A 115,343-nucleotide genomic window follows, 5' to 3' on the forward strand; every position below is an offset into this window, starting at 1 on the left:
ACACCGGCGCCCGCCAGCGCTCGGCGCCGTCGGCCGCCGCGACCGCGGTCACCAGCTCGTCCCCGGCGACCACCACGATGCCGGCTGCCGCCGCGCCGGCTCGTGGGTAGCCCGGCAGCGACCAGACCTCATTGCCGGTGATCGGATCCAATGCCGAGACCCCGGCCCGGTTGGCGACCAGCACCCGATCGCCCGCCCCGATCAGCCAGAACGGGTTGTCATCGCCGAGCTCGATGCGCCAGCGCGGCGTACCGTCGGCCAGCGCGAAACCCTCGATCCGATTCCCGGCGGCGACCGCGACCACGTCGTCGGCGACAGCCATCCGCACCGCGTCCGGGGTCTCGGTGCGCCACAGCTCCCGGCCGGTGGCCCGGTCGAGCGCGCTGGTCGACCCGTCGAGCGTGGTCACGACGATCGCGCTCCCGATCTGCTGCGGCGCGTCCGCGGGCAGATCCGGGAGCTCGGCCACCCACAACGGGCGGCCGAAGCCGTCGACCGCCCACAGCCGGCGCTGCAGGGTGGCCGCAAGTGCGAACCCGCCCGCCGGCACCAGGGACACCACCTGTCCGATGCCCAGCCAGCCCGCCGTGGACCAGCCCTCACCGCTGCGGCGGCGGACCGTCAGGCCCGGCGTGTCGACGGTCGCCACGGCCACAGCTTCGGGGCCGATCGGGGCCAGCTCGTCCACGGTGCCCTCGATCACGTCGCGCGGGCGGTTCAACCGGGGCCAGACCTCCGGACCGGGCAGCGGGGGCATCGACAGGTCGGGGCGCGGCGCGGCGCGCAGCGGGCCGCCGCCGGCATCGAGTTCCACCCGGCCGCGGCCAGCGCACCAACCCTCGGCCACGATCGGCCACGGCACCGCGCCGGTCAGCAGGTCGCCGGTGGTGCGTACCCGCAGGCAGCCCTGCCCGAGTTCGGGCGCCGGTTCGGCGATGCGTTCCAGGCGGTACGCCCCGATCGGGCGCTCGCCGCTGTAGACATCGCCGGCCGTCACCCAGGCCGAGCCCGCGACCACATCGGCGGGCAGTTCGAGCACCCCGGGCTCGAAGCGGAAGCTGCCGTCGCCGGCGACGTCGGGGCCGCGCGATCGGCGCAGGCCGCCCAGGCGCAGGCCGTCGTCGGTGGTCCGTGCCATCAGCCGCAGGCCGAGTGTCCGGTCCGGCTCGCCCGGCACCTGTTCGTCGATGCTCGTGGTCACCGTCCAGGAGACCATCGACTCGAAACCCGTCGTGTCCTTGAACTCCGGCGGCCCCAGGGCGGCCGGCGCCGAGCTGGTGCGTACCTGTGTCTGCACGCTCACCGGGTGCGGGCCGCCGGCGAGCCAGGTCAGCGACTCCCCCTCGGGCAGGTACGCCTCGGCGTCGCCGCCCGTGTTGAGCACCGGGAGGCGGATGATCGACGTCGCCGAGATGGCAGCCGCGACCACCAGCGACAACACCACCAGCACCGCCCCGGCGCGCGAGCGGCGCCGCGCCGGCGGGCCGACCGGCGGCGCGAACGGCGGTGGAGGTGGCAGCGCCGGCCCGGGTCGCGCACCCCCACTCGTCATCACGCGGACACCCTAAGAGGTCAGGGGCCGCAGAATGCGGCGCGCGCGGTCGCGGGATCGCCCGGGATGGACAGGGTGGTCAGCGCGGGCGCGAGCGCGACATTGCGCCAGAAGCGCGGCCACGTCAGGGGTTCGGTGACCGCATCGGAGAGTTCTCCCAGCTCGCCACACCCCAGGGCGGCCGAGGCCTCGGCCGCGGCGAGCCCGGGATCGGAGACGGCGACGGTGTCCAGATCTGCGTAGCGGGCCAGCCGCCAGACCTCCGGCGCCTCCTGGGTGTGGCCCGGCCGGGCCATCCCGCCCTCGCGGCCGACGTCCACCCGGGCCGTGATCGGGTCGGCGAGCGAGAGCCGGTCGACCACCAGCGCGCCGGGCGCGGTGCCGGCCTCGTAGCCGATGATCCCGATCGCTGCGTGAGCGATCACGGTGTCGCCGGGCCGGGCGGCGGGCCAGGTCGGTGCGTCCGGATCTGTGGGGTCCGGCTTGTAGTAGGAGATCCCCGCGGCATGATCACGGCGTACCGCCGCCCCGGGCAGCCCGGCATAGGTCCAGTCGGCGGACGTGACGGGGCCGGGTACGCCGTTGATCATGGACCAGAAGGAACGCTCGTCGGCCAGCCCCTGGCGATCGAATGCGCCCCCGTAGTCGACCCGGAGCGCGGGCACCGCGACCAGCGCCCAGCCGGTGATCACCGCAACCGCGGCAGCGGCGGGGGTACGCAGCGACGCCACCCGCAGCACCGCCAGCGGTGCCAGCATCGCGAACAACCCGGGCAGCAGCATCCGGCCGTGCATGAAGTCGCCGCCCACCCGGACCACGTAGAGCGTGTGCAGCGCCCCGGCCAGGAACGGCGCCGCGGCGACCGCGCGCGCGCCCCGCCCGCGCGGGAGCAGCCGGCCGGCCAGCAGCGCCGCGGCCAGCGCCAGCAGCGGCACGAGCAGCCAGTAGGTGGCGTACAGATCGGACAGGTAGTGAAATCCGGCGGACCAGTCGCTGCCGCTCGCATCCTTGGCGATCGCGGTGTTCGGGACCAGCGCGGCGAAATAGCCGGCGCGGAACACCTCATAGACCAGCGGGAGCGCCAGCGCGGCGACGGCGGCGGCGAGGACCCCGCGCACGTTGCGGCGGCTGGTCAGCACCAGCGCGATCGCGAAGGCGAGCGAGAAGAGCGCGAAGTCCGGGCGTACCAATGGCCCGAGACCGATCACGACCGGTACGCCGAGCGGGCGCCAGGCGGGTAGGTCCGACACTGTCGCCGGGTCGGTCGGGAGTCGGCGGGCCAGCAGCCAGCAACAGGCACCGATCCAGCAGAAGCCGAGCCCGGTCTCCAGGCCCGAGCTGGCGAAGTCCCACATCGGCGGCAATGCCGCAAGCACCAGGGTGCCCGCGGGGAGCGCGATGCCGCCGACGGGCCGGGTCAGCCGGAGCCCGGCGAGGGTGACCAGCACGAACCCGGCCACGGTCAGCGCGACCCCGAGCCAGACGGCGCTGATCCCCACCTCGAGTCCGCCGGTGAGCGCACGACCGGCGACCATCAACCACAGCCACAGCGTGGAGGTGGTGACCTCGACCCGCTCGCCGGCGTTGTAGACCGGACCGTTGCCCGCGAGGATCTGCTCGACCACCCGGGCGTTGATGTAGCCGTCGTCGGACATCCAGCGCCGGTGGGCGCCGGCGATGGCGATCAGGACGATGGGTACGCCGAGCGCGACGAGGGACAGCCGGGGCGCCAGCGACCCGGCGGTGCCCGCCGGTTCGGGCGCCGTTGCCGTCTGCGTCACCACGGCTGGTGAGCGTACTCCCGCGAGGCTCCCCGTGGGTCCCAATCGTGTCGTCGGTTATCGCCCCCTGGGAGGGCTCCCAGGGGGCGATAACCGACGACACGATTGGGAGGGCGAGGGTCAGGAGCGGGCGCCGCGCAGGCCCTGGACCGAGGCGGGCGCCTCGACACCGGGGGCCAGATCGGGCTCCGGAACGGGATCGCCCCAGACCTCCGCCAGCGGGACGACGCCGCGCCAGGCGTTCGGATCGCGCCCGGCGGGGCCCGCACCGGCATCGCGTACCTTGACGATCCACCGACCATCGCGGACCGGCAGCCGCAGGGTGAGGGTCGCCGCGCGGTCCTTGCGGGTCATGTCGACCACCTCGGCGGGCCGGCCCGGCACCAGCCGCTCGGACAGGGCGATCAGCGCGTCCCACTCCTCGTCCTCGCCGACCACCTCGAGATTTCCGCGGACCACCGCCGAACGGTAGTTGGCCGAGTGGTCGAAGAGGTGATCGGCGAGCACCACCCCGTCGATCCGGGCGACGGTGAACGCCGCGGGCGCGCCGGCGCCGACGTGGCGCAGCGCGCCGGCGCCGGTCGAACCGTGCAGCAGGATGTGGTCGCCGTGCCGGGCGTACAGCATCGGCACCGCCCAGGGCTCCCCGTCGACGACCGTGGCCAGCGTGCCGACCAGCATCGCGTCGAGCACGGCATCCAGCTCGGCGCGGTCGGTGCGGCCCCGGTCGGGCTTGCGGTGCAGGGTGGTCAGGTGGTCGGTGGTCATCGTCACCCGGCCAGCGAACGCCATTGCGGCCTCTCGCACAAGGCCAGAATGTTCCGTAGCCACTGACCAGTTTCGGAGCGCACGGGCGTACCGTGTGCTGGTGGCATCTGACAACGGCGGCGCGGCCGCCCTCTCGTTGACCGACGACGCGCTCGACCGGCTGCCGGCCGAGGTCGGGCGCCCCCGCTACGACCGCTCGGAGGTGCGCGCCGGGATCGCGCACTTCGGGGTGGGGAACTTCCACCGCTCGCACCAGGCGATGTATCTGGACCGGCTGCTGAACGACGGCGAGGCGGCGGACTGGGGCATCTGTGGGGTCGGGCTGATGCCGCGCGACGCCCAGATGCGCGACGCGCTGCGCGCGACGGACGGACTGTTCACGCTGGTGCTCAAGCATCCGGACGGTACGCGGGAGGCGCGGGTGATCGGATCGATCATCGACTATCTCTATGCCCCCGACGATCCCGAGGCGGTGCTGGAGAAGCTCGCCTCGCCGCAGATCAGGATCGTCTCGCTGACGGTGACCGAGGGTGGCTACAACTTCGACCCGGTGACCGGAGAGTTCGATCTTGACAATCCGGCGGTCGCGGCCGATCTGCGCGGGGACGCGCCGCCCGCGACCACCTTCGGCCTGATCATCGAGGGATTGCGGCGACGGCGCGAACGCGGGATCGAGCCGTTCACGATCATGAGCTGCGACAACATCCAGGGCAACGGGGACATGGCCCGGCGTTCGTTCGCGGCCTATGCCCGGGCGGCCGATCCCGAACTGGCCGACTGGCTGGAGGCAAATGTCGCCTTCCCGAACTCGATGGTCGACCGGATCACGCCGGTGACCACCGACGACGACCGCGCCGAGGTGCGTGAGCGGTGGGGGATCGAGGATCCGTGGCCGGTGGTGGCCGAGCCGTTCACCCAGTGGGTGCTGGAAGATCATTTCCCGGCCGGCCGGCCGCCGCTGCAGGACGCTGGCGTACAGGTCGTCGACGAGGTCGAGCCGTATGAGCTGATGAAGCTGCGGCTGTTGAACGCCAGCCACCAGGGGATCGCGTACTTCGGCTGGCTGCTCGGGTATCGGCTCGTGCACGATGCTGCGCGCGATCCGTTGCTGGCCCGGTTCCTGCGGCGCTACATGGACGACGAGGCGACGCCGACGCTGCGTCCGGTGCCGGGTGTTGATCTTGGCGAGTACAAGGACACGCTGCTGGAGCGGTTCGGCAATCCGGAGGTACGCGACACCGTCGCCCGGCTGGCCGCCGACTCGTCCAACCGGATCCCGAAGTGGCTGGTGCCGGTGATCAACGAGCAGCTCGCCGCCGGCCGCCCGGTGGCGTTGTCCGCGGCGATCGTGGCGTCCTGGGCGCGCTATGCCGAGGGCGTCGATGAGTCCGGTGAGCCGATCGAGGTCGTCGACCAGTTCGCCGAGGAGCTGGTGCCGCTGGCCCGCTCCCAGGCAGACGACCCGCTCGCCTTCGTGAAGAACCGGTCGCTGTTCGGCGATCTCGCCGAGCGGCCCGAGTTCACCGAGCCCTATCTGTGGGCACTGCGGTCCCTGCACGAGCGAGGCGCGCGGGCCACCCTGGAGGACCTGGTCTGAGGCTCTCCCTCGCGGGCGCCGACCGACCCCGCGCCTGCCGCCCGACCTCGCGCCAGCCGCCCGACCCCGCGCCACGGCGTACGCCCCCGCGAGCCCGGGCGCATGCCGAACTTGCAGTTGCCTGCGGTGCCCGCCACGCATGCGCAAGTTGGGCATGCCCCGGGAGCGGGAGCGGGGCCGCGGCTCGGCGTACGCCTCGCCCGCGCGAACCCAACCGGCAGCCGCGAGCCCGGGCGCATGCCGAACTTGCAGTTGCCTGCGGTGCCCGCCACGCATGCGCAAGTTCGGCATGCCGGGAGCGGGAGCGGGGCCGCGGCTCGACCGGCGGCGGGCTCCCGGGCATGATCGGGGCCATGGCGATCAACGACGATGCCGCGCCGCACGAGATCCTTGACCGGCACGTGCGGGACGCGCTGCGCCGGCTCGACGACGCCGCGCCGCGCCCGGCCGACGGTGCGCTCAAACCGGACGCGATCTTCGACGCGCTCAAACCCGACGCGATCTTCGACGCGCTCAAACCCGACGCGATCTTCGACGCGCTCAAACCCGACGCGATCTTCGACGCGATGGCGGGCAGCCGCCTGTTGGACATCTGGGCCCGCCGGCTGCGGGCGCGCGGGCAGGGCTACTACACGATCGGCTCCGCCGGGCACGAGTCGAATGCCGCGGTCGCGGCAGCGCTGCGTACCGACGACCCGGCGCTGCTGCACTACCGCTCCGGCGGATTCTTCCTGGCCCGACAGCTCCAGGCCGGGCGCAGCATCGACGACGGCCTGCTGGCCGTCCTGCGGAGCATGTTCGGCGCCACGACCGACCCAGCGTCCGGCGGGCGGCACAAGGTGTTCGGCGACCCGGAGCTGGCGATCATCCCGCAGACCTCCACCATCGCCTCGCACCTGCCGCGCGCGGTCGGCGTCGGCTTCGCCATCGCCCGCGGGCACCGGATCGGCGCGGACGTGCGCTGGCCCGCGGACGCCATCGCGGTCGCCAGCTTCGGCGACGCCAGCCTGAACCACTCCACCGCCGCGGGCGCGCTGAATGCCGCCGCGCACACCGCCTGGCAGGGCGTCGCGCTGCCGCTGCTGTTCGTCTGCGAGGACAACGGGCTCGGCATCTCCGTGCCGACCCCCGCCGGGTGGGTCGCCGCGGCCCTGCCCCGCCCCGGCCTCGCCCACTTCAGCGCCGACGGCGACGACCCGGACGCGCTCGCCCGCACCGCCGCGGAGGCCGTCGCGCACGTACGCGCCACCCGCCGGCCCGCCACACTGCACCTGCGCTGCGTACGGTTCCTCGGGCACGCGGGCACCGATCTGGAGTCCGGCTACCGCGCGGCGGCCGAGATCGCGGCCGAACTGGTACGCGACCCGCTGCTCGCGCACGCGGCCGCCCACGGCATCGACGGAGCCGCCGACCGCTACGCCGAGCTGTCCGATCGGATCGCCGAGCTCGCCGGGCAGGTCGCCACCGAGCCGACGCTGCGCAGCGCCGCCCAGGTGATGGCGCCGCTCGGCGCCGCCTCCCCCGCCCGCCGCGCGGCCCCCGCCCCCACGCCTCCGGCGACCGGGCGCACGCTCGCCCAGGCGATCAACGCCGCGCTCGACGCCGAGCTCGCCGCCCGCCCGGAGATGTTGATCTTCGGCGAGGACGTCGGACGCAAGGGCGGCGTGTACGGGGTGACCAAGGGCCTGCAGGAGAGACACGGGCGCCGCCGCGTCTTCGACACGCTGCTCGACGAGCAGTCGATCCTCGGCCTCGGGCTCGGCCTCGGGGTTAGCGGGCTGCTCGGGGTGCCGGAGATCCAATACCTCGCGTACCTGCACAATGCCGAAGATCAACTCCGCGGCGAGGCCGCCAGCCTGCGCTTCTTCTCCAACGACGGCTACCGCAATCCGATGGTGGTGCGGATCGCCGGACTGGCCTACCAGAAGGGATTCGGCGGGCACTTCCACAACGACAACGCGCTCGCCGTCCTGCGCGACATCCCGGGCCTGCTCGTCGGCGTACCCGCCCGGCCGGAGGACGCGGCGCCGATGCTCGCCGCCCTGCTCGACGTCGCGGCCCGCGACGGCCGGGTCGGCGTCCTCGTGGAGCCGATCGCGCTCTACCACGAGAAGGACCTCCACCAGCCCGGCGACCGGGGTTGGCTCGGCACCGACCATGATCAACCGGCGCCGATCGGTGCCGCGCGCCGGCACGGCGAGGGCACCGACCTGACCATCGTCACGTTCGGCAACGGGCTGCGGATGAGCCTGCGCGCCGCGCGTACCCTCGCCGCCGAGGGGATCGGCGCGCAGGTGCTCGACCTGCGCTGGCTGAGCCCGCTGCCGACCGTCGACCTGCTCGCGGCCGCGCGCGCCACCGGCCGGGTGCTGATCGCCGACGAGACCCGCGCGTCCGGCGGCGTCGGCGAGGGCGTGGCCGAGGCGCTGCGCGCCGGGGGGTACGCCGGGGCGCTGGCCCGGGTGGCCAGCCGGGACAGCTATGTGCCGCTCGGCGCCGCAGCCAACCTGGTGCTGCTCGGTGAGGACGACATCACGACCGCGGCGCGTACGCTGCTGGCCCCGCGCTCGCCCGGCGGCGGCTGCCTCGCCCCGCCCCCGGCGACCGCCTGAGACCGCCGGCGTCACGCTCGGGGCACAGCTGGCGCCGGATCACGAACGCGCCGGCCGCGCAGAGCGCCGCGATCGCCATCAGGGCGACCTGCCAACCCGCCGCGTACGCCGCGATCCCGGCCGCACCGGCAGCGGGCCGGCCCGACAACAGCGCGGCGGCCGCGGGGGCGCCCACGCGGGTCGAGGTCACCGTGTGCACGACGGCGGTGACGACCACCACCGCGATCGCCTCCGTGCCCACCCGGACGGTGTTGAACATGCCCGCCGCCATCCCCTCCCGCCCGGCGGGCGCGACCGCCAGCGCGGCGCCGTCCAGCACGGCCAGCGAGAGCCCGAACCCGGCGCCGATGATCACCATCGGGGGGCCGGCGATCAGCATCGGCCCGTCGGGGCCGACCGCCGCGAGAAGTACGCAGCCGAGCGCGATCACCAGCATCGACCCGGGCAGCAGCCAACGCAGCGAGAGCCGGTGCGCCACCCGACCGATCAGCATCGGCACCACCAGCGTGGGCGCGGTGAGCGCGAGCAGCATCAGCCCGGTCCCCAGCGCGGACGCGCCGTGCGCGACGCTGAGGAAGACGCCGAGGGTGAACACCAGCGAGACGAACCCGAAGGCCGCCAGCGTCACCGCCAGGCAGACCGCGCCGAACTGGCGTACCCGCAACAGCGCGAGCTCGATCAACGGCTGGTCGGCCCGGCGCTCCGCGGCGAGGAAGGCGATCGCGGCAAGCACGCTGACCCCGAACGCCGCGGCCGTCGGCCAGCTCACCCAGCCGGCCTCCGGGCCGAGCGAGACCGCGATCATGAACGCCGCCAGCGCAACGGTCCAGGTCAGCGCGCCGGCAAGATCGAACCGCTCGGGGCGCGACACGGCGAGATCGCGGGGCAACACGCGCCGAGCGAGCAGCAGGGAGGGCACGGCGACCGCGGCGTACACCAGGTACAGCCCGCGCCAACTGCCGACCGCGGTGATCGCCAGCCCGGACAGCGTCGGGCCGAACGCCAGGCCGAGGCCCAGGCTCGTGCCGAGGATCGCGAACACGGTCGCGCGCTGGGCGCCGCGGTAGCTGCTCGACAACAGGGCCGAGCCGCCGGTGGTGATCGCCGCGGCCCCGATCCCGGACACGGCGCGGCCGAGGACGACCGCCCAGATCGCCGGCGCCGCGGCGATCAGCAGGTTGCCCGCGACGAAGATCAACAGGCCGATCGCCAGCATCCGGCGTCGACCCCAGCGGTCGGCCAGCGCGCCCGCGACGGCGAGCGCGCTGGCGAAGGCCAGCATGAAGGCGTTGATCACCCAGTTGGTGACGGCGGCCGGCGCGTCCAGGTCGGTGGCCAGGGCCGGGATGGACACCGTGGCCCCGGGCGCGCCGACGGGCACCAGGAGGACGGTCGCGCAGAGCAGCACCGCGGGCCCCCACGGCCGGCGCTCGGACTCCGCGCCCGGCGTACTCACCGGGCCTCTTCGAGGAACGCGGTGACGGCCGCCGCGAACTCGGCGGGATCCTCCGCGGGCGCCCCGTGGCCGGCGTCCAGCCCGGCCTGCGTCGCGCCGGTGATCCCGGAGACGAGGGCGCGCTGGCTGGCGCAGTCGATCAGCCGATCGTGCCGCGAGGTCAGGACCAGCGTCGGCGCGCTGATCTCGGCCAGCCGGTCGGTCAGGTCGACGCGCTGGTCGAGCTCTATCTGGCGGATCGTCGGCGCGACCCGGAAGCCGGGCCGGAGCAGCTCGAGCAGCTCCTTGGTGGTCGACTCGTTCGCCGCGGCCCAGAACCGCGGCCCGAATGCCATCAGCGGCAGGTAGCCGAGAAACAGGTCCACCTCGGTACGCAGCAGCCGGATCCAGTGATCGAACTCGGCGAACTGGCGGGCATCGGTACGCACCCAGCCCGCGTGCAGCACCAGGCGCCGGACGCGTCCCGGCGCGGCCGCGGCCAGTTCGGCGGCGACCACCGCGCCGAGGGAGTGCCCGACGACGTCGAACTCGGTCAGCCCGGCGGCGTCGGCGGCGGCCACGGCCTGCGCGGCGATCCCGGCGACGCTCAGCTCGCCGGGGTCCTCGTCGGAGCCGGCGCCGGCCAGATCGGGCGCGACGACGGTCCGGGTGTCGGACCACTGCGGCAGCATCGGTTCCCAGATCGCGGAGTCTCCGGCCGTGCCGTGCACAAGGAGCAGGCCGGGGCCCGCCGGGGGAGGAGTGGGGAGTGCGTCGTTCATGGCTCGATCGTGGCCGCGCACCGCCCGCGCGATCGAGTGTCATATCGTGCACGCTGCGTTCGCGATCGCCGAACGCCGGGCTCCGTGGGGCCCGCAGCAACCGGCGAGACGGGGGTGGCGGTGGAGCTGCGCCAGTTGCGCTATTTCCTCGAGGTCGCGCGTGAGCTGCACTTCGGGCGGGCGGCCGAAGCGCTGCGCGTTGCGCCCTCGGCCGTCAGCCAGCAGGTGGCGCGGTTGGAACGCGAGCTGGGTACGCCGCTGCTCGACCGCTCGCATCGCGCGGTGCGGCTGACCGAGGCGGGGCAGCGGTTCGCCCCGCGGGCCCGGGCCGTCCTCGACGCGGCGACCGCCGCCGCGGACAGCGTGCGTGTGCCGTCGCGCGTGGTGCGGCTCGGCACCAGCGCCGGCCTCGGCACGCGCATCGCCGCCCTGGCAGAGCACGCCCAGCTGGCCGAGCCGCCGATTCGGCTGGAGCTGAGCTACGCCCCGGCGGACGACCGGCTGGCCGCGGTCGGTGCGGGCCGGCTCGACGCCGCGGTGGTACGCGGGGACAGCCGGGCGAGCGCCGAGCTCGACTTCACCGAGGTGTGGACCGACGAGCTGGTGATCGCGCTGCCCTCGGCGCACCCGCTGGCCGCGGAGGCGGCGATCCCGCTCGGTGCGCTGGCGGGCGTACCGCTGCGAATCGTGCCCCGCGATCGCAATCCCGACCTGCACGACACCGTGTACGCCGCCGCCGCGGAGTCGGGTTTCGTCCCGACGATCGCCGGCGAGTTCGGCGACGCGCTGCACGAGGGATTCGCCGCGCTCGCCATCGGGCCGCCGAGCTGGACCGTGTTCTACGCCGGGCACGCGCAGACCCTGGCGATCCCCGGCGTCAGCTTCGTGCCGGCCACGGTGGGGCCCGACGGCCGCGGCCTGTTCCTGCGGGCGTTCGTGGTCACCGATGCCCGGCGACCGCTGTCGCCGGTACTCGCCGAGTTCATCGACCTGTGCCGGCGTGCCGGGGCTTGACCTCAACCCCGGATGAGCGGCCACGCTGGCCGCATGACGGCATTCACCGAGCCCGAGCGCGGCTATCTCGCGCGCCAACCGATCGGCCGGTTGGCGACCCTGCAACCGTCGGGCACCCTGCAGAACAGCCCGGTCGGCTACCGGCTGAACGACGACGACTCGATCGACATCTTCGGCCGCGACATGGCGAACAGCCGCAAGTACAAGAACGTCGCGAGCCACGACCGGGTCGCGTTCGTGGTCGACGACTTGGCGTCAACGGACCCGTGGACGCCGCGCAGCGTGGAGATCCGCGGCCGGGCCGAGCAGATCACCGGGAAGGCCGGCGCCTACTTCGACGGCGCCGGCATCCGGATCCGGCCGGAGTGGGTGTTCTCGATCGGGCTCAATCCGCGCCAGGGCGGCCCGCGACGAGTCGGGTGATCAACTCGGCGGTACGCTCCGGCGCCTCCGCGGGCGGCAGATGGCCGACGCCGGGCAGGGTGGCGAGCGTGCCTCGGCGTACCCGCTCGGTGATCAACTCGAGCTGCTCGGCGCCGACCGCGGCATCCGCCTCACCCGCCACGGCGAGCACCGGCACGTCGATCTCGCTCAGCCGATCCCGCACGTCGAACCCGCCCAGCGCCTCGCAGACGGCCGCATAGGACTCGTCGTCGACGTCGCGCAGCGCGGTCAGCAGCGCGTCCGCCACACCCGGTTCACGATCCGCGAAGCCGGGCCCGAACCAGCGCTGGGCCGATCCCTCGACCATCGACGCCGTACCCGACGCGCGCACCTGGGCCGCCCGGTCCGCCCAGCCCGCCGGGTCGCCGACCCTGGCCCCGGTGGCGATCGCGGCAAGCCCGGCCAGCCGGCCGGTGATCGCGAGCTGCAGGCCGACGCAGCCGCCGACGGAGTCGCCGGCGTACCAGTACGGCGCGCCCGGATCGCCGCGGACCTCGCGCGCCCGAGCGGCGAGCGCCTCGACCCCGTCGGCGAGATCTGCCATCGAGAACCCGGTCGCCGGCCTTGACGTGCCGTGGCCCGGCAGGTCCCAGGCCACCACGTCGAACCGCTCGGCGAGCACCCGCGCGGCGGGCTCCCACAAGGTGGCCGCGCTCGTGCCGAGGGATGGCCCGAGGACGAGCAGCGGCCGGCCGCCCGCGCCGGTCACGGCGTACTCCACGCCGGACAGTTCCGGAATCGCCACGGCTCGGTCTCCCTTCGCTGGATGCATCCGAACCCTAGGCCGGACCGCCGCCGCCGACCACCCGGCGGGCGATTGATTCGGGATTCATCCGAAGCCGCCGCCGGCTCGTCCGGCTCAGTAGACCGTGTACCCGCCGTCGACCACGATGATCGAACCGGTCATGAACGACGACGCGTCGCTGGCCATCCAGACGACGGTCGGGCCCAGCTCGGCGGGCTCGGCGGCACGCTGCATCGGGGCGTCATCGATCCAGCGCGGCTTGAACCTGGGGTCGTCCACCGGGGCCATCTCGGTACGCACATAGCCCGGCGCGAGCGCGTTCACCCGGATGCCGAGCGGCGCCCACTCGGCGGCGAGCGAACGGGTGAGCTGGTGCACGGCCGCCTTGGAGGCGTTGTAGCCCGCCTGCCACTGCGGCCGGTTGACGATGATCGAGGAGATCGAGCCGATGTTGACCATCACCCCGCCGGTGCGGCCGTCGCTTCGCTGCGCCATCGCCCGGCCGAAGACCTGACTTGCCTTCCACAGGCCCGACAGGTTGATGTCGATCACCTGGTCCCATTCGGCGTCGGTGACCTCGAATGCTTCCTTGTGGATGCAGGTGCCGGCATTGTTGACCAGGACGTCGGGTACGCCGAGCTCCTCGGTGATCGACTCGGCCGCGGCCACCAGCGCGTCGCGGTCGGTGACATCGGCGGCCGCCACGCTCGTGCGCACCCCGAGGTCGGCGAGCTCGGCAACCACCGGCTCGGCGCCCGCCGGATCGCGTACCAGCAGGCCGACATCCGCCCCGGCCTCGGCGAGCGAACGCGCCAGCGCCCGCCCGATCCCCTTGTTGGCGCCGGTCACCACGGCGACCCTGCCCTGCAACGAGAACGCGTCCAGCACGCCCATCTCGGCCCTCCTTCGTCCACGGCGATGATCTTGCCCGGTCGTCACGCTACTCGAAGCGGCAAGGCATCCGCGCCATCGTGCACTACCGTGGGGCGGTGAACACCGAGCAGCAACCCGCCACGTTCGCCGATCTCGGGCTCGGCACGGGCGTGCTCAAGTCGCTGTCCGACGTCGGCTACGAGACCCCGTCGGCCATCCAGGAGCGGACCATCCCCGAGCTGCTGGCCGGCCACGACGTGGTCGGGCTGGCCCAGACGGGCACCGGCAAGACCGCCGCATTCGCGCTGCCGATCCTCGACCGGATCGACCCCAAGGACAAGTCGGTGCAGGCCCTGGTGCTCGCGCCGACCCGCGAGCTGGCGCTGCAGGTCTGCGAGGCGTTCGAGCGGTACGCCGCGCACACCCGCGGGGTGCACGTGCTCCCGGTCTACGGCGGGCAGGGCTATGGGGTGCAGCTCTCCGCGCTGCGCCGCGGCGTACACGTCGTGGTGGGTACGCCGGGCCGCATCATGGATCACCTGGAGCGCGGCACTCTTGATCTTGGTCAGTTGAAGTACCTGGTGCTCGACGAGGCCGACGAGATGTTGAACATGGGCTTCGCCGAGGACGTCGAGACGATCCTCGCCGACACCCCCGACGACAAGCAGGTTGCGCTGTTCTCCGCGACCATGCCGCGCTCGATCCGCCGGCTGGCGGACAAGTATCTGAGCGATCCCGTCGAGATCGCGATCGAGGCGAAGACGCGTACCGCCGACAACATCGAGCAGCGCTACCTGATCCTGAGCTATCCGCAGAAGCTGGAGGCGATCACCCGGCTGCTCGAGGTGGAGAACTTCGACGGCATGATCATCTTCGTCCGGACGAAGAATGCGACCGAGGAGCTGGCCGAGCGGCTGCGCGCGCGGGGATTCTCCGCGGAGGCGATCAACGGCGATGTCGCCCAGGCGCAGCGCGAGCGAACCGTCAACCGCTTCAAGCGCGGCGATCTGGACATCCTGGTGGCGACCGACGTCGCCGCGCGCGGGCTCGACGTGGAGCGCGTCAGCCACGTGATCAACTTCGACATCCCGACCGACACCGAGTCCTATGTGCACCGGATCGGGCGGACCGGGCGCGCGGGCCGCAGCGGGGTGGCGATCTCATTCGTCACGCCGCGAGAGCGCTACCTGCTGCGCCAGATCGAGAAGGCCACCCGGCAGCCGCTGGCCGAGATGAAGCTGCCCAGCGTGGACGAGGTGAACACGACCCGGCTGGCCCGGTTCGACGATCGGATCACCGCCGCGCTGGAGGCGCCACAGGTGGAGCAGTTCCGCGACATCGTTTCGCACTATGTGCGCCACCACGACGTGCCGGAGGTCGATGTGGCCGCCGCGCTCGCCGTGGCGATGCAGGGCGACACCCCGCTGCTGCTGGAACCGGGCGACGAGATCAAGCCGGCGCCGGAGCGCGGGGCGAAGGCGGGCAAGCGCGGTGGGCGTACCGATCGCGAACCGCAGGGCGGCCCGCGCGCCACCTACCGGATCGCGGTCGGCAAGCGGCACAAGGTGGAGCCGCGCCAGATCGTCGGCGCGATCGCCAACGAGGGCGGGCTGAGCCATCGCGACTTCGGCAAGATCATCATCCGCCCCGATCACTCGCTGGTCGAGCTGCCCGCCGAGCTGCCCCGCGAGGCCTGGGACAAGCTCGCGCGTACCCGGATCTCGGGGAGGCTGATCGACATGGAGCTCGACCGCGGCCGTCCCGAGGGCGGCGAACACCGCGGCGGGCGCCCGGCCGGGCGGGAGCGTACCGATCGGCGCCCGGATCGCGCCGGCGCCAAGTCCGGCCCGAAGAAGCCCCGGCACAAGAAGGACCGGGGCTGACGGCGACGCCCGTGCTCGCCGCGTACCGGCTCCGCCGATAGCGACCACTCGCCCGGCTTCTGGCGGGCAATGGCGCCGAACCCCGACCGATACCCGGGCGAGTGGTCGATATCGGCGCAAGGTCGAGGCAGAGGCCAACCACAACCCGGGCGAGCGGTCGATATCGGCGGGAGGGCGAGCCGGAGCACCGAACCCCGACCAAAACCCGGGCGAGCGGTCGGTATCGGCGCGAGGGCGAGCCGGAGCACCGAACCCCGACCGATACCCGAGCGAGCGGTCGGTATCGGCACAAGTCCCGGGCAGAGGCCGACCACAACCCGGGCGAGCGGTCGCTTTCGGCGCAAGGCCCGGGCAGAGGCCAGCCACCCATACGCGAGCCGAACCGGCAGCCGCGAACGGAGTAACGCTCGCGGCTGCCGATTCGCCTCGCGTACCCCCCGATCAGCGCTTCACGTCGTAGCGATCGAGCTCCATCACCTTCACCCAGGCGGCGACGAAGTCGTTGACGAACTTCTGCGCGGCGTCGTCGCTGGCATAGACCTCGGCCACGGCGCGCAGCTCGGCGTTCGCGCTGAACACCAGGTCGGCCCGGCTGCCGACCCACTCCTGACCGGCGGCGCCGCGAGCCACGTAGTTGTCCGTGCCGTTCTGGCGCTGCCAGGTGGTCGCGATGTCGAGCAGGTTGACGAAGAAGTCGTTCGTCAGTTGCCCGGGGCGATCGGTCAGCACGCCGACGGTCGAGTCCCCGGCATTGGCGCCCAACACCCGTAGCCCGCCGACCAACACGGTCATCTCGGGCGCGCTCAGCGTCAACAGGTTGGCCCGGTCGATCAGCAGGTGTTCGGCCGGCAGCCGGTTCTCGGCCCGCTCGTAGTTGCGGAAACCGTCCGCCCTCGGCTCCAGCGGCTCGAAGGACTCGGCGTCGGTCTGCTCCTCCGTCGCATCGGTACGCCCGGGCGTGAACGGCACCTCGACGCTCACCCCGGCGGCCTTGGCCGCCTCCTCGACGCCGACGCCGCCCGCGAAGACGATCAGGTCGGCGAGCGAGATCGCCTTGCCGTCGGTGCGCGAGGCGTTGAACTCCTCGCGTACCCTCTCCAGCCCCGCGAGCGTGCCCGCCAGCTCGGCCGGGTCGTTGACCTCCCAGTCCTTCTGAGGCGCGAGGCGCACCCGGGCCCCGTTGGCGCCGCCGCGCTTGTCGCCGCCGCGGAAGGTCGACGCCGAGGCCCATGCTGCCTTGATCAACTGCTGCCCGGTCAGGCCCGCGTCGAGCACCCGCTGGCGCAGGTCGGCAAGATCAACCCGATCGACGAGGGCATGATCGACTTCGGGTACGCGGTCCTGCCAGATCAGCGCCTCGCCCGGCACCTCCGAGCCCAGGTAGCGCTGGATCGGTCCCATGTCACGGTGCGTCAGCTTGAACCAGGCACGCGCGAACGCGTCGGCGAACTCGGCCGGGTTCTCGTGGAACCGGCGCGAGATCTTCTCGTAACTCGGGTCGAACCGCAGCGCGAGGTCGGTGGTCAGCATCGTCGGCGTGCGGACCAGCTCGCCGCTCTCGGGATCGGGCACGGTGTTCGCGCCGGCGCCCCCCTTGGGCTGCCACTGGTGCGCGCCCGCGGGGCTGGCGGTCAGCTCCCACTCGAAGCCGAACAGGTTGTCGAAGAACAGGTTCGTCCACCTCGTCGGCTGCTGGGTCCAGGTCACCTCCAGGCCGCTGGTGATTGCGTCGCGGCCCTTGCCGGTGCCGTAGCTGTTGATCCAGCCGAGCCCGTTGGCCTCCATCGGCGCGGCCTCCGGCTCCGGGCCGACGTGGCCATCGGGCGCGGCCGCGCCGTGGGTCTTGCCGAAGGTGTGCCCGCCGGCGATCAACGCGACGGTCTCCTCGTCGTTCATCGCCATCCGGCCGAAGGTCTCGCGGATGTCGACGGCCGCCGCGACCGGATCGGGGTTGCCGTTCGGGCCCTCGGGGTTCACATAGATCAGGCCCATCTGCACCGCGGCCAGCGGATTGTCAAGATCACGTTCGCCGGTGTAGCGCTCGTCGCCCAGCCAGGTCGTCTCCGGGCCCCAGTAGACATCGTCGTCGGGCTCCCAGGCGTCGACGCGGCCCCCGGCGTACCCGAACGTCTCGAAGCCCATCGACTCCAGCGCAACGTTGCCGGCCAAGATCAACAGATCGGCCCAGGACAGCGCCTTGCCGTACTTCTTCTTCACCGGCCACAGCAGCCGGCGCGCCTTGTCCAGGTTGCCGTTGTCGGGCCAACTGTTCAGCGGCGCGAACCGCTGCTGGCCGGTGCCCGCCCCGCCGCGGCCGTCCGCGATCCGGTAGGTCCCGGCGCTGTGCCACGCCATCCTGATCATCAGCGGCCCGTAGTGACCGAAGTCGGCCGGCCACCAGTCCTGCGAGGTGGTCAGCACCTGCTCGACCTCGCGCTTCACCTCACCAAGATCAAGAGCCTCGAACGCCGTCGCATAGTCGAAGTCGTCAGCCAGCGGATTCGCCACGTCGGGGTTCTTGGCGAGGATCTTCAGGTTCAGCCGGTTGGGCCACCATTGCTGGTTGGCATCTCCGCTGGTCGGGTTGATCAGGTCATGCATCACCGGGCAGCCGCCGTTGCCGGCGTCTGCGTCGTTCATCTCCTCGATGGTGGTCGTCTCGTCGGTCTCGTCAACGGTCATCGTCGGTCCTTTCCTGCGACCGACGGGAGTCGCCGGCCAAACCTTGGGTGGGGGGTACGCCAAACTCGGCGGCTCAGGCCTCACCGGCGCAATCGGCGCAGCGGCCCCAGTAGACGACCTCGGCCTCGTCGATCTCGAACCCGTGGGCGTCGGAGGCGGTCAGGCACGGCGCCTCGCCGACGGCGCAGTCCACATCGGCGATCGCGCCGCAGATCCGGCAGATCAGGTGGTGATGGTTGTCGCCGACGCGCAGCTCGTAGCGGGCGGCCGAGCCGGCGGGCTCGATCCGGCGCACGATCCCGGTCATGGCAAAGGTGTTCAGGCAGTCGAAGACCGCCTGGCGGGAGACCGCGGGAAGCTCCTCGCGTACCGCTCCGACGATCACGCCGCTGTCGGCATGCGGTCGCCGGCTGACGGCCTCCAGCACGGCCATCCGCGGCTTGGTCACGCGCAACCCGGCCGAGCGCAGCGTCGCTTCGAACTCGGATGGCACGTCCCAACCCTGCCGGGTTTTCTGGACGCGGTCAAGAAACTGCGGCGACGGGCTCGATGTCCCACTCCGGCCCCGTCGCGGCGGGTCATCGATGACACCGTGGCGGCGCTGGCACCCCCGCCGCGTCCTCCAGTACTGTCTCGTCACGTTGACTGCGGCAGCGACGAAGGAGCGGTGGCCATGGCGGACCGGGTGCTCGGGGTGGACTCATCGACGCAGTCGACCAAGGCCCTGCTCTTCGATGCCGCCGACGGCACCCTGCTGGAGCAGCGGCAGGCGCCGCATCCGGACGGCACGGAGGTCGATCCCCGCGCCTGGGACGAGGCATTCGCCACCGCGGCCGCCCCGCTGCTGGCCGGGGCGCGGGCGGCGGCCGTCGGTGGTCAACAGCACGGGATGATCTGCCTTGATCAACGCGGCGAGGTGGTGCGCCCGGCGCTGCTCTGGAACGACGTCCGTTCCGCACCCCAGGCCGTTGAGTTGATCAAGGAGCTGGGCGGGCCGGCGGAGTGCGCCCGGCGTACCGGCAGCGTGCTGGTGCAGAGCATCACCTCCACCAAGCTGCGCTGGTTGCGGGACAACGAGCCGGAGGCGGCCGAGCGAACGGCGGCCGTGCTGCTGCCGCACGACTACCTGACCTGGCGGCTGCAGTCCGATCCGGAGAAGTTGATCACGGATCGTTCGGACGCCTCGGGCACCGGCTACTTCTCGCCCGCCCTGGACGGCTGGGATCCCGAGCTCGCGACCATGGCGCTCGGGCACGAGCCACGGTTGCCGGAGATCCTGGCGCCGAATGCGGTCGCCGGACAGACCCGCGACGGGGTCCTGCTGGGCGCCGGAGCGGGCGACAACGCCGCGGCCGCGCTGGGGCTGGGGCTGCGGCCGGGCCAGGTGCTGATCTCGCTCGGCACCTCGGGCGTGGCGACGACGGTGGCCGAGCGGCCGGTGGCCGACGAGTCGGGCATGGTCGCCGGGTTCGCCGACGCGACCGGCCGCTGGTTGCCGATCGCGGTCACGCTGAACTGTGCCCGGATCCTGCAGCTCGCGGCCCGGCTGCTCGATGTTGATCATGCGGGACTGTCGAGCCTCGCGCTCGCCGCGCCGCCCGGCGCCAACGGGCTGACGCTGCTGCCCTATCTGGACGGCGAGCGGACGCCGAACCGCCCCGACGCGCACGGCACCCTGCAGGGGTTGACCTCGGCCTCGTCGCGTGAGGACCTGGCGCGTGCCGCGATCGAGGCGATGCTCTGCTCGGTCGCCGATGCGGTGGCCGCGCTGGACGCGGCGACGGGATCGAGCACCCGGGAGGTGCTGATGGTCGGCGGGGCGACCCGCTCCCCGGCGGTGCGCGAGCTGGCTCCGGCGATCCTGCAACTCGCGGTGTCACTGCCCGAGGACGGCGAGTACGTCGCGCGCGGCGCGGCCCGCCAGGCCGCCTGGGCGCTCGCCGGCACCGACGCGCCGCCGGATTGGCCGCAACCGTCCGTGCAGACCTTCACCGCCGAGCCGACGCCGGAGGTGCTGGCGGCGTACCGCACCCTCCGCGACCGGACCGAGGACTGGGGTACGCGCGGGACGGACCGGCAGGCGCGGGCCGAGTAGCCGCGACCGCCGGTCAGGCGCGCCGGCGCGGCCGCCCCTCGAGCACCCGCTGGATCACGGCGACGGTGTCGTCGGACAGGTCGACGCCCAGCGCGCGGGCGTGTCGGGTCATCCGCAGCGCCAGCCGCTCGGCGTCCAGCGCGTTGCCGGTGTCGTGCTCGATCTGCAGCCGCAGGCAGAGCAGCCGCTCGTCCTCCTCGGCGGCCAGCAGTCCGCGCTCGCACGCCCAGCGCGCGGTGGCATGGTCGCCGCCGGCCAGCGCGCGTTCGGCCAGCACGTGGGCCGCGTCCCTGATCATGGAACACATGTCGGTACGCAGCTCCTCGGCCCAGGTCCACTGACCGGGGGCCGCATCGGCCAGCGGCGCACCGCGGACCAGCTCCAGCGCCGCGCGCAGGGCCCCGTCGGCGGCCCGGTTGACGCCGATCACCAGCAACGCCTGCAGGCGCAGCCAGTCCGAGGTGACATCCGGATGCAGCTCGATGCGCCCGGAGTACGCCTCCGGCAGGTACGCCTGCCCGTCCGCATCGTGCCCGAGCCACAGCCGCAGCCGGCTCATGTTGGAGCGCCGCGTCCCCTCGGCGACCAGCAGGCCCGCGGCCATCTCCTGCCCGGTCGCGCCCGGATGCTCCAGCAACCAGGCCGCGTACTCGACGCACTGGCGCCCCGCCCGGCTCGGCGGTACGCCGGTCGTCCCCGTGAGTCGCACCGGCCCGAGCAGGCCGACCACCGGGGCGGCGGGAGACGAAGAATGCGCGGGCGGGTCGTTCACGGCAGACGCCTCCTGGCTCGGCGTGGAGCTGGCGGAATGATCTTGATCCCGGTCGCCCGGCGGACGAAGCCAGGTGATCCGGGCGCCCGCCGACTCGGTGTCGTGGCGGTCGGGTGCTGTGGTGTGGCGGTCGAGTGCTGCGGTGTCGTCGGCCCACCACCAGGCACGGTCGGCGGCGGGATCCCGACTCGCCGCCAGCAGCGCGGTGACGCCGGCGCGGACCGAGCGGTCGATGAGCTGCGGTGCGAAGTCGGTGCCGAACCAGTCCGCAGGTCGACCGCCGACATCGACCAGCGGTTCGTCGGGCTCGCCCAGGCAGACGGCACTGACGCCCAGCCCTCGCGCGTCGGCGAGCAGCTCTCGCAACGCACCGAGGCCGCGGGCGCCCAGCGGCCGGGCGAAGAGCAGCACGACCGGCTGCCAGGCATCGGCCCGGTCGGGGTCGGCGCGCTGGGCGATCCCGCCGCCGGCCGCCCGGCGCTCCATGATCAACCGGCGCAGCCAGGGCGTGACCTCGGCCAGGTCGGACGCGGCCGCCGCATGCGGCTCCCCCAGCGCGGTGACGAAATCGGTGTCGCCGCCGATCATGATCACTCGCGCCTGCTCCGACCACGGTGCGCAGGTCAGCTCGAGCATCAGGGCCGCGCGGAAGTCCTCGGCCACCTCGGCGCCCGAGGCGTCACGGCGGGCCGCGCCCAGGTTCAGCAGCGGCCGGGACTCCAGGTCGACCATGAGCATCGATCCATCGGAAACCCAGCCGATGCAGGCCAGCGCCGGCCACCGGGTGGGCTGCCGGGGGGCGGGGCTGGGCTCGTGCCCGGCGGGGCACTGCCAGGCCGACCCGTCGGCCAGCCAGCCGGGCGGCGGGGGGCCCGGCGGCGCGTCGAAGATCATTGTGATCGCACCCGCCCGATCCTCCGCGGCGGCGGGGCCGGCCACCAGCACGCGGTCCAGGCCCACTCGGGAGCCGGCCCCGAGGGTCGCGGTGGCCTCCCGCACCGCGGCGTCGACCCGGCGCAGCAGGTTCGGCCGCTGCCGCTGACCGAGGGCCGCCTCCACCCGTCTCGCCGCCGCGCCGGGGTCGGCCAGTCGACGGCCGGGTGCCCGCTCGGCGAGCTGGCGGGCCCGGCGCAGCGCCACCGTGCCCACGACGCCCGCCGCCAACAGCGCGGAGGCACCCACCGCGACGCCTGCCGCCGGAGCGCCGGCCCGGGCCAGCTCCGGCGCCGGAACCCCGGCCAGGGCCGCCTCCGCCGCCGGCTCGCCGACCGGGGTCGGCCGCCCGGCGGGCTCCGCCGCTCGCCGGGACGCGGGCCCGGCACCGGGATCGCTGATCGGCCGGCGCGGTTGGGCCGCGGGTTCGCTCCGCTCCCCCGACGCCCCGCGGCGATCGGCGTCTTCCTGTTGGCCGCGATCCGCGGGTCGGCCGTCGTTCCCGTCCGCCTCGGCGGTCACGCCCGGCAGCACCAGCCGCCAGCCGATCTCCAGCTCGTCGGGGTCGTCGATCAGGTCGGCATTGGCGTCGCGGATCCGCTGCCACGCCATCCCGTCGCCGTAGTAGCGCTCCGCGAGATCCCACAAGGTGTCCCCGCGCTGCACGCGGTGGGTCGCCCAGCGCGACGTCTGCGGGGCCGCGCGCTCGTCGCGGTCGGCGGCCTGTCCGGCCTCGCCGGCGGGTGCCGCGGGAGCGGCCGGCGCCGCCGGCGGGGGTGCGGCCTGGGCGGGATGATTGGACCCGATCAGGGCCGCGACGCTGAGCACCAGGCCCGCAACCCACCGCTGCGGCCCCGCCACCCCCGGCAGCCGGATGCGCAACCCGGCCACGGCATTGACGATCTCGACGAGCACCAGCACCGCGATCACCAGCCAGGCCGCCCACGCACCCGCGGTCAGGGCGCCCAACAGCAGGCTGCCGTCGTCGGGACGGAGCAGGTCTCGCCAACCGAGCTGGGGCCAGCGCCCGATTTGGACCAACAGGGCCGGTACGCCGGCCAGCAGCGCGCCCAGCAGCAGCACCGAGCCCAGGCCGCGCAGCGCCCGCATCATGGTCGATCCTCCGGTGCGGAGGTCCGAGTCCCTTGCGCTACTTGGGCATCCGGCCGTTCACGTAGGCGTAGACCGCGGTGATCACCAGGGTGGCGATGGTGACGGCGCCGGCCAGCAGGATGGCATTCTCCGTGGACTGGGAGAGCCCGCGCTCGTCTCGCCGGGGCGCCGGGGTGGTGCAGAGCACCAGCATCAGCGTCAGCAACTGCCTGGTCTTGTCGATCATGTCGGTTCCCTTCGTCGTTCGTGCGGTGGATGGTCCGGTGATGGGCGTTGCGGCGATCGACCGGTCGGTGCAGGGGTCGGGCGGGAGCAGGCATCGTTCACGCCAACCCGACGAGCCGCATCAGCGGCGGGGTGAGGAAGATCAGGCCGAAGATCATCGCGGGCAGCACCATGTAGACCGTCATCCGCTCCGACACTTCGTGTGCCGCGATCCGGGACACGGTGAGATGGGCATCGCGCAGCTCGCGTACCCGCGCACGCAGCGTCTCGGTCAAGGCCGCACCGGACTCGTCGAGCTGCATGACGTCGGCGATGTCGCCCAGCTCGGGCAGGTTCAGCCGGTTCGCGAGGCGGCGCAACTCGTCCCACGGTGCCTGCTGCTGCAACCGTGCCCGGCTCAGCGCCGTCCGGACGCGGTCGAACAACGGTGCGTCGGACACCGCCGCCGCCGTCGTCACCGCCTGGGTCGCCGACAGATTGGCCATCCGCTCCAGGACGACCAGATCGAAGAAGGTGAACAGGGCCTCACCGGCACCCGCCCGGGCGACCGCCGCCCCACGCCGCAGCAGCAGATCCGGGACGAACCAGCCGACCACCGCGCCGACGATCCCGGCGGCCACCGGCACCGGAGCGGCCCAGCCCAGCATCGAGCCCAGCAACGCGCCGACGATCACCGGCGTGACCAGACCCAGGCCCGCCATGATCAGTTTGTCTGCCCCGTACTCGGCGATCGTCTTGCCCTGCAACTCCAGCATCCTGCGCTGGCCCTCGCCGAGCGGCAGCCAGCCACGGCGGTGCAACCAGCCACCCAGCCGCGCGGAGCGGCTCTCCGCCTCGGCCGAGGCCGGTGCCTCCGCGCGGGCGAGCGGGGCATCGTCCAGCCGGGCGAGGACATCACCGAGCCTCGGCTGGGCCGGGACCAGGCCGCGCAACAACAGCCAGCCACCCGCTGCGACCACGGCGCCGCAGAGCACGATCAGGCCCAGGGTCGTCGTCACGGTGCGCTCACCGCCTCGCGGTCGGCGCCGCGCCGGACCAGGATCCGGTCGCGACGCGGCGGATTGGTCAGCCGGCGCAACATCACCATCGAGCCGAGATAGGCGGCCACCAGTCCGGCGAAGATCAACTGGCCGATCTGGGTGGCATAGGGGGCGAGGAAGTCGCGCCCGAACAACAGCGACGCGCCCAACACGATCAGCGTGATCATGGTCACCTGGCGCACCACCACGCGGGGCTTCGCGCGCTCGGCCTCGATCTCGCGGCGGGCCCGCAGCCGGTCCTGGATGCTGTCCGAGAGCGCCTTCAGGGTGGCGGTCGCGCCCGTCCCGCCCCGCCGGGTCGCCAGCATCAGGGCGGCGACGACGGAATCGGCGTCCGGGCTGTCCAGATCGTCGGCCATCGCCCGCAGCGCGGCCTCCGGCGCCCAACGGTCGTCGAGCCGGCCGATCAGCCGCTCCACCTCCGGCGCGATCGCCTCGGGCACCTGGCGGCGACCGGCGCGGACGGCATCGACCACCGATTTGCCCGTCGGGATCAGCGTGGCCAGGGTCCGGACCCAGCGATCGAGGGCCTCCATCATGATGATGTCGCGCTGCGCCGGCGTACCCAACAGGTACGGCACCACCAACACCACCAGCGGGATCAGCGGCACGGCGAGCACCCAGCCCGTGATCGCGAAGACCACCAGCCCGAGCAGCAGGCCCGCGCCCAGCAGCCGATCGCGGCGTCGGCCCGCGGCCCCGGGCGGACGTCGGGTGGCCCGGGCCCAGCGCTGCTCGAGGCTCAGCCGCTGGGCCGGGGGTGCGATGTGGGTACGCCGCAGACCGGCGATCACCGCCACCAGTCCGGCGGCCACCAACGCGCCGCAAACGCCGACCAGCACCGCGCTCATGCCGGGCCTCCACCCCGGTAGGGCGCCAGCTCGGCGAGCAGCGACGGGTCCGGGCTGAAGCCGGCCCCGTCGGCGCCGGTCCCGCGGGCCAGCCAGGTCAGGTGGGTCGCGGGCCGGTCGCCGTCGATGGCGCCGGTGACCTGTCGGATCTCGGAGATGAACCGGTGCCGGGCGCCGCCGCGCCAGGTGTCGTCGATCAACTGGACGTGGATCAGCAAGGACACGTTGTGGGCGATCTGGCGGTACGCCTCGTCGATCCCGACGACGCCGCCCTGGGCGACCCGCGAGGCGAGCCGGTCCATGGTCGAGGCCGCCGAGTGGGAGTGGGTCGTGCTCAATGTCCCGGCGCCCGCCGTCATCGCCTCGAACATCGCGCCGGCCTCGGCCCCGCGTACCTCGCCCACGACGATCCGCGACAGGTTCTGCCGCAGCGCCTCCGGCATCAGGTCCGCGACCGTGACCTCGCCCAGCCGGCGACCGTCGAGCTGTTCGCCGATCCCCACCCGGGCCTGCAGGGCGACGACATTGTGCCGCTCCGGTCGCAGATGGGTGAGCAACTCGTAGTCCGTCTCCAGCGTGCCGAAGCGTTCGGTCGGCGGGATCGCGTTGATCAACGCCCGCAGCAGGGTCGTCTTGCCGGCGCCCTGATCACCGCTGATCACCATCGACTTGCGGGCCAGCACCGCCAGCCGCAGGAACTCCGCGACCTGTGGCGTCATCATCCCGCCGGCCGCCAGCTCCTCCAGCGTGACCTCGGTCAGCGTGTGCTGGCGGATCGTGATCGACGGCCGGTACGCCAGGCCGAAGCCGATGGCGTGCAACCGGAAGCGATCACCCAGGGCCAGGGTCATCGTCGGGTGGGCGTCGTCGAAGGGCCGGCTCGGGGTGGCCTGTTCGCCGAGGAAGCGGATCGCCTCGACCAGCTCGGCATCGCTGTCGGCCACGGGCGGCAGCGCCTCGCGCCGCCCGTCGCCGTACTGCACCATCACCGAATCGGCGCCGTTCAGCTCGATGTTCTCCGCGCCCGGGATCTCGAACAGCGGCTGCAGCCGGCCGTAGCCGAAGATCGCATCGGTCAGCGCCGCGACATAGGCATCCTCCTCGGCCGCGCTCCACAGCTCCTCGCCGAGATAACTGCGCTGCTCGGCATGGTCGCGGACCACCGCGCGGATCACCGACGCGCCGAGCTGGCGCCGATCGTCCTCGGTCAACGCCCGGTCGGCGCCGGCGTCGGCGACCCTGGTCCGGTCGGTGATCTCCTGTGCGGCACGCCGACGCAGCTCGACGACCAGCGCCCAGTCGATCCGGCCGGGCGGGCGCGGAACCCGATCCCGCGCGAACACCGTCTCCACCCCGGGCACCGTGGTCGGCGTGCGGAAGAGGGCGACGGAGTCCAGTGGGCGGTTCATCCGGCCACCGCCGAGGGGTAGGCCCGCGCGCCGCCCGGATCGCGGTCGGCGAGCTGCTCGGCCAGCACCCGCAGCGATCGGGCGTACCGGCCGTGGGCGAAGCGGCGCGGCACCGGACCGCCCTCGGACAGCACGGCCGCGCCGGCCGCGTCATCGACGACGCTGCCGAGCACGGGCACCGCGAACTGTGCCGCGATCTCGCCCGAGGTGTAGGGCTGTCCCTCGCCGATCAGCACCAGCCCGACCCGGGCATGGGCGGCGAGCTGGTTGATCATGCTCAGGTGCAACCGCAGCGCGGCCAGCGCGCGCAGGGTGCTCCGGGTCAGGACCAGCACGGTCGTCGCGACGCCGAGCAGGTCCCGCGGCGGCCCCTCGTGGCCGAACCGGCCGGCATCCATGATCACCTGACTGCCGCCGGCGTCGATGTCGCGCAGCGCCTGGCCGACCCCCGGCAGCGCCCCCGCCAGGGCGTGCTGCGAACCGGGCCGGCTGAAGCCCGGCAGGAAGACGCGCTGCGGACTGGTCTCGGTGGTCAGCGGGAGGCAGTGCGCCAGCAGGTCCGCCGGTTGCGGCTGCCGCTGGGCGCCGGCGAGCGCGGCGATCCCGCGACCGGCGCCGTCGGATCCCTGCAGATAGCCCGCGAGCACCGCCTGACTCGGATGCGGATCGACGTCGACGAGAACCGTGTCGCCGGGCCACAGCAGCGCGAGGCCGAGCGCGCTGGTCGTCACGCCGGGCGAGCCGGCGGCGGCGGTCAGCAACACGATGCCCATCAGCCGGCCTCGTGGACCAACGCGATCCGGTCGGTGGCGGCCAGTTCGGTGACCAGCCGCGCGTCACCGGTCGGTACGCTGACATCGACCAGCCAGGCCGACTGGTCCGGCGCCAGCTCGGGCGAGGCGGCGATGGTCGCCGCCACGGGCCCGATCCCGGCGAGCTTGTCGTCGTTCTCGCCGCTGGTCGGCTGCACCGGGACCAGGGAGACGGGCTCGCCCGGCGGCAGCGGGCTGGTCGGCAGGCGCCCGGCCGGTAGCCGCAGCCCGACCCGGGAGAAGCCCTCCGGCAGCGGGTCCGCGCCGACGGCGCCGGCCGGCAGCACCGAGCCCGCGGCCAGGTCGATCCGTGCGGTCTGGCCGATCAGGGATTCCAGCTCTGCCGCGGGCACGGTGGCCAGCCCCGGCGCCGCGCCGATGCCGACGGTGCCGAGATCGGCCGCCTCGATCACCTCGCCCCGCGCCACCGCCCGGGTGACCATGATCACCGGCGTCTGGTCGATCGACTGCAGGTGGATCGCGGCGCCGGCGAGGCCGCCGAGACAGACGGCCAGCACGCCAGCCGCGATCAGCTTGGGCCGGCGCCGGGGCCGCAGCGGGGGTTGCGCCGGGCGTACCTGGAACGGATCCGCGAACGATTGCTCGGCAGGCGCGCTGGCCCGCGCCGGCGTCCGGCTGCGTTCGTCGACCGTCATGGCTCCCTCTCGGCTGTGCACCACGAGAGCCAGTCAACAGATCGGCGCATGCCGATTGGAAGCGATTCCCCCGGTTGTCCACAGCCTTCTTCCGAAGGTCGTGAGTCACGGACGCTAGCCGAGCCGCCGACGCCGTCGGGACCACGGAACTGGCAGGTTGCGGTCATGGCCGCATCTGCTTGCCGGGGCGCTCAGCGGCAGAAGCGCAGCGGGGGCGGCGGGGCGCCCGGCGGGCCCCAGCTCCGGTCCAGATCGAGATAGAGGTCGTTGATCCACACGCCGTTGCTGAGCAGGGCCCAGACGGTACGCGTCTGACCCATCTTGTCGTCGGTGATCGGCTCGCCGTTCGGCAGCAGGCAGACCACGAACACGGTTTCGTCGTTGAAGAACGACGCCAGATGGTCGGACTCGCGGGTGGGCAGCGCGCGCCCGACCACGCCGCGGTCCTGGGTGTTCGCGATCCGGGCCGGCACCAGCTCCGGGCTGGCCGCATCGACGCCGCCGCGCCCCACGCGCTGGCCCAGCCAGAACGCCGCGCCGGCGATCAGCAGCGCCCCGAGCAGGGCGACCGCCACCAGCAGGACCGGCCGGCCGCTCGGCCCGGCCGATCGCGCGGGCGCCGGCGGCTCGGGCGAGCCGGGCGTCGCCGGCGACGCGCCCGGGGCGACTGCGAGCCCGGCTGCGGGTTCGTCGTCCGGCGCCGTCGCCTCGGGCGCCGGCATCTCAACATGTGAGAGGACCGGGCCTCCGTTCGCGGCGGCCGTGGCCGGTGCCGCGGCCGCGCTGCCGGGCGAGCCCGCCTGACTGCTCGCCTCGTCGCGCAACCGGTGCACCTCCGACCTGGCCTGCGGCGGCACTTCGGCCGCCTCCAGCAGGTCGTCGACCTGTTCCGCGCTTGGGACCCGCGTACCCGAGAGCCAGTCGTGCACGGTCGAGCGGCCCCACCCGGATTCCTTCGCCAGGCGACGCACGCTGTGCCCGCGCACAGCGCCCTTCAACCGCTTCGCAAACACCTCGGCCGGTTGCACGCGGACACCCTAGCCGGACGCGTCCGGTCCGCGCCGGACGGGTGTCCGGACGTTCCGGCAGTTCCCGGACGCGGCCCGCCGCCGCTGGAGTGGAGCCATCGGCCGGTACGCAACACCCCGGCACCACCCACCAGGAGAACCCGATGAACGCCTTCCGCAAGGCCGCCGCGGCAGCCGTCCCACTGCTCGCCGCTCCCCTGCTCGCCCTGGGCGCCCAGGCCGCCCACGCCGCGCCCGTCGACGACTCGACCAGCGACAGCGGCCAGACCCAGCGGGCCAGCGCGCCGACCCCGTCGGTCAGCGCCCGGTCCGACGCATCCAACATCACCGCCCTGCAGTACCTGCTCAGCGCGTGGGGCGTACCCACCGACGCCGACGGCTCCTACGGCCCGAAGACCACCGAGTCCGTGACGACCTACCAGAAGAAGAAGGGCCTGCAGGTCGACGGCTCCGCCGGGCCGGAGACGATGAAGTCGCTGACCTCGACCACCGGCTTCCCCAACTCGCCCAACAAGAACACCACCAAGGCCGTGCAGACGCTGCTGTCCAAGGTCGGCTACTCCCTCGACATCGACGGATCGTTCGGCCCGACCACCGAGAAGTACGTCAAGGCCTTCCAGTCCAAGGTCGGCGTCAGCCAGACCGGCAAGGTCGACGCCACCACCTGGGCGTACCTGTTCGGCGCGAAGGCCGCCGTCGGCGACTGGAAGAAGTGCTCGGACTCGATCAGCGGGGGCATCGGCAAGGAGCGGACCGGCGTCGCCAAGGGCAACTTCCGCGTCGCCTCCTGCCTGGTGCCGAGCGTCAACGCGATGGTCGACGCCGCGGCCCGCGACGGCGTGACGCTGTCCAGCAACAGCTCCTGGCGCAGCCGCGACGAGCAGATCGCGCTGCGCAAGAAGCACTGCGGAACGAGCGAGTACGCCATCTACCAGATGCCGGCGTCGAGCTGCTCGCCGAACACCGCCAAGCCGGGCACCTCGATCCACGAGTACGGCCTCGCGATCGATGTGAAGAACAGCGGCTGGGGCAGCGCCGCGCACAAGTGGCTGCGCGCCAATGGCCAGAAGTACGGGTTCAAGTGGACCGTCTCCTCCGAGCCGTGGCACTTCGACACCAAGCAGCCCGCCGTCGGCTGATCCCGGCGTAGCCGACTCCCCACCGAAGACCGACCCGACCCCCGAAGAACCGACCCAAGAGAACCGACCGAAGGAGAACGATCATGAAGAACACGAGCATCCGTCCGGTACGCGGACTCGCGGGCCTCGCCCTGGCCGCGGGCGCCACCGCGGGGCTGCTGGCGCCGCTGACCGGCACCGCGTACGCCGCACCGGCCCCCGCGGCCCCGCTGCCCGCCGAGGTGAGCTGCGCGGTGCCCGCCAAGGCCGACGACAATGTGTTGATCAAGGTGGAGCAGGCACTGAACGCCAAGAAGGCCTCCGCCAAGGTGCGGCTGGCCACCTACGAGACGGCGTGGGTCGAGTCGCACGCCAACAACCTGAACTGCGGCGACCGGGACTCCCTCGGCGTCTTCCAGCAGCGCCCGTCGCAGGGCTGGGGCACCGCCGAGCAGATCCGCGACGTCACCTATGCGACAAACAAGTTCCTCGAGCAGGCGATCCCGAAGGCGGCCAGCAACCCGAGCTGGTCCGCGGGCCGGATCGCCCAGGCCGTGCAGCGCTCGGCCTTCCCGGATCGCTACGACGAGGCGGAGTCGAAGGCGCGCGAGCTCGAGCAGCGGGCCAAGAGCCTGGTCGACGGCGACACGCCCGTCAGCTATGACTGGAAGCAGATCGCCTACGGCGAGAAGTCCACCCGGGTCAAGGTTGCGCAGTACTCGCTGCAGCAGGCCGGGATCAAGGTCGATGTCGACGGCTCCTACGGTCCCGCCACCAAGGCCGCGGTGAAGACCTTCCAGTCCCGCAACGGCCTGACCGACGACGGGATCGTCGGGCCGGCCACCTGGGCCAAGTTGGTCCCGACGCTGAAGCCGGGCGCCAAGGGCGCCGCCGTGAAGGCGCTGCAGACCGAGCTGAACGCGCACGGTTACTCCGTCGATGTGGACGGCAGCTTCGGCCCGGCCACGCAGAAGGCCGTCGAGACCTTCCGGGCCAACTACAAGCTGTCGGCCGGCTCCACCGTCGACGCCAGCGTGTGGAAGATCCTGATCCACTTCCACTGATTCCCTGCCCGAACCGAAACCGGCCCCGTCGCATCGTGCGACGGGGCCGGTTCATGTCTGCGGGGGCCCGGAAATCGAGCCCGCGTCAAGGTGAGGGTTCCCGGATGGACCTCGGGGGGGAGCCCATCCGGGAACGCGGGAACACTATCGCGATCTGCCCCACGTGCAACAGCGGTCCGTGTCGTGTCGTTTCGAATAGTGTCCAATTCGTTGCGCCGGACCGGGCCCCCGAACCGGCGGTGTGGTCGGCCCCCGCGGCGGCGCCCGTACGCTTGCCCGGTGGACTTCCCCCGCGCGCTGCGCCGGCTGTGGCGGCACCCGCTGTTCCGGCGGCTGCTGGCGCTGCGGATCGCCACCCAGGCCAGCGACGCCGCGCTCCAGGTGGGCCTCGCGACCTATGTGCTGTTCTCGCCGAACAATCAGCCCGATGCCGGCTCGATCGCGGCGGTGCTGGCGGTCACCTTGTTGCCCTTCTCGCTGGTGGGTCCGTTCGTCTCGGGTGCGCTCGACACCTGGAACCGGCGGCAGGTCTTCGTGATCACCGATCTCATCCGCGTCCTGCTCGCGGCCGGCCTGTGCGCGCTGGTGCTGCTCGGCGGGCGCACGCCGGCCGCGCTGACCGGGTTCTTCGTGCTGGCGCTGCTGGCGCTCAGCATCAACCGGTTCATGATGGCCGGGATGTCGGCGGCACTGACCCACACGGTCGATCGGGACGAGTACCTACTGGCGAGCTCGGTGATGCCGGTCGTCGGCCCGGTGGGCGCGGCGATCGGCGCGGGCACCGCGGGCGCCATCCGGCTGGTCGGTGGGGCGTCGATGCCGGCCTGGCAGGCCGACGCGCTGATCTTCGCCGCGGGCACCGGAGGTTTCGTGATCAGCGTGGTGCTGGCGCTGCGGATTCCCCGCGACGCGCTGGGGCCCGATCATCGGACGGTACGCCGGGGCAGCGGCTCGTGGGCCGGACGCGCCCGGCTGGTGCTGGTCGGCCTCGGCGATGCCGTGCGGCACCTGCGGGAGCGCTCGCCGGCCGGGCTTGGCCTGGTGACGATCTTCGCCCAGCGGTTGGCGTACGGCATGATCACCGTGAGCGTGATCTTGCTCTACCGCAACTGGTTCCACCGCGTCGACGAGGTCGGTCCGGCACTGGCCGGGCTCGGCGTCTGGGTCGGCGCGACCGGTGCCGGATTCCTGCTGGCTGCGGCGGTCACGCCGGTGCTGGCGCGCCGGATCGGGCTGCGGAACACCATCACGTTCATGTTGATCAGCTCCGCCGTGCTGCAGCTCGCGCCGGGTTCGATCATCACCGAGCCGACGCTGGTGGTGGCGGCGTTCGGGCTGGGGCTGGCCGCGCAGGCGCTGAAGATCGGTGTGGACACCTTGGTCCAGGCCCATGTCGAGGACGAGTACAAGGGGCGCGTCTTCGTGCTCTACGACATGGTCTTCAATGTGGCCTTCGTCGGCTCGGCGGTGCTGACGATGCTGCTGTTCCCGGCGGATGGGCACACGATCGCGGGGTTCGTCGCACTGGCGGGGATCTTTGTGGTGATCGCGGTGGCGTTCGCCCTGGCGGCCAACCGGATCGGGCGGGCCCGGTTCGAGGAGGGTACGCCCAGCGACGCACCCGCCTGACCGGGCCCGCAGGTCCAAGAATCAGCGAAGGCGCGCCGCCAGCCAGGGCTCGACCTCGGTCTCGACCGCCCGCGCCGCGTCGGTCTGCGGCGCGGCCTCCAGCCCCGGCTCCTCGGCCAGCGCGTGCGCGACGCCGGGGAGCTCGACCACCCGCGCGTCGGCACCCGCGGCTGTCAGCGCCTCTCCGAGCGCATGGGCCGGGGCGACGAAGCCGTCGGGCTGGTCGGCGCCGCCCACCGCGATCAGTACGGCCGGCACCGCGGCCGCCAGTTCTCCCGCCCGGGCGACGAAGTCCAGGCGGTCCGCCACGGCCTCCGAGGCCGGCGACCAGGCGTACTCCACCCCGAACTCCGCGCTCATCGCCGCAACGACCGGGCGCAACTGTGCCGCGGGCGAGACCAGGACCAGCGCTCGCAGGTCGATGCCCAGCCCGGGCGCCGTCTCGGCGGTCGCAAGCTGCGCCACGGTCGAACCCATCGACCCGCCGAGCAGCGCGACCGGCGGCGCGCCCAGGCGGAGCTGGTCGACCAGCTCCGGCCAGGCGGCTGCCAGGTCGGCGCTGCCCTGCTGGGCGATCGGCCCCTGCAGGTTGAGCACCGCGTCCTCGAAGCCCTTCGCCATCAGCGCCTCCGGTCCGCCCTCGGGCATCCGCGCACCGGTCATCGGAAGCTCCAGGTGGATCCGCCAGGCGTCGAGCCCGGCCAGCGGCAGCGCTGCGGCCATCGCGGCCGGCGAGCGCGGCGGATCCATCAGGTGCCAGGTGATCACCACCGGCGCATCCGCCCGGCGCGTTGCCGGCGGGAGCGCCAGGTACGGTACGCCCCCCGCCACGCCCTCGATGATCTGTGGTCCCGTTGCGGCCATGGATTCGCCCCTCTCGATGAGCTGTACGTTGTCCAGTATAACTGGATGGCGTACAATAAGTCCATGATCACCGAGACGAGTTCTCGCGGACCCGGCGAACGTGCCGGGCTGACCCGCGCCGCCGTGATCGGCACGGCCTCGCGATTGCTCACCGAGCGCGGCGGGCCGGGCGTGTCGATGCGGGCGGTGGCCCGCGAGCTCGGCGTCGCGCCCAATGCGCTCTACAGCCACGTGCGGGACAAGGACGATCTGCTCGACGCCGTGCTGGACGCGTCGCTGGCGGGCATCCGGCCGCCGCGGAAGTTGGCCGACCCGCGTGCCGGGCTGACGACGATCATGAAGCAGAGCTTCGGCACGCTCCTGCGGCACCCCGAGCTGGTGCCGATCTTCCTTGCCCGGCAGGGATCGCGGGGACCGAACGCCGTGCGCCTGGGTGTCGCCATGGACGCCCTGCTGGCACGGGCGGGCGTCGCCGATCCCGATCAGGCCCGGCTCGCGCTGATCACCCACGCGATCGGCACCGCGGCCCTGGTCCGGACCGATGCCGATGCGCCCCTGTCGATCGCACGGGTACGCCGCCTCTTCGAGACGAGCCTCGGCTGGTTGCTGGACGGCATCCTGGGCCATGGGTCGGGAACCGTGCGCGACTGACCCGGGCCACGAATGCGCGCCGCCCGGTCAGGGGCCGATCAGCCGCCCGCTCCGCGAAACCTCGGGATCGGTGCACGCCGCGAGGTTGAAGCAGCACGGCCGCCGGTGCTCGCCGTCGAGTTTGGCGACGGTCTTCTCGATCCTGCTCGCTCGGGTCTTCGCGCTGGCGGTGGCGTTGACCCAGCGCACCCACTCCCAGCGCGCCATCGAGGTGATGTCGCGCCACTTCTCCGCGACCTTGGGCGATGCCGCCGACAGCGCCTCGGCGAGATCGCCGGGCACGTCCGGTTCCGGCCAGTCGCGGGTCGGGACGAGCTCGAACGTTGCCCGGTCCCCCGGGCCCACCCCGGCGCGCCGCTGCAACTCGGCCGGGATCCGCAGCCAGTGCCCGCGCTCGCCATCGGGCTCGACGACCGTGCGGAACTCCTGGTCGCCGAGCGTGCCGGCCACACTCACCTGTCCTCGCGAGGGCAGCTCGGCGCTCGCGTCGGCCGGTAGCCGCGCGAGGGTCTGCGTACCCACGCTCTCCAGCGGCGCGTCGAAGCGCACCACCGTTTGCTGTGCCGACGTCATGGCTCGGTTATACCGCGTTCTCCCCCGGGTGACCATGGCCGACGGTTGCCCTCCGGACTTCGTCTCGCTGTCACCTCGACGTCACGCACCGGTCCTAGTGTCGAAAACGGTAATCACCCGCAGTAACAACTACGAGGAAAACCATGCCCCCCAACCCGAACCCGTCGCCGCTGCGCGCCCGAACAGCGCTTGCCGGCACCGCGCTCGCGGCGCTGGCGCTGTCCCCCGCGCTCGGCGTACCCTCCGCTGCCGACGCGGCACCCGCACCCGCCGATCCGGCCGTGGTCGAGCCGGACACCTACGTCGGCGAGGTCGAGGTGGTACGCGGCGGCGCGGCAAACCCGCGCACGATCAAGGGCACCGTCTTCGACGACACCAACCTCGACTCCCGGCGCAACGCGAACGAGCCCGGAATCGCCGGAGTGACCGTCTCCAACGGCCGCGAGGTCGTCACCACCGATCGCAACGGCCGCTACTCGCTGCCGGTGTTCGACAACATGACCGTCTTCGTCACCCAGCCCGCCGGCTGGCAGGTGCCGGTGGACGAGTTCCAGTTCGCGCAGTTCTCCTACAACCACCTGCCCGAGGGCTCGCCCCCGCTGAAGTACGGCGGCATCGCCCCCACCGGCCCGGTCCCGAAGGCGCTGAACTTCCCGCTGGCCAAGTCCGACGCGACCGCGCTGTCGGAGCAGAGCTGTCCGATCGCGTCCGACACGCAGGTCTACAACATGCTCCAGGTGGGGTACGCCCGCGACGGCGCTGTCGCCGATCTGGCGCAGCGCCGCGACTACGGCGGCTGCGGGATCTTGATGCTGGGCGACAATGTCGGTGACGACCTGTCGCTGTATCCGGCGCTGAAGGACATCTACCGCGAGTCCAACGGCCCGATCCGCGCCGCGATGGGCAATCACGACATGGACTACGACGCCCCCGACCCGTCGCACCGCGTGGACACGTTCCGCGAGAAGATCGGCCCGTCGTACTTCTCCTACGACGTCGGGCAGACCCACTTCGTCGTGCTGGACAGCATCGAGTTCCCGCTGACCCCCGGCAGCCGCAAGTACGCCGAGAAGGTCGACCAGCGCCAGCTCGACTGGCTCGCCAAGGATCTGGCCAAGGTGCCCGCCGATCGCAAGGTGGTGCTGGCCACGCACGCGCCGCTGGTCGATCACCGGCAGGTCGTGCTGGACAACGCCAAGGAGGTCTATGACGTCCTCGGCGACCGCGAGGTCACCGTGATCGGCGGCCACACCCACACGCTGGAGAGCCTGCTGCCGGGCGATCGCCGCGCCGAGTGGGCAGAGGCCGGGATCGAGGAATTGCCGCAGCACCAGTTGATCGCCGGCGCGGTGTCGGGCGATTGGTACTCGGGCGGCCTCGACGAACAGGGCCTGCCCTATGCGTTCATGGTCGACGGCGCGCGCCCCGGGGTGATGACGCTCGACATCGACGGCACCGAGCTGCGGGAGCGCTACACCGTGCGCGGTGAGGCAGACGACCTGCAGCTCGCGCTCGGCGTGAACTCGCCGCGCTGGCGGGAGTGGGCCGAGCAGACCAAGGCGTGGCGCGACGGCGGCAAGAAGGGCGACGCGCCCAACCTCGGCGACCCGCGAGCGGTGCCGGCCGATCAGCTCGACGAGACCTGGCTGACCGCCGACTTCTACGCCGGATCGACCGCGGCGAAGATTGAGGTGTCGGTCGACGGTGGCGACGCCGTGGCGGCGAAGCACACCCAGCCGGGGAAGGGCGAGGCGCTGAACCAGGGCTGGGAGTACTCCGATCCGTTCGCCGCGACCCGCAACCTGCTCACCTCGGGCAGCATCACCCAGGCCAGCGGCCATCTGTGGCGGCTGCCGCTGAGCAGCGACCTCGAGCCGGGTACGCACAGCGCGAAGGTGGTTGCCACCGACGCCTACGGTCGCCAGTTCACCGACACCATCCGGTTCACCGTGCAGGACTGATCAACGGTTGCCGATCATCCTGCGAGTGGCAATCCGGTTGATGATCATCGGTGCGTGAATCATCCGAGCAGGGGCCCGGTCCGACGTCGTTCGGGCCGGGCCCTTCCCGCATCGGCGTACCCGCCACCGGCGCCGCGTACCCCCGCACCCGCGAACCCAACCGGCACCCGCGAGCGATACTCAGCCCGAACCTGCCGATTCAGCCCGCGGATCCAGGTACGCCCGCCCATCCGCGAACCCAACCGGCACCCGCGAACCCAAACGGCACCCGCGAGCGATACTCAGCCCGCACCTGCCGACTCAGCCCGCGGATCCAGGTACGCCCGCCCATCCGCGAACCCAACCGGCACCTGCGGGCCCAACCGGCACCTGCGGGGCCCAACCGACACCCGCGAGCGATACTCGGCCCGCACCTGCCGGTTCGGTTCGCGGCTGCGGGTTGCTCAGGCGTCGATCCGGGCCCGGCGTACCTGCTTTGCGGTGATCAACAGGCCGATCGCCGAGAGCACGCCGCCGAGGGCGATGTAGACCGAGATCCCCGCGCTGGCCCCGCCGAACGCGGCCAGCAGTGCGGTCGCGAGCGACGGCGACAGGCCACCGCCGAGCACGGCGCCAAGGTTGTAGGAGAGGGCGACCCCGGAGTAGCGGTACTCCGGCCGGAACAGGCTGACGTAGTAGGCCGCCATCGGCCCGAAGACGAAGCTCAGGCCGATGTAGCCGATGATCACCGCCAGATAGAGCAGCCCCAGGTTGCGGGTGTCGATCAACCAGAAGTACGGGAATGCCCACGCAACCTGGAAGATCGCGCCGATCAGCATCACCCGGACCAGCCCGAAACGATCCGCGAGCGCGCCGGCCACGAACACGGTGATCATCATCCCGACCGAGCCCCACAGACCGCTCATCAAGATGTCGGTACGCCCCATGCCGAGCTGCTGCGTGCCATAGGCGACGGTGAAGGAGTTGATGATGAAGATGAACAGGTTGAACCCGAGGTTGACCAGGATGCCGCCGAGCACCAGCGGCAGGGCGGTGGCGAAGACGCCGGCGATCGGCACCCGGCGCACCCGCGATTCGGCCGCCAGCTTGCGGAACACCGGGCTTTCGGCGACCCCGAGCCGCACGTAGATGCCCACCGCGATCAGCACCGCCGAGGCCAGGAACGGGACCCGCCAGCCCCAGTCCAGGAAGGCCGGCCCGGTGGCTGCGGAGACGATCTGGAATGCGCCGATCCCGAGGATGGACCCGATCGGCGAGCCGGCGGTGACGAACGCTCCGTAGAAGGCCCGGCGGCCGCCCGGGGCGTGCTCGGTGACCATCAGGAATGCCCCGCCCTGTTCGCCGCCCATGAAGAATCCCTGCAGGATCCGCAGGGCGACGAGCAGGATCGGGGCGAGTACGCCGACGCTGGCATAGGTCGGCAGCAGCCCCATCGCCACCGTGCAGGCGCCGGTGGCGACGAGCGAGACCACCAGCATCGTCCGGCGGGAGAAGCGGTCGCCGAAGTGGCCGAAGGCCAGGGCACCGAGCGGGCGGGAGGCGAAGCCGGCGCCGAAGACCAGGAAGGACTGCAGCGTACCGATCAGTGGTTCGGACTCGGGGAAGAACAGCCGCGGGAAGACCAGCCCGGCGGCCAGGCCGAAGATCAGGAAGTCATACAGCTCGATGCTGGTGCCGAAGGCGCTGGCGGCCGCCACCCGCCGCATCTGCCGCGGCGGCGTCGGCGCAGCGGTGGTGTCGTGGGTCATGATCTCTCCTGGCGGTGGGCCTGCGCGGCCATCGCGCGGGCGCCGGGTCATTGTCGCGCCTGCGCCGCTCTCGGGGCGCCGAATATCGCATCGCGGCGCGTCGACCCAGCCCGAGCCGCACCAATCTGGCGCTCGACAACGGCCGGCCGATCGCTGGTCGCGCCACCACGGCCTGCGCCTGCCGTGCCACGCGCGCGCGAGTCAGATCGGTGCGGTTCGCCAGCGGGCCCGGCAGGCACACGCAGCCCGGCAGGTACCTGAGCGAGCGTCCGAACGGCGGGCCTGCGCAGCGGCGGGAGCTCGGCACGGCAGGATCGGGGGCATGACCCTGGGTGAGGACTGGCGGCAGCGGATCCGCGAGGAGCTGCCGGCGGCGATCGAGCTGCGCCATCGGGTGCACGCCGATCCGCGGCTCAGCGGCGACGAGGCGGATACGACCGAGCTGGTGACCGAGGCGCTGCTGGCGCCCGCGGGCGACGACGCGGGCCCCGGCGATCCGGGGGTCGTGACCGCGACCACCGGCCGGCTGCTGCGGATCCCGACGGCGGGTACGCCGAGAGGTGCCCCGGTCGTGTTGCGCAGCGAGCTCGACGCGCTGCCGATCGACGAGCGCACGGGCGCGCCCTATGCGGCGACCAACGGCGCGATGCACGCGTGCGGTCACGATGTGCACCTGGCGGCGACGGTCGCGGTGGCGCGGGCCGCGCGGACCCTGCCCCTCCCGCTGCCCCTGCAGGTACTGCTGCAGCCGCGGGAGGAGTCGCTGCGCTCCGGAGCCCGCGATGTGTTGGACGAGGGCTTCGGGTCGGACTTCGGCGCGATCATCGGCGCGCACGTGCAGCCGCGACTGCCGGCCGGCCGGTACGGGGTCGCACCGGGCGCGGTGAACGCCGGTGTCGGCGACTTCGAGGTGCTGATCGAGGGCCGCGGCGGGCACAGCGCGTACCCGCACACCGTGGCCGATCCGGTCCTGGCCCTGGCCGCGGTGATCACCGCCAGCCAGCAGATCAGTGCCCGCCGGATCGACCCGACCTCCGGCAGCGTGTTGATGATCACGATGGTGGAGGCGGGCAGCGCGCCGAATGTGGTGCCGGAGACCGCGCGCGCGATGGGTACCTATCGGTTCATGAGCGAGGAGGACCGGCTGCAGATCGAGAAGGCGCTGACCGAGATCGTCGGCGCATCGGCGGCCGCCCACGGTACGCGGGGCACCGTGCGCTATCTGGATGCCGAGCCGACCTTGATCAACGACCCGCGGCTGGCATCGGGCGCGGCCGCCCTGTTGGCCTCGGCCGGCCGCGATGTCGATCGCCGCTGGCGGTCCTTCGGCTCGGACGACTTCGCCTATTTCGGCCGGGAGGTCCCGTCGTTGATGATCTTCGTCGGCACCGGCGAGGCCGGCGGCGGCCTGCACGATGCGAGGTTCCTGCCGCCAGACTCCGTGATCATCGATGTCGCCGACGCTCTGGTGGCAGGCTATCTGGCGGCCGTGAACAACGGAGCGGGCCCGGGTGATCCCCCGGGTCGAGACCTGATGGGCGGCCCGAGTTGATCGCCCCTGCCGGGTGAGTCCTTCCTGGGGCGTCGTGGTGGGCCTAACTGGACTTGAACCAGTGACCTCTGCCTTATCAGGGCAGCGCTCTAACCGTCTGAGCTATAGGCCCGCGCGCCGCAAAAGGCTAGCCCATCGCGCCGGGCCGGCCAAATCGTCGCGCGGTCGCCCCGGGGGCAGCAGAGTCGGTCCGGCTGCACTGTTGAACCGGACCGACCTGGTCTCACGATAGCTGCCGCGAGGGCAAATCGCTGCCGGTCAGGCGCCGGGCAGGCCCCGGCGCTCGATCACATAGCTCGCGACGGCGGCGAGCTTGATGTTCGCCCGTTGCGAGTACGCCCGGATCAGCTCGAACGCCCGGCCCGGATCGACATCGAACTGCGCCATCACGATCCCCTGCGCCACCCCGACGCGGTGCTGGGCCGCGATGGCACGATTGAGATTCTCCTCGCGGCGGGCATTCAGGACCGCAACCGACGCATGCAGGGCGAAGACCGCGGCCAGGTCGGCCAGGTCATCGGAGAACACGCTCGGCAACGGCGAGAAGAGGTTGAGCGACCCGATCGGTTCGCCGCCGGGCGCCAGCAGCGGCGCCGAGAGCGCCGAGCGCCAGCCCAGCTCGACCATCCGCCGCGACCAGCTCGCCCAGCGAGGCTCGTCGCAGAGATCCGCGCTGATCCGGAACTCCGGTTCGAGCGCGGAGTCGATGCAGGGCCCCTCGTTCAGCTCGTTCTGCAGATGCTCGGCGCGCTCCGCGGACTCGTCGGTCGCCCAGGCCGTGACCAGCCGCCCGCGCTCGTGCAGGAAGATCCCGCCACCGTCGCCGCCCAGGGTGCGCTGCGCGGCCGCCGTCACGGCCTCCAGCGTGGTGCCCAGATCGGGCTGTTGGCTGAGGTCGACCGCCAGCTCGGCGAACTCTTCCGCACGGCCGCCCTCGTCGTCGAGGAGCTCCCTGGCGCGGGTAGTGATGTCATCACTCACCGGTTGAGCGTACCCCCGAACTGATCGCGCGTCCTCAGTCCTCGGCGAGAGTGACCTCCAGACCGCCGAGGACGGTCGCGGAGATGTTGTAGAGGAAGGAGAACAGCGTCGCCAGGGCGGTGAAGATCACCACATTCAGCGCCGAGATCACGGCGGCCGCGCCGAGCACCCGCCGGAAGTCGAGAACCTGCTTGATGTCGAACTGGTTCGGATCGTTCGGCGACGACACGACCTGGCTCACCGAGGTGTTGATCGCATCGAACAGGCCCGACGTCTCCAATACGCCGTAGACCGCCGCGGTCGCCACGACCAGCATGATGCCGGCGGCGATCGAGAACAGGAACGCGGTCTTCATCACCGACCACGGGTCGAGCCGGGCGAGCCGCAGGCGCGCCTTGCGGGTACGCCGCGCCGCGCCGAACTGCGACGCGCTCGTCACGCTGCTCGCGGTGCCGGCGCTGCCCGAGCGCGGACGGGCCGGGGCCGAGGAGGCCGAAGCCGCCGTGCGCTGGCTCGGCAGCCGGGTGGTCTGGTCGGTGGCGGGCTGTCGGGTCGCCGGAGCGAGCGCCCCGTTGCCGCGCGCCTGCTGCGGCGAGGCCGTCCCGTTGCGTCCCGCGGTGCCGCTCGGCGGCACCGCCGCGGCGGCGCGACCAGTGGCAACAGGGCCGCCGTTGCCGCCGGCCGGACGAGCCGATCCGGACGTATCGTTACCGGCCTTGTCGTTCCCGGCGTTCTTGGCCGCGTTGCCAGCCGCGCCCTGGGTGGGCTTGCTCGGCGGCCGCCAGCTCTGCGTCGTCCGACCCTGCGGCTTGCGCTCGGCGGTGGTCGTCGTGCCGGTGCCCGCCCGGCCGTTCTGACCCGGCGCCGTCCCGTCGTTGCGCGGAGGCTGTCCGTCGGCGCGCGTGGGCGAGTCCGAGCGTCCCATGATCCGGTCGGCGCGGCTGACCGCCTCCGCCGAGCCGGAACCGGCGCGCCCGCCGCTCGTCTGATTGCCGTTGGTCACTGCTCAGTCTCCTCCGCTGCTGCGGTGTCATCGGGCGAATCGCTAGCGACACTACCCGTCCCCGAACCACCATCATGCGTCACGGCGCCGGATTCCGTCGATTCGCCCGCGGTCTGACCAGCATTGTCCCCCGCGACACCCTCGTCGGACCCGTCGGCGGCAGGCGTGTCGGCCACCCCGGCCTCCTGGGCCTCCGCGGTCTGCTCGGGGTTGACGGCGATCCGGGCGACGCGGTCGTCGCCGCGTACCCCGACGAACTTCACGCCCATCGTGTCCCGGCCCTTGACCGGCACCTCGGCCACCGCCGAGCGGGTGATCTGTCCGCTGTTCTTGATCGCCATCACCTCGTCCGCATCGCGGACCACCAGACCGCCGACGAGCTCGCCGCGGTTCTCGTTCAGCTTCATCGCCTTGATCCCCAAGCCGCCGCGACCCTGCTGGCGGTACGCCGAGACGGGCGTGCGCTTGGCGTACCCGGAATCGGTGACGGTGAACACGAAGCGATCGTCCTCGGGGGTGTCGGCATCGATCACCGACATCGACAACAGCTCGTCGCCGTCGCGGAACTTCATCCCGGTGACACCGGAGGTCACCCGCCCCATCGGCCGGAGCTGATCGGCCGCGGCGGCGAAGCGGATCGCCTGGCCCTTCTTCGAGATCAGCAACACGTCGTCGTCGTCGCTGACCAGCCCGGCGCCGATCAGCTCGTCGCCCTCGTCGCGGAAGTTGAGCGCGATCAGCCCGGCCTGGCGCGGCGAGTCGTACGCCTCCAGCGGGGTCTTCTTGACCAGGCCGTTGCGGGTGGCGAGCAGCAGGTACTGCGCGTCGTCGTAGCCGCGCAGCGTCAGCACCTGCGTGATGTGCTCGTCCGGCAGGAAGGACAACAGCCCGGCGACGTGGCCGCCGCGCGCGTCGCGGGAGGCCTCGGGCAGTTGCCACACCTTCGCCCGGTAGACCCGGCCCAGGTTGGTGAAGAACAGCACCCACTGGTGATTCGACGTGGCGAACAGGTGCGCCACCTCGTCGTCGGCCTTCAGGGTGGCCCCGCGCACGCCCTTGCCGCCGCGCTTCTGCACGCGGTACGCATCGGTCGCGGTGCGCTTGGCGTACCCGCCGTGCGTGATCGTGACGATCACGTCGGAGTCGGGGATGAAGTCCTCCTCCGACATGTCTCCGCTGGCGGCGATGATCTTGGTACGCCGCTCGTCGCCGTACTTGTCGACGATCTCGCGCAGCTCGTTGCCGACGATCTCGCGCTGCCGCTCCTCCGAGGCGAGGATGGCCCGGAAGTCGGCGATCCGCTCCTCGATCTCGGCGAGCGTGTCGACGATCTTCTGTCGCTCCAGCGCGGCCAGGCGGCGCAACTGCATGTCGAGGATCGCGGTGGCCTGGATCTCGTCGATCTCCAGCAGCGCCATCAGCCCGGTGCGCGCCTCGTCGGTGTTCGGGCTGCGCCGGATCAGCGCGATCACCTCGTCGAGCGCGTCGAGCGCCTTGACCAGGCCGCGGTAGACGTGCGCCTGCTCCTCGGCCTTGCGCAGCCGGTAGCGGGTGCGCCGCTGGATGACGTCGATCTGGTGGGCGACCCACAGGCTGATGAACTGGTCGAGCCGCAGCACCCGGGGCACGTCGTCGACCAGCGCCAACATGTTGCAGCCGAAGGTGTCCTGCAGGGCGGTGTGCTTGTAGAGGTTGTTCATCACCACCCGCGGCTGCGCGTCCCGCTTGAGCACGAAGACGAGGCGGGTGCCGGTGCGCGCGGAGGTGTCGTCGCGGATGTCGGCCAGGCCGGTGAGCTTGCCCGAGTTGACCAGCTCGGCGATCTTGAGCATCAGATTGTCGGGATTGGTCATGTAGGGCAGCTCGGTGGCGACGATCTGCTGACGCCCCTTGCTGTCCTCCTCGATGTCCATCACCGCGCGCATGATCACCGAGCCGCGACCGGTGCGGTACGCCTGCTCGATGCCCGAGCGCCCGACGATGGTGGCGCCGCCGGGGAAGTCCGGGCCCTTGACCCGCTCCATCGCCGCCTCGAGCAGCTCCTCGGGCTCGGCGTCGGGGTGGTCGAGCGACCACTGCACCGCCTCGGCGACCTCGCGCAGGTTGTGCGTCGGGATGTTCGTCGCCATGCCGACCGCGATGCCGGTCGAGCCGTTCACCAGCAGGTTCGGGAAGCGCGCCGGCAGGACGACCGGCTCGGTGTCCTTGTTGTCGTAGTTCGGCTTGAAGTCGACGGTGTCCTCGTCGATGTCGCGGACCATCTCCATGGCCAGCGGCGCCATCTTGCACTCGGTGTAGCGCATCGCGGCGGCCTTGTCGTTGCCGGGCGAGCCGAAGTTGCCCTGGCCGCTGACCAGCGGGGCGCGCATGGCCCAGTGCTGCGCGAGGCGTACCAACGTGTCGTAGATCGCCGAGTCACCGTGCGGGTGGTACAGACCCATCACCTCGCCGACGACGCGGGAGCACTTGTTCCAGCCGCGGTCCGGCCGGTAGCCGCCGTCGTACATCGCATAGATCACCCGGCGGTGCACCGGCTTGAGGCCGTCCTTCACGTCGGGCAGCGCGCGGCTGACGATGACGCTCATCGCGTAGTCGAGGTAGGAGCGCTGCACCTCGACCTGGAGGTCGATCTGATCGGTCCGCTGGGTCAGATTGCCCGTCGAGATCTCGTCGTTCGTCGCCTCGTCGGGGGTCTCGTTGCCGGGGTCGTCCGGGCCCATCGGGGTGTCCGTCATGCTCGATGATCCTCGTTTCTCCCGGGCACTTCAACGGCGCTCCGGGGGCGGGTACGCAATCCGGTCCATGATATCGCCTGAGCCCGCCAAACCGCGGATCTGCGAGCTCGGACACCCGCCGTGATCTGGCTCGCGCAGCCGGAGGCGCGTCCGGGGTCGGCAGGTCTTGAGCGATCGAACTCGCTACCGCTACGATCGGTCCATTCGATAATACAAAGGTATTTTCGATATTTCAAAGGATCATCATGCGCCTACGCCGCCTTGCCGCAGCAACAATCCTCGCCACGATCCTGATCACCGGCACCGCGCCGCATGCGAACGCGGCGGGATCGCTCACCTGGTGGATCGCAGACTCATCGGTGAACGTCTTCTACAGCGAGCCGGCGCGCTCGCAGAAGGCGTCGCTCGTCATGGCGCGCAACGAATACGAGTCGTTCCAGGTCGTCCTCAAGTCCGACGCGGCCAATACGATCACCTCGGTGACCAGTTCCGCGCTGACCGCGGGCACCAACCAGATCGCGGCAAGCAACGTCCGGACGAACTACGTGGAATACGTCCAACTGGAGAGCAACAGCAACACCGCGGTCGGGGATGGTTCGGAATGGCGCTATCCGACGATGGCCGCCAACGCGCCGGGATGGTTCCCCGAAACGCTGTCCAACGACGCCTCGATCGGCCTCCAGGCGAACACCCCGCGGCCGATCTGGGTCACCGTGTATGCGCCGGCAGCCGCCGAACCGGGCCAGTACCGCGGCCAGTTGACCGTCAACACGACCGCGGGGGCGCTCACGATCCCCTACTCGGTCGAGGTAGGCGCAGCAACGCTGCCGAGCCCGGGAAAGAGTGCCTACACCACCCTGATCCATCAACAGATCGTCGGAGCCTGGTACAACACGACGACCGCCACCAACCACGCCAGCGATCCCATCACCGCGTTCTATGGCTACGAGCGCTGGACACCGCAATGGTGGACGATCGTGGGGAAGATGGCCGACACGATGAAGGAGACGCGGGTCAACGGCATCTTCATCAACAGTCCCGCGCTGCTGCTCGACGGCGGCACCACCCTCGACCCGGCGACCGGCAAGTACACCTTCAACTGGAGCAGGTTCGACCAGTACGTGCAGTACTACCTGGACCGCGACATGGTGAAGGTGCTCGAGGGCGTTGCCATCGGCCATCCAGACCCGACCCAGAACGCCGGCGTCAACTATCTCACCTATGTGCTGCAGCGCGACGCCGCCGGACGCCTGACCACCGGGCTGTCCCCCGTCGACTCCACGACCGGTCGCAATTGGATCGACCAGTACCTGCCCGCCCTGTTCGACCACCTGCGACAGAAGGGGTGGTACAAGCTGTGGTACCAGCAGGTCGCGGACGAGCCGGACACCGCCAACAGCCAGCAGCAGTACGCCTACTTCATGAGCAAGCTTCGCGCCGTCGCGCCCGACGTCCCGGCCGGTGACGCGAGCTGGAGTCTCGGTGCACACAGCTATGCCGTCTCCCAGGGTGCGAACGTCGTGGTTCCGACGGTCGACACCTATGAGGCCAACCGGTCGTCCTACGACGCGATGCGGTCCAAGGGGGTCAAGACCTGGGTGTACAACATGTGCTGCTCGGGCACCCACGGCTACTACGCGATGAACCGGTTCGTGGACAGCAAGGTCTACGAGGGGCGCGTTCTGCCGTGGGCAAGCTTCAAGTACGGCGTGACCGGATATCTGCACTGGGCGTGGAACTTCTGGACCCCCGGCATCGGCAGCACCAAGTCCTTCGACACCATGACCGACCCGCAGTACGGCGTGGGTGGGACGGCGAACGCCTTCAAGGGAGACCAATACATCGTCCATCCGGACACGAAGAACACTTCGATCAAAGCGACAATCCGCTCCCAGTCGCAACGCGACGGCGCCGAGGACTACGAACTGCTGGCACTCGCCGCCAAGGTCGATCCGGCTGCGGTGAAGGCACTGATCGACCGCGTCGCGCCGTCCTACAACCCCGCCGACCGGCCCTACGACATCGGCAACCTCCGTGCCGCCCGCGACGAGCTGGTCCGGCTGGCATCCGGCACCGCGCTGCCCGGGACGGCATCCCTGAACGGCGACACGATGGCAGAACTGGTGCAGGTCGCGGCCGACGGGACGACGCGCGCCTGGCTGAACGGGTCACCGACCGTCGAGAGCTCCTACACGGGAAGTCCGCTGCAGATCGCTACGGGGGTCACCGACCCGCGTCGACTGCGCTTCGCCGATCTCGACGGCGACGGTCGAACCGAGCGGATCATGATCAACTCCGACGGTACGATCGACGCCTGGTGGAACGCCTCGGCGACCGTGACCAAATCATTCGTCGGTACGCCGACACGCATCGCCAGCGGCTTTGCCGACCCGGCACGGGTTCGGTTCGCCGATCTCGACGGCGACGGCCGAGCGGAGTTGATCAACGTCGAAACCTCGGGAACCATCCGGGCGTGGTGGAATGCCACGGACACGGTCGCCGGCTCCTTCGTGCACGGCCCGCTGGAGGTCGGCTGGGGTTTCAACGACCCGGGCCGCGTGCAGTTCGCCGACCTGAACGGTGACAAACTCGCCGACCTGATCAACGTGAACAGCAACGGCACGATCAGCGGCTGGCGCAATCAGACCGCGACGGTGGCCAACTCCTTCAAGGATCCGAGCACCGTGATCGCGTCCGGCTTCACTGACCCGACCAGGGTTCGGTTCGCCCAGCTCGACCATGATCAGCGCGCGGAGCTGATCAACATCGATTCATCGGGAAACATCCGTGCCTGGTGGAACGCCTCGTCGACGTTTGCCTACATCTATCCCTATGATCCTCAGGTGATCGCCTCCGGCTTCTCTGATCCCGGTCGGGTCCTGTTCGGGTGAGCAGGACCCTGCGTACCGATCGGATCCGGGCGATCCACACAGCCCGGGTCAGCCCCACGGTGCGCCCGGAGTTGCTCGTCTCGGGAGCTCGCGGTAGCCACGACCGCTCGGACTTCCTGCTGGTACGCATCGTCACCACCGCGGGGATCGAAGGCATCGGCGAGGTGAGCGGCACGCTGTTGTGGAGCGGAGAGGATTCGACCACCGCTGAGCACGTCATCGGCCGCGCCTTGGTTCCGGCACTGATCGGACAACCGCTGGTGCCGGTGGCCGCGCTCGAGGCGCGGATGGATCGCGCCCTGGCCGGCAATCCGTTCACCAAGGCCGGTGTCTCCATCGCACTCTGGGACGCCTACGCCAAGTCGCTCGACGTGCCGCTTGCGGTGGCACTCGGCGGGCCGATGCGTACCGAGGTGGCGATCAAGTGTTCGCTGAGCGGCAACGGTGGACGGCTGCGTACCGGACTCGCCCGAGCGCAGGAGTCCGGTTTTCGCGCGTTCAAGATCAAGATCGGGCTCGATGTCGATTCCGACGTCGAGCGGATGGCCGAGCTGCGGGCCCTGGTCGGCCCCGACACAATGATCGGCCTGGATGCCAACGGGGGTTACAGTCGGGCCGACGCCCGCCGGGCCGGAGAGCGCCTGCTTGAGTTCGGTCCCGCATTCTTTGAGCAACCGGTGGCTCCGGCCGACCTGGTCGGCATGCGGGACCTGCGCGGGCTCGGCATCCCCGTCGTTGGTGACGAGACCGTGTTCGGCTCCGAAGACCTGATGGCCGCCATCCGCGCGGACGCGCTCGACGTGGTCAGCCTCTACGTCGGTAAGAGCGGCGGGCCGGGCCGGGCCGTCACCATGGGTCGCATCGCGCACGCCGCGGGTGTCGACATCGTGATCGGGTCCAATGGCGAACTCGGGGTCGGTGCGGCCGCGCAGCTCCACGTGGCCTGTGCCCTGGAGGCGCTCGGCGCCATCCCTTCGGACATCATTGGCGCGGCCTACTACGACAGCGACGTCGTGCGGATCGGGATCAACACGGACGGCGTCCGGGCCAGGCTCGGCGACGCCCCCGGGCTGGGAGTCGTACTCGATGATCACCTGTCTGCGCGGCTGCGAGACGGGTCCAGCGAACAGGGAGTCCGGTAGATGGCCTCACCGGCGGGGGGTCCCGCAGAACTGGGCCGGTTCCCAACGGGTCCTACGAACTATTCTTTCGCCATGTCGGTTGCCGATTCCCCCTCCCCTTCAGCGGCTCGTACCCTCAATATCCTCGAGGCGCTCGTGCACGCTGGCGACGGCCTGACACTGACCGCGCTGGCCAAGGCGGCCGATGTCCCGATCGCGACCTGTGCCTCAATCGCGTACACGCTGGAGATGCGCGGATACGCCGCGCGCAAGGTCGTCGGACGCAGTCACTTCTGGCGGGCGACCCTCGGGCTGTACGGACTCGCCACCCGCCTGGTTCGCGATGTCGACCTGGCATCGGTTGCGCAGGCCGAGTTGCAGCAGCTGGCCGACGAACTCGAGATGCCCGTGCACATCGGAGTGCTCAGTGGCGCCTCCGTGGTCTACATCGCCAAGGCGGCGCCGAAGGGCTTCATCCAGTTCGACACCTACCCGGGAAAGATGGCGCCATACAACCTGACGGCGCTCGGCAAGGCGATCGCCGCGCACCTGGACACCGAGCGCCTTGAGCCGCTGTTGGCACAGCTGCGCCAGGGCGACGGGCCCGGGGCGCTGCCGCCAAAGCGGGAAACCTTCCTCCGCCAGTTGAGCGAGGTACGCGACCTCGGGTACGCCGTGGAGCGTGAGGAGGAGCAGGCGGGCATTTCCTGCGTTGCCGTTCCGTTCTTCGACGCCGAGGGCTCGGCGGCGGGATCTGTGGGCGTCACCGGCTTCGAGAGCTCCCTCACCGGCGATCCCTTCGAGCGCGCAGTGGCGGGCCTGCGCGTGATCGCCCGCATCGTCTCCGACCAGCTCGGGCACCACTCGTCGCAGCCCGGTCAGCCGGGCAAGATCTCGGTCGGTTGACCTTGCGCGGCGTTTCGCGCCGACGCTAACATCACGTTCAATACTGAGGAAATCAATTCGAAATAACGAAAGTTGATCCATGCTTCGGATCGCCCTCGTCGGGCTGGGCCAGATCGCGCGAGCGGCACACCTGCCCGCGATCGCCCGCCATCCCGCCGTCGAGTTGGTCGCCGTGGTGGAGCCCGAGCCGACGGTGCGCGCCGCGGTTGCCGCGGAGCACTCCGCTGCACGTCCCGATGGCGGACCGGTCGAGGCGTACCGGAGCCTCGACGAAGCGCTCGCCCGCGACGACGTGGCTGGCGTGGTCCTCGCGACGCCTCCGTGGGTTACGCCGGCACTGGTGATCGCGGCCGCTCGGGCGGGCCGTTATGTGCTTGCCGAGAAGCCGGTTGCCACATCCGTGGCCGAAGCGGCCGCGTACGACGAGCTGACGCCGTCCGAGGTTCGGCGCGTCCAGGTCGGACTGACCTATCGGCATGATCCGGCCATGCAGCGGTTGCGCGAGGTGATCACGAGCGGGGTCCTCGGTGACCGGCTGCTGGTCCGCGCTCACATCTACGACGAGGCGCGGACACGAGACCGAGCGCACACGGCCCTCATCGAGCGCACCCTCCGGCACGGCAGCCCCGTGGTGCACGAGGGGTCCCACGTCTTCGACTGGCTGAGTTATCTCCTTGACGCCGAGCCGATCCTCCACGATGCCTGGTCACATCCGACCCGCGACGGCCTGGGCGCGCCCAACCTCATCGGCGGTCGGCTCGACTACGGCGGCGTCCCCGCACTGGTCGAGTTCGGATGGCTGACCGATGCGCTGCCGGCGACCTCCCTGACAGTGATCGGCGATCACGGGCTGGCCAGCCTGGACGGTGCAACCTTCGCCCTGACCGTCACCACCGCCGCCGGCTCCGAGGAGTACGCCCCGACAGGAGATCGCGTCGCCCGCTGCTTCGACCGTCAGCTCGCGCGGTTCGTCGAACTCGCCACCGGCGTCACCGACCAGCCGCAGCCGGGGCTGGCCGAGGGCCGCCGCGCGCTGACGATCAGCCATCAACTGGCGTTGCTCGCCGAGCGATCCGTGCTCACACCCGCGGTGGAACAGCCGTGAGCGTCGTGGAGTGGGCCGCCTGCGACCGCGCGACCCTGGCGGACCTGCTGCCCAACGCGCTTGTGATCGTCCCGCTGGGAGCTGTGGAACAGCACGGCATTCACCTGCCCACCGGAACCGACTTCATGATCACCCGCGCGCTCGCCCGGGCCGCCGCGGATCACGCCGCCGAGTCCGGTGGGAGCTTCGTGATCGCTCCTCCGCTCTGCATCGGCGCATCCGATCATCACCTCCCGTTCGGCGGAACCCTCTCGGTTCGCGCGGAAACCCTGTTGACGGTGATCACCGATCTGCTTGCCTCGATCGCCGGGGCAGGCGCCACACGGGTGCTTCTGCTCAACGGGCACGGGGGGAACTCAGGCATCTGCCAGGCCGCGGCCGGCGCCGCGGCCGCCCGCAGCGAGCTGAGTGTCACTCACATCGATTACTGGCGCGCCCTCGACCGGTCCGGCGAACCGGACGATCCCCCGGTGCCCGGTCACGCCGGCGCGTTCGAAACCTCGATCATGCTTGAGCTGCGACCGGACCTGGTACGCCGGGCGCCACATCGCCCGGACCCGCCCGCAGCCACCAACCCGATCGTCGCCGGCCCGGGGATGGAGACTCACAGCCGCGCGGCCTGGGCCGAGATCGACGGATACAGCGACCATCCGGACCGCGCCAGTCGGGCGGCCGGCGCGACCTATTGGCGGGATCTGATCACCGCATTGTCGACCCGGTTCGGTGTCCTGGCGCCATGATCGACTTCCACACGCACACCCCGATCTGGCGCGGCACGTCCTGGCTCGGCGGAACGACCTTCAGCGCCGATGACTTCATCGATTTCATGGATACCTGCGGCATCGATCGTGCAGTCGTGCTCAGCCATGACGGCCTGTTCGACTCAACCCCCGAGGCCAACGACGATCTGGCCCGATTCGTCGCTCAGTATCCTGACCGGCTGATCGGCTTCGGCACCTACAGCCCACGCAAGCCGTCCGCGGCCGCGGAAATCGAGCGGACGTTTACCGAGTTGGGGCTTCGCGGGGTGAAGCTACACCCGTGGCTACAGGGATTCAGCGTCCACGAAGTCGCGCTGGACCCGATCCTGGAGGTTGTCGCCACGCACAACGGTCTGGTGCTCTGCCACGACGGGACGCCGCCCTACGCGACGCCGACCCAGATCGCCACCCTGGCGAGGCGGCACCCGAACGTGCCGATCATCCTGGGCCACGGCGGCCTCCACGACCTCTGGCGCGAGGCATTGATCTGCACCCAGGACACCGAGAACCTCTACCTGTGCATCTGCGGCACACCGCCCTACGCAGCCAGGACGATCTTGGATCGGGCGCCGGCGCACAAGGTGCTGTTCGGCACTGATGCCGGCCTGTCGGACAAGGCAAGCCAGGACTTCGCCGTGGCACGGATCCGAGAGATCGATGAGTGGGGTGTCACACCCGAGCAACGGCAGGCAATGCTCGTGGACAATCCGCGCCGTCTGCTGGAGAAGAGCACCCGATGATCGTCGACGTCCACACCCACACCCCGACCCACGAGCGCGAGGTCCCGAACGCGGAGCTCCGAAGCTACGACGCCTGGCGTACCGATCGCGCGGTGATCACCTCCAACAGCTGGGCCGACTTCGATGCCGCCGCCGATGCCGCCGATGTCGCGATCGTGTTCAACATCGCGGTCGACGATCCGGTGTCCTCGACCGGCCTGGACTACCCGCCGGAGAGGACGAACGTCGCGACGGCCGAGTACGTCGCAGCGCGACCCGACAAGCGGATCGGCTTCATGTCGGTGAATCCCATGGCGCCCGACGTCTGGGAACAGGTGGAGGAGGCGCGCTCGCTCGGTTTGCTCGGAGTCAAGCTCGGCGCCAACTACCAGGAGTTCGACCCGCTCGGGGACGCGGCGATGCAGTTCTACCGGTACTGCGAACGGGAGGGGCTGCCGATCCTGTTCCACCAGGGCGCGTCCCCGATCCGGCACGCTCCGCTGCGCTACACGTTCCCACTGGTGACCGACGAGATCGCGATCGCCTGCCCGGAGCTGCGCATCGTGATGGCGCACATGGGACACCCCTGGGCGCGCGAGACAGTCGTGACGATCCGCAAGCACCCGCACGTGTACGCCGACGTCTCCTCGATCTACCTGCGCCCGTGGGTGTGTTATGAGTCGTTGCTGTATGCCGTCGAGTGGGGCGCGGCGGGAAAGCTGCTGCTCGGCTCGGACTTCCCCATCGCCACCACGGCCGAAGCCATCGCCGGACTGCGCGCGGTGAACGACATCGTCGAGGGGTCACGATTGCCGCGGATCCCGGCCGAGGTGATCGAGAAGATCATCCACGCCGAAGCCCTCGAAGCGCTCGCGCTGCCCGATCCACGGGCGGCGCGGTCATGATCATCGACGCGCACGTCCGCATCGGAGCGCAGCGCGACTGCGCGCTGGCAGTCGATGATCTGCTGGCGACGATGGACCGAAACGGCATCGACCGAGCCTTGATTGCGCCGAGCGAGGGTGACATCGCCTACCACAACCGCGCCGGCAACGCTGCCACGACCACCGCCGCGGAGCGCTCGGGCGGGCGGCTGCTGGCGTACGCCGTGGCGAATCCTTGGCGCCGCGCGGACGCCCTGACCGAGTTGGGTTGGGCACGTGATCATGGCGCCCGCGCGCTCGCCATCGATTCCAGCTTGCAGGGCTTCGACCTGCTGGACGGGTTGGTCGATCCCCTCATCGACTTCGCCGACGCACACGACTGGCCGGTCTACGTTCGCACCGGTACGCCGCCCGGACACCTGCCGCTGCCCGCGGCTGCCCTGGCGCGTCGACACCCGGGAGTGGCGTTCGTGATGGGCCGCAGCGGCGCGACCGACTTCTGGATCGACGCAGCCCCGGCGCTGCGCCTCGCGCCGAACCTCTACGGTGACACCTGTTACGCACCTTGGGACACCGTCCTCAGCGAATTCGAGCGTGACCCGCAGATCGGCTCATCGCGCCTTGTGTTCTCCTCCGACCTGCCGTACGCCACCACCGTCGGCGAACTACGGCGCGTCGTCGACTGGCCGCTTGCCAAACCCGCGCGAGCTCGCGTACTCGGCGGGACCATCGCAGCACTGCTCGGTCTCGGATCCGGATGAGGAGCAGCCGGTCGCGGACCTCGGTCCGACCTCGCGCGACACCGAAACCAGCCTCCACGTGGCCAAAAGGGGATCAACCATGACGATGACGAGACTTCGCCCGGGGGCCAACGACCCACTCGAGGGACTCGCCGCCGCCCGGGCCATTCGCGGGGTGTCGCCCGTGCTCGAGGTGCCGTTCACCGAGTCCGGCGATGTCGATCTGGCCGGTTTTCGCCGCGTGGTGCGCTACGTCCTCGGCACCGGCGTCGCCAGCGTGATGTTCCCGGGCTTCGCCGGCGAGTTCTACAAGCTTTCCGAGACCGAGCGCGCATGCCTGATGGAGGTGCTCGTGTCCGAGGCCCGCGCCTTCCCGGACACGGTGGTGATCGCGGCTGTGCAGGATCACGCGACACGACTGGCCGCCGAGCGGGCGGCGTGGTCGGTGTCGGTCGGCGCGAAGGCAATCAATCTGCTCCCGCCGCACTTGCTCAAACCGCCCGCGCCCATGATCGAGGCGCACATCCGGGCGGTGCTGGCCGAGGTGCCGACCACGCCCGTGGTGCTCCAGTACGCCCCGAACGAGACCGGCACCGCGCTCGACGTGTCCCGGCTTGCTGCCATCGCTCGCGATCACCCGAATCTCACGCTGGTCAAGGTCGAGTCGAGCCCGCCAGGGCCGTTCATCACCGAGCTCTCCAGGCTCGACCCTCCGATCCCCGCCGTCGAGGGCTATGCGGGCGTGCAACTGCCCGACGCCATTCGCCGGGGTGCGGTGGGCACCCAGCCCGGCTGCTCGTTCACCGAGATCTACCAGGAGATCTGGCGCTTGTACGAGGCCGGTCGGTTCGATGACGCCGATCGGCTGCACGCCCGCCTGTTGCCGTTCACCTCCTACTGGATGCTCGACACCGAGCTGATCATCGCCGCGGAGAAGTTGATCTCGGTCCGTCGCGGGCTCTTCCGCAGCGACCACTGCCGCGCCCCGCGCCGCGACCTCGACGACCACGAGCGCGACGCAGTGGACCGGTTCCTGATCGAGTTCGCCGAGTTCCTGCCGTACCTGGGACCGATCGAGGACGAGGAGTGAGGACCCGCGTAGACCCCTTGTCAGCGGCTGACCTGTCCCTTACGATTTACGAAATCATAGTTATATTTTCGATATATTGAATCTCGTCGAATCTTCTCGGGTGAATACGGCGTCGTCCAGCGGGGTACGCGGGCTACCGAAGGGGCACACATGAAACTCAAGCGCATCAGGTTCAGCCTGCCGCTGGCCATGGCCGGCGTCTTGCTCGCGGCTTGTTCGAGTGGGCCTGTCGGCGGTCCCCCGGCGTCCGAAGGCCCGGATCCCAACACGTGGCGCGACAACATCTCCGGCTCGATCGAGGTCGGCGTGATCCCTGCCGAGGGAACCCCGGGACTGGCCTACCTCGAGAAGCTTGCGCGTGAGATCGAAGCCGACTATCCGGGCACCAAGATCACGCTGACCTTTGCCAACTCCGAGGCCCGCCCGGCGCTGGAACAACGCTGGCGTTCCGGCGACGGTCCCGATGTCGATTACGGCATGTTCGACGGCACCGTCCCGAGCCAGCGAGTGTGGGCCAATGACGGCTTCCTGCTCGACCTCAAGCCCTACCTGGACGCGCCGGACCCGACAACCGGCAAGACCTGGGGTGAGTCATTCACCCCGGCGGCCTCGGGGTTCATGGTCAATCCCGACAACGGCGGCGTGTACGGCGTACCCAGTGAGTTGTCGACCCAGGTGCTGTTCTACAACAAGAAGATCTTCGCAGAGAGCGGGATCAAGCCGCCCACCACGTGGGACGAGCTGATGAAGGCATCGGCCGACCTCAAGGCGGCCGGTGTGGACCCGATCGCCATTACGGGTCTCTATCAGCCCTACATGGGGATGTGGTCCGACAACCTGTGGCTGCGCGAGGTCGGATGGACCACCGCCAACGACGTGCTGGTGAACGGCAAGGGCAGGATCACCGATGACCCCGGATTCCTCCGCGGGCTGCAGAAGGTTCAGGACCTTCGCGATGGTGGTTACCTGATGTCGGGCTTCCAGGGAACCGACTTCACCGCCGCACAGGCGCAGTTCTTCCAGGGCAAGACCGGGATGATCCTGATGGGTAGCTGGCTGGTCAGTGAGATGAAGGACGTGATCCCCGATGACTTCGAGATCGGCGTACTCCCCTTCCCTGAGGTTGCCGGCGGAGCCGGCGACCAGAAGGCGATCATGGCAGCACCGCAACAGATGTCGATCAATGCCAAGAGCGAGAACATTCCGCTCGCCCTGGAGTGGGTGCGCCGGGTGACCAGCCCGGAAGTGCAGGCAGAGCGGGCCGAGAAGTTCGGCGAGCTCTCCGGTGTTGTCGGAGTCCCCAGCCCTTCCGGCGTGACCGGCATCGATACGGTGATGGCCGATGCATCGGCCCTGGTGCCACGAGAGTTCGCGATGAAGGACACCGAGGCCTATGACGTGGTCTACGCGGAGGTGACACGGCTGATGTTCGGCGAGCAGGATGCCACGCAGACGCTCGCTCGTCTGGACGAGCAGCTACGGAAGATACACAAGAACTGATCGACAGTCGGCGCCCGCGCCATGCCGAGGTCGCCAACGTCAGGAGGGCGGAGAGCGATGTTTGCGAGATCGCAACGACGCATCGTGATCCCTTTCCTGCTGCCGGCGTCGCTGCTGCTGACGGTCTTCTTCCTGTATCCCTTGGCGCGCACCGTCGAGCTCTCGACTCAGGAGTTCTCCCGCACCGGGCGTGCTTCCTTTGTCGGCATGGCCCAGTACGCCGACGTGATCGGCGATGAACGCTTCCTGCAATCGCTCGGCCACGCCGTGCTGTTGGCGATGGTCGGCGGCCTCATGCTCTTCCCGCCGGCCATCGCCATCGCCTGGGCGTTCAATCAGCGCCTGCACGGCGAGCGCGTCTTTCGCTTCCTGATCTTCGCGCCCGTGGTGCTCTCTGTCGCCGTGGTCGCGCTCATGTGGAAGTTCATCTTTCATCCGACGCTCGGACTGATCAATCCGGCGTTCGCCTCCATCGGCTTCGGTGACCTGATTCCGATCCTGTTGGGCGATCCACGCACCGCTCTTCCCGCGATCGCCTTGGTTGCAGTTTGGCACGGGATCGGCATCTGGATCCTATTGATCTCCGCCGGGTTCTCGCGGATGCCCGCCGATGTCCTCGAGGCCGGGCGTCTGGACGGCGCCGGCGAGTGGAAGCTCTTCACCCGGATCATGCTGCCGATGATGAGCGACTTGTTCCGGACCTTGATCATCTTGTGGGTGGTGCAATCCCTGCAGGCATTTGCGTTCGTCTACATCATGACCGACGGAGGGCCATACTTCTCCTCCGACATTCCTGCGACTGTGATGTACCGGACCGCCTTCGACACCGGGGACTTCGGCTCCGCTGCGGCGATGGGGGTGATTGTCGTGGTGTTGCTGATGGCTGCGGCACTGGTTCTCAACAAGCTCTTGAAGCGAGACAGCATTGAGTACTGAGACGATCGCCAGGCCCACCGACTCGGGCCCCAAACGTCCACCGATCCGTCGGCGACCCCGGCGTCCGGCGGTCTCGGACCGCGCCAGGTTTCGCCCCTACCATCTGTTCTTCTACCTGCTGATGGGGGCGGGTGCGTTCTCGGCGGTTGCGGCCTTCGCCTGGGTGATCAACGTTTCGTTGAAGACGAACGTCGAGTTCATCACGAGCCCTCCGTTCTCGCTCACCCGATCGTGGGAGTTCGAGAACTACCGCCAAGCCTGGAACGCCGGGGGCGTGGCCATGTTCTTCGGAAACAGCGTCCTCGTCGCGGTGACAGCCACCGTGCTCGGGGTGTTTTTCTCCGTCCTTGCGGCCTATCCGCTGGCGCGGGTCCGGTTCCCCGGCAGTGGCATCGTGTTGAGCGTGTTCATCCTGGGCCTGATGGTCCCTTGGATGGTGACCTTCATCCCGCTGTACCTGACGCTTCGCGACATCGGATTGCTGGACACCCAGCTCGGTCTGATCTTGGTGTACGCGACTTACAACCTGCCGTTCAATATCTTCGTCATGGTGGGCTTCATGCGTACCTTGCCGGTCCAGCTCGAGGAGGCCGCAGCGATCGACGGAGCCGGCCCGGCGCGCACCTTCTTCGGGATCATCCTCCCGCTGCTCGGCCCCGGCGTGGCGTCGATCACGATCATCAGCTTCCTGAACAACTGGAACGAATTCTTCTATGCACTCGTGCTGATCCGGACGAAGGAGAACATGACGCTGCCGGTAGGCCTGTGGCAGCTCAGCCAGGCCGCGACCTACAGCAGCAACTGGGTCACGTTGTTCGCCGCGATAATGATCACGGTCGTCCCCGTGCTGGTGGTGTTCGCGCTCCTGCAGCGGCGGATCGCCGAGGGTCTGACGGCCGGGGCCATCAAGGGTTGAGCGTCGGGTCGGGACGGTCCGACCTCAACGTATGACACCCTCCTCGTCGAGCCGGCCCAGATCGGTACGCAACGGCAGGCCTTCCCAATCGCCGATGCTGGCAACCGCGAACGCGCCCAACAGCGCACCGCGCTGCATGCATTCGACCAGCGGCAAGCCATCCAGTGTTCCCGACAGAAACCCGGCCACGAAGGCGTCGCCGGCACCGACCGGATCGATCGCGGACACGGCCACGGCGTCGACCTGGACCTCACCGGCGCGGGTGTAGGCCGCTGCGCCGTGCGACCCGCGCTTGACGATGACCGCGGTCGCGTGCCCAAGCAGGGTGTCGATCCCGGTACGCGGGTCGGTGCTCGGCACGTCGACTGCGAGCCCGAGTTCATCATCGGAGGCGATGATCAGATCGGCCCGCGCCGCGAGGGGCGCGATGGTTGCGCGGGCCTCAGCGCGAGACCACAGCCGGGATCGGTAGTTGACGTCCAGGCAAACCTGGACACCCTGCTCGCTCGCACGATCGATCGCGGCCCGCACGGCAGCCAGCGCGCTCGGCGACAGCGCCGGCGTGATCCCGGTCAGATGCAGGATGCGGGGCGGATCGGCCATCGCTGCCTCGACGTCGGCGAGGTCGAGCGCCGAGCCGGCAGAAGCCCGGCGGTGATAGTCGACGGTGATCGCCGTCGGCGGCCGAGCGGTGAAGACGATCATTCCGGTCGGCGACGCGATCGTGCGGCTCGAGGTCTGCACGCCCTCCCCGCGCAAGGTTCGGGTGATCAGTCGGCCAAACGCGTCGTCGCCGACGACTCCGGCCCACCGAACCGCGTGGCCAAGGCGGGCAAGGCCGATCGCGACGTTCGACTCGGCGCCCGCGATGGACAGCGAGACCGGCGTAGCGACGCGCAGATCGCCACTTGCCCGGAGGCTGGCGAGCGTCTCGCCAATGGTCACCACTTCGGGCGCGCCAGTCATCGCCGCTCCGACCCACGCGCCCACGCATCGGTGATCTCGCGCGCCCTGGACCGGATGTCGTGCCACTCGCCGGCGTGGACGGACCGCTCGTCAACCAGCCAGGAGCCCACCCCGACCCCCGCGCAGCCGAGCTCTGCGTATCGCTCCGCCAGTCGCGCATCGACACCACCGGTCGGCACCAGCGCGATGTCGTCGAGTGGCGCGACGACCGCCGACACATAGGCGGGGCCGCCAACCGTCTCGACCGGGAACACCTTGATCCAGTCCGCACCGAGGCTCGCAGCCGCGTCGATCTCGGTCGGGGTCAGTGCCCCGCAGGTCACCGGAAGGCCGCGCTCGCGAGCCGCGGCGATCACAGCCGGGACCGTCGTCGGCGTGACGATGAAGCGCGCTCCGGCATCGGCTGCCGAGTGGACATCCCCCGGCGTCCGAACCGTGCCGGCGCCGACCAGCACGTCGTCGCGAGCGCTCCAGCGGCGGATGGTGGAGAGACTCTCGGGAGTCGGCAAGGTCACCTCGACGATTCGGACGCCTCCCGCGACGAGGCCTTCGATCAGTTCCTCGGGCGGGGCGATGTGCCGTAGTCGGATGATCGCGATCACCCCCGGGCTCACAGGCACTACCGGTCTGCGGCCTGCGGTCATGGACCAACCTTTCGCCCGAGTGTCTGAATCCCATATATCGGAAATGGTTTCATCATCTAGGCAGATTCTGTCACGGCCGTTGCGGGCGCCGCCATAGTTCGGAGCCGCCAGGTGCGGGGAGACCGCTCGACAACGTTGATCATGTCCGAGCATCGCCGACGTCGCCGAGCGGTCAGGGCCGCCGGCACGATCGTGCGACAATCGCAAACCCTCAGATGTCGAGGAAGCGAACATCCTTCGCGTTGCGCTGGATGAACATCCGCCGCGGCTCGACCTCTTCGCCCATCAGGATCGAGAAGATCTCGTCGGCCCGGGCGGCGTCGTCGAGGGTGACCTGGAGCAGCATCCGCTTCTCGGGATCCATCGTGGTCTCCCACAGGTCGTCGGCGTCCATCTCGCCGAGGCCCTTGTAGCGCTGGATCGGGTTCACATTCGGCAGCTTCTTGCCCGCCGCGAGGCCGGCATCGCGCAGGGCGTCCCGCTCGGCGTCGGTGTAGGCCAGCTCGTGCGGGGCGTTCGTCCACCGCAGCCGGAACAGCGGCGGCTGCGCGACGTAGACGAACCCACCGTCCAGCAGCGGCTTCAGGAAGCGGAACAGCAGCGTCAGCAGCAGCGTACGGATGTGCGAGCCGTCGACATCGGCGTCGGCCATGATCACGATCTTGTGATAGCGCAGCTTCTCAAGATCGAAATCCTCGGCGATGCCGGTGCCGAGCGCGTTGATGATCGCCTGGACCTCCTTGTTGGCAAGGATCTTGTCCAGCCGGGCCTTCTCCACGTTGAGGATCTTGCCGCGGATCGGCAGGATCGCCTGGGTACGCGGATCGCGCCCCGACGATGCCGAACCGCCAGCTGAGTCGCCCTCGACGATGAACACCTCGCACTCGGCGGGATTGGTCGACTGGCAGTCCTTCAGCTTGCCCGGCAGGCCGGCCCCGGACAGGAAGCCCTTGCGGCTGCGCGCCATCTCGCGGGCCTTGCGCGCCGCGATCCGCGCGGCCGCGGCGGCCTGGCCCTTGCGGATGATGTCCTTGCCCTCGCCCGGGTTCTGCTCCATCCAGTCGCTCAGCCGGTCGTTCACCACGCGCTGCACGAACGACCGCGCCTCGGTGTTGCCGAGCTTGGTCTTGGTCTGGCCCTCGAACTGCGGGTTGGTCAGCTTCACCGAGATGATCGCGGTCAGGCCCTCACGCACGTCGTCGCCGGAGATCCGGTCCTCGGGCTTCTTGATCAGGCCCCACGAGGTGCCCCACTTGTTCACCGTGTTGGTCAGGGCGGCGCGGAAGCCCTCCTCGTGCGTACCGCCCTCGTGGGTGTTGATCGTGTTCGCGAAGGTGTGCACCCGCGCGGTGTAGGACACGTTCCACTGCAACGCGATCTCCGCGCTCAGCCCGTTGGCGTTGTCGGCGGCCTCCATGTCGATCACCGAGGTGATCGGGCTGTCGTTCTTGGCGAGGAACTTCACGTAGTCGACCAGGCCCTCGTCGTAGCGGAAGCTGTCGCGCAGTTGCGTACCCTCCTCGTCGACGTGCTCGGCCCGCTCGTCGGTGATCGTGATCCGCAGACCCTTGTTCAGGAAGGCCATCTCGCGGAACCGGCCGGCCAGCGTCTCGTAGCTGTACTCGGTCGTCTCGAAGATGTCCGGGCTGGCCCAGAAGGTGACGGTCGTCCCGGTCTCGTCGGTCGGCTCGCCGCGCTTCAGCTCCTCGACCGGTACGCCGAGACGGAACTCCTGGTGCCACCAGTAGCCGTCGACCTGGATGTCGACCCGCAGCCGCTCGCTCAGCGCGTTGACCACGGAGACGCCGACGCCGTGCAGGCCGCCGGACACCTTGTAGCCGCCGTCGCCGAACTTGCCGCCCGCGTGCAGCTTGGTCAGCACGACCGTCGCAGCGGAGATGCCCTCGGTCGGGTGAATGCCGACCGGCAGGCCGCGCGCCTCGTCCTGCACCCGCACACCGCCGTCGGCCAGCAAGGTGACGTTGATCTCCTCGCCGTAGCCGGCCATCGCCTCGTCGACGGCGTTGTCCACGACCTCCTGCACCATGTGGTGCAGGCCGCGTTCGCCGGTGGAGCCGATGTACATGCCCGGCCGCATCCGGACCGCCTCCAGGCCCTCCAGCACCGAGATCGACGACGCGTCGTAACTGCCCGCCTCGACCTTGATGCTCGTCGCCGCGTCGTCGAGCCGGGACTCGGCCACCTGCTCGGCCAACTTCTCCAGCACCTCGTCGGGCTGGTCGTTCTCGTCGGGCTCGAACGCGGGGCTCGCGGCACTCACGTGACAATCTCCTACGCTTCGGGTACGCCCGCGCGCCTGCCCGGGCGGTCGCCGTCGGCAGCCGTTTCCGGCTTCCGGCGCAACGCTCCGATGTTACCCGACCAGCACGCGAAACCCCGGCTCAGCGCGCGCGGTCCGCGGGCACTTTCGCGCTCAACGGCGCTCACGCCCCGACAGGAGCGGATCGACCCCCGCCTGCGACCCCGGGGTCGCGCCGCCGGGCGACGACCGAGCAGCCGCCGTCAGCGATCGTCGCGGTCCGCGCGCGAGTTCCTCCCGTAGCTGATGCCGCCATCCGGTGCTCATAGCGGGCATAACTACGGAAACAATCGAGGCTATCGTGAGGCCGTGAGCACCCAGGTCTGGCGGGATCCGGCAGCGCTGGATCCGCGCTGGCGCGAGCCGCGGCGGGCCCGGCGGAACCGGGCGTTGCTGGTCGGCATCCTCGCCGGCGTGCTGATCCTGGCGTCGGCGGCGGTGCTGATCGGCGGCGGCTTCTCCACCCGCCAGCGGCAGACCTGGCCGATCGTGCCGCCCGGTACGCTGCTGCGGATCGGCCCCTACGAGCTGGCCTTCACCCACATCACCGTCTCCCGCAGCACCCTGTTGGATGAGCCCGAGTGGAATGTCACCGCCTACGGCACCGGCCGGCTGGTCGACGCCGATCAGGCCCAGGCACCCATCGTCTTCAACACGTTCGCGCTGGGCGACCCGACGAATGGGATGGCGGTCGAGGGCGAGAGCCAGGAGGTCGGGCCGCCCCGGGAGAACGGGGTGGGCGGCATCAGCACCTTCACCCCGGGCCTGCCGGCCACCGACTACCGGGTGGAATTCACCCTCCCGTACCAGTACCGGCCGGTGGGCTACCTCCGGCTGGGCGTGTCCCAGCTCACCTACGAGGACCACTCCTATCTGGGCAACTACGTGGACAGTTGGGGCACCAACGGCGAGGGCTACCAGCTCTATCTGCCCGTCACCGTGGTCGCCGACAACTGATCGCCGGTCAGGGCCGGATCACCATGTCCCGCGAGCCGTCGAAATTCTCGAAGCCCAGCCCGTAGATCGAGCCCAGCTCGGCGGCCGGCACCGTGTAGACGACCGCGGCCGCGCCGGTCTCACCCGGCAGCAGGTCCGAACACCCCGACGGGATGTCGGGGAGGCTCTGGAACGACGACTCCCACGTCCGGCCGCCGCGGCCGACCAGCTCCATGCTGCAGCCGCCCTCGGCGGGCAGCGGATCGGGCGCCGTCACCTCCAGGTCGGCAACCACGAAAACGGCCCCGGGCGGGGCCGGGTCCGGCTCGATGGTGCCCGGAATCGACGGCCGGGCGGTCAGCCTCAGCACCCGGATCGAGAAGCCGTTGTTGTTGCGGAATGCCGCGCCCGGCGGCAACTGCCCGAACCGATCGGAGGTGAACGTACCGACATAGAAGACCCAGCCCGCGATCAGGCTCCCGGTGATGCTCGCGATGATGATCACCAGCAGCCACACCCGGGTACGCCCGGATCGCCGCGGCGCCACCGGCGTACTCATCGGATGCCCTCCGGTGTGGAGGTCTCGATCTCGACCGCACGATTGGCCGACGCCCGCAGCCGCTCTGCGTCGGCGGCGTCGATGCCGAGATCGACCGTCTCCCGCGGCTCGCTCACGGTGTAGGTCGGGGTGTCGAAGAGCCGCAGCCGCAGGCCCTCCAGCCGCGCGGGGTCGACGACGACCGGGAGCCGGAAGCTCTCCCGGAAGCCCGGCTGCACCCGGGGCGCCGACACCGTCGACGCCGAATAGGTGACCCCGTCCGGCGTGACCAACTCGTAGTGGCCGATGCTGACACCATCGGTGCCCCGGGTGTTGGCGAGCGTCAGCCCGACGATCAGGAAGAGCCCGTCGGTCGGCTGCTCGTTGACCGTCGTCGCCGCATCGATGCTGTCCACCCGGAGGTCGGCCTCCTTGTGCTGCACGGTCGCGCCGACCGGGTACGCCCGGTCGACATAGGTGATCTCGTTGCTGGCGCCGAGCTGCGACAGCCAGCCCGAGAACGTCGCGACCACCAGCAGGATGATCAACCCCATTGCCGGGACCCGGCGCCGGCGGGGCTCGCGCGGCGCGACATCACCGGCACCGAAGCGGATCGCGCTCAGGTGCCCCGATTCGCCCGGCGCCGAGCCTTGCGTCACGGGTGGGCTCACGGCGTACCCTCCGCGGACCGTGCCGGCTGCGCGGGCGCCAGCACCACGCGGCTCGGCCGCTGCGCCGGACCGGTGCTGGCCCGACCGCGCAGGGTCAGCAGGCAACGATGGAATGTCACGCCGAGCAGGCAGATGAACAGCGGCTGGTAGAGCAGGTCGCTGACCAGTTCCATCGCCGGCAGCCACTGTAACCAGAACGGGATGTCGGCGCCGCCGACGGCGGTGACCATCCGGTCGAAGAAGGCCGTGCGGGCGCCGTCCAGCAGCGCGTACCAGAGCAGGTACGCCGCGAGGAAGGTCAGGCCGGGTCGCAGCACGATCCGGATGGACTGCAGGGTCGGCAGGTAGCGGTCGTCGATGTCGCCGAAGAACAGCTCCTGGATCTCCAGCCAGATCCGCCGGCCGGTGGTCCCGCTGCCCTTCTTGGCGGCGGGTGCCCGAGCCAGCCGGGTCCGCGGGAGGACGTGGCTGGTCAGCGGCTGGCCCTTGCGCCACATCTCCGCCAGCGACAGCACATGGGATCCGAAGACCAGCGCGGCGACCGCCAGCCAGGCCAGCGGCTCGGCCATCCCGGTGACGAACCAGCCCCAGAGCGTGTCCAGGCCGCGGGCCAGCGCGGTGAGCACCGCGGGCAGGTTGATCCGCAGCGGTTCCACGGCGACGGCGAGCCCGGCGGTCAGGGTCTCCAGCCACTCGTGCAGTTGCCGGTCCTCCCACCACAGCCGCAACGACTCCAGCAGCCGTCCACCGCTGAAGATCACCAGGACCAGGAAGAAGGCCTCCAGCAGTGCTGCCACGATCCCGAAGGCCCGCCACCCGGTGCGCTCGTGCAGCAGGTCGAAGCCCCGGCGTACCACATAGATGCCGACCAGCACGCCGACCACCAGCGCCAGGGTGCGCGGCCCGGCGTTCGGGTTGATCTCCTGCAGGATGCCGCGACCGAACGCCCCGCCGTACATGATCTCGGCCAGCACGATCATGTCCGCGGACTCGTCGCGGATGTAGTCGAACGCGGCGTAGATACCGAGGAACGGCAGCAGCGTCGCCGCGAGCATCCGGGTCAGGGAGTCGTCGCGATCATCCTCCACCTCGCGGGGCACCACATCGCGGATGCCGAGCTCCCGCCCGACCAGCCGCAGCGAGGTGACGTAGGCGATCAGCAGGCAGAGCAGGCCGGCGGCGAAGATCGCGATCGCCGGCCAGGTCGACTGGGCGGCGCTGATCGCGCCGAGCCGCTGCAGCGCGTTGTACACCGTCCAGCCGATCAGTTGGATCAGCAGCAATTTCGGCAGCAGCCGCCACCAGACGGTCACCGTGGTGACCGCCAGGTCGTAGAACTGGTGCCAGAACAGGCGCAGTGCTGCCATCGAGCGGGAGTCTAGAGCGGCCCGCGCCCGCGGGTGCCACTCACCCGTAGGTGTCGCGCGGGCCCCGGCCGCGGACCGAGCGTGGGCCGTGCTTCCAGCTCGGCGCATCCGGGCCCCGGACCAGGATCCGGCGCACGGTTCCGTCCCCGAGCTCGGCGTTCAGCTTCGCCACCACCTGCGGCGCCATCGCCCGCAGCGAGCTCGCCCAGGCCGTCGAGTCGGCCCGCACGGTGAGGTCGCCGTCCTCGAACGACTCGGGTGCGCTGTGGTCGGCGTTGACCGGGCCGACCAGCGCGGGCCACCGGGCCAGCAGCAGCGCGACGCTCACCCGCACGCGCCAGCCGCGGTCGGACAACAACCGATCCATCGTCGTGCCGAGTGGTTGCGGGTCGCGGTCGTCGGGCCGCGACCCGGACAATTGCGGGCCCGCCGGGCGGCCGGTTGCCTCGGAGCTCCTCCGGCGGCGCCGGCGACCGCCGGCGCCCACTCCCCCGGCGATCTGGCGCGCCAGATCCAGGCCCGTGGCGTCGTGCTCGGGCAGCTCGGGTCGCCGCTGCCCGGCGGGTTGCCCGGGCCCGGGCGGCTCGCTCACGGTCGGTCCTCGGCTGGCGTCACCATTCCATCGTCCACAACGAACCGGTTCCCCGCCAGCCTCGCCGGCACATCGCCGCCGACGGCCGCCGTGACGAGCACTTGCTCGGCCTCGGCGACCCGGCCGGCCAGCCGCTCGCGGCGGGTGGAGTCGAGCTCGGCGAACACATCGTCCAGGATCAGCACCGGCTGCAGGTCGTCGGCTCGCAGCAGATCGAATCCGCCGAGCCGCAGCGCCAGCGCGAACGACCAGGACTCGCCGTGACTGGCGTACCCGCGGGCCGGCAACTCGCCCAGCGCCAGCGCGATCTCGTCGCGATGCGGGCCGACCAGGGTGACCCCGCGCCGCAGTTCCTCGTCGCGACGCTGCGCCATCTGGTCGGTGAGCGCGGCCGCCAGCGCGGTGCGATCGATCTCGGCCGGCAGCGGCATGGCCGGCTGATAGGTCGCCGTCGCGACATTGTTGCGCGGGGCGATCGCGGCGTACGCGGCGGCGACATGCGGGACCAGGTCGGCGAGGGTACGCAACCTCGCCTCGAGCAACTCGCCGCCGTGCCGGGCGAGCTGGTCGTTCCAGACGCCAAGGGTGTGTTCGGCATCGCCGTGCCCTCCCCCGCCGCGAACCGGCCCTCGGCCGGCGAGGGTCTTCAGCAGCGTGGAGCGGTGCCGCAACACCTTGTCGTAGTCGGCCCGGACACCGGCCAGCCTCGGCCAGCGGGTGATCACCAGCTCGTCGATGAACCGCCGCCGCTCGCTCGGGTCGCCCTTCACGATCGCCAGGTCCTCCGGGGAGAAGACGACGGTACGCAAGATGCCGAGCAGCTCGCGCGGCCTGGGCACCGGCGACCGGTTCAACCGCGCCCGGTTGGCCCGCCCCGGATTGATCTCCACCTCCAGCAGCACGGCCCGGTCATCCTCGACACCGGCGCGCACCCGGCCCCGGACCAGCGCCCGCTCCGCACCGTGCCGCACCAGCGGCACGTCCGAGGCGACCCGGTGCGAGCCGAGCGTGGCGAGGTAGTCGATCGCCTCCACCAGATTGGTCTTGCCCTGCCCGTTGGATCCGACGAAGGTCGTCGGCCCCGGGCCGAGCGCAAGATCAACCGCCGGATAGGACCGGAAGTCGGCGAGAGTCAGGTGATCGACGAACAGGGGATGCCCCGGATCAGGCCTTGGCCCGGCCCGCGGCGCCCTCGCCGAGACGATCGCTGGCGTCGTCGCGGGAGTTCTCGTCCTCGGCCAGCACCTTGTGCCCGCCGAACTGGTTGCGCATCGCCGCGACCAGCTTCATCGCCGGCGAATCCTCCTGGCGGGACACGAACCTGGCATACAGCGATGCGGTGATCGCCGGCGTCGGGACGGCAAGATCGATCCCGGCCTCGACCGTCCACCGGCCCTCGCCGGAATCCTCGGCGTACCCCCGGATGTGATCGAGGTTCGGGTCCTCCTGCATGGCCCGGACACAGAGCTCGAGCAACCATGACTTGATCACGGTGCCCTCCTGCCAGGACTCGAACACCGCCGGCACGTCGTCCACCGCGCTGGCCGCGGTCAGCAGCTCCCAGCCCTCGGCGTAGGACTGCATGATTCCGTACTCGATGCCGTTGTGCACCATCTTCGCGAAGTGGCCGGCCCCGACGCCGCCCGCATGCACGTAGCCGTAGGGGCCCTCGGGCTTCAGCGCCTCGAAGATCGGCAGGGCCTTCGCGACATTCTCCTTGGAGCCGCCGACCATCAGGGCGTACCCGTTCTCCAGGCCCCAGACCCCACCGGACACGCCGACATCCAGATAGCCGATGCCCTTCTCGGCGAGCAGCTCGGCATTCGGCACATCGTGTGTCCACTTGGAATTGCCGCCGTCGATGACCACATCGCCCTCGCCCAGCAGCTCCTTGAGGGTCGCCAGCGTCTCCGGCACCGCCTGGATCGGCAGCATCACCCAGACGATCCGCGGCGAGTCGCCGAGCTGGCCGACGAGATCGGCAAGATCGGCGGCATCGGTGAGTGCGGGGTCACGGTCGTATCCGACGACCTCGATGCCGGCGTTGCGCAGCCGCTGCCGCATGTTGCCGCCCATCTTGCCCAGTCCGATGAGTCCCATTTTCATGATCGACATCCTCCAATTTGGCTGGATCGAACGGTGCTGGCCCGGGCGTCCTCGGCGAGCCGGCGATGGCTCAGCCCGGCAGCCGCATCAGCATGATCACGTGCCGGTAGTCGGTCTGCGGGTCGCCGGCGAGATCCTCCAGGCCGGTCAACAGGCAGGGCTTGCCGGGTGCGGTGAACGCGAAGTTCACATAGGGCACGTCGAGCGCGCCGAGGGCGTCCAGCAGGTAGTTGGGATTGAAGCCGGCGGCGGTGATCGCCGGCTCGCCCGAGCCGTGCAGGTCGACCACCGCGTCGATGGCCTCCGAAGCCTGGGCCTGGTCGCCCGTTGCCGCCTCCAAGGTGACCGTGTCCTCGCCGATCAGCATCCGCAGGGGCGTGTTCCGCTCGGCGACCAGGGCGACGCGGCGGGCGGCCGCGGTGAGGTCGGCGACCGAGGCCCGCACGCTGAGCGCCGGCTGGATGTTCATCAGGTGGCGGACCTTGGGGAAGTCGCCGTCCAGCAGCCGGGTGGTGGTCTGGCGTACCCCACCGGAGCCGAGATCGCCCTCGAAACCGATCAGGCCGTCGCCGCTGCTGCCCGCGGACAGGCTGAGCGCGATCTCTTCGCCGGCGGTCATCGACTTGGCCGTTTCCGACAACACCCGCGCCGGCACCAGCGCCGCGCCCGAGGCCTGGCTCGTGGCGGGATGCCAGGTGAACTCCTTCAGGGCCATCCGATAGCGGTCGGTGGCCAGCAGAGAAACCGTGTCGCCGTCGATCTCCATCCGCACGGCGGTGAACACCGGCAACAGCTCGTCGCGGCCGGCGGCGACCACCACCTGGGCCACGGACTGGGCGAAGTCACCGCTGGGCGCGGTACCGACCGTCTCCGGCAGCGACGGCAGGGCCGGGTACTCCATCACCGGGAGCCCCTGCAGGGTGAATCGGGAGGAACCGCAGACCAACTCCATCTTCGAGTCGTCCGCGGTCAGCTCGACCGGCTTGTTCGGCAACGACCGGGCGATCTCGGCCAGCAGTCGACCCGACACCAGCGCCTCGCCCTCATCGCTCACCTCGGCGGCGATGGAAATGCGTGCCGAGGTGTCGTTGTCATAGCTGGACAGGACCAGGCCCGTGTCGTCGGCCTTCAACAACAGCCCGGCGAGGACCGGCGCACTCGGGCGATTCGGGAGGCTCCGGGCCGCCCACGCGACCGCCTCGGCCAGCACGTCGCGCTCGACTCGGACCTTCACCGCACCTCCTGATGTCGTCGGCGGGACCGCCGCATCCGGGCGATCCTGGGGAACGCCTGCGTGCCGCGGCGGGCGGGCAGACGAAGCGTTGCGATCATAGCCACGGCGAGGCGCCGCTGCACAGCGGGCGCGGGTGGGCTTGGGTACCCGGGGTGTGACGGGTCACTGCACTCCACCACACCCCGGGATTGGAGCCGCTCCCGACGTCACGTGTGCGCGGGTGCGACTGGGTGACATCAGAACACAGATTGTCCGTTCAACCATGCTCCGCGGTGTCACGGTTTCATAAACCGTTCAGGACGTGTGACGGGCACCACTCGACTCGGCGGGACGGACGGTTGTCCCCAGTTCGGTGGTCGGCAGACTTCAACCAGGTGGGAGATGGTTGTCTTCTGGTCGTCGTCGTAGGCGTTGTGCATGCTGTGGAGAATCCGGTGTTTTGCCTGGTCAGCCCCATGTCAAGGGTGTTGACCGGGGTGTGTGAAGGTCGGAATTACACGGGGAGGAGATGCGGATGGGCAATCGACGAGAACCGTCGGCCGATCGCGGTCCACGGCCCTGTCCACAGTTCTCCACAGGGTTCTCCCCAACGGTTGACTGAGACGAATGTAAGGAAGATCACGCCCGGATTCGGGGTGATGGAGGGGTGACGCGGGGCGGTCCGGGTCCGCGGAGGCGGCCGGGCTCAGGAGCGGCGCGAGGCCTGGCTCTTGATCCGGTTGGTCAGCTCGGTGACCTGGTTGAAGACGCTTCGGCGCTCGGCCATCTGGGTGCGGATCTTCCGCTCCGAGTGCATCACCGTGGTGTGGTCGCGGCCACCGAACTGCTGGCCGATCTTGGGCAGCGACAGCTCGGTCAGCTCCCGGCACAGGTACATCGCGATCTGGCGGGCGCTGACCAGGGCATGGGTGCGCGACTGTCCGGTGAGATCGTCGATGGAGATGCCGAAATAGCCGGCGGTCTGGGCGATGATCGTCGAGGCGGTGATCTCGGCCTCGTCGCCTTCGGGGATGAGGTCCTTCAGCACCTGTTCGGCCAGCGTCAGGTCCACATCCTCGCGCTGCAGGCTGGCGTACGCCGTGACGCGGACCAGCGCCCCCTCGAGCTCGCGGATGTTGGTCTGGATCCGGGTGGCGATGAACTCCAGCACGTCCGGGCCGGCGGTCAGCCGCTCCTGGGCGGCCTTCTTCCGCAGGATCGCGATCCGGGTCTCCAGGTCGGGAGCCTGGACATCGGTGATCAGTCCCCACTCGAAGCGGCTGCGCAGGCGGGGTTCGAGTGCCTCCAGCAGCTTGGGCGGCCGGTCGGAGGTCATCACGATCTGCTTCTGTGCGTTGTGCAGCGTGTTGAACGTGTGGAAGAACTCTTCCTGGGTCTGGATCTTCGACTCCAGGAACTGGATGTCGTCGATCAGCAGCACGTCCACGTCGCGGTAGCGTCGGCGGAACTCGGCCTGCCGGTTGTTCTGGATCGCGTTGATGAAGTCGTTGGTGAGTTCCTCGGTCGACACGTAGCGCACCCGCGCCCGGTCGTAGTAGTTGCGCACATAGTGGCCGAGCGCGTGCAGCAGATGGGTCTTGCCCAGGCCGGAGTCCCCGTAGATCATCAGCGGGTTGTACGCCTTGCCCGGGGTCTCGGCCACGGCGACCGCGGCCGCGTGCGCGAACCGGTTGGAGGCCCCGATGACGAAGTTCTCGAAGGAGTACTTGGGGTTCAGTCGGCTGTCGATACCCGCGCCGTTGCTGGTGGCCGGGGGCGGCAGCGGTGCGATCGGCTCGGGATCGTGCTCGGTCGCCTCGGCCGGGTCGTCGGCGGGCAGATCCGCCAGGGTCGGGTCGACCGTCAGCGCAAGCCGGATCGGCTGGCCGAAATGTTGCCCGAGGGCTTGCTCGAGGGTCTGCCGCATCCGGGTCTCGATGCGGTCGCGGGTGAAGTCATTCGCGACCGCGACGACGGCGGTTGACTCGTGCAGGGTCAGCGGTTGGCTGCGGCGCAACCAGATCCCCTGCTCCCGCGGCGCGTCGGAGACGATGCGCTCCCAGACGGTCGGCAGCGGATTGGAGTCCGGACCGTGGCCCGATCCGTCACGGGCGTGGCCGTCGAACGGAGACTGGCCGTCGGAGGACTCGGACAAAGCTCCACACCCTCCGCTCCGGCAATCGTGCGTGACAGACCAATCGGCGAGCGGTCCGGCCGCATCCGGGCAAGGAGATACCCACAGGAGTTATCCACAAGGTGTGGGAACCGTCTCCGGATACCTGCCGCCGGGACCAGGCGGCCTCGTCCGCTCGGAGTGACGAAGCTACCAACGTGGAGGGGCAGCAGCAAGTGGCGCAAGGACCAATCATCGCCGGTGCGGCGTGTCGCGTGGACAGATACGCGCCGCTGTGGTCGCGTCGGCGTTTGACCGTGGCGGCGGGGCCGCGTACCGTTGACTGGTCGCTGGCCGTCAGCGACCTTTTCCTTGATCCCAGCAGGCGAAGCGTACGTCGGTGTGCCTGCGGCCGTCCCCGAGGAGTGACTCGTGAGCAAGCGCACGTTCCAGCCGAGCAACCGTCGGCGCAGCCGTACGCACGGCTTCCGCCTGCGGATGCGCACCCGCGCGGGCCGCGCCATCCTGGCCGCGCGCCGGCGCAAGGGCCGTACCCGCCTGGCCGGCTGACCGACCGACCCTCGCGCGTGCTGCCCGCCCCCGCCCGGATGACCGCTGGCGACGACTTTCGCCGCACGGTCCGCGGCGGGGTGCGATCGGCCCGTCCCACCGTCGTCGTGCACGGCCGACACACCGACGCGCCCACGCGCGTCGGTTTTGTCGTGTCCAGGGCCGTCGGTAACGCGGTCACCCGCAATCGTGTGAAGCGCCGGCTGCGGCACCTCGGTCGGGACCTGCTCGCCGATACCCCCGCCGGCACCCACCTGGTCGTGCGGGCGCTGCCCGCGGCGGGCCGGTCGGCCGAGTTGTCCGAGGACCTCGGCTCGGCCTGGCGCGGCTGCCTGCGCAAGCTGGAGGCCGGCGCATGAAGACGCTGCTGATCGCGTTCCTCAAGGCGTACCGGCTGATCGTCAGCCCGCTCTACGGGCAGGTGTGCAAGTTCCACCCGTCCTGCTCCGCCTACGGGTTGGAGGCCGTCGAAACCCACGGCGCCTGGCGCGGCGGCGGGCTCGCGATCCGTCGGATCGGCCGCTGCCATCCGTGGTCGCGGGGCGGCTACGACCCGGTTCCGGGTACGCCGGCCGCGGCCGCCTGGGCCGATGAGCTCGCGGAGCTTCGGCGTACCCCCTCCCCCACGTTTTCGTCCCCTGCGTCGCGAGGAATCGACTGACCGATGAACGATCTGTTTGCCAGTATCGGAGGCTTCTTCTCCACGATCCTGTGGCCCCTGGAATGGGTGGTCTCGGGTCTGCTCGTGCTCTTCCACTCGCTGTGGGGCCAGTTGCTCGGCGTCGACAGCGGTTGGGGCTGGGTGCTGTCGATCGTCTGCCTGACCGCGGTGATCCGGATCGCGATCTTCCCGCTGTTCGTCCGGCAGATCCGATCCATGCGGAACATGCAGCTCGTCCAGCCACGGATGGCGGAGATCCGCAAGAAGTACGCCGGTGATCGCGAGCGGATGGCGATCGAGACGCAGAAGCTGATGCGTGAAGAGGGCGTCAACCCGATGGCGTCCTGTCTTCCGCTGATCTTGCAGATGCCGATCTTCTTCGCGCTGTTCAATGTGCTGAACGGCGCGTCGCGGGGAATCCCCACGGGCTATTGGATCGTGCAGAACCCCGAACTGGTCCCGTCGCTGCAGAACGCGACGATCTTCGGGGCGCCGATCTCGGCGACATTCCTGCCCAGCTTCGGCAATCCGGACCTGATCGCGGTGCAGATCGTCACCGTCGTGTTGATCTTGGCCATGTGCGGCACGATGTTCTACACCCAGCTTCAGATTTCCCGGAAGAACATGCCGCCGGAGGCCCTGGAGGGCCCGATGGCGCAGCAGCAGAAGTTGATCCTGTACCTGTTTCCGATCATCTTCGCCGTCGGTGGCGTGAACTTCCCGATCGGTGTGCTGATCTACTGGCTCACCACCAACCTGTGGACGATGGGCCAACAGGCCTGGATCATCCGCAACAACCCGACACCGGGTACGCCGGCCTATGCCGCCTGGGAGGCCCGGATCATCGCCAAGGGCGGGGATCCGAAGGAGAAGGACCCCACCTACCTGCGGCGCAAGAAGATGGAAGAGGAGCGGGCCAAGGCCAATGGCAAGCCGGCCTCCCCGGCGAAGGGCGCCGCGGCGACTGCCACCGAGGCCGAGCCGGAGGACGAGACCCCCAAGGTCCAGCGCCAGCAACCACGCAAGAAGTCGCGATCGAACCGCAAGGGCGGTCGCCGGTAGGACCCCACCGCGCGGCGGCGTGCCGCGTGCGTTCTCGTCCCGGGTTTCCCGGGACCCCTGGAATCAGAGGAGAGTAGATGAGCCAGAGCGAGCAGGAGACGGCGACGCAGGGCGAGGGCGTACCCGCCGCGACGACGGAGGCGCCCGAGGTGAGCGCGACGCCCGAGGAGAGCGCGACGACCGAGGCGAACGGGGCTGCGGCCCAGGCCCCGGATGCCGAGGCGGCGGATGCCGCGGCCGAGGAGCCCGAACTGTCCCCGCTGGACGAGGAGTGCGAGGTCGCGGCGGACTACCTGGAGGAGCTGCTGGACATCGCCGATCTGGACGGCGACATCGACAGCTACACCGAGGGTGGCCGAGCGCAGGTGTCGATCATCACCGACGCCGAGGTGTTGATCGGCAAGGACGCGGAGGTGCTGGACGCGCTGCAGGAGTTGGCGCGGCTGGCGGTGATGACGGAGACCGGGCGCCGGAGCCGCCTGATGCTGGACATCGGTGGGCACCGCGACCGGCGTCGGGCGGAGCTGCGGGAGTTGGCGGCGGACGCCATCCTTGAGGTACGCAACAGCGGGGACTCGGTCGCGCTGGGGTCGATGAACCCGTTCGAGCGCAAGATCGTGCACGACGCGGTGGCCGAGGCCGGCCTGCGGAGCGAGTCCGAGGGCGAGGAGCCGCGGCGCCACGTCGTGGTGCTGCCGTCGGCGTGACCGAGAGTTCCGGGCAGCTCGAGGTCGCGCGGGCCGTCTTCGGCGACAGGTTTGGACTCGCTCAGAGATATGTCGACATTTTGGCGAGCGACGGGGTCGAGCGGGGATTGCTCGGTCCGCGCGAGGTGCCGCGGCTGTGGCCGCGGCACCTGCTGAACTCGTACGCGCTGGCCGGGCTCGTGCCGGCCGGGGCGAGCGTGGTCGACGTCGGGAGCGGCGCGGGCCTGCCGGGGATCCCGCTGGCGATCGGCCGACCGGACCTCCGGGTGACGCTGCTGGAGCCGCTGCTGCGGCGGGCGAACTTCCTGGAGAGCGCGGTGGACGACCTTGCTCTCGGCGATCGGGCGTCGGTGTCGCGGGCGCGGGCAGAGGAAGTGACGGGCCGCTGGGACGCGGTGGTGTCTCGTGCCGTCGCTCCCCTGGGCCGATTGGCGGAATGGTCGGTGCCGTTGACGGCCGACGGCGGTTCCGTGCTCGCCCTGAAGGGCCGTTCGGCCTCCGACGAGGTGCGCGCGGCGCGGCGTACCCTCGAACGGCTGGGCGTGCGGGCCGAGGTGCTGGAGGTCCGGGCCCATGCAGACGCGGAGCCGACGACCGCCGTGCGGCTCCGGCGCGACTGAGAGGTGGTCATGGTCGAGCGATCGGCGCGAGCGGGTGATGAGGTCGAGTCGGCACTGGGCTGGCCGGGCCGTCCGCGCGAAGCGATAGCGTTGGGTTGGCCGGGCGTTTCACGTGAAACGGACCCGGAGTCGGACGAGACGAGGAGCCCCGCCGTGGCCGGATCGACACGCATCGAGCGAGCCGAGGACCGAGAGCGTTCGGCGCCGGTGGCGGGCGAGCGCGACGGCGAATCGGCGGTGGCCCGGATGGCCGGCGCGGCGAAGAGCGCCAAGCGAGCGCGCTTCGACGCCGACGAGACGCCGCCCGTGGAGCGCCCCGACGACCTGGACACCCCCGTTTCACGTGAAACGGCACTCCCCCGCCCGAGCGAGCCGCGGATCATCGTCGTCGCCAACCAGAAGGGCGGTGTCGGCAAGACCACCAGCACGGTCAACATCGCGACCGGCCTTGCACTCGGCGGTCTGCGCGTGCTGGTCATCGACCTGGACCCGCAGGGCAACGCCTCCACCGCGCTCGGCGTCGAGCACCACGAGGACGTTCCTGGCACCTACGAGGTGCTGCTGGAGGGCGCGAGCATCGCGGACCACGCGGTCGCGTCGCCCGAGGCGGAAACGCTGTCGGTACTCCCGGCGACCATCAACCTGGCCGGGGCCGAGGTCCAGCTTGTGTCATCGGTGGCGCGCGAGACGCGGCTGCGTAAGGCCGTGGCCAAGCATCTGGAAACGGCCGAGGTCGATTACGTCCTGCTCGACTGTCCCCCGTCGCTCGGCCTGCTCACGCTGAACGCCCTCGTCGCCGCGCGCGAGATCCTGATCCCGATCCAGTGCGAGTACTACGCGCTCGAAGGCGTGTCCCAACTCATGAACACGATCAATCTGGTGAAGGGCGAGCTCAACGACGACCTCCGGCTGTCCACCGTGGTGCTGACCATGTTCGACGCCCGGACCCGGCTGTCCTCCCAGGTCGCCGACGAGGTACGCCAGCACTTCCCCGAGCAAACCCTCGACACCGCAATCCCCCGCTCGGTACGCATCTCGGAGGCGCCCAGCTACGGCCAGTCCGTGATCACCTACCACCTTGCCTCGGCCGGTGCCGAGGCGTACCTCAAGGTCTCGGAAGAGATCGCCAGGCGCGGCGCGAAGGAGAACGCATGAGCACCCCGAAGTCCGGCAAGAACCGCGGCCTCGGCCGCGGGCTCGGCGAGCTGTTCCAGCGGACCGACCACGAGGGCCCCGCGGACTCGGTGGTGATCAACGGCACGCCACCGCCGCAGATGCCGGAGGGCTCGCGCTACGCCGAGCTGCCGGTGGCCGCGATCAGCCCCAACCCCCGGCAGCCGCGCACCACCTTCGACGAGGACGATCTGTCGGAGCTCACGGACTCGGTGCGCGAGATCGGGGTGCTGCAGCCGGTGGTGGTACGCCCGCTCGGCCGCGATCGATACGAGCTGGTCATGGGGGAGCGGCGGCTCCGCGCGTCGAAGGCGGCGCGCCGCGAGACCGTCCCGGCCATCGTGCGCGAGACCGACGAGCATGACCTGCTCCGCGACGCCCTCCTGGAGAACCTGCATCGGGCCCAGCTCAATCCGCTGGAGGAGGCCGCGGCGTACCAGCAGATGCTCGATGATTTCGACTGCAGCCAGGAGGAGCTGTCGGTACGCATCAAGCGCTCGCGCCCGCAGATCTCCAACACGCTCCGCCTGCTTCGCCTCCCACCGACGGTCCAGCGACGGGTAGCCGCGGGTGTGCTGTCCGCGGGCCACGCTCGCGCGTTGCTCGGACTCGCCGACGGCGCGGCCCAGGAACGGCTCGCGCAACGCATCGTCGCCGAGGGCCTGAGCGTGCGCACGACGGAAGAGGTCGTCGCGCTCGGGGAGTCCGAGACCGCGGCGCCACGCGAACGGCGTAGCGCCGCCCCGTCGCCGCGAGCGAAGGAGCTGGGGGAGCGGCTGTCGGATCGTTTCGAGACGCGCGTCGAGGTGAAGATCGGGGCGCGGCACCGCGGCCGGATCGCCATCGAGTTCGCTGGCGAGGACGACCTGCAGCGGATCCTCGACCTGCTGGGCGAGCGCACCTGAATCGATACAGAGCGGTCGACCCCGACCCGCACCCGGAGGTGTCGTCAGTTATCGCCCCCTGCGGGCACGTCCAGGCGGCGATAGCTGACGAGGAGATGGTCGACCAGGAGGCTGCCGCGACGGAAGGCGGGGCTCCGGGGGAGCGGGTCAGTCGGTGGCGGGGACCGGGCGGCCGATCTCGCCGCTGGCGAGCTTGGCGCGGACGTCCTTGGTGGCGTACCGCTCGGCGACGAAGGACAGGAACGGCACCGTGCCGGCTGCGGCGATCACCAGCAGCCGCCACAGCGGCCACTTGACCCGCCGGCCGAGGTCGAAGGCGGTGATCAGCAAGATCATGTAGAGCCAGCCGTGCGGGATGCCGGTCCAGGTCACCACGGTGTCGTTGCCGGCCAGATACTTCAGCGGTACGCCGACGCAGACCAGCACGACCAGCAGGATCCCGACGATCCACGCCATCACCCGATAGCGGGTCAGCGCGCCGCGTATGCCCTTCTCGTCCACACTACGGACTGTAGTTGACCGGATCGTCGAAACCGAATCGCGGGTCAGCCCAGCCGCCGCGACAACACCCCGCGGCCGCGGCCGGCGTCGTGGGCGATCTTGATCGAGATGCCGAGCGCGAACGCGCCGAAGATCCACCACTGCACGGAATAGCCGCGATTGCGGGCCGATCCGCCGGCATCGGGAAGCCGAAGCCGATCGGGCGCCAGGCCCTCAGCGGCGGCCTGCTCCGCCGGCAGCGTGACGAAGCCCGAGACCAGCGGCCGCGGCCAGGTCTGGGCAAGCCGGGCCAGGCGTACCGAACCGATCTGGCCGGGCGGCAGCTCCGCCTCGGTGCCCAGCTCCGGCGCCAGCAGCACCCCCGAGCGTTCCACCCGCCCCGCCGGCGGCGGGGGAGCGGACGGACGCTCGACCACGCCCCGCACCACCGGAAGCACGTTCCCGCGATCGGTGCGCAGCGCCGTCAACACCCGGAAGCGCTGCCCGTCGGGGATCAGCACCTGCGTCTCGGGCAGGTACTCCCCGGCGACCGTCAGCGTCCGGCCGTACCAGTCGACGGGCGATGTTCCGGCCGGCGCGACCTCGTCGAGCGGCGCCGGCGGCAGGTCGGCACGGGCGGCCGCATTGCGTACCCCGTCGTCCACGAAGACCTGCGCCTGCCACAACCCGAGCCCCGCCATCACCGCCGCGGCCAGCACCCCGGCGGCGATGATCAACGCTCGCTGCCACAGCGGCGCTACTCGCCCGGCCGGTCGCGCCGACACCTGGCGGGGCTCGTCCTCGGTCATGATCATCGGGTACGCCGGCGCGCGGCGGCGACGACCGCGGAACAGACGCCCACCAGGTCCCGTCCGGCAGCCTCGATCGCGAGCGGGACGCTGGAGGTCTCGGTCATCCCGGGCGCCACATTCGCCTCCAGGAAGACGGGTCCGTCCGCGCCGATGATCATGTCCGTCCGGGACAGATCACGCAGGCCGAGCACATCGTGCACCCGCAGCGCCAGCTCCGCGCAGGCCCGTGCGTCGGCATCGGAGATGTCCGCCGGCGCCAGGAACCGCGTCGCCCCGGCGGTGTAGCGAGCCGCATAGTCATAGACCCCCGAATCGGGCCGGATCTCCACCGCGGGCAGGGATTCCGGACCGTCTCCCACGTCCAGCACGGTGACGGCGACCTCGGTCCCGGCGACGAACGTCTCGATCACCGCCAGATTGCCGTAGGCATACGCCGCGATCATCGCCTGCGCGACCTGGGCCGGCTCGTCGACCCGGGTGCAGCCCAAGGCCGAGCCCGATCGGGCCGGCTTGATCATCATCGGAAACCCGAGTTGATCACCGAGCGCGCCGACCAGCGACGCGGCGCCGAGCTCGCGGAAGACCTCGTGGGGGAGCGCGACCTGGCGCGGCGTGCGGACCCCGGCGTCGGCCACCACGGTCGTCGCGATCGACTTGTCGAAGGCGATTCGGGATGCGGCCGGGCCGGCGCCGACATAGGGCACACGGAGCAGGTCCAACACCTCGCGCAACGAGCCGTCCTCGCCGGTCTCACCGTGCAACACCGGAAAGACGACGGGATCGGCAAGATCGACCAGGGTCGGGATCAGGGCCGAGTCGAGATCGGCCTCGGTGACCCGGTGGCCCGCGTCCGCCAGCGCCCGGGCAACCCGCCGGCCGGACCGCAACGAGACCTCGCGCTCGTGCGAGAGCCCACCGGCGAGCACCACGACGGTGGGTTCGCCCACGGCCGCGTTCACCGCTGGTCCGGGCGCGGCGCCTGGCTGCGCTCCACGGCCCGCGGTTGATCATGCAGCCCGAAGGTCTCGTGCAGCTCCAGCTCGCGGCCGAGCACCTCGCCCAGCCGCTTGGTGCCCTCGATGATCCGCTCGGGCGTGGGATAGCAGTAGGACAGCCGCATGTTCCGGCTGCCCAGACCGTCGGCGTAGAAGGCCGTTCCGGGCACATAGGCCACCCGGTTGGACACCGCGCGGGGCAGCATGGCCTGGGAGTCGAGGCCCTCGGGCAGGGTGAGCCAGACGAAGAAGCCGCCGTCCGGGCGCGTCCAGGTGGTGCCGGCCGGCATGTGCTCGGAGAGGCCGGCCAGCATGGCGTCGCGGCGGGCGGCGTACATCGACTTGAACGACTCGATCTGCCCGCGCCAGTCATGGCTGGACAGGTACTTCGACACGGCGAACTGGGAGAACACCGGCGGGCACAGCGTCGCCGCCTCCTGGGCCAGCACCAGCTTCTCGCGTACCGCATGTGGCGCGAGCACCCAGCCGACCCGGAAACCGGGCGCGAACGTCTTCGAGAACGAGCCGAGATAGATCACGCGCTCGGCGTCCATGGATCGCATGGCCGGCAGCGGATCACCCGCGAGGTTCAACAACCCGTAGGGATTGTCCTCGATGATCAACAGGTCGAACTCGCGCGCCACCTCGATCAGCTCCCGGCGCCGCTGCACCGGCTGGCTCAGCCCGGCCGGGTTCTGGAAGTTCGGGATCGTGTAGAGGAACTTCGCGCGCGCCCCGTGCCGCTGCAGCGACGCGCAGGCCTCGCGCAGCGCGGCCGGATCCAGACCATGATCATCCATGCCGACATGAACCACCCGGGACTGGTAGGCGCCGAAGGTGTTCAGGGCCCCGACATAGCTCGGCGCCTCGGCGAGCACCACATCGCCGGGGTCGCAGAAGATCCGGGTCAGCAGGTCGAGCGCCTGCTGCGAGCCGACGGTGACCGTCACATCGTCCGGATGCGCGGCGATCCCCTCCAGCGACATCACCTCGCAGATCTGTTCGCGCAGCTCCGGCTCGCCCTGGCCCGAGCCGTACTGCATGGCCTGCGGGCCGACGTCGAGGATCATCTCGCGCATCGCGTCGCCGACGACGTTCAGGGGGAGGTCGGCGATATTGGGCATCCCGCCCGCCAGCGACACCACCTCGGGGCGATTCGCGACGGCGAACAGCGCGCGCACCGCCGATGCCTTCATGCCGTGGGTACGCGCGGCGTACCGGTCGACATAGGAATCGAGCCTGGTGTCCTGACGCCGCGCCGAGCCGGCCACGGCGCCACCGTCGCCCGGGTCGGCGACGGATTCCGGCCTGGCGGGCGTGCTCATTCTCCAAGGGTGCCTCATGATGCGCCTCAGTGTACGGACCGGCCTACGATGGGCCCATGATCGTCAGCCGGCTGCAACGCGTGGGCGCGGCGTCAGTGGGCGCCCTGCCCCCGCTGGGTGGGGGAGCGGTCGGGGAAGCGGACCTGCTGCGCGCCCGGCTCGCGGATTCGGTCTGGGGCTTTGCCGGGGTGGCGTACTTCGCCGGAGGGCGGTGTGCCGGCTGGCTGCTGCTCTCCCCGCCGCCGGCCGCACCGGCGGAGCTGGCGTTCGAGCCCGACGCGGCGGTGCTGACCGCGCTGCGGGTGGCGCCGAGCGAGTCGCTGCGCCGGGTGTCGAAGGAGTTGGTACGCGGGGCGTGTGCGCGGCTGCTCCGCGCGCCGCGGCCGGTGGCGGCAGTGGAGGCCGCGCCCGCCGCGGGTTGCCCGGACGTCTCGGGCGGGCTGCTCGCCGAGCTCGGCTTCGTGGCCACCGATCGGCCCCGCATCGTCCGGCTGGAGCTGTCGGCGACCGTGCGCTGGTGGCGCGGGCTGAGCGAGCTGCCCGGCCGGCTGGGGGAGCTGGTCCAGCCGGCCCCGCCCGTCGAGCCGGCCCGGCGCAGCGAGCTGCGGGTCTGAGACCGCGCCCGGTCAGGCGCCCGCGGGCGAGCGTGCCTGACCGGACGGGCGGAGCTCAGCGGCCGGTGCCGCCCCGGGGATCGCCGGACCGCGGATCGCGCCGCTGGCCCGGCAGTCGGCCCTCGCGCTCCATCTCGTCGAGGCGGGTGTTGGCGCGCCCGGCGAGCCGCTCGGCCTCGGTGAGCACATAGCGCAGGAACTTCGTCAGCCCGACCTGCGCCTTCGCCAGGCCGTCCTCGAAGCGGACCATCCCGTCGCCGCGGCCGCCAGTCTGTCCGGTACGCGGGGGCTGCCCGGCGCGCGGGGGCTGCTCGGTTCGCGGGGTGCTGGTCGGGCCCGCCGTGGGGTTGGTCGGGCCCGGGTCGCTGGTGCCCGGGTCGGTCGGGCCCGGGTCGCTGGTGCCCGGGTTGGTGGCGCCCGGGTCGGTCGACCGGCCGGCTGCGGCGAATCCGGCCGCACCGGCGGCCCCCGCCGCCGCACCGAACCCGGGCGACCCGTCGGCGGGCGCTCCCGCGGCCGGTCCGAACCGGTCGGCGGCGTCGGGGTCCTCCGGGGCGGTGCCCAACAGGTCGTCATCGGAGCCGTCGATGCCGTCGACCGGCGTACCCGTCGAAACGTCGCCGGTGCTGGCCGAGACGTCGCCGATGCTGTCGGTGCGCTCGGTGACGATCAGTTCCTCGTCGCTGCGGACGTCCTCCACGACGTAGCCCTCGGGGGTCTGCGCCCCGCCGTCGCCGAGGAAGGCGTCCCCGGCGGCGGGACGGGCGTCGGGAGCGTCGGACGTACCGGCGAAGTCCTCGTCCTCGGCTGCCGTGATGTCCGCCGCATCCGCGGCCGCGAGGCTCGTCTCGTCGGTCTCGTCGGTCTCGTCGGTCTCGTCGGTCTCGTCGTCCTCGTCGGCGGCGGCCGGGGTCTCGTCGGCGGCGGCCGGGGTGTCGGTCTCGTCGGTGGAGGCTCCGGCGAAGGCATCGGCGGGAATGGGGTGGGGCTGGTACGGGTCCTCGGGGTCCACCATGCTGCCCATGCCCGGCTGCAGGTCGCCGGAGTCGGCGCCGGCGGCGAGGTCGTCCGTGTCGATCGATCGGGTGTCCTCGGCGCTCTCGTCCACCTCGGTGGCGGTCTCGTCCCGGTCCGGGTCGGCGGTGCGCTCGTCTTCTCGTTCGCCCGCGTCCCGTTCGCCCGCGTCCCGTTCGGCCGCGTCTCGATCGGCGGCGACCGCGCCGGCCAGGCCGATGGCGCCGGCGGCGCCGGTCGCGCCCGCGTACGCCGCGCCCGGCACCGGATCGTCCTCTGCATCGGCGCCCCGGTTCTCAAAGTTCCCGGTCTCGGAGTCCTGCGTCTCGGAGTCCTGCGTCTCGGACTCCTGCGTCTCGGACTCCTGCGTCTCGGACTCCTGGAACTCGGAGTCCCGGAACTTGGAGTCCCGGAACTCGGAGTCCCGGGTCTCGGTGGCGGGGGAGTCCTCGAGCGTCGTCTCGTCCGTGACCTCACCGCCGGGGGAGGTGGCGTAGGGATCGTCGGCGCCGACCGCCGGATCCGGCTCGACGGCCACCTGCTCGACGGTGACGCCCTCGACGGTCTCCTCGGACGCCGCGAACTCGCCTGCGGCGGCATCGCGCCGATCGGCCGGTACGCCGTAATCGCCCTCGTCGTTGCTCGTCAGCGGTCCCGGGACGCTGCGCTCGGTCGCCGCCGGCGCATCCACGGTCGGCTCGTCACCCACCGACGCGCCTCCGACCGTGGCGCCGAGTCCCGCATCGCCCGATGCCGTGTCGCCCGGTTCCGCATCGGCCGGGGTCGCGCTCCGGTCCTGCTCCTGTTCGGCGGCGGTCCGCGGGTCGGCCCATGCCGACTCAGCGCCCGGCGCCCCGGCGTCCCGGCCGGGCGTCGCGGTCTCGTCACCGGCACGGTCGTCGGCGATGCCGCGCCGGCCCTGGCCCGTGAACTCCTCGCCGGCTTCGCCGGTTCGGGGCTGGTCGTCGGCTCCGCCGGCGGCAGCCGCCGCGCCCAGACCTGCGCCGGCCACGCCCGCCGCCCCGAGACCCGGGCCGGCCGTCGACTCACCACGCGTCGCGTCCGCGTTGCCGGGCTCGCGAAGCACGGTCTGCTGCTCGGCCTGCTCGGTCACGTCCTGCTCGGTCGCGTCCCGGTCGGTCGCGTCCCGGTCGGTCACGTCCCGGTCGGTCACGTCCCGGTCGGTCACGTCCCGGTCGGCCCCCTCCCGCTCGGCGACGCCCGCCGTACCAGCCTGGCCCACCGCACCCGCCTGCGCGCGGTCGTCGGCGGGCGGCATGCCACCTTGCCCGCGTACCTCGTAATAGGCGTACAGCAGATCCTCCTCCTCGCGGGAGAGGTGCTGGTCGACGTCCTGGGCGGGCGCGCCCTTGATCTTGTCCTTGGTGTAGGGCACGCGGATCCGGCCCTCGACGAACTGGGCGTCGGCGAGCGGGACGAAGATCTCGTTGCCGCCGAAGAGCCCGACGCCGACCGTCACCCAACTCGGATTCTGGGTCTGGTCATCGAGGAAGAGCTGGCCGACGCTGCCGACCTTGTCCTCGTTGGCGTCGTAGACGTCGGCGTTGAGCAGCGCTTCGTAGTCATGGGTGGGCACGGCGGTCTCCTCGACGTTGCGGCGGCGGAGGCCCACCCGCAGTGCGCTCGGGTGGTGGCTCCACCAGTGAGCACTGGTGCGGCCCCGGAGGTCGGGGCACGTATCGAACCCTACCGCCCCGGCTCGGAGCGCCGACACCCCTCCTCGACGGGTACGCGGCGGCCGCCGGCGGTCTCAGTTGACCTTGGCGATCCCGGTCTCGTAGGCGAACAGCACCAGCGACACCCGATCCCGGCACTCGAGCTTGGCGAGCAGCCGGCCGATGTGGGTCTTCACGGTGCCCTCGGCCATGTAGAGGGTCCGGCAGATCTCGCCATTGGTCGCGCCCTTGGCCACCTCGCCGAGCACTTCGCGCTCGCGCTCGGTGAGCAGGCCGAGCCGCGGGTCGTCGGTCCGTTCGCCGGTGCCGGTCGGCAGGTGCTGCACGACATGATCAAGCAGCCGGCGGGTGGCGCTCGGCGCGACGACGGCCTCGCCGCTCGCCACGTCGCGGATCGCCGACAACAGGTCGTCCGGCCGGGCATCCTTGAGCAGGAAGCCGCTGGCACCGGCGCGCAGCGCGGCGAAGACGTACTCGTCGAGATCGAAGGTGGTCAGCACCAGGACCTTCGTCGGGTTGTCGGCCTCGACCAGGGCCCGCGTCGCCTCGACGCCGTCCATCACGGGCATCCGGATGTCCATCAGCACCACATCGGCCGGCCGACGGGTCAGATCGCGCACGGCCTGCTGACCGTTGCTCGCCTCGCCGACCACCTCAAGATCATCTTCGGCCTCGATCAGCATCCGGAAGCCGCCGCGCACCAGCGCCTGGTCGTCGCACAGATAGATCTTCAGACTCATCGCTCGCCCTTGTTGTTCGTCGTGAATGTGTTCATCGTGAGTTTCCCGGGTACGCCGGGGGTCGCGGATCGGCCATCGTCGCCCGCAGCGCATCGAGGCCGGCGGGCCCCGGCTCGACGGCCTCCGCTGCGGCGACCGGGCGCCGGTACGGCTGTGGCGGCTGCGCGGCCAGCGGCAGGACGGCGTGCACGGCGAATCCGGCGCCCGCCCGCGGGCGGGCGACCAGCCGGCCGCCCATCGCATGCACCCGTTCGTGCATGCCCTGCAAGCCATGTCCCTGAAGATCATTTCCGGCGGCCGCGCCGTGTCCGTCGTCGATCACGCTCAGCTCGACGGCGTCGCTGTGATAGGTGACGATCACCTCCGCACGCGCCGCCGGTCCGCCGTGCTTCAACACATTGGTCACGGCCTCCTGGACCACGCGGTACGCCGTGAGCTGCAGCGCCCGGGAGGCGTAGCGCGGGGGCGTACCCTGCTCGTCGTAGCGGAACCGGTCGCCGGCCCGGGCGACCATCTCGCCGATCTCGGCCAGCGTCGGCGCCGGCAGATAGTCGGGCTGGTTGGCGGCCTCCGGCCCGTCCCGAAGCACGCCGACGATCCGGCGCATCTCGTCCAGGGCCTCCCGGGAGGTGTCGGCGATGGTGTTCAGCACGTCGGCGGCCTTGTCCGGCTTGCGTTCGGCCAGGGCGCGGCCGCCCTCGGCCTGGACCACGATCACCGACAGCGAGTGCGCGACGATGTCGTGCAGTTCGCGAGCGATCTGGTTGCGGGCATTCGCCTCGGCGGTCCGCGCGCGGTGCTCGCGCTCGGCCAGCGCGTGCCGCATCCGCTCCGCCTCGCTCGCCTGTCGCTCCTCGACCCGGGCGTCGCTGGCCCGCAGGAAGCGCGCGATCACATAGGGCGCGACGACCATCCCGGCACAGCCGAAGACGAGCACCAGGAAGATCGACAGCGACCAATCGGTGGCACCGCCCTGGACATACTCCGGCGACAGCATCCAGGCCATCGGCCCGAGCACCGCCCCGACCAGACCGGCCCCCACCGCGAGCCGGCTGTAGCGCGTGCTCCAGCGCCCGTAGTCGAAGATGATCAAGGGCACCATGGCGATCGCCGGCACCGGGGTGCGCAGGATCACCAGCAGCAGGCAGCCAGCGATGCCGATCGCCAGCATCAGCCCCGGATAGTGACGCCGCAGACCCCAGCCGCCGGTGACCAGCAACGACGCGAGGAACAAAGCGGCGTACCGCAACGAGTCCGGGCTGCGGGGCTGGTCGATGGCCAGCAGCGCCCACGGCACCGCCGTCACCAGCACGGCCATTCCGCTCAGGACGAGGCTCGGCCACCAGGCGGCCTGCTCGGAGCGATAGCCGGGCTCGACGATCCAGCGGACGGGATTCTTCATGACCGGACCAGCCTAGGAGAGCGGTCGGCGGTGTTCAGTAGGCCCGCGGTCTCGGCGGCGCCCGGCGCGGGCCAGACCGGGGTCCGGCGGGCCGGATCAGCCGAGCGCTGTGGCGAACTGTTGGGCATTGCCGACCAGCTCGTCCAGGGTCTGCCCGCGCCAGCCGAGCACGACCACGGTGGTCGAGCGGCGGGTGGCCGCGCAGACGTCGAGATTGCGCGACGGCTCGCGCGCGCACAGCCCGCCGCCGACCTCGCGGATCGCGGTGGCACCGAGCGAGTCGAGCACCGCTCGCGAATCGGTGGCCGGGCGGACCGCGCTGACCACGATGGACAGCTCGCCGTTGCGCAGGTAGCGGCCCGTGGTGACCTGCTGGGCGCCCTCGTCGGCGGTCGGGTCGGTGCTCGCGACATCGGACGGGTCGCGGACGAACTCGCCGAGCTCCTGTGGCAGCACGGGTGCGCCGACGGGCTCGGGCGACGCGGTCGGGACCGGCGTACCGGCCGGGCGAAGGCTGAGGAATCCGACGGTGGCAACCGCAAGCAGCAGCGCGAGCACCGCGGCGCCGGCGACGATGAAGGGCCAGCGCGCGTCGGGCGCGGGCTTGGGCAGCGCGCGCGGGCGGGCGGGGCGGTTCGTGGTGCTGCGGGTTGCGGTGTCACGGCGGGGTACGCCCGCTGCCCGCTTGCCCGGATCCTGCGACATTCCACTCCTGCCCTGCTGACCGACGGCGGCCCGCTGGCTCCGGGCCGACGGCAACTGTACGCGACGGGCTTGACCGGCGCCCCTCCTGTGCATACCGTGAGTATCGAATACCGGCGGTATCGAGTGTGAAGGCGGGACGAGATGGGCAACTCGGTCATGGGCGACACCGGCCGGCGGGCCGACCCGGTCGGCGCGCGGCCCCGCCGGGCGGACGTCCGGCAGCGGATCGTCGAGACGGCGGCGGCGCGCTTCGAAGAAGGCGGGTACGCCGCGACGACGCTGAACGACATCGCCGCCACGGCCGGCTTCACCAAGGGGGCCGTCTACTCCAACTTCGGCTCCAAGCCCGAGCTGCTGCTCGCCGTGTGGCGCGAGATCTTCGATGCCAGCGCCGGCTCGGCGCTCGGCACCGCCCGGCAGATCCTCGCCGACGGGGGCGGCGACGATCCGGCCCGGCTGGCCGCGGCGCTGGCCGCGCCGGTGCGCAACACCTCGGGCTGGCAGGCGATCCTGGCCGAGTTCCGCGCGCTGGCCCGGCGCGATCCCGCGATCGCGGAGCGGTACGCCGAGATCCGCCGCCAGCACGTCGACGACCTGACGGGCCTGCTCGGATCGCTGGGCCTGTTCGCCGGCGAGGCCGAGTGCCGGCATGCGGCGGTGGTGTTGATGGGACAGGTCTCGGCCTGCGCCCAGGAGTACGCCGCCGGCGCGATCACCGCCGACGAGGTCACCGCGACGCTGGAATGGCTGATCGGCAAGGTGCTGCGATGACCCGCCCGCCCGTGCTGACGGCGACCGCGCTGGTGGTCGCCGTCAACGACGCTGAATCCGAGCCCTTGGATCTGGCACTGGTTCGCCACACGCTGCTGCAGGCCCCGCCCGGTCCGGTGCGCTCGGCGCTGCTGCTTGCCTGCGCCGGCCGCTGGGCGGGGCCGCAGCGCGGTCAGGTGGAGCTGGCCGGGACCGAGGGCGAGCGGGCGCGGGTCCGGGCCCGTCGGCTCCGTGAGGAGACCGCGGTGGCCCGGATCCCCGGCCTGGTGGAGACCGAGCCGCGGTTGACCATCGCCGACGCCGTCGACGAGCGGGCCCTGTTCGAGGGGCTGTCGGTGCGCGCGGGCCGCCGGGCCTTCACCGAGCTGACCGAGCGGGCCGGGGTGGGCCTCGATGCCGGCACCCACATCGGCGCGCTGGCGCCCGCGGAGCGTACCTTCGTCGATCTTGCGCTCGGGCTGCTCCGGCCCGCCCGGGCGTTGATCACCGATGGACTCGGCGACGGCCTGGACGACCGGGGCCGGGCGTGGCTGCGCGACTGCGTACCGCCGATGCTCGGGCCGACGTTGTTGCTTGCCGGGGTGACCGACGCGAGCGTCGCGCCCGAGCAGGCGCACGTGATCCACAACGGGGTAGCACCGATCCGGCAGACCGGGAAGGAACGATGATGGCGAACGATGCTCGGCACATGGCCGAACGTGATCGTCAACGCGGCGGCGCGCTGCGGCTCGGCAGCTTCGAGCTGCGCCGCTTCCGCGGGCCGCTGCCGGTGATCGCGTTGATCTTCGTCGCGCTGGTTCCGCTGCTCTACGGCGCGATCTATCTGTCGGCGAACTGGGATCCCTACGGCAATCTCGATCGGCTGCCGGTCGCCGTGGTCAACGAGGACCGGCCCGTCGACTACAACGGCGAGACGATCGCCGCCGGCCGCGACTTCACCGACGGGCTGGTGGAGGACAACAACTTCGGCTGGCACGTGGTGGACCGCGCGGAGGCCCAGCGTGGCCTGCGCGAGGGCGACTACTACCTGACCGTGTTCGTGCCGGCCGACTTCTCCGAGTCCCTGATCAGCGGCGCGGGCGACGATCCGAGACGGGCGAACATCTTCCTCGAGCGCAATGACGCCAACGGATTCGTGATCGGGTCGATCACGGGCAAGGCGGAGGATTCGATCACCCAGGCCGTCGACCAGGCCGCCATCGAGAACTACTTCAAGGCCGTCTTCGCCAATCTGACCAAGATCAGATCCGGCATGTCCGATGCGAACGACGGCGCCGGCCAGCTCGCCGACGGGCTGGGTACCGCGGCCGACGGCTCGCGGCAGCTCGCGGACGGCGCGGGACAGGCCGCCGACGCGGGCGGCAAGCTCGCCGACGGCGCCGCCGCGCTGCACACCGGGACCGGCGAACTGGCCGACGGGTCGGCCCGGCTGGCCGAGGGCAGCGGCAAACTGCGCGCCGGCAGCGGTCGCCTCGCCAGCGGGACCCGAGAGCTGGCCGGCGGGCTCGGCAAGGCCGCCGACGGCGCGGACCAGCTCGCCGACGGCTCCCGGCAGGTCGCCGACGGCACCCAGCAGTTGAACGACCGGGTGCTGCCGCCGCTGGACGCGTTGCGCACGGTCCTGCCCGAACTGCGCTCGGATGCGCAGACGATCAGCGGCGACGCCGTCGAGGTCAGCGGCCGGCTGGCCGGGCGTACCGATTCGCTGGCAACCGACCTGGCGGGCATGGACGCCGACCTGAAGGCGCTGGCGGAGAAGAACCCCGAGCTGGGCGAGGACCCGGCCTACCGCCGCCTGTCCGATCGGGTCGACTCCGCCAGCGAGCGAGCCTCGGGCATCGCCGAGCGGGCCGACCGGATCGCCACGGGCGCCAAGTCCGTCGACGGCCGGATCCGCGCCAGCGACGGGCTGGAGGACAACCTCGGCGCCGCCCGCAACAACCTGGTCCGGCTGAACGACGGCGCGCAACAGGTCGCCGCCGGCAATGCGCGGCTCGCCGGATCGTTGCGCGACGCCGGCTCCGGCGCGGACCGGCTGGCCGCCGGCGCGGGCGAGCTGAACGATGGTGTGATCGCGCTGGACGACGGGGCATCGAGCCTCGCCGCCGGCGCGCGGCGGCTCGACGACGGGGCCGCCCAGCTCGACTCCGGGGCGGGCGAGCTGGCCGGCGGTCTGCGTACCCTCCGGAACAGCAGCGGCCGGCTCTCCGCCGGGATCGCCCAGCTCGACGACGGCGCGCAACGGCTGCACGACGGGCTGTCCCGGGGACTGGAGCGGCTGCCGGTGATCAGCGAGGCCCAGGCCGAGGAGGCGGCGCAGGTGCTGTCGGCGCCCGCCGATGTGCAGATGACCGTGGACAACCCCGCGGACTACTACGGCCGCGGGCTGGCGCCGATGTTCTTCTCGATCGCGTTGTGGGTGTTCGGGATCTCGGCGTTCCTGGTGATGCGGCCGATCGCGACCCGGACCCTGGCCGGCCGGGCGAACCCGGTCCGGCTGGCGCTCGGCGGATGGCTGCCCGTGGGCGCGGTCGCGGTCGTCGGCGGGCTTGCGATGATCGGGATCGTCTGGGCGACCATGGGCCTGGCCCCGGCGCATCCACTGGCGTTCGTGGGACTGACGCTGCTCGGTGCGGTCACGTTCAGCCTGCTGGCGAGCGCGCTCCGCCTGGCCTTGGGTACGCCGGGATCGGCCCTGTTGTTGATCACCCTGATCGTGCAACTGGCCGCGGCCGGCGGTACCTATCCGCCGGAGATCCTGCCCGCGTTCTTCCGGGCGTTGCACCCGCTGCTGCCGATGACCTACCTGATCGATGCGTACCGGATCGCGATCTCCGGCGGGCAACTCGACCGGCTGTGGCTCTGCGTGGGGGTGCTGGCGGGCTGGGCGCTGGCGGCCGGCGCGCTGGCGATCTGGACGGTCGCCCGGCGGCGCCGGTTCGGCCCGCGGGACCTCGCCCCGCCGATCCCGGCGCCCTGAGCGATCTCGCGGGGGGACGTGCCGCGCCGGGGCGGCCGCACCCGGGGGACCGACCGCCCGGCCGAGGGAACAATGCCGGCCGGGCGGCGGTTGTCACCGGCATAGAATCGACCGGTGCGACCCCGGTCGCCGCGAGCGGCCGGGGATTGCGAGGGCCGGGCAGGGCACGGATCGGCAGGGGACTGCCGGAGAGGACGACATGATCGAGATTCCCAGCGCCGAGGGTGCACCGGGCGCGGCCGACGAGCCGGACCGCGTGCGCGACCTCATCATCATCGGCAGCGGGCCGGCGGGCTACACCGCCGCGATCTATGCCGCGCGCGCCGAGTTGCGGCCGCTGGTGCTGGAGGGGGCGCTGGCCGCCGGAGGCGCCTTGATGACGACCACCGAGGTCGAGAACTATCCGGGCTTCGCCGAGGGCATCCAGGGCCCCGAGCTGATGGACCAGATGCGGGCGCAGGCCGAGCGGTTCGGCGCGGAGTTGATCACCGACGACGCCGTGTCGGTCGACCTGACCGGCGAGATCAAGAAGGTGACCGACGCGGCGGGGAACTCCTATGCCGCGCGCACGGTGATCCTGGCGATGGGCTCGGCGTACCGCAAGCTCGGCATCGAGCGCGAGGACGAGCTGTCCGGCAAGGGTGTCTCGTGGTGTGCCACCTGTGACGGATTCTTCTTCAAGGACAAGGATCTGGTGGTCGTCGGCGGCGGCGACTCGGCGATGGAGGAGGCGACGTTCCTGACCCGGTTCGCGAAGTCGCTGACCCTGGTCCACCGCCGCGACGAGCTGCGCGCGTCCAAGATCATGGCCAATCGCGCCAAGAACGATCCCAAGATCAGCTTCGCCCTGAACTCCGCCGTCAAGGATCTGCACGGCGACGCGTCGCTGGACAAGGTGACGCTGGTGGACACGGTGACCGGCGAGGAGCGCGATCTCGACGCGCAGGGGCTGTTCATCGCCATCGGCCACGACCCCCGCTCGGAGCTGGTCAAGGGGCAGGTGCACCTGGACGAGAACGGCTATGTCCTGGTCGAGGGCCGGACCACCCGGACCAACCTGCCCGGTGTGTTCGCCGCCGGGGACCTGGTCGACCACTCCTACCAGCAGGCGGTCACCGCGGCCGGCTCCGGCTGCGCCGCGGCCCTCGACGCCGAGCGCTACCTCGCCGACCTGGACGACATCGCGGCCGGGCAGGACGCCCCCGCCGCCGCCGACCGCGGCGTCCTGTCCGACAGCATCACCGCCTGAGCAGCCGCCGCGGCACGCCGGCCGGGGTCAGCTCATGAGAAATCCGGCGGTGTCGGCGGGGGCGCCTAGGCTGGTCGTCGAGACGGGGAGGACATCCGATGGGACTGCGTGAGGTCACCGACGCCACGTTCGAGGCGGAGGTGCTGGGTTCGGACCGGCCGGTGCTGGTCGACTACTGGGCCGACTGGTGTACGCCGTGCCGCCAGCTCGAGCCGATCATCGAGGAGCTCGAGGCGCGCTACGGCGACCGGATGGAGTTCGTCAAGATCGACACCGGGGAGAATCCGATCAGCGCCGCCGAGCAGCAGGTCCGCGGCCTGCCCACCGTGCAGATCTTCGCCGGCGGCGAGGCGGTCCGCACCTTCCAGGGCTCCAAGCCCAAGACCGTCCTTCGCGAGGCGATCGAGGCGCAGCTCTGCCCCTAGGCTTCGGGCATGGAGCTGGTCAGCGTCTTCCGGGTCATCGACCTGTTGGGCGTGCTCTGCAATGCCATCATCGGTGGCAGCATCGCCCGCACGCTGAAGTTCGATCCCGTCGGGTTCGCCGTCCTGGCGATCATGTCGGCACTGGCCGGCGGCATGCTCCGCGACATCCTGCTCGCCGCCGGGCCGCCCGTCGCGCTGATCGATCCGGCGTACCTGATCACCGCCCTCGCCGGCGCCGCGTTCGTCTTCGTCCTGCACGTCGAGGGTCGACCGTGGCGCTGGGCGCTCGCCGCGATGGATGCCGTCTGCCTCGGCGCGTGGGCCGCCACCGGCACCGTCAAGGCGCTCGGCCTGGGTCACGGCCCGCTGACCGCGATCATGCTCGGGTTGATCACCGCGGTGGGCGGCGGGATGCTCCGCGACATCGCGATCGGCCGGGTCCCCGCGATCTTCGGCGGCAATACCCTGTACGCCACCGCGGCCCTGCTGGCCTCCCTCGCCGTGCTGGCCACCCCCGCCGAGCTCCGCCCGACAGTGGGAATGATCATCGCCACGGTGGTCGGCGCCGCGATCACGCTGCTCGCCCGCTGGCGTCGCTGGCAGTTGCCGCAACCACCGGGGCTGACGGTCGAGCTGACCACCGACCAGGTCAGATCACTGGTACGCCGGGCGCAGCGCGACGAGCGGCGCCGCCTGCTCCGCCGCCGGCGGCCCGACGCCCGGTCGTGAGGCTCAGCCCACGGCGCCGGTGAACTGCACGGGATCGTTCACGTCGTCGCGGCGGTCGACGGCGACGGTGACATTGCCCAGCTCGCTCGCCGGAACGGCGAACGCGAAGGCTCCGGTCACGGTCTGCCCGGGCCCGACCGCACCCTCGAAGGAGTCGCCGACGGCGCCCTCGGAGTCGCCGACTAGCTGCGCGCCGACGTCGGCCTCGCCGTAATAGCCCTGGACGACCCAGTTGCTCAGGTTCACCGACCGGTTGCCGTCGTTGACCACCTCGATCACCGCGGTGACGATCTCGCCGTCGGTGCCCTCGGCCCCGGTCATCGACTCCGAGGCGGTGCCCGCGGTGATCGACGCCAACTGCAACTGGACCCCGTCCTCGTAGCGGGCCGCGTCCTCCAGCCCGAACTCGTCGCCGGCGGGGGGCTCGGTCGGTGGGGCGTAGCGGTCGGCGGGGTCGATGGTGGAGGTCGGCTCGGCCGATGTCGGCGCGGGGGTGGGGCGCTGCGGACCCGGCGGCGTACACGCGGTCACCGCGAGGACGCCGGCCGCCGCGACGGCCAGCCCGATGCGGACGCGAATCATCTGGTTCCTCCGGGCGATTCGGGTGCGGGGCGCGCGCAGTCTATCGGCCGGTACGCGAGGTCTCGGCCATCTGCCGCGTCGGCGCGGCAGCCGGCGAACTAGGCTGGGCGAGATGAAGAAGATCCTGATCCTGCTCACCGTTGTCGGCGCGGTACTCGCCGCCGTACTGCGCTGCCGTCAGATCCAGGAACAGCGCGAGGTCGAGGCCGAGATCTGGGCCGAGGCCACCGACCCGCTCTGACCGACGGGCGCTCAGGGGCGCCACTCGCCGTCCACGAGGGCGGCCACGTCATCGACCACGAGCGCGGCGCCAGCCTGGTTGAGTTCGGCGGCGGAGAATCCGCCGGTACGCACGGCCACGGCGTCGGCGCCGAGCCGGCCCGCCGACTCGATGTCCCAGACACTGTCGCCCACCACCACGGCCCGCCGGCCGCCCGCCCGCTCCAGCGCGACGCCCAGGATGTCGGGCTGCGGCTTGGACTCCTCGGCGTCCTCGGAGCTGGTGACGGCGGCGAAATCGTCGGCGTCGAGGCCGAGGGAGTCGATCGCGGCATCGGTGAAGCGCTTCTTCCCCGACGAGGCCAGCGCCACCCGCAGCCCCAGGCCGGCAAGGTGGCGGACCAGGTCCGCCGCGCGCGGTAGTGGGCGTACCTGCGGCAACAGGGCGGCATACTCGTCCTCCCACTCCGCGCGCAGCTCGTCGCCGAGGCGCCGCTCGACCTCGGCCCCGCACAGCTCCTCGACCAACCGGTCGCCGCCCATCCCGATCGCCCGGTGTACCCGCCACGACTCGGGCGCCAGCTCGTGTCGCGCGAAGGCGCGCTGCCAGGCCAGGGCGTGCAGGTAGGTGGAGTCGACCAGCGTGCCGTCGACATCCAGCAGGACCGTGTCGACCGATTCGGCAGGGGGCATGGCGCGTCCTCGCTCCCGGAGCGTAGTGTCGAGATATCGACTTCAACTTCTGCGTGGAGGATACTGAATGTCTGCACGTTTCGGCTACACGTTGATGACCGAGCAGGCCGGGCCGAAGCAGTTGATCACCGATGCAGTGGCTGCCGAGCGGGCCGGCTTCGACTTCGAGGTCTGCAGTGATCACTACTCGCCGTGGCTCGCCGAACAGGGGCACGCGCCGTTCGCCTGGAGCGTGCTCGGAGCGGTCGCCGACCGGACCGAGCGGGTGGAGTTGATCAGCTTCGTCACCTGCCCGACCATGCGTTATCACCCCGCGGTCGTCGCGCAACAGGCCGCCACGACCCAGTTGCTGGCCGACGGCCGATTCGTCCTCGGGCTCGGCAGCGGCGAGAACCTCAACGAGCATGTGATCGGACAGGGCTGGCCCGGCGTACCCGCCCGGCAGGAGATGCTGGTGGAGGCGCTGCACATCATCCGCGCGCTGCTCGACGGTGGCCTGGTCGACTTCGTCGGCGAGCACTTCCGGGTGGACGCCGCCCGGCTGTGGGACCGGCCGGCGGACGGCGTACCCATCGGCGTCGCGATCTCCGGGGAACTGGGCATCTCCTCGTTCGCGCCGCTGGCCGAGCACCTGATCGCCGTCGAGCCGAACGCCGAGTTGATCAAGCAGTGGAACGGTGTCGACGGCGCGCCGAAGATCGGGCAGCAGGCGCGGGCGATCGGCCAGTTGCCGGTCTGTTGGGACCCGGACGCCGACGCGGCGATCGCGCGCGCCCATGATCAGTTCCGCTGGTTCGCGGGCGGCTGGCCGGTGAACGCCGACCTGCGTACCCCGGCCGGCTTCGCGGCGGCGACCCGGCTCGTGACGCCGGAGGATGTGGCGGCGGCCATCCCGTGCGGCCCCGATCTGGACGCGATCGCCGAAGCCGTGCAGGGCTATCTCGATGCCGGATTCACCGATGTCGCGCTGATCCAGATCGGCGGCGGTACGCAGGAACGCTTCCTGACCGAGGCCGCGGGACCGCTGCTGGAGCGGTTGCGCAGGCTCTGATCGGGGTGCCCGGCGTCGGTGCCTGCGCGATGGCGGGACAATGCCCGGGTGAGGTATCCGGGCACTGACGACGACTCCGGGGTCCGGCTACGCCCGCTGGACCCGACCAAACCCCAGTTGGAGGTGGCCGCGCGGACGTTCTCGCTGCTCGCGGCGCCCGTGCGGCTGCACCTGGTCGCGCTGGCCGCCGAGGGTCGCTACGACGTGGGTACGCTCGCCGATCGGGTCGGGGTCAGCATCGCCACCGCGAGCCAGCACCTCAGCAAGCTGCGGCTGGCCGGCATCGTCAGCGCCAGCCGGGACGGCCGGCACCTGTTCTACGCCGTCGACGACCCGCACGTGCTGACGCTCGTCGCGCAGATCTTCGAACACATCGCCCCCGACGGGACCCTCGCGCCAGACCCGCCCCTCGCCGACAGCCCCGCCGGCAGCCTCCGCATCGCCGACGACGAGTAGGCCGGGATCCCTCGCGGGTGCCGGTTGGGCTCGGGGGTGCCGGTTGGGTTCATGGATGGGCGGGCGTACCTGGATCCGCGGGCTGAGTCGGCAGGTGCGGGCCGAGTATCGTTCGCGGGTGCCGGTTGGGTTCGCGGGTGCCGGTTGGGTTCGCGGGTGCCGGTTGGGTTCGCGGGTGCCGGTTGGGTTCGCGGGTGCCGGTTGGGCTCGCGGATGCCGGTTGAGTTCGCGGATGGCTGGGCAGGGGGGACGACCCTCAGCCGAGAAGTTCTCCGATCTCGCGGGCCGCGGCACGGCCGGCGCGATTGGCGCCGATGGTCGAGGCGCCGGTGCCGTAGCCGACCAGATGGACCCGGTGGTCGCGGGCCACCCGGGTGAGTCCCCGCCCGTCCATCGTGATGCCGCCGCCGGTCTCGCGCAGGTGCAGCGGGGCCAGATGATCCAGGCTCGCCCGGAAGCCGGTCGCCCAGATGATCGCATCCGCGCGGCAGGTACGCCCGTCCGCCCAGCGCACCCCCTCCGGCACCACACGCTCGAACATCGCCAGCCGCTCCAGCACACCCGACGCGATCCCCGCCCGCACGGCCGGCGTCAGCGGCAAACCGGTCACGCTGACCACCGAGCGCGGCGGCAGCCCGGCCCGGACCCGGTCGGCCACCATCGCCACCGCCGCCCGGCCCCGCTCCTCGCCGAACTCGCCCTCGGTGAAGATCGGCGGCCGCCGGGTCACCCAGCGCGTCGCCGCGGCCAACGGCGCGAGCTCCAGCAGATGCTGGACCGCGGAGATCCCGCCGCCGACCACGATCACCCGCAGCCCGGCGAATGCCTGTGGTCCCGGATAGTCGTGCGTGTGCAACTGCCATCCCGCGAACGACTCCCGGCCCGGCACGGCCGGCCAGAACGGCTTCCCCCAGGTGCCGGTGGCATTGGCCAGCGCCCGCGCCGACCACACCCGCCCGTCGTCCGCGACGGCTGCCAGCCGCCCATGATCATCGGCCACCCGGCGGATCGTCACCGGACGTTCGACCTTGATCGAGAACTCCTGCTCGTACGCCCCGAACCATGCCGGCACCGCCTCGCTCGCCGGCGCCACCGGATCGGCCGCCGGTGGCGTGGTGCCCGGCAACTCCCGGATCCCGTTCACGGTGGCCATGGTCAGCGTCGGCCAACGGTGCCGCCACGCCCCGCCCGGGCCCGCCTCCGCATCGACCACCGCGTGGCCGATGCCGCTTCGCTCCAGGTGGTACGCCACCGACAGCCCGGCCTGACCGGCACCGATCACCAGCACGTCGACCGACGCCATGATCAGCTCTTCTCCATGATCAATTGGGCTGGAAGCCGAGCGGCGACAGGCTGATGATCAACAGCCCGAAGACACCCAGCGCCAGCGCGGCGATCACCACGGCGTGCAACAACCAGTTCTGCCGCAGCACCGCGACGAACTCGCGAAGATACGCCGATGGCAGGAAATAGCGGGCGGTGGGCGCACCGACCGCGTGGGTGTCGATTCGCAGCCGCCGGGCCTGCAGCGCGGTGCGGAAGGCGTGGTAGTCATTGGTCACGACCACCATCGTCCCGCCGGGCCGCAGCTCATCGACCAGTCGCCGCGAGAAGATCAGATTCTGCTCCGTCGTCGCGGCCGCCGTCTCCGGCACCACATCGGTCGACGGTACGCCGTGCGCGACCAGGTAGTTGCCCATCGCCGCGCCCTCCGGCTCGGACTCGTCCGAGCCCTGCCCGCCCGACGGCACCAGCAACGGCGCCGGATGCCCGGCCCCGAGCTGGGCGCGATAGATCTGTTCCGCGCGCGCCAACCGGGCCGCCAGCAGCGGCGGCACCCGGCCGTTCACCACCCGCGAACCCAGCACCGCTATCGCGTCGATCTGCTTGCTGCGCAGGCTTCGCCGCGAATAGATGAACGAATAGGCCGCGAAGCAGACGAAGACGAAGGCCAGATAGCCGACCACGAGGATGATCAGGATTGCCAGGGCGGCCGTGATCGAACCCAGGGAGATCATGGCCAGGGTCACGCCGATCAGGACGAGCATCCCGACGCCGGTGACGAGCGACACCAGATTGCCCAGGGTCAGCCGCTCCTTGCGTACCATGATCAACCCGTTCACGATCAGGAACAGCGCGGCCGCGACCACCGCCACCGGTAGCACCAGGACGGCGGCCAGCACCAGCGCCGCAGCGACCTCGCTGGCGATCCCGACATCGCTGGAGGCGAGGGCGAGTACGCCGAACCCGGCCGCGAACACCGCGAACACCCCGATCCGGAGCTGCCGGGGGTCGACTCGCCACGACCAGATTGCGGCGATGGCGAAGGCCGCTGCGGGCACCCAGAACATGACACCCATCCTTGCAGGCGCCCGCCGAAGAACCGTCGGCCCGACGAACTAGGCTCCGACCATGCGGATACCGACACCGTCCGATGTGGTCGGACTGGCGGCCCGGAGCGCGGAGAGCATCGGCGACGCCGCGACCGCCCTGCCGCGGCTGCTGGCGCTGCTGGACTCCGCCGAGGCGCTGATCCGGCGTACCGATGCGGTGATCGACCGGATCGAGCAGACCCAGGCCGGCGCCGATGCCCTGGTGGCCCGGACCGGCGCCGTGGTCGACCGCGCCGATGCGCTGACGGCGGCGATCGAGCCCAGCATCACGCGCCTGCTCCCGGTGCTCGATCGGCTGGCCGAGACGACCGACGTTCGCGAGGTCGATGCGCTGGTCGGGCTCGTCGACCAGCTTCCCGAGCTCACCGACAGCCTGCGCACCGACGTCTTGCCGATCATGAAGACGCTCGGGTCCGTGGGCGACGATGTGCACGATCTGCTGCTGATCTCCGCGCGGTTGAGCGACATGCTGTCCCGGTTACCCGGCATGGGACGGGTGCGCCGCAAGGTCGACGAGGAGTCCGACGACGAGGTGGTCGACCAGTTCCGGCAGCGGCGCGAGGAGGGCTGAGCCATGTCGGACGCCACCGACGAGTTCGACGTGATCGTGATCGGCGCCGGACCGACCGGTGAGAATGCGGCGCAGTACGCCATCGCGGGCTCCGACCGCACCGCCGCGCTGATCGAGTCGGAATTGGTCGGGGGAGAGTGCTCCTACTGGGCGTGCATGCCGAGCAAGGCCCTGCTGCTGCCGGGGGCGCTGGCCGACCGTGCCGGCGCGATGGGCGGGCTGGACGGCACCGAGCTCGACCCGGCCGGCGTGCTGGAGCGCCGCGATGCCTTCACCCGGCACTGGGACGATGCCTCCCAGGTCGCCTGGGCGACCGATGCGGGCATCGAGGTGATCCGCGGCGCCGGCCGGCTCACCGGCGAGCGCGAGGTCACCGTGGGCGAGCGCACGCTGCGGGCCCGGCACGCGGTCGTCCTGGCCACCGGGTCCGAGGCCGTCATCCCCGACATCCCGGGACTGCGGGCGGCCAGGCCCTGGACCAACCGCGACGCCACCGCGCTGCGCGCCGTCCCCGGGACCGTGCTCGTCCTCGGCGGCGGCGTCGTCGCCTGCGAGGCCGCGACCTGGCTCGCCACCCTCGGCGCCGGCGTGATCATGGTCGTCCGTGGCCGCTCGCTGCTGCCCGCGGCCGAGCCGTTCGCCGGCGAGCGGGTCGCCGAGGCGCTGCGCCGCCGCGGCGTACAGATCCGGTTCGGCACCGAACTGACCGAGGTCACCCGCGACCTGCCGGCCGGCGCCGACCCCGCCCCCGGAGCACCGCGCGAGGCGCCCGCCACCTGCACCCTCAGCGACGGCACCGAGCTGATCGTCGACGAGATCGTCGTCGCCGCCGGCCGGCGGCCGCGTACCGATGACCTCGGCCTCGACGCCGCCGGCCTCCCGCCCGGCACGGGGATCGAGGTCGACGACCAGCTCCGGGTGCGCGGCGCGGAGGACTGGCTGTATGCCTGCGGCGACGTCAACGGTCGCGCCGCGCTCACGCATATGGGCAAGTACCAGGCCCGGGTCGCCGGCGACGTGATCGCCGCCCGCGCCGAGGGCCGCCCGCTCGAGGGCAGCCGGTACGCCGCGAGCGCCGACCACGGCCAGATCCCGCAGGTCGTCTTCACCGAGCCCGAGGTGGCGAGCGTCGGGCCGACCGCGGCGGCCGCCCGCGAGGCCGGTCACGACATCGCCGAGATCGAGCTCGACATCGCGGTCGCCGGTTCCTCGCTGGCCCGCGACGACTACGCCGGCCGCGCGAAGCTGGTCATCGACCGGGCGACCGACACGATCCTCGGCGCCACCTTCGTCGGGCCGGACATCGCCGAGCTGCTACACGCGGCCACCGTCGCCGTCGTCGGCAAGGTGCCGCTGGAGACCCTGTGGCACGCGGTCCCGGCGTACCCGACCGTGAGCGAGATCTGGCTGCGGCTGCTGGAGCGGGCCCGCGTCGATCGTGGTTGAGGGCCGATCGTGGTTGAGGGCCGAACGTGGTTGAGGACGGGGCGCCCCGGCGGAACTCCTGGCCCGTGCCCGGACTCCTCACCGACAGAGCCCGCCGCCGCGGGCAGGAGGGGTTGATCGGTGAGGGGTGAGGAGACCGCCGGGTCCAACGCGCCGGCCGGCGCCGAACCGACCGACGCCGACCTGTGGGTACGCCTGCGCGCGGGTGACGAGTACGCCTTCCGGACGCTGTTCGGCCGGCACAACAAGGCCGTCTACAACTTCGCGTTCCGGCACTCGGCGTCCTGGTCGATGGCCGAGGACGTGACCCAGGCGACGTTCACCACCTTGTGGCGGCGCGCGTGCGAGGGCACGGTCGACGACCTGCACCTGGAGTCGGCGCGGCCGGTGTTGTTGTCGATGGCCCGCAACGAGGCGAGCAACGCGCTCCGTTCGGCCAAACGCCATCTGCGGCTGGTCGACAGGGTCGAGTCCGTCACGCCGAAGGGCACCGACAACACCGAGCGCTGGCTGGCCGAGGAGAAGGAGATGGGCCACATCAACGACGTGCTGGGCCGCATCCCCGACAACCAGCGCGCCGTGATCGAGCTGGTCGCCTGGGCCGGGCTGGAGATGAGCGAGGTGGCGCAGGTGCTCGGCGTACCGGTCGGCACGGTCAAATCGCGCCTGAACAGGGCGCGCAGCAAGCTCGCGACCACCGAGATCGCACAGCTCCTGGGAGGTGTCGGATGAGGCCGCAGTTGCCCCCCGAGCGCGACCTGCCCGGCGCCGACCGGATGCTGACGGCGATCCTCGCCGGCGATGCCGAGGCCGAGGCGGCCGACGAGCTGGCGCGCCGCAGGCGCCGACGGATCACCGTCGCGGCGGCGATCGCCGCCTGCCTGGCGCTGATCGGCGTGGCCGTCGGCGTGCTCGCCTTTCCCCGGCAGCCACCGGTCGCCGACCCGCTGCCGGCGCCCACGACGGCCCAGTTGCCCGCGCCGACCGAGGGCCAGCTTCCCTCCGGTACGCCCACCCCGAGCGCCTCGCCCTCCCCGGTCGAGCCCGCGCCGACCGCCAGCCCGAGCAGGGTCCCGGCACCGTCGCCGGGCGCCACCGACGACGCCGGGTCCACCGAAACGCCGCCGCCCCCGCCCGCCAATGCCGGGGTGACCCGCTACAACGCGCCGTTCGGGCAGCCGGTACGCGGCGATCAGGTCGCGGTCACCATGGAACAGATGGGCCAGGACGAGCAGGCCGGCGAGACCTCGTTCACGATCATCGTCCGGATCGAGGCGATCGGCGACCAGGACGTCACGCTCAGCGCCGACTCCTGGAGCGTCAACACCACCGATCGTCTCGGGGTCGGGACCGTGTCCGGATTCGGCATCGTGGAACGCACCCTGCGACCCGGCGAGGTGACCACCGGTTCGGTGTCCTTCGACGCCCAGGTCGACCAGGTGCATGCGGTGCACTTCGACGACTCCCGCGGCAACAAGTTCTCCTGGGCCTACGGCCCCCAGGCCCTGACCGATCTCGACGACCTCGACTTCTCGACGGTCGACGGCGCGGCCCGGATCGCGTTCGTCAACGGCCAGCGCGAGACCGCCGGCGAGTCCGACGTGGCCGACGCGGTCGTGACTGTCTGCGCGACCGACGAGCGATCGCTGAGCTATGGCTACTCCGACTTCTCCTTCGGCACCGCCTCCGGCGAGCGCCTGCCCGCAGGCAGCGGCCTGCCCGACCGGGGCGCGTCGATCGCGAATCAGCCGGGCAACGACATCCCGCTGATGCCGGACTCGATGGAGCTCGGCCCGGGCGACTGCTACCTGGGCTGGGTCTTCGTGAAGAGCCGCGACGAGGTCACCGAGCTGGTCTACCGCTCGCGCAACGGCGGTTCGATCCGGTTCCCGATCGAGGGCTGAGCGACCCCCGGGGAACCCGCCGGGCCCTGCTGGAATCTCTCAGCAAGGAACCGGCCCCGGGGAGGTGATGCAGATGGCGCGGCCACAACTGCCACCCGCCCGGGACCTGCCGGATCCCGTCGCCATGCTGGCCCGCATCCTGCGCGCCGGCGTACCCCCACCGGCGCCGCCGGCCGCGTGAGTCAGTCGCTGTGGCGGGCGCGGTTCTGCGCGGCGACGCGGTGTCGCGCCTCCGCGGAGAAGTCCTTGCGCTCGCTCGCGGGATTCTGGCCGAAGGTCCCGAGGTCGGTACGCTTCGCCGCCGCCCGCAGCGCCGCCGCCCGGGCCGCGGCGCTCTCGCCGGCCTCCGCGGCTGCCGCCTCGGCGGCCAGGACCGCCTCCAGCCGGTCCGCCACCTCCCGCGGCATCGGCAGCTCCGCCTCGGCCGCGAGCAGCTCGGCGACCGCGTCGAGCTCGTCCGAGGACGGCTGCGGGCGGGGCTCAGGCACGACTGCTCCTCACAAAACGGGCTGACCAACGGCTGACTGCTGGCGACCGACTGGTGGGCGGGTGGGAAACACCGGACCGGGCAGACCCCGGCCACCGGCCCTGCGACGCACGGCGACGGTCCAACGGTTCCCCCCGATCCTCCATGCTTCCCCGAACTCCCATCCTGACACGCGACCCAAGCCGGCCCTCACCCGTCCTCGGGGCCGCCCGGACCGGCCGGGTCGAGCTGGCCGCGGTCGGCGAGCAGCCGACGGGTCCGCGTCGAGCGCTTGTCGAGCTCGGCGGCCGGGGCGTACTCGTCGAGCCAGCGAAACAGCGCGGAGTGCCCCCGGCGTACCTCCGACGACGGCACCAGCAGCCGGCGCCCGTCGGCGGTCCGCAGCAGATGATTCGGGCTGCGTCCGTTCGGCAGCTCGCGGACCGCGACGATCTCGGCACCTGCGACCTCCTTGCCGCCGACGGGGGAATGTACGCGGATCGTCGCACCGTCAAGGGTCACCGTCGTCCGGGCCTGGACCCACTTGAAGGCCGCATAGAGCGCGGCCAGCACGACCACCACGATCGCCGCCTGCCACCAACCGGGCAGCCGACCGTAGGCCAGTACGCCGATCGTCACGGCCGCCAGGATGACGATCCCCGCGATCGGCGGGCGATGGTCCTTGCGGGCCTCCAACACCTGCTTCACGGCTCGGCCCGCAGGTGGGCCAGCAGCGGCACGAGCCGCGCCCGGCCGCGGGCGCACCGGCTCTTCACCGTGCCCGGGGCGCAGCCCAGGATGGTCGCGGCCTCGCCCACGGTGTAGCCCTCCATGTCGACCAGGATCAGCGCGGCCCGCTGGTCCGGATTCAACCGGCTCAGGGCGTCCACGACGACGGTACGCAGTTCGGTACCCCCGGCCGGGTCGTCGGACTCCGGGCCGGCGAGCCGGACATTCTTGTCGAGATCGTCGGGCAGCGGGTCGGCGCGGCGTACCTTGTTGCGGCGGATCCGGTCCAGGCAGGCGTTCACCACGATCCGGTGCAGCCAGGTGGTGACGCGCGCCTCGCCGCGGTAGCCGTCCGCGCGGCGGAATGCCGAGATCAGTGCCTCCTGCAGCGCGTCGGCGGCCTCATCCGGGTCGCGCATGGTCCGCAGCGCGATCGCCCACAGCCGGTCGCGGTGGCGGGCGAAGAGCACCCCGAACGCGGCGTGCTCGCCGGCCACATGGGCGGCCAGCAGCTCGGCATCGGAGCGCGGGTCGGTGGCGGCCGGGGGCGCGGCCGGGCGCAGCCTCGCGCTCGGCGTACCGCTCACCCAGTGACCTCCACCTCGTAGATGCTCCCGCGGAAGTTCTCGCCGTCGGGTGGCAACTTCGTCAGATAGACGAGCAGGTACCGGCTCGTCACGGCGGGTTCGACGCGCAGCGTTGCCGCGGCCGGCGCGTCGTCCTGGGAGGCCACGGTACGCCAGTCGCCGTCGCTGCGCATCGGTGGTTCTTCGGGGTTCTCGGCCTTGGGCACCCGCAGCTCGACATCGGTGCCGCCGTCGGAGAGCCGCAGCGCCACCTCCGCGACGGTGCGCGGTTCGCCCAGATCGAGCACCAGGCCCACGCCGCGCTTGGCGCCGCCGAGGCGGGGGTTGTTGTAGTAGTTCAGCGTCCGCCAGGCCGTCTCCGGGTCGCCGTCGATGGCATTGGGCACCTGATCGGGATTCTCGGTGCCGTCATCGCCCTGGGGATCGAAGTCGCGGACGGCGACGATCTCGACGGCCTGCGGGGTGCTCGGGGCGGCGCTGGGGGTTGCCGAGGGGCCGCCGTCGGCCGACTGGGGCGCGGTGCCGCCGCCGAAAATCCGGGCCAGCGCGATGATCAGCACGAAGAGCAGCGCGAGCAGCGCCGGGACCACGATCCGGGCCCACCGGCCGCGACCCGTCCCGGCCGGTGTCGCGGGCGCGTCGACGCTGGACCGCGCGCGGTCGGCGGGGACGGCCGGCTGGGTGATCGTCGGGGTGTCGTCCTCGGCCAGGCTGGTCCGGTGGCCCGGGTTCGGGTGGGCTGGGTTCGGGTGAGCCGGGCTGGTTGCCGGCGCCGGCCCGAACTCCGGGCCGGGAGGTGCGAGGGGTCCGTAACCCTCGTCGGCCTCCGGCGCGAGACCGGGCTGCCAGGCGCCGCGGCGTACCCGCCGTTCCAGGTCCGGCGCGCCGTCGGCGCCGGCGAGCACCTTGGTCAGCTCGGCGGCGACGGTGGCGGCATCGCCGATCGGCATCATCCGCTGGCGCGGCGTTGGGTTCAGCATCCGGTCGGTGAGCTGGTCCAGCACGGGGGAGACGCCGGCGCGGACCTGGCGCGGGGTCAACCAGTGCCCGCCGGCCGACGGCGCCTGGCCGAGGCCGTAGGCCGGCCCGCCCGGCCAGCGGCACAGCAACATCGCATAGAGCATCCGGCCCAGATCGTGCACGTCGCGCCGCTGCGGATCCAGATCGGCGGTGTCGGGCTCGGTGTGCGGATCCTCTGGCTGCAGCCCCGCCTCCAGCAACAGCCCGGCGATCTTGATGTTGCCGGTCGGGGTGATGATCACGGTGTCGGGGTTGATCCGCTCGTGGCCGATGCCGTGCGCGTGCACGCCGGCCAGCGCATCGGCCAACTCCCGCAACAACCAGGCCGCCTCGACGGCGGTCAGCGGCCCGTCGACGAGCAGTTCCTGCAGCGTCGTGCCGTCGACATGCTCGGTGACCACATAGGCGATCGCGGCGTCACCGAGCGGGGCCGACTCGACGATGTCCAGGACCCGCAGGAACCGGGAGTCGGTCGCGATCGCGCCGCTCCGGGCCGCGTGCAGCGCCTGCGCGGTCGCCGTCTCGCCGGCCGGCAGCAGATGCACCACGACCCGGCGGCCGAGGATGGCGTCCCAGGCCTCCCAGGTCTGCGAGCGCTCCCGGCGTACCACCGGGCGCTCCAGCCGGTAGCGTCCGCCCAGCTCGTCGCCCGCATGGGCGGTGATCGGATGCTCGTCCTCGGCGGTGTCGTCCAGCGGGCCGGCGGCGTACTGCGGGGCATCGGGTACGCCGAAGCTGCCCGGCTGCAGGGGCCGCTCCGGACGCAGCACCGTGCCGGCGCGCTGGTCGACCGGCGGCACGTCGGCGGTGATCCGCGGCATCAGCACCGTCTTCGGGTCGTCCATCACCGGCTCCGGCGCGAAGATCTCGGTGATCGCCTCGTCCTGGGCGTCGAGCTCGGCCGCCCCGGTGGCCTCCGCCTTCTCCGCGGTCGCGGTGGCCGGGGTCGGGCGGCCGCGGCGGCGTACCGTCGCGATGATGTCGGTCACCTCGCGCACGTGCAGCAGGCGGGCCAGCCCGACGAAGACCGCCAGGCCGGCCAGCCCGCCGCCGACGACGGTCGCGGCGACGATGAGGAACGAGTCGTAGTGATCACGCGCCAGCCAACTGATCCCGAACGCGACCGCGCCCGCGGGCAGCGCGCACACGGTGACCCGGACCAGGTGGCGGATCAGGTCGGTCGCCGACAAGCCGGGCAGCCGCTTGTGCAGGTTGTGCCAGGAGATGATCACACCGAAGACGTAGGACAGGGAGTACGCCAGGGTCACCCCGGGCGCCAGCCAGGCCGGTCCCGCCCACGGGGTGAAGGTGAAGCCGACCGCGAGGACCACGTTGACGGCGATGATCGCGATCTGCTGCAGGGCGGGGGTGCGGGTGTCCTCCAGCGCGTAGTACAGGCGCAGGCAGAGGTACTGGATGGTGAACGGAATGATCCCGACGCAGGCGGCGAGCAGCGTCCAGGCGGTGAACTGGAAGTCGCGGATGCCGGCGCCGTTGCCGAACAGCACCCGGGCGATCGGGAAGGCCAGGGCGGCGAAGGCGATCGTCGCCGGCAGCAGCACGGTGGTGGCCAGCTTCTGGGTCCGCATGCCCTCCGCGGCGACGCCGGCCAGGTCGTGTTCGGCGGCCAGCCGGGAGACCATCGGCAGCATCGCCGTCGCCAGCGACACCGTGATCATCGAGTGCGGCACCTGCCAGATCAACCGGGCGTTCTGGAACACCGTGTTTCCGGCGCCCTCGCCGCCGAGGGTCGTCGCGCCCGAGGTGATGTTGGTCGAGACCATCAGCCCGATCTGGCTGACGGTCATGTAGAGCAGCGTCCACACCGCGAGTCGGAACACGTGGCCGAGGCCCGCGCCGCGCCAGTCAAAGCGCGGCCGCAGCCGCAGCCCGGTGCCGCGCACGTAGGGGATCATCGCGGCGGCCTGCAGCACCACCCCGGCCAGGCCGCCGAGCCCCAGCGTGATCGCCTGCGCGGTGCTGAACGTCTCGGTCGGCGACGCCGGGTGCCCCCAGACAACGAGATAGACCGCCAGCACGCCGATCGAGACGACGTTGTTGACGATCGGCGCCCACATCATCGGGCCGAACTTGCCCCGCGCGTTCAACACCTGGCCGAGCACCACATAGATCCCGTAGAAGAAGATCTGCGGCATGATCAGGTAGGCGATGATCAGCATCGAACGCCAGTCTGCGGCGAGTTCTGGGGTACGCCACTCCGGCGCCGTGTAGGGGATCATCACCAGCGGGGTGGCCAGGGTGATGATCAGCGTCGCCCCGCCCAGCACGGTCAGGATCGCGGTGATCATCCGGCTGACGAAGCCCGAGCCGCCGTCGGCATCGTTCTTGATCGCTCGCACGATCTGCGGCACCAGCACGGTGTTCAGCACGCCGCCGGCGATCAGGAAGTAGATCGCATTGGAGACCGAGAAGCCGAGGTTGTAGATCTCCGCCTGCCGGGTGCCGTTGCCGAAGATGAACGCCAGCAGCGCCACCCGGATGAAGCCGAGGATCCGGGAGATCAGGGTGCCGGCCGCCATCACCGCCGTGGCGGAGACGAGCGACCGATTGCGCGCGGTGTCCGGACTCACGGGCCGACCCTCGCATCGGCCGGGTGGCGGCCGGTGCCGGTGGCCGGGTCGCCGCGCCTGCTGCCGCGGCCCTCCCGGCGTACCTGTCGGATGCGGAGCAGCGTCGAGACGGCGAGCACCACCCCCGAGATCGCCACGATGACCCAGCCGACCGCGCCGAGCTGGGTGGCCTCGACATCGATCTTGACGCCGTTGCCGATCCGCCGGCCGTCGGGGGTGACCAGGTGGCCGGTGACGCCGACGGTGCCGTTGCCGGCCGCCTCGGGCGAGAGGGTGACGGTGGTCGACTCCCCGCCGCCGACCACGACATCGCGGACCGGCGGCACCTTGAGGCGGGCGGCGTTCTCGGAGTCGAAGACCACCGAGACCCGCAGCGACTCGGGCAGCGCGTTGGCGATCGTGACCGGGAACTGGCCCTGCTGGTTGCTCATCGTCACCCGGGACTGGGCGCGCAGGCTGAGCGAGCGGCCGGCGAAGAAGTCGGCCAGTTCGCGGCGAATCGGGTCGAGATAGCCGTCGCGGGCCTCGGCGGCGCCGCGCCAGGTCGCGCTCGCGCCGCGGACCAGGACGGCGTCGAACTGCGGGCGGGCGCGGTCGGGGTCGAGCCAGGCCCCGAGATAGGAGCCGACGTCGCCGCGCAGTTCGGCCAGGGCGCCGAGCTGCTCGTCGGACAGGGTCGGGGCGTCGGGCTCGCGGAAGGTTCCGTTCCACTCCTGGGGATCGGAGTCGAGCAGGCCGGTCAGGGTGAGCCGCTCGACCCACGGCGCGTCGGATGCCGCGTCGGCGGCGGCCTCGTCGGGCTGGGTGATCAGGCGGACCGTGCCGCCGCCGCCGACCTGGGAGATCGCATCGACCAGCGATTCGCCGAGCAGGCGCTGGCGCTGGTGCAGCGGCCGGACGCCGTCGGCCGGCAGCGGTCCGCCGGTGTAGGCGAGCGGGTCGTAGCGCACCAGCGGCGCCGGCGAGGCCGGCTGGGCGGCGAGCAGCCGGTGGGCGCTGTCGGCATTCGAGGTGAGAACGGCCGTCGGCCCGAACGGGCGTACCGCCTCCAGCGTGCGCTGGTCGAGCTCGCCGTCGCCGCCCCAGGCGAGCAGCGGCAGGTCGCCGAGCTCGGAGGCCTCGCCGAGGCGCGCGGACTGGTCGATCAGCCAGGGATCGTCGGTACGCGTGGCGGCCCGCAGGTCGAGGGTCGCATAGGGCAGCCGGAATCCGGCGGAGCGGTCGAGCCGTTCGAACTGGGTCAGCCAGCGGCGGGCGAGCTCGGCGCCGCCGCCGTCGGTCAGCGTGCCGTCGGCCTCGCGTACCCGGTAGCCGGCCGCCATCGCCGACAGCTCCTCGTGCAGCGACGGGTCGATCGCCCAGCTCATCCCGGGGCGTCCGGCGGCGGCGAGCAGGGCGGTGAGCCGGCCGCCCCGGGCCAGTTCGGTGGCGAGATGGTCGTCGGCGAAGACACCGGGGGTGAGCATCGACGGCTGGCTGGTCAGCGCGACGATGGAGGTGATCTTGGTCCGGGTCGGTGGTGCGTCGGAGGCGGCCGGCAGCGGGAGGAACAGGCGGGTCCGGCCGGGCACCGAGGTGGGGCCGTTGTCCACCTGGCCGAGCACGTCGACGCCGGTGAGATAGACGCCGCCCCGGCGCGGGAAGTCGAGATCGGCGATCTTGGCGGTGACCGTGAAGGCGAGCTTCTCGCCGGGCTGCATCGGTCCGCGGTCGAGGGTCACGTTCTGGAAGGCGCCGTCGATGGGTACGCGATCGCCGGTCGGGGTCGCCTCGCCGGCGAGCACCTCGTCGAGCGATGTGCGGTTGGTCAGCGGCGCCTGGTTGCGCCACAGGTAGGCCCGGACGTTGGCGATCGGGTCGTCGGAGGTATTGGTCAGCGTGCCCTTGATCGTCAGCTCCCCGTCCCGGCTCGGCACCGCCGGCTCGAAGGAGGTGAGGTCGACCCGGATCGGGCGGGGCGGCTCCTGGGCCCCGGCCGGGGGAGGGGGGCCGGCGAGTGTGGCGAGGATCCCGAGGACGAGGGCGGCGAGAAGCGCGGTGGTGGCTCGGGGGGCGGGGGTCGTTCGACCGCGTGCGGGCGGGCAGGCCGCTGGCGACGTCGGTCCGATCACCCCGCCATCCTAGGAGCCGGTACGCCGTCCGCCGGCCAGCCGAGCCGGGCGTACCCCCGATCCGCGAGCCGAACCGGCAGCCGGTGGCCGAACCGGCTCCCGAGGGCGTACCCGATCCGCGAGCCGAACCGGCAGGCGGTGGCCGAACCGGCAGGCGCGAGTGTTGTAACGTCCGCGGCTGCCGATTGGGTTCGCGTATTGGCTTGGGGTGCGGGATTCGGCCCAGCGCGGGGGCAGGCATGAGCGGCTAGAGTGGCCCGTCGTGCCAGACCTGTCCGAGGCCCAGGCGAATGCCGTGGCCGAGCTGCTCCGGATCGCGCCCGTGGTGGGCCGGCTGGGCGAAGCGTTCGCGGCGGCGGGGCACGAGCTCTATCTGGTCGGCGGCAGCGTCCGCGACGCGCTGCTGGGCCGGCTCGGCAACGACCTGGATTTCACCACCGACGCCCGGCCGGACGACATCGAGGCCCTCCTCTCCGACTTCACCGCCGGGGTACGCGGGGCGGCGGTCTGGGCGATCGGCAAGGAGTTCGGCACGATCGGCGCCCGCGTACCCGCCGGCAAGAACCAGCCGGACTGGGTGATCGAGATCACCACGTTCCGCTCCGACGTCTATCGGCCCGAGTCGCGCAAGCCCGAGGTGGCCTTCGGCGACACCCTCGACGGCGACCTTGTCCGGCGCGACTTCACGGTCAATGCGATGGCGATCAAGATCGGCGAGGACAGCTTCGTGGACCCCTACGGCGGTCTCGGTGATCTTGCCCAGGGGGTATTGCGCACGCCCGGTACGCCCGAGCAGTCCTTCTCCGACGATCCGCTGCGGATGATGCGGGCGGCGCGGTTTGCCTCGCAGCTTCGGATGCGGCCGGCACCGGAGGTGCTCGCGGCGATGGCGGCGATGGCCGACCGGATCGAGATCATTTCGGCAGAGCGGGTACGCGATGAGCTGTCCAAGCTGTTGCTGACCGATGCCCCGCGCGCGGGCCTGGCGATGCTGGTGGCGAGCGGGCTCGCTGATCACGTGTTGCCGGAGCTGCCGGCGATGCGGCTCGAGCTGGACGAGCACCATCGGCACAAGGATGTCTTCGAGCACTCGCTGGTGGTGCTGGAGCAGGCGATTGATCTTGAACGTAGGCGCGGTCACGAGCCCGAGCTGGTGAACCGGCTCGCCGCGCTGCTGCACGACATCGGCAAGCCGGCGACCCGGCGGTTCGTCGGCGAGAACAAGGTCACCTTCCATCATCACGACGTGGTCGGGGCGAAGCTGGTACGCAAGCGGCTGAAGGCGTTGCGATTTCCCGGCGACGTGATCGACGCCGTGAGCACGTTGGTGGAGCTTCATCTGCGCTTCCATGGTTATGGTGACGGACAGTGGACGGACTCGGCGGTACGCCGCTATGTCCGCGACGCCGGTGATCAACTCGAACGGCTGCACATCCTCACCCGGGCCGACTCGACCACGCGGAACCGGCGCAAGGCCGAGCGGCTGCGCCGCTCCTACGATGATCTTGAGGATCGGATCGACCGGCTGGCCGAGGAGGAGGAGCTCGACGCGCTTCGGCCCGAGCTGAACGGTGATCAGATCATGGAGATCCTTGGTCTGTCGCCGGGGCGCGAGGTCGGTGAGGCGTACCGGTATCTGCTGGAGCTGCGGATCGAGGGCGGTCCCATCGGCGAGGACGCCGCCCGTGAGGAGCTGCTGCGCTGGTGGGCCGGCCGGGCCGGGGCGTGACGCTCGCGGCTTTGCCGCCGGTTCGCGTGCTCGCATAGACTGTGCCGTCGGCCTGATCGGCCGCCCGGGGCCATGGCGCAATTGGTAGCGCACCTGCTTTGCAAGCAGGGGGTTAGGGGTTCGAGTCCCCTTGGCTCCACAATTTCAGACGTAGTGGAACTCCGGTAGTTGCACGCTGCTGCTGTGGTGCCCTGGCCTGTACGAGGTCTTCTCGGGAACTTTGTCATTCATGGTGTTGGTGCCTTCTGTTGGAAGGTTGTGCATCTGCGCCACGGGCATGACGACCTGACCTTCGCGAATGCCGGGGTTAGTCACTGCGGGTCGGGTGCCTTGGGTTGGATCGAGTGAATTTGGGCGGATATTTCCGCTGTCGAGTCAGGATCGGCATCGCCACGGTCAGTAGTGCGATCGTGATCGCGGCGATGATTGCAGTCGTGTTGAGTCCGGCCGTGAATGCGTTGTGGGCTGATTCGATGAGTGCTGTCGCGGTTGTTTCTGAAACCTGTTGCGCTGTATCGGTAGCGCCGGAGAGGCTTTCTCGGCTGGTTTGCTGTGCTGGAGTGGAAAGGTGTTCTGGTAGGACGATCTGGCGGCGGTAGATGATGCTGCTCAGACTTCCGAGGATCGCGACGCCAAAGGAGATTCCGAGTTCGGTGCTGGTTTCGGACATAGATGCTGCTGATCCGGCCTTCTCTGGTGGAACCGTGTTGACCACGATGTCTGCGCCGAGTGCGGATATGGGTCCACTTCCGAAGAAGACCAGTGCGATGCCGGTAGCGACGAGCGCGATGCCGGTATCTGCCCGTGCGAGGGCAAGGAGAATGTAGCCAGCGACGGCGACGAGGAGTCCACCTGCAACAACAGTGCCGGCACCAAACCGGGTTGCCAGGCGGGGTGCGGCGAGGGCTCCGATGATGCTGGCGATACCGGTCGGGATAAGCCAGAGACCGGCGTGCAGCGGGGAGAGCCCCTGGACGAGTTGGAGGTACTGGCTGGCGAGGAGATACAGGCCGCCGCCCGCGGCGGTGCTGATCAGTATCGCGAGCAGCGTGGTGGTGAATGCCCGGTTCTGGAAGAGCCTGATGTTGATCAGAGGCTCATCGACCGTGAGCTGCCGTCGCACGAAAACGACTCCGACCGCGGCTCCGGCAGCCAAAGCGATGATGGATTCGGGAGCGTATCCGTGACTGGCTACCTGCTTGAACCCGTAAACGAGGGGAAGGATCGTGGCCAGGCAGAGTCCGACGCTAAGCAGATCCAGGCGCCCGGCTCGCTCATCGCGGTACTCGGGGAGTACGAACGGGGCGGCAGCGAGCATGAGAGTCATCACCGGAACGGCGAGGAGAAACACTGAGCCCCACCAGAAGGATTCCAGGAGTAGCCCGCCGATGACCGGGCCGAGCGCCATTCCAGACATGAAGCAGGAGATCCAGATGGATATTGCTGCGGTTCGTTGGCGTGGGACGGTGAACATGTTGGTGATCAGCGCCAACGTGGAGGGCATCAGGGTCGCCCCGGCGACCCCCAGCAGGGCGCGTGCGGCAATGAGGATGGGTGCGCTGGGTGCGAAGGCGGCCGCAAGAGAGGCGAGGGCGAAGACGATCCCGCCGATCATGAGGAGTTTGCGGCGGCCGATACGGTCGCCGAGCGTTCCCATGGTGATGAGGAATCCGGCGATCATGAAGCCGTAGATATCGATGATCCAGAGTTGCTCGGTGCTACTCGCCCTGAGATCGACCGTCATCGCGGGTGCGGCCAGGTAGAGCACGCTCATGTCGAGCGCGAGAACCAGAGTCGGTAGTGCGAGGACGGTCAGCCCCATCCACTGGCGGATTCCGGCTCCCGGTGGGGTGGTTTGCGTGGTCACTGGGCCGCCCACGCTCCGGATGCGGCCGCGGCGCGGACGTACTCGGTGAAGTCGCGGGGCTCCCGTCCGAGGGCGCGTTGCACTCCGTCGGAGACTCGTGCATCGTTGCCGCTACGGATGAAGTCGCTCATCGCGACACTGCCCTCGGCGCCTTCCGGTGAGTAGTACCGTTCGGTGAGGAAAGCCCGGTACTCCTCGGCTGTCGCGGCATACGCACGGATCGGACGCCCCAACTCGATCGCGATGATCTCGACAGCTTCGGCGATTGTGATCGCTCGGGGCCCGGTCAGCTCATACTCCTTGCCGTGATGATGGTCCTGCGTCAACGCTGCGGCGGCGACAGCGGCGATGTCTTCCGCGTCGATGAAGGGATGCGCGCCGTCACCGGTGCCGAACACGAGTTCCCCCTCCTTGACGCCATCGGCCAGAAACGGTTCCTCACTGAAGTTCTGCGCGAACCAGACCGGGCGCAGGATCGTCCATTCGGCCCCTGAGCCGCGCACGACCTCCTCGCGTGCGAGCCCTTCGGCATAACCGGTGTCCGCCCACTCGCGTGCCGACAGCAACACGAGTCGCCGCACCCCCGACCCGACAGCACGTAGCGCAAATGACGCGAGCCGATCAGTGCCGCCGGGCGACTCGTCAGGGACGATATAGACCGCAGAGGCGTCGGACAATGCTTCACCCCAAGACGCCTCGTCGGCCCAGTCGAACCGCGTAGGCCCACGCCGCGAGGCTGCCTTCACCCGGTAATCACTAGCCTCAAGCTGATGGGCGAGGCGGCGCCCGGTCTTACCAGTGCCCCCGAGTACGGTGATCGATTCTGCGTTCATACCTCCCATTACAGAGCGAATCGACGAGACGATGAATATCTCTAGCACTCTCTTCGATGCGTGATCGTCTACGATGTGAGGGTGGACGCGTTAACCTCGATGCTCGATCACCTGCGTTCTTCCGGCGCGCTGGTCGGAACGAACATCCTCACACCACCGTGGGCGATCCGGTTCGAAGACACTGCACCACTCACGATCATCTCGATGATTCGAGGTGAATCCTGGCTCATCCCCGCCACCGTCGGCCCCGGAGACGACGGATCGCCTGTGCGCTTGCTCCGTGGTGACCTCGCCGTGATCAGCGGTCACGCACCCTTCACCGTCACGAGCGATCCTGAGGCTGGGATCGAACCGCTCTATGTCCTGAACGATCCCACCACCTGCACTGACGGCTCCGGCCGAGTACTCGACCCTGGTGAACTCATGCTGGGCGTACGCAGTTG

101 protein-coding genes, 2 tRNA genes and 1 pseudogene (2 of these 104 only partly in view) are annotated in these 115,343 nt (G+C 71.0%); 50 read left to right on the plus strand and 54 right to left on the minus strand.

Going from position 1 to position 115,343, the window contains the following annotated elements; translation table 11 throughout:
* The 3 genes from ACXDC7_RS02460 to ACXDC7_RS02470 all read right to left on the minus strand — a co-directional run.
* Positions 1-1,552: the 5' portion of an outer membrane protein assembly factor BamB family protein gene (locus tag ACXDC7_RS02460; protein ID WP_459222793.1), read on the minus strand. 185 nt of this gene lie to the left of the window's left edge; only the first 1,552 of its 1,737 coding nucleotides appear in the window; it begins with the start codon at positions 1,550-1,552; its stop codon lies beyond the left edge, outside the window.
* 20 nt (positions 1,553-1,572) lie between these two features.
* Complete coding sequence (locus tag ACXDC7_RS02465; protein WP_459221070.1) at positions 1,573-3,336, minus strand: hypothetical protein; 1,764 nt, start codon at positions 3,334-3,336, stop codon at positions 1,573-1,575.
* 117 nt (positions 3,337-3,453) lie between these two features.
* Positions 3,454-4,101: a pyridoxamine 5'-phosphate oxidase family protein gene (locus tag ACXDC7_RS02470; RefSeq protein ID WP_459222794.1), complete on the minus strand. Its 648-nt coding sequence runs from the start codon at positions 4,099-4,101 to the stop codon at positions 3,454-3,456.
* 100 nt (positions 4,102-4,201) lie between these two features.
* Here ACXDC7_RS02470 and ACXDC7_RS02475 point away from each other — a divergent pair, with 100 nt between their 5' ends.
* Both ACXDC7_RS02475 and ACXDC7_RS02480 read left to right on the plus strand, forming a co-directional pair.
* Complete coding sequence (locus tag ACXDC7_RS02475) at positions 4,202-5,698, plus strand: mannitol dehydrogenase family protein (protein ID WP_459221071.1); 1,497 nt, start codon at positions 4,202-4,204, stop codon at positions 5,696-5,698.
* 353 nt (positions 5,699-6,051) lie between these two features.
* Positions 6,052-8,310, plus strand: coding sequence for a transketolase C-terminal domain-containing protein (locus tag ACXDC7_RS02480; RefSeq protein WP_459221072.1), 2,259 nt, complete (start codon positions 6,052-6,054; stop codon positions 8,308-8,310).
* On the opposite strand, the gene ACXDC7_RS02485 is transcribed toward ACXDC7_RS02480, so the two are convergent.
* Together ACXDC7_RS02485 and ACXDC7_RS02490 are read right to left on the minus strand one after the other, a co-directional pair.
* On the minus strand, positions 8,231-9,766 hold the full coding sequence (locus tag ACXDC7_RS02485) for an MFS transporter (protein ID WP_459221073.1): 1,536 nt from the start codon (positions 9,764-9,766) through the stop codon (positions 8,231-8,233). The two genes, ACXDC7_RS02480 and ACXDC7_RS02485, sit on opposite strands and share 80 nt — an antisense overlap.
* Complete coding sequence (locus tag ACXDC7_RS02490; protein ID WP_459221074.1) at positions 9,763-10,527, minus strand: alpha/beta fold hydrolase; 765 nt, start codon at positions 10,525-10,527, stop codon at positions 9,763-9,765. Before ACXDC7_RS02490 ends, ACXDC7_RS02485 begins: the two co-directional genes overlap by 4 nt.
* 84 nt (positions 10,528-10,611) lie before the next feature.
* On the opposite strand from ACXDC7_RS02490, the gene ACXDC7_RS02495 reads away from it, so the two are divergent.
* Positions 10,612-11,541 (plus strand): LysR family transcriptional regulator, encoded by a 930-nt coding sequence (locus tag ACXDC7_RS02495; protein ID WP_459221075.1) that lies wholly within the window; start codon positions 10,612-10,614, stop codon positions 11,539-11,541.
* Between the two features lie 33 nt (positions 11,542-11,574).
* Positions 11,575-11,964, plus strand: coding sequence for a PPOX class F420-dependent oxidoreductase (locus ACXDC7_RS02500; protein ID WP_459221076.1), 390 nt, complete (start codon positions 11,575-11,577; stop codon positions 11,962-11,964).
* Here the strand turns inward: ACXDC7_RS02500 and ACXDC7_RS02505 are convergent.
* Positions 11,927-12,730, minus strand: a complete 804-nt coding sequence (locus ACXDC7_RS02505; RefSeq protein ID WP_459221077.1) for an alpha/beta fold hydrolase — start codon at positions 12,728-12,730, stop codon at positions 11,927-11,929. The two genes, ACXDC7_RS02500 and ACXDC7_RS02505, sit on opposite strands and share 38 nt — an antisense overlap.
* Before the next feature lie 114 nt (positions 12,731-12,844).
* Positions 12,845-13,624 carry an SDR family NAD(P)-dependent oxidoreductase gene (locus ACXDC7_RS02510; RefSeq protein WP_459221078.1) on the minus strand — a complete coding sequence of 260 codons (780 nt, stop codon included), beginning with the start codon at positions 13,622-13,624 and terminating at the stop codon, positions 12,845-12,847.
* 95 nt (positions 13,625-13,719) lie between these two features.
* Here ACXDC7_RS02510 and ACXDC7_RS02515 point away from each other — a divergent pair, with 95 nt between their 5' ends.
* A complete protein-coding gene (locus ACXDC7_RS02515; RefSeq protein WP_459221079.1) occupies positions 13,720-15,486 on the plus strand; it encodes a DEAD/DEAH box helicase in 1,767 nt (588 codons plus the stop codon).
* Between the two features lie 441 nt (positions 15,487-15,927).
* On the opposite strand, the gene katG is transcribed toward ACXDC7_RS02515, so the two are convergent.
* Both katG and ACXDC7_RS02525 read right to left on the minus strand, forming a co-directional pair.
* Positions 15,928-18,168: a catalase/peroxidase HPI gene (gene katG / locus ACXDC7_RS02520; RefSeq protein ID WP_459221080.1), complete on the minus strand. Its 2,241-nt coding sequence runs from the start codon at positions 18,166-18,168 to the stop codon at positions 15,928-15,930.
* A 73-nt stretch (positions 18,169-18,241) separates the two neighbouring features.
* Complete coding sequence (locus tag ACXDC7_RS02525) at positions 18,242-18,661, minus strand: transcriptional repressor (protein WP_179444970.1); 420 nt, start codon at positions 18,659-18,661, stop codon at positions 18,242-18,244.
* Between the two features lie 180 nt (positions 18,662-18,841).
* Between ACXDC7_RS02525 and xylB the strand changes: the two genes are divergently transcribed.
* The gene (gene xylB / locus ACXDC7_RS02530; protein WP_459221081.1) at positions 18,842-20,263 is read left to right on the plus strand and encodes a xylulokinase; all 1,422 of its coding nucleotides are present in this window, start codon (positions 18,842-18,844) and stop codon (positions 20,261-20,263) included.
* A 13-nt stretch (positions 20,264-20,276) separates the two neighbouring features.
* Here xylB and ACXDC7_RS02535 read toward each other — a convergent pair whose 3' ends face one another.
* The 8 genes from ACXDC7_RS02535 to ACXDC7_RS02570 form a co-directional block, all read right to left on the minus strand.
* Positions 20,277-23,081: a LysM peptidoglycan-binding domain-containing protein gene (locus tag ACXDC7_RS02535; RefSeq protein ID WP_459221082.1), complete on the minus strand. Its 2,805-nt coding sequence runs from the start codon at positions 23,079-23,081 to the stop codon at positions 20,277-20,279.
* Between the two features lie 37 nt (positions 23,082-23,118).
* Positions 23,119-23,307, minus strand: a complete 189-nt coding sequence (locus tag ACXDC7_RS02540; RefSeq protein WP_179444967.1) for a hypothetical protein — start codon at positions 23,305-23,307, stop codon at positions 23,119-23,121.
* Between the two features lie 97 nt (positions 23,308-23,404).
* Positions 23,405-24,304, minus strand: coding sequence for a hypothetical protein (locus ACXDC7_RS02545; protein ID WP_179444966.1), 900 nt, complete (start codon positions 24,302-24,304; stop codon positions 23,405-23,407).
* The gene (locus tag ACXDC7_RS02550; RefSeq protein WP_459221083.1) at positions 24,301-25,197 is read right to left on the minus strand and encodes a type II secretion system F family protein; all 897 of its coding nucleotides are present in this window, start codon (positions 25,195-25,197) and stop codon (positions 24,301-24,303) included. Before ACXDC7_RS02550 ends, ACXDC7_RS02545 begins: the two co-directional genes overlap by 4 nt.
* Positions 25,194-26,606: a CpaF family protein gene (locus ACXDC7_RS02555; protein ID WP_459221084.1), complete on the minus strand. Its 1,413-nt coding sequence runs from the start codon at positions 26,604-26,606 to the stop codon at positions 25,194-25,196. The genes ACXDC7_RS02550 and ACXDC7_RS02555 overlap by 4 nt, the downstream gene beginning before the upstream one ends.
* Positions 26,603-27,379: a hypothetical protein gene (locus ACXDC7_RS02560; RefSeq protein ID WP_459221085.1), complete on the minus strand. Its 777-nt coding sequence runs from the start codon at positions 27,377-27,379 to the stop codon at positions 26,603-26,605. The genes ACXDC7_RS02555 and ACXDC7_RS02560 overlap by 4 nt, the downstream gene beginning before the upstream one ends.
* Positions 27,379-28,074 carry an SAF domain-containing protein gene (locus tag ACXDC7_RS02565; protein ID WP_459221086.1) on the minus strand — a complete coding sequence of 232 codons (696 nt, stop codon included), beginning with the start codon at positions 28,072-28,074 and terminating at the stop codon, positions 27,379-27,381. The genes ACXDC7_RS02560 and ACXDC7_RS02565 overlap by 1 nt, the downstream gene beginning before the upstream one ends.
* Before the next feature lie 191 nt (positions 28,075-28,265).
* The gene (locus ACXDC7_RS02570) at positions 28,266-29,102 is read right to left on the minus strand and encodes a helix-turn-helix domain-containing protein (RefSeq protein WP_459221087.1); all 837 of its coding nucleotides are present in this window, start codon (positions 29,100-29,102) and stop codon (positions 28,266-28,268) included.
* 143 nt (positions 29,103-29,245) lie between these two features.
* Here ACXDC7_RS02570 and ACXDC7_RS02575 point away from each other — a divergent pair, with 143 nt between their 5' ends.
* From ACXDC7_RS02575 to ACXDC7_RS02585, 3 genes are all read left to right on the plus strand, one after another.
* Complete coding sequence (locus ACXDC7_RS02575) at positions 29,246-30,241, plus strand: peptidoglycan-binding protein (protein ID WP_179444960.1); 996 nt, start codon at positions 29,246-29,248, stop codon at positions 30,239-30,241.
* An 83-nt stretch (positions 30,242-30,324) separates the two neighbouring features.
* A complete protein-coding gene (locus tag ACXDC7_RS02580; RefSeq protein WP_179444959.1) occupies positions 30,325-31,284 on the plus strand; it encodes a peptidoglycan-binding domain-containing protein in 960 nt (319 codons plus the stop codon).
* A gap of 279 nt (positions 31,285-31,563) precedes the next feature.
* Entirely contained in the window at positions 31,564-32,913 is a 1,350-nt protein-coding gene (locus ACXDC7_RS02585; RefSeq protein ID WP_459221088.1) for an MFS transporter, read from the plus strand.
* A 21-nt stretch (positions 32,914-32,934) separates the two neighbouring features.
* Here ACXDC7_RS02585 and ACXDC7_RS02590 read toward each other — a convergent pair whose 3' ends face one another.
* Positions 32,935-33,777, minus strand: coding sequence for an alpha/beta hydrolase family protein (locus ACXDC7_RS02590; RefSeq protein WP_459221089.1), 843 nt, complete (start codon positions 33,775-33,777; stop codon positions 32,935-32,937).
* 63 nt (positions 33,778-33,840) lie between these two features.
* Between ACXDC7_RS02590 and ACXDC7_RS02595 the strand changes: the two genes are divergently transcribed.
* The gene (locus ACXDC7_RS02595) at positions 33,841-34,428 is read left to right on the plus strand and encodes a TetR/AcrR family transcriptional regulator (protein ID WP_179444956.1); all 588 of its coding nucleotides are present in this window, start codon (positions 33,841-33,843) and stop codon (positions 34,426-34,428) included.
* A 27-nt stretch (positions 34,429-34,455) separates the two neighbouring features.
* On the opposite strand, the gene ACXDC7_RS02600 is transcribed toward ACXDC7_RS02595, so the two are convergent.
* Positions 34,456-35,001 (minus strand): YdeI/OmpD-associated family protein, encoded by a 546-nt coding sequence (locus ACXDC7_RS02600; RefSeq protein ID WP_179444955.1) that lies wholly within the window; start codon positions 34,999-35,001, stop codon positions 34,456-34,458.
* A gap of 143 nt (positions 35,002-35,144) precedes the next feature.
* Here ACXDC7_RS02600 and ACXDC7_RS02605 point away from each other — a divergent pair, with 143 nt between their 5' ends.
* Positions 35,145-36,962, plus strand: a complete 1,818-nt coding sequence (locus tag ACXDC7_RS02605; RefSeq protein ID WP_459221090.1) for a calcineurin-like phosphoesterase C-terminal domain-containing protein — start codon at positions 35,145-35,147, stop codon at positions 36,960-36,962.
* Positions 36,963-37,405: 443 nt separating this feature from the next.
* Here ACXDC7_RS02605 and ACXDC7_RS02610 read toward each other — a convergent pair whose 3' ends face one another.
* Positions 37,406-38,710 (minus strand): MFS transporter, encoded by a 1,305-nt coding sequence (locus ACXDC7_RS02610; RefSeq protein ID WP_459221091.1) that lies wholly within the window; start codon positions 38,708-38,710, stop codon positions 37,406-37,408.
* Between the two features lie 322 nt (positions 38,711-39,032).
* Between ACXDC7_RS02610 and ACXDC7_RS02615 the strand changes: the two genes are divergently transcribed.
* Positions 39,033-40,262 (plus strand): M20 metallopeptidase family protein, encoded by a 1,230-nt coding sequence (locus ACXDC7_RS02615; protein ID WP_179444952.1) that lies wholly within the window; start codon positions 39,033-39,035, stop codon positions 40,260-40,262.
* 35 nt (positions 40,263-40,297) lie between these two features.
* Here the strand turns inward: ACXDC7_RS02615 and ACXDC7_RS02620 are convergent.
* The 4 genes from ACXDC7_RS02620 to gyrA all read right to left on the minus strand — a co-directional run bounded on the left by ACXDC7_RS02620 (position 40,298) and on the right by gyrA (position 44,981).
* Positions 40,298-40,374, minus strand: a tRNA-Ile gene (locus ACXDC7_RS02620).
* A 146-nt stretch (positions 40,375-40,520) separates the two neighbouring features.
* Positions 40,521-41,243 carry a GAF domain-containing protein gene (locus ACXDC7_RS02625; RefSeq protein ID WP_179444951.1) on the minus strand — a complete coding sequence of 241 codons (723 nt, stop codon included), beginning with the start codon at positions 41,241-41,243 and terminating at the stop codon, positions 40,521-40,523.
* A gap of 34 nt (positions 41,244-41,277) precedes the next feature.
* The gene (locus ACXDC7_RS02630; protein ID WP_179444950.1) at positions 41,278-42,246 is read right to left on the minus strand and encodes a DUF3566 domain-containing protein; all 969 of its coding nucleotides are present in this window, start codon (positions 42,244-42,246) and stop codon (positions 41,278-41,280) included.
* The gene (gyrA, locus tag ACXDC7_RS02635; protein WP_459221092.1) at positions 42,243-44,981 is read right to left on the minus strand and encodes a DNA gyrase subunit A; all 2,739 of its coding nucleotides are present in this window, start codon (positions 44,979-44,981) and stop codon (positions 42,243-42,245) included. The genes ACXDC7_RS02630 and gyrA overlap by 4 nt, the downstream gene beginning before the upstream one ends.
* A gap of 245 nt (positions 44,982-45,226) precedes the next feature.
* Here gyrA and ACXDC7_RS02640 point away from each other — a divergent pair, with 245 nt between their 5' ends.
* From ACXDC7_RS02640 to ACXDC7_RS02695, 12 genes are all read left to right on the plus strand, one after another.
* The gene (locus ACXDC7_RS02640) at positions 45,227-47,872 is read left to right on the plus strand and encodes a glycoside hydrolase domain-containing protein (RefSeq protein ID WP_459221093.1); all 2,646 of its coding nucleotides are present in this window, start codon (positions 45,227-45,229) and stop codon (positions 47,870-47,872) included.
* On the plus strand, positions 47,869-49,014 hold the full coding sequence (locus tag ACXDC7_RS02645; protein WP_459221094.1) for a mandelate racemase/muconate lactonizing enzyme family protein: 1,146 nt from the start codon (positions 47,869-47,871) through the stop codon (positions 49,012-49,014). Before ACXDC7_RS02640 ends, ACXDC7_RS02645 begins: the two co-directional genes overlap by 4 nt.
* A gap of 72 nt (positions 49,015-49,086) precedes the next feature.
* A complete protein-coding gene (locus ACXDC7_RS02650) occupies positions 49,087-49,899 on the plus strand; it encodes an IclR family transcriptional regulator (protein ID WP_459221095.1) in 813 nt (270 codons plus the stop codon).
* 79 nt (positions 49,900-49,978) lie between these two features.
* Complete coding sequence (locus ACXDC7_RS02655) at positions 49,979-51,004, plus strand: Gfo/Idh/MocA family protein (protein WP_459221096.1); 1,026 nt, start codon at positions 49,979-49,981, stop codon at positions 51,002-51,004.
* Positions 51,001-51,744: a creatininase family protein gene (locus ACXDC7_RS02660; RefSeq protein WP_459221097.1), complete on the plus strand. Its 744-nt coding sequence runs from the start codon at positions 51,001-51,003 to the stop codon at positions 51,742-51,744. The genes ACXDC7_RS02655 and ACXDC7_RS02660 overlap by 4 nt, the downstream gene beginning before the upstream one ends.
* Positions 51,741-52,505 carry an amidohydrolase family protein gene (locus ACXDC7_RS02665; protein ID WP_459221098.1) on the plus strand — a complete coding sequence of 255 codons (765 nt, stop codon included), beginning with the start codon at positions 51,741-51,743 and terminating at the stop codon, positions 52,503-52,505. The genes ACXDC7_RS02660 and ACXDC7_RS02665 overlap by 4 nt, the downstream gene beginning before the upstream one ends.
* A complete protein-coding gene (locus ACXDC7_RS02670; RefSeq protein WP_179444942.1) occupies positions 52,502-53,389 on the plus strand; it encodes an amidohydrolase family protein in 888 nt (295 codons plus the stop codon). Before ACXDC7_RS02665 ends, ACXDC7_RS02670 begins: the two co-directional genes overlap by 4 nt.
* The gene (locus ACXDC7_RS02675) at positions 53,386-54,129 is read left to right on the plus strand and encodes an amidohydrolase family protein (RefSeq protein ID WP_179444941.1); all 744 of its coding nucleotides are present in this window, start codon (positions 53,386-53,388) and stop codon (positions 54,127-54,129) included. Before ACXDC7_RS02670 ends, ACXDC7_RS02675 begins: the two co-directional genes overlap by 4 nt.
* A gap of 79 nt (positions 54,130-54,208) precedes the next feature.
* Positions 54,209-55,198, plus strand: a complete 990-nt coding sequence (locus ACXDC7_RS02680) for a dihydrodipicolinate synthase family protein (RefSeq protein WP_218843779.1) — start codon at positions 54,209-54,211, stop codon at positions 55,196-55,198.
* Between the two features lie 150 nt (positions 55,199-55,348).
* Entirely contained in the window at positions 55,349-56,698 is a 1,350-nt protein-coding gene (locus tag ACXDC7_RS02685; RefSeq protein ID WP_179444940.1) for an ABC transporter substrate-binding protein, read from the plus strand.
* 84 nt (positions 56,699-56,782) lie between these two features.
* A complete protein-coding gene (locus tag ACXDC7_RS02690) occupies positions 56,783-57,634 on the plus strand; it encodes an ABC transporter permease subunit (protein ID WP_179444939.1) in 852 nt (283 codons plus the stop codon).
* A 121-nt stretch (positions 57,635-57,755) separates the two neighbouring features.
* Entirely contained in the window at positions 57,756-58,550 is a 795-nt protein-coding gene (locus ACXDC7_RS02695; RefSeq protein ID WP_459221099.1) for a carbohydrate ABC transporter permease, read from the plus strand.
* 24 nt (positions 58,551-58,574) lie between these two features.
* Here ACXDC7_RS02695 and ACXDC7_RS02700 read toward each other — a convergent pair whose 3' ends face one another.
* From ACXDC7_RS02700 to ACXDC7_RS02710, 3 genes are read right to left on the minus strand one after another with little or no spacing between them, the layout of a single operon-like run.
* On the minus strand, positions 58,575-59,516 hold the full coding sequence (locus tag ACXDC7_RS02700; protein WP_179444937.1) for a sugar kinase: 942 nt from the start codon (positions 59,514-59,516) through the stop codon (positions 58,575-58,577).
* Positions 59,513-60,361 carry a bifunctional 4-hydroxy-2-oxoglutarate aldolase/2-dehydro-3-deoxy-phosphogluconate aldolase gene (locus tag ACXDC7_RS02705; RefSeq protein ID WP_218843777.1) on the minus strand — a complete coding sequence of 283 codons (849 nt, stop codon included), beginning with the start codon at positions 60,359-60,361 and terminating at the stop codon, positions 59,513-59,515. Before ACXDC7_RS02705 ends, ACXDC7_RS02700 begins: the two co-directional genes overlap by 4 nt.
* A gap of 10 nt (positions 60,362-60,371) precedes the next feature.
* Positions 60,372-62,258 carry a DNA topoisomerase subunit B gene (locus ACXDC7_RS02710; protein ID WP_246293197.1) on the minus strand — a complete coding sequence of 629 codons (1,887 nt, stop codon included), beginning with the start codon at positions 62,256-62,258 and terminating at the stop codon, positions 60,372-60,374.
* 531 nt (positions 62,259-62,789) lie between these two features.
* Between ACXDC7_RS02710 and ACXDC7_RS02715 the strand changes: the two genes are divergently transcribed.
* A complete protein-coding gene (locus ACXDC7_RS02715) occupies positions 62,790-63,437 on the plus strand; it encodes a hypothetical protein (RefSeq protein WP_179444936.1) in 648 nt (215 codons plus the stop codon).
* A 7-nt stretch (positions 63,438-63,444) separates the two neighbouring features.
* Here the strand turns inward: ACXDC7_RS02715 and ACXDC7_RS02720 are convergent, their stop codons facing one another.
* The 8 genes from ACXDC7_RS02720 to dnaA form a co-directional block, all read right to left on the minus strand.
* On the minus strand, positions 63,445-63,975 hold the full coding sequence (locus ACXDC7_RS02720; RefSeq protein ID WP_179444935.1) for a hypothetical protein: 531 nt from the start codon (positions 63,973-63,975) through the stop codon (positions 63,445-63,447).
* The gene (locus ACXDC7_RS02725) at positions 63,972-64,625 is read right to left on the minus strand and encodes a hypothetical protein (RefSeq protein ID WP_459221100.1); all 654 of its coding nucleotides are present in this window, start codon (positions 64,623-64,625) and stop codon (positions 63,972-63,974) included. Before ACXDC7_RS02725 ends, ACXDC7_RS02720 begins: the two co-directional genes overlap by 4 nt.
* Positions 64,622-65,992 (minus strand): hypothetical protein, encoded by a 1,371-nt coding sequence (locus ACXDC7_RS02730; protein ID WP_179444933.1) that lies wholly within the window; start codon positions 65,990-65,992, stop codon positions 64,622-64,624. The genes ACXDC7_RS02725 and ACXDC7_RS02730 overlap by 4 nt, the downstream gene beginning before the upstream one ends.
* Before the next feature lie 40 nt (positions 65,993-66,032).
* Complete coding sequence (locus tag ACXDC7_RS02735; protein WP_459221101.1) at positions 66,033-66,584, minus strand: DUF721 domain-containing protein; 552 nt, start codon at positions 66,582-66,584, stop codon at positions 66,033-66,035.
* Positions 66,581-67,735: a DNA replication/repair protein RecF gene (recF, locus tag ACXDC7_RS02740; protein ID WP_459222795.1), complete on the minus strand. Its 1,155-nt coding sequence runs from the start codon at positions 67,733-67,735 to the stop codon at positions 66,581-66,583. Before recF ends, ACXDC7_RS02735 begins: the two co-directional genes overlap by 4 nt.
* Positions 67,736-67,748: 13 nt before the next feature.
* Positions 67,749-68,690, minus strand: a complete 942-nt coding sequence (gnd, locus tag ACXDC7_RS02745) for a phosphogluconate dehydrogenase (NAD(+)-dependent, decarboxylating) (RefSeq protein WP_179444932.1) — start codon at positions 68,688-68,690, stop codon at positions 67,749-67,751.
* Positions 68,691-68,760: 70 nt separating this feature from the next.
* On the minus strand, positions 68,761-69,924 hold the full coding sequence (gene dnaN, locus ACXDC7_RS02750; RefSeq protein WP_459221102.1) for a DNA polymerase III subunit beta: 1,164 nt from the start codon (positions 69,922-69,924) through the stop codon (positions 68,761-68,763).
* Between the two features lie 685 nt (positions 69,925-70,609).
* On the minus strand, positions 70,610-72,058 hold the full coding sequence (dnaA, locus tag ACXDC7_RS02755) for a chromosomal replication initiator protein DnaA (protein WP_179444930.1): 1,449 nt from the start codon (positions 72,056-72,058) through the stop codon (positions 70,610-70,612).
* A 390-nt stretch (positions 72,059-72,448) separates the two neighbouring features.
* On the opposite strand from dnaA, the gene rpmH reads away from it, so the two are divergent.
* The 8 genes from rpmH (at position 72,449) to ACXDC7_RS02795 (ending at position 77,714) form a co-directional block, all read left to right on the plus strand.
* On the plus strand, positions 72,449-72,586 hold the full coding sequence (gene rpmH / locus ACXDC7_RS02760) for a 50S ribosomal protein L34 (protein WP_179444929.1): 138 nt from the start codon (positions 72,449-72,451) through the stop codon (positions 72,584-72,586).
* 17 nt (positions 72,587-72,603) lie between these two features.
* On the plus strand, positions 72,604-72,945 hold the full coding sequence (gene rnpA / locus ACXDC7_RS02765) for a ribonuclease P protein component (protein ID WP_179444928.1): 342 nt from the start codon (positions 72,604-72,606) through the stop codon (positions 72,943-72,945).
* Positions 72,942-73,247 carry a membrane protein insertion efficiency factor YidD gene (yidD, locus tag ACXDC7_RS02770; protein ID WP_459221103.1) on the plus strand — a complete coding sequence of 102 codons (306 nt, stop codon included), beginning with the start codon at positions 72,942-72,944 and terminating at the stop codon, positions 73,245-73,247. Before rnpA ends, yidD begins: the two co-directional genes overlap by 4 nt.
* A gap of 3 nt (positions 73,248-73,250) precedes the next feature.
* Entirely contained in the window at positions 73,251-74,309 is a 1,059-nt protein-coding gene (yidC, locus tag ACXDC7_RS02775) for a membrane protein insertase YidC (RefSeq protein WP_459221104.1), read from the plus strand.
* Between the two features lie 77 nt (positions 74,310-74,386).
* Positions 74,387-75,016 carry a Jag family protein gene (locus tag ACXDC7_RS02780; RefSeq protein ID WP_459221105.1) on the plus strand — a complete coding sequence of 210 codons (630 nt, stop codon included), beginning with the start codon at positions 74,387-74,389 and terminating at the stop codon, positions 75,014-75,016.
* Positions 75,013-75,636, plus strand: a complete 624-nt coding sequence (gene rsmG / locus ACXDC7_RS02785; protein ID WP_459221106.1) for a 16S rRNA (guanine(527)-N(7))-methyltransferase RsmG — start codon at positions 75,013-75,015, stop codon at positions 75,634-75,636. Before ACXDC7_RS02780 ends, rsmG begins: the two co-directional genes overlap by 4 nt.
* Positions 75,637-75,882: 246 nt before the next feature.
* Entirely contained in the window at positions 75,883-76,791 is a 909-nt protein-coding gene (locus tag ACXDC7_RS02790) for a ParA family protein (protein ID WP_179446497.1), read from the plus strand.
* Positions 76,788-77,714 carry a ParB/RepB/Spo0J family partition protein gene (locus ACXDC7_RS02795; RefSeq protein WP_459221107.1) on the plus strand — a complete coding sequence of 309 codons (927 nt, stop codon included), beginning with the start codon at positions 76,788-76,790 and terminating at the stop codon, positions 77,712-77,714. The genes ACXDC7_RS02790 and ACXDC7_RS02795 overlap by 4 nt, the downstream gene beginning before the upstream one ends.
* A 147-nt stretch (positions 77,715-77,861) precedes the next feature.
* On the opposite strand, the pseudogene ACXDC7_RS02800 reads toward ACXDC7_RS02795, so the two are convergent.
* From ACXDC7_RS02800 to ACXDC7_RS02815, 4 genes and pseudogenes are all read right to left on the minus strand, one after another.
* A pseudogene (locus ACXDC7_RS02800) lies at positions 77,862-78,212 on the minus strand (DUF3817 domain-containing protein); the annotation flags it as partial.
* Positions 78,213-78,259: 47 nt separating this feature from the next.
* Positions 78,260-79,003 carry an SURF1 family protein gene (locus ACXDC7_RS02805; protein WP_179444922.1) on the minus strand — a complete coding sequence of 248 codons (744 nt, stop codon included), beginning with the start codon at positions 79,001-79,003 and terminating at the stop codon, positions 78,260-78,262.
* A gap of 2 nt (positions 79,004-79,005) precedes the next feature.
* Positions 79,006-79,953: a D-alanine--D-alanine ligase family protein gene (locus ACXDC7_RS02810; RefSeq protein ID WP_459221108.1), complete on the minus strand. Its 948-nt coding sequence runs from the start codon at positions 79,951-79,953 to the stop codon at positions 79,006-79,008.
* A gap of 8 nt (positions 79,954-79,961) precedes the next feature.
* A complete protein-coding gene (locus ACXDC7_RS02815) occupies positions 79,962-81,326 on the minus strand; it encodes an aminotransferase-like domain-containing protein (RefSeq protein WP_459221109.1) in 1,365 nt (454 codons plus the stop codon).
* 56 nt (positions 81,327-81,382) lie between these two features.
* On the opposite strand from ACXDC7_RS02815, the gene ACXDC7_RS02820 reads away from it, so the two are divergent.
* Entirely contained in the window at positions 81,383-81,940 is a 558-nt protein-coding gene (locus ACXDC7_RS02820) for a hypothetical protein (protein WP_459221110.1), read from the plus strand.
* A 55-nt stretch (positions 81,941-81,995) separates the two neighbouring features.
* Here the strand turns inward: ACXDC7_RS02820 and ACXDC7_RS02825 are convergent, their stop codons facing one another.
* The 4 genes from ACXDC7_RS02825 to ACXDC7_RS02840 all read right to left on the minus strand — a co-directional run bounded on the left by ACXDC7_RS02825 (position 81,996) and on the right by ACXDC7_RS02840 (position 87,498).
* A complete protein-coding gene (locus ACXDC7_RS02825) occupies positions 81,996-84,551 on the minus strand; it encodes a PRC-barrel domain-containing protein (protein ID WP_459221111.1) in 2,556 nt (851 codons plus the stop codon).
* A 174-nt stretch (positions 84,552-84,725) separates the two neighbouring features.
* On the minus strand, positions 84,726-85,391 hold the full coding sequence (locus ACXDC7_RS02830; RefSeq protein ID WP_179444917.1) for a response regulator: 666 nt from the start codon (positions 85,389-85,391) through the stop codon (positions 84,726-84,728).
* Between the two features lie 31 nt (positions 85,392-85,422).
* On the minus strand, positions 85,423-86,793 hold the full coding sequence (locus ACXDC7_RS02835) for a sensor histidine kinase (RefSeq protein WP_179444916.1): 1,371 nt from the start codon (positions 86,791-86,793) through the stop codon (positions 85,423-85,425).
* Positions 86,794-86,889: 96 nt separating this feature from the next.
* A complete protein-coding gene (locus ACXDC7_RS02840; protein ID WP_179444915.1) occupies positions 86,890-87,498 on the minus strand; it encodes a hypothetical protein in 609 nt (202 codons plus the stop codon).
* A 141-nt stretch (positions 87,499-87,639) separates the two neighbouring features.
* Here ACXDC7_RS02840 and ACXDC7_RS02845 point away from each other — a divergent pair, with 141 nt between their 5' ends.
* The 6 genes from ACXDC7_RS02845 to ACXDC7_RS02870 all read left to right on the plus strand — a co-directional run bounded on the left by ACXDC7_RS02845 (position 87,640) and on the right by ACXDC7_RS02870 (position 93,652).
* The gene (locus ACXDC7_RS02845) at positions 87,640-88,269 is read left to right on the plus strand and encodes a TetR family transcriptional regulator (protein ID WP_179444914.1); all 630 of its coding nucleotides are present in this window, start codon (positions 87,640-87,642) and stop codon (positions 88,267-88,269) included.
* Entirely contained in the window at positions 88,266-88,937 is a 672-nt protein-coding gene (locus ACXDC7_RS02850; RefSeq protein WP_179444913.1) for a hypothetical protein, read from the plus strand. Before ACXDC7_RS02845 ends, ACXDC7_RS02850 begins: the two co-directional genes overlap by 4 nt.
* Positions 88,938-88,957: 20 nt before the next feature.
* Entirely contained in the window at positions 88,958-91,249 is a 2,292-nt protein-coding gene (locus ACXDC7_RS02855) for a YhgE/Pip family protein (protein WP_459221112.1), read from the plus strand.
* A gap of 199 nt (positions 91,250-91,448) precedes the next feature.
* Positions 91,449-92,498: a thioredoxin-disulfide reductase gene (gene trxB / locus ACXDC7_RS02860; protein WP_179444911.1), complete on the plus strand. Its 1,050-nt coding sequence runs from the start codon at positions 91,449-91,451 to the stop codon at positions 92,496-92,498.
* Positions 92,499-92,596: 98 nt separating this feature from the next.
* The gene (gene trxA, locus ACXDC7_RS02865) at positions 92,597-92,923 is read left to right on the plus strand and encodes a thioredoxin (RefSeq protein ID WP_179444910.1); all 327 of its coding nucleotides are present in this window, start codon (positions 92,597-92,599) and stop codon (positions 92,921-92,923) included.
* 9 nt (positions 92,924-92,932) lie between these two features.
* Complete coding sequence (locus ACXDC7_RS02870; protein ID WP_179444909.1) at positions 92,933-93,652, plus strand: trimeric intracellular cation channel family protein; 720 nt, start codon at positions 92,933-92,935, stop codon at positions 93,650-93,652.
* 3 nt (positions 93,653-93,655) lie between these two features.
* On the opposite strand, the gene ACXDC7_RS02875 is transcribed toward ACXDC7_RS02870, so the two are convergent.
* Positions 93,656-94,234: a DUF4352 domain-containing protein gene (locus tag ACXDC7_RS02875; RefSeq protein WP_179444908.1), complete on the minus strand. Its 579-nt coding sequence runs from the start codon at positions 94,232-94,234 to the stop codon at positions 93,656-93,658.
* A gap of 112 nt (positions 94,235-94,346) precedes the next feature.
* Between ACXDC7_RS02875 and ACXDC7_RS02880 the strand changes: the two genes are divergently transcribed.
* Positions 94,347-94,475 carry a DLW-39 family protein gene (locus ACXDC7_RS02880; RefSeq protein ID WP_218843775.1) on the plus strand — a complete coding sequence of 43 codons (129 nt, stop codon included), beginning with the start codon at positions 94,347-94,349 and terminating at the stop codon, positions 94,473-94,475.
* Positions 94,476-94,486: 11 nt separating this feature from the next.
* Here ACXDC7_RS02880 and ACXDC7_RS02885 read toward each other — a convergent pair whose 3' ends face one another.
* Complete coding sequence (locus tag ACXDC7_RS02885; RefSeq protein WP_179444907.1) at positions 94,487-95,146, minus strand: HAD family hydrolase; 660 nt, start codon at positions 95,144-95,146, stop codon at positions 94,487-94,489.
* Between the two features lie 67 nt (positions 95,147-95,213).
* On the opposite strand from ACXDC7_RS02885, the gene ACXDC7_RS02890 reads away from it, so the two are divergent.
* On the plus strand, positions 95,214-96,197 hold the full coding sequence (locus ACXDC7_RS02890) for a TIGR03557 family F420-dependent LLM class oxidoreductase (protein WP_459221113.1): 984 nt from the start codon (positions 95,214-95,216) through the stop codon (positions 96,195-96,197).
* A 48-nt stretch (positions 96,198-96,245) separates the two neighbouring features.
* Positions 96,246-96,653, plus strand: coding sequence for an ArsR/SmtB family transcription factor (locus ACXDC7_RS02895; RefSeq protein ID WP_459221114.1), 408 nt, complete (start codon positions 96,246-96,248; stop codon positions 96,651-96,653).
* Positions 96,654-96,909: 256 nt separating this feature from the next.
* Here ACXDC7_RS02895 and ACXDC7_RS02900 read toward each other — a convergent pair whose 3' ends face one another.
* Both ACXDC7_RS02900 and ACXDC7_RS02905 read right to left on the minus strand, forming a co-directional pair.
* Positions 96,910-97,956 carry an NAD(P)-binding domain-containing protein gene (locus ACXDC7_RS02900; protein ID WP_459221115.1) on the minus strand — a complete coding sequence of 349 codons (1,047 nt, stop codon included), beginning with the start codon at positions 97,954-97,956 and terminating at the stop codon, positions 96,910-96,912.
* A 19-nt stretch (positions 97,957-97,975) separates the two neighbouring features.
* Positions 97,976-99,004 (minus strand): YdcF family protein, encoded by a 1,029-nt coding sequence (locus tag ACXDC7_RS02905; RefSeq protein ID WP_179444903.1) that lies wholly within the window; start codon positions 99,002-99,004, stop codon positions 97,976-97,978.
* Positions 99,005-99,065: 61 nt separating this feature from the next.
* Between ACXDC7_RS02905 and ACXDC7_RS02910 the strand changes: the two genes are divergently transcribed.
* The 4 genes from ACXDC7_RS02910 (at position 99,066) to ACXDC7_RS02925 (ending at position 102,967) form a co-directional block, all read left to right on the plus strand.
* Positions 99,066-99,617, plus strand: coding sequence for a hypothetical protein (locus ACXDC7_RS02910; protein WP_179444902.1), 552 nt, complete (start codon positions 99,066-99,068; stop codon positions 99,615-99,617).
* Positions 99,618-99,620: 3 nt separating this feature from the next.
* Complete coding sequence (locus ACXDC7_RS02915) at positions 99,621-101,063, plus strand: dihydrolipoyl dehydrogenase family protein (RefSeq protein WP_459221116.1); 1,443 nt, start codon at positions 99,621-99,623, stop codon at positions 101,061-101,063.
* 120 nt (positions 101,064-101,183) lie between these two features.
* Complete coding sequence (locus tag ACXDC7_RS02920) at positions 101,184-101,795, plus strand: RNA polymerase sigma factor (protein ID WP_343045895.1); 612 nt, start codon at positions 101,184-101,186, stop codon at positions 101,793-101,795.
* Positions 101,792-102,967: a hypothetical protein gene (locus tag ACXDC7_RS02925; RefSeq protein WP_459221117.1), complete on the plus strand. Its 1,176-nt coding sequence runs from the start codon at positions 101,792-101,794 to the stop codon at positions 102,965-102,967. The genes ACXDC7_RS02920 and ACXDC7_RS02925 overlap by 4 nt, the downstream gene beginning before the upstream one ends.
* Positions 102,968-103,149: 182 nt before the next feature.
* Here ACXDC7_RS02925 and ACXDC7_RS02930 read toward each other — a convergent pair whose 3' ends face one another.
* The 5 genes from ACXDC7_RS02930 to ACXDC7_RS02950 all read right to left on the minus strand — a co-directional run bounded on the left by ACXDC7_RS02930 (position 103,150) and on the right by ACXDC7_RS02950 (position 110,471).
* Entirely contained in the window at positions 103,150-103,455 is a 306-nt protein-coding gene (locus tag ACXDC7_RS02930; RefSeq protein ID WP_179444899.1) for a hypothetical protein, read from the minus strand.
* 188 nt (positions 103,456-103,643) lie between these two features.
* On the minus strand, positions 103,644-104,141 hold the full coding sequence (locus tag ACXDC7_RS02935; protein WP_459221118.1) for a hypothetical protein: 498 nt from the start codon (positions 104,139-104,141) through the stop codon (positions 103,644-103,646).
* Entirely contained in the window at positions 104,138-104,749 is a 612-nt protein-coding gene (gene sigM / locus ACXDC7_RS02940) for an RNA polymerase sigma factor SigM (protein ID WP_459221119.1), read from the minus strand. The genes ACXDC7_RS02935 and sigM overlap by 4 nt, the downstream gene beginning before the upstream one ends.
* Positions 104,746-108,360: a murein biosynthesis integral membrane protein MurJ gene (gene murJ / locus ACXDC7_RS02945; RefSeq protein WP_459221120.1), complete on the minus strand. Its 3,615-nt coding sequence runs from the start codon at positions 108,358-108,360 to the stop codon at positions 104,746-104,748. Before murJ ends, sigM begins: the two co-directional genes overlap by 4 nt.
* Positions 108,357-110,471: a DUF6049 family protein gene (locus tag ACXDC7_RS02950; protein ID WP_459221121.1), complete on the minus strand. Its 2,115-nt coding sequence runs from the start codon at positions 110,469-110,471 to the stop codon at positions 108,357-108,359. Before ACXDC7_RS02950 ends, murJ begins: the two co-directional genes overlap by 4 nt.
* A gap of 262 nt (positions 110,472-110,733) precedes the next feature.
* Between ACXDC7_RS02950 and ACXDC7_RS02955 the strand changes: the two genes are divergently transcribed.
* A complete protein-coding gene (locus ACXDC7_RS02955) occupies positions 110,734-112,200 on the plus strand; it encodes a CCA tRNA nucleotidyltransferase (RefSeq protein ID WP_459221122.1) in 1,467 nt (488 codons plus the stop codon).
* 66 nt (positions 112,201-112,266) lie between these two features.
* Positions 112,267-112,339: transfer RNA gene (locus ACXDC7_RS02960), tRNA-Ala, on the plus strand.
* A 168-nt stretch (positions 112,340-112,507) separates the two neighbouring features.
* Here ACXDC7_RS02960 and ACXDC7_RS02965 read toward each other — a convergent pair.
* Together ACXDC7_RS02965 and ACXDC7_RS02970 are read right to left on the minus strand one after the other, a co-directional pair.
* A complete protein-coding gene (locus ACXDC7_RS02965) occupies positions 112,508-114,067 on the minus strand; it encodes an MFS transporter (RefSeq protein WP_459221123.1) in 1,560 nt (519 codons plus the stop codon).
* Positions 114,064-114,900 carry an NAD(P)H-binding protein gene (locus ACXDC7_RS02970; protein ID WP_179444894.1) on the minus strand — a complete coding sequence of 279 codons (837 nt, stop codon included), beginning with the start codon at positions 114,898-114,900 and terminating at the stop codon, positions 114,064-114,066. The genes ACXDC7_RS02965 and ACXDC7_RS02970 overlap by 4 nt, the downstream gene beginning before the upstream one ends.
* 60 nt (positions 114,901-114,960) lie before the next feature.
* Between ACXDC7_RS02970 and ACXDC7_RS02975 the strand changes: the two genes are divergently transcribed.
* Positions 114,961-115,343: the beginning of a cupin domain-containing protein gene (locus ACXDC7_RS02975; protein ID WP_459221124.1), read on the plus strand. It continues 604 nt past the right edge of the window; 383 of the gene's 987 nt are visible here — the first part of the coding sequence; it begins with the start codon at positions 114,961-114,963; its stop codon lies beyond the right edge, outside the window.

The sequence above is a fragment of the Naumannella huperziae genome, from assembly GCF_054073625.1.

Coding starts and splice junctions, on each gene's coding strand:
- ACXDC7_RS02470 (WP_459222794.1), bottom strand. CDS start 4,101: ATGACCACCGACCACCTGACCACCCTGCACCGCAAGCCCGACCGGGGC.
- ACXDC7_RS02480 (WP_459221072.1), top strand. CDS start 6,052: ATGGCGATCAACGACGATGCCGCGCCGCACGAGATCCTTGACCGGCAC.
- ACXDC7_RS02490 (WP_459221074.1), bottom strand. CDS start 10,527: ATGAACGACGCACTCCCCACTCCTCCCCCGGCGGGCCCCGGCCTGCTC.
- ACXDC7_RS02500 (WP_459221076.1), top strand. CDS start 11,575: ATGACGGCATTCACCGAGCCCGAGCGCGGCTATCTCGCGCGCCAACCG.
- ACXDC7_RS02510 (WP_459221078.1), bottom strand. CDS start 13,624: ATGGGCGTGCTGGACGCGTTCTCGTTGCAGGGCAGGGTCGCCGTGGTG.
- katG (WP_459221080.1), bottom strand. CDS start 18,168: ATGACCGTTGACGAGACCGACGAGACGACCACCATCGAGGAGATGAAC.
- xylB (WP_459221081.1), top strand. CDS start 18,842: ATGGCGGACCGGGTGCTCGGGGTGGACTCATCGACGCAGTCGACCAAG.
- ACXDC7_RS02535 (WP_459221082.1), bottom strand. CDS start 23,081: ATGATGCGGGCGCTGCGCGGCCTGGGCTCGGTGCTGCTGCTGGGCGCG.
- ACXDC7_RS02540 (WP_179444967.1), bottom strand. CDS start 23,307: ATGATCGACAAGACCAGGCAGTTGCTGACGCTGATGCTGGTGCTCTGC.
- ACXDC7_RS02550 (WP_459221083.1), bottom strand. CDS start 25,197: ATGAGCGCGGTGCTGGTCGGCGTTTGCGGCGCGTTGGTGGCCGCCGGA.
- ACXDC7_RS02555 (WP_459221084.1), bottom strand. CDS start 26,606: ATGAACCGCCCACTGGACTCCGTCGCCCTCTTCCGCACGCCGACCACG.
- ACXDC7_RS02560 (WP_459221085.1), bottom strand. CDS start 27,379: ATGGGCATCGTGTTGCTGACCGCCGCCGCCGGCTCGCCCGGCGTGACG.
- ACXDC7_RS02565 (WP_459221086.1), bottom strand. CDS start 28,074: ATGACGGTCGACGAACGCAGCCGGACGCCGGCGCGGGCCAGCGCGCCT.
- ACXDC7_RS02575 (WP_179444960.1), top strand. CDS start 29,246: ATGAACGCCTTCCGCAAGGCCGCCGCGGCAGCCGTCCCACTGCTCGCC.
- ACXDC7_RS02580 (WP_179444959.1), top strand. CDS start 30,325: ATGAAGAACACGAGCATCCGTCCGGTACGCGGACTCGCGGGCCTCGCC.
- ACXDC7_RS02590 (WP_459221089.1), bottom strand. CDS start 33,777: ATGGCCGCAACGGGACCACAGATCATCGAGGGCGTGGCGGGGGGCGTA.
- ACXDC7_RS02595 (WP_179444956.1), top strand. CDS start 33,841: ATGATCACCGAGACGAGTTCTCGCGGACCCGGCGAACGTGCCGGGCTG.
- ACXDC7_RS02600 (WP_179444955.1), bottom strand. CDS start 35,001: ATGACGTCGGCACAGCAAACGGTGGTGCGCTTCGACGCGCCGCTGGAG.
- ACXDC7_RS02605 (WP_459221090.1), top strand. CDS start 35,145: ATGCCCCCCAACCCGAACCCGTCGCCGCTGCGCGCCCGAACAGCGCTT.
- ACXDC7_RS02610 (WP_459221091.1), bottom strand. CDS start 38,710: ATGACCCACGACACCACCGCTGCGCCGACGCCGCCGCGGCAGATGCGG.
- ACXDC7_RS02615 (WP_179444952.1), top strand. CDS start 39,033: ATGACCCTGGGTGAGGACTGGCGGCAGCGGATCCGCGAGGAGCTGCCG.
- gyrA (WP_459221092.1), bottom strand. CDS start 44,981: ATGACGGACACCCCGATGGGCCCGGACGACCCCGGCAACGAGACCCCC.
- ACXDC7_RS02640 (WP_459221093.1), top strand. CDS start 45,227: ATGCGCCTACGCCGCCTTGCCGCAGCAACAATCCTCGCCACGATCCTG.
- ACXDC7_RS02650 (WP_459221095.1), top strand. CDS start 49,087: ATGTCGGTTGCCGATTCCCCCTCCCCTTCAGCGGCTCGTACCCTCAAT.
- ACXDC7_RS02655 (WP_459221096.1), top strand. CDS start 49,979: ATGCTTCGGATCGCCCTCGTCGGGCTGGGCCAGATCGCGCGAGCGGCA.
- ACXDC7_RS02665 (WP_459221098.1), top strand. CDS start 51,741: ATGATCGACTTCCACACGCACACCCCGATCTGGCGCGGCACGTCCTGG.
- ACXDC7_RS02670 (WP_179444942.1), top strand. CDS start 52,502: ATGATCGTCGACGTCCACACCCACACCCCGACCCACGAGCGCGAGGTC.
- ACXDC7_RS02675 (WP_179444941.1), top strand. CDS start 53,386: ATGATCATCGACGCGCACGTCCGCATCGGAGCGCAGCGCGACTGCGCG.
- ACXDC7_RS02680 (WP_218843779.1), top strand. CDS start 54,209: ATGACGATGACGAGACTTCGCCCGGGGGCCAACGACCCACTCGAGGGA.
- ACXDC7_RS02685 (WP_179444940.1), top strand. CDS start 55,349: ATGAAACTCAAGCGCATCAGGTTCAGCCTGCCGCTGGCCATGGCCGGC.
- ACXDC7_RS02695 (WP_459221099.1), top strand. CDS start 57,756: ATGGGGGCGGGTGCGTTCTCGGCGGTTGCGGCCTTCGCCTGGGTGATC.
- ACXDC7_RS02700 (WP_179444937.1), bottom strand. CDS start 59,516: ATGACTGGCGCGCCCGAAGTGGTGACCATTGGCGAGACGCTCGCCAGC.
- ACXDC7_RS02710 (WP_246293197.1), bottom strand. CDS start 62,258: ATGCGGCCGGGCATGTACATCGGCTCCACCGGCGAACGCGGCCTGCAC.
- ACXDC7_RS02720 (WP_179444935.1), bottom strand. CDS start 63,975: ATGAGTACGCCGGTGGCGCCGCGGCGATCCGGGCGTACCCGGGTGTGG.
- ACXDC7_RS02730 (WP_179444933.1), bottom strand. CDS start 65,992: ATGGCAGCACTGCGCCTGTTCTGGCACCAGTTCTACGACCTGGCGGTC.
- gnd (WP_179444932.1), bottom strand. CDS start 68,690: ATGAAAATGGGACTCATCGGACTGGGCAAGATGGGCGGCAACATGCGG.
- yidD (WP_459221103.1), top strand. CDS start 72,942: ATGAAGACGCTGCTGATCGCGTTCCTCAAGGCGTACCGGCTGATCGTC.
- yidC (WP_459221104.1), top strand. CDS start 73,251: ATGAACGATCTGTTTGCCAGTATCGGAGGCTTCTTCTCCACGATCCTG.
- ACXDC7_RS02780 (WP_459221105.1), top strand. CDS start 74,387: ATGAGCCAGAGCGAGCAGGAGACGGCGACGCAGGGCGAGGGCGTACCC.
- ACXDC7_RS02790 (WP_179446497.1), top strand. CDS start 75,883: ATGGCCGGCGCGGCGAAGAGCGCCAAGCGAGCGCGCTTCGACGCCGAC.
- ACXDC7_RS02795 (WP_459221107.1), top strand. CDS start 76,788: ATGAGCACCCCGAAGTCCGGCAAGAACCGCGGCCTCGGCCGCGGGCTC.
- ACXDC7_RS02805 (WP_179444922.1), bottom strand. CDS start 79,003: ATGACCGAGGACGAGCCCCGCCAGGTGTCGGCGCGACCGGCCGGGCGA.
- ACXDC7_RS02815 (WP_459221109.1), bottom strand. CDS start 81,326: ATGAGCACGCCCGCCAGGCCGGAATCCGTCGCCGACCCGGGCGACGGT.
- ACXDC7_RS02820 (WP_459221110.1), top strand. CDS start 81,383: ATGATCGTCAGCCGGCTGCAACGCGTGGGCGCGGCGTCAGTGGGCGCC.
- ACXDC7_RS02830 (WP_179444917.1), bottom strand. CDS start 85,391: ATGAGTCTGAAGATCTATCTGTGCGACGACCAGGCGCTGGTGCGCGGC.
- ACXDC7_RS02835 (WP_179444916.1), bottom strand. CDS start 86,793: ATGAAGAATCCCGTCCGCTGGATCGTCGAGCCCGGCTATCGCTCCGAG.
- ACXDC7_RS02840 (WP_179444915.1), bottom strand. CDS start 87,498: ATGTCGCAGGATCCGGGCAAGCGGGCAGCGGGCGTACCCCGCCGTGAC.
- ACXDC7_RS02845 (WP_179444914.1), top strand. CDS start 87,640: ATGGGCAACTCGGTCATGGGCGACACCGGCCGGCGGGCCGACCCGGTC.
- ACXDC7_RS02850 (WP_179444913.1), top strand. CDS start 88,266: ATGACCCGCCCGCCCGTGCTGACGGCGACCGCGCTGGTGGTCGCCGTC.
- ACXDC7_RS02855 (WP_459221112.1), top strand. CDS start 88,958: ATGGCCGAACGTGATCGTCAACGCGGCGGCGCGCTGCGGCTCGGCAGC.
- trxB (WP_179444911.1), top strand. CDS start 91,449: ATGATCGAGATTCCCAGCGCCGAGGGTGCACCGGGCGCGGCCGACGAG.
- trxA (WP_179444910.1), top strand. CDS start 92,597: ATGGGACTGCGTGAGGTCACCGACGCCACGTTCGAGGCGGAGGTGCTG.
- ACXDC7_RS02870 (WP_179444909.1), top strand. CDS start 92,933: ATGGAGCTGGTCAGCGTCTTCCGGGTCATCGACCTGTTGGGCGTGCTC.
- ACXDC7_RS02875 (WP_179444908.1), bottom strand. CDS start 94,234: ATGATTCGCGTCCGCATCGGGCTGGCCGTCGCGGCGGCCGGCGTCCTC.
- ACXDC7_RS02880 (WP_218843775.1), top strand. CDS start 94,347: ATGAAGAAGATCCTGATCCTGCTCACCGTTGTCGGCGCGGTACTCGCC.
- ACXDC7_RS02885 (WP_179444907.1), bottom strand. CDS start 95,146: ATGCCCCCTGCCGAATCGGTCGACACGGTCCTGCTGGATGTCGACGGC.
- ACXDC7_RS02890 (WP_459221113.1), top strand. CDS start 95,214: ATGTCTGCACGTTTCGGCTACACGTTGATGACCGAGCAGGCCGGGCCG.
- ACXDC7_RS02900 (WP_459221115.1), bottom strand. CDS start 97,956: ATGGCGTCGGTCGACGTGCTGGTGATCGGTGCCGGTCAGGCCGGGCTG.
- ACXDC7_RS02905 (WP_179444903.1), bottom strand. CDS start 99,004: ATGTTCTGGGTGCCCGCAGCGGCCTTCGCCATCGCCGCAATCTGGTCG.
- ACXDC7_RS02910 (WP_179444902.1), top strand. CDS start 99,066: ATGCGGATACCGACACCGTCCGATGTGGTCGGACTGGCGGCCCGGAGC.
- ACXDC7_RS02915 (WP_459221116.1), top strand. CDS start 99,621: ATGTCGGACGCCACCGACGAGTTCGACGTGATCGTGATCGGCGCCGGA.
- ACXDC7_RS02925 (WP_459221117.1), top strand. CDS start 101,792: ATGAGGCCGCAGTTGCCCCCCGAGCGCGACCTGCCCGGCGCCGACCGG.
- ACXDC7_RS02970 (WP_179444894.1), bottom strand. CDS start 114,900: ATGAACGCAGAATCGATCACCGTACTCGGGGGCACTGGTAAGACCGGG.